104 protein-coding genes, 3 tRNA genes, 1 other RNA gene, 1 pseudogene and 1 riboswitch (1 of these 110 running past the window's edge) are annotated in these 105,301 nt (G+C 71.9%); of the genes and pseudogenes, 36 read left to right on the forward strand and 73 right to left on the reverse strand.

All coding sequences use genetic code 11. The features are described from left to right. From D0Z08_RS13015 to D0Z08_RS13040, 6 genes are all read right to left on the reverse strand, one after another. Positions 1–1,710 carry the 5' portion of an acyl-CoA dehydrogenase family protein gene (locus D0Z08_RS13015; RefSeq protein ID WP_118925676.1) on the reverse strand. Its footprint begins 279 nt before the window's first position, so the window shows 1,710 of its 1,989 coding nt (coding positions 1–1,710); it begins with the start codon at positions 1,708–1,710; its stop codon lies off the left edge, out of view. Positions 1,711–1,761: 51 nt separating this feature from the next. Then, the gene (locus tag D0Z08_RS13020; protein ID WP_118925677.1) at positions 1,762–3,015 is read right to left on the reverse strand and encodes a C40 family peptidase; all 1,254 of its coding nucleotides are present in this window, start codon (positions 3,013–3,015) and stop codon (positions 1,762–1,764) included. Positions 3,016–3,267: 252 nt separating this feature from the next. After that, complete coding sequence (locus D0Z08_RS13025) at positions 3,268–4,344, reverse strand: phosphatase PAP2 family protein (RefSeq protein WP_245993923.1); 1,077 nt, start codon at positions 4,342–4,344, stop codon at positions 3,268–3,270. Positions 4,345–4,354: 10 nt separating this feature from the next. Continuing rightward, positions 4,355–5,386, reverse strand: coding sequence for an ABC transporter ATP-binding protein (locus D0Z08_RS13030; protein ID WP_118925678.1), 1,032 nt, complete (start codon positions 5,384–5,386; stop codon positions 4,355–4,357). Beyond that, on the reverse strand, positions 5,387–7,057 hold the full coding sequence (locus tag D0Z08_RS13035) for an ABC transporter permease (protein ID WP_118925679.1): 1,671 nt from the start codon (positions 7,055–7,057) through the stop codon (positions 5,387–5,389). 4 nt (positions 7,058–7,061) lie between these two features. Continuing rightward, positions 7,062–8,111, reverse strand: coding sequence for a thiamine ABC transporter substrate-binding protein (locus D0Z08_RS13040; protein WP_118925680.1), 1,050 nt, complete (start codon positions 8,109–8,111; stop codon positions 7,062–7,064). Further along, positions 8,105–8,212, reverse strand: a riboswitch (TPP riboswitch). It overlaps the preceding gene by 7 nt. A 53-nt stretch (positions 8,213–8,265) precedes the next feature. Between D0Z08_RS13040 and D0Z08_RS13045 the strand changes: the two genes are divergently transcribed. After that, positions 8,266–8,706: a GNAT family N-acetyltransferase gene (locus tag D0Z08_RS13045; protein WP_245993924.1), complete on the forward strand. Its 441-nt coding sequence runs from the start codon at positions 8,266–8,268 to the stop codon at positions 8,704–8,706. Here D0Z08_RS13045 and D0Z08_RS13050 read toward each other — a convergent pair. The 4 genes from D0Z08_RS13050 to D0Z08_RS13065 all read right to left on the reverse strand — a co-directional run bounded on the left by D0Z08_RS13050 (position 8,696) and on the right by D0Z08_RS13065 (position 13,177). After that, positions 8,696–9,781: an MBL fold metallo-hydrolase gene (locus tag D0Z08_RS13050; RefSeq protein ID WP_118925682.1), complete on the reverse strand. Its 1,086-nt coding sequence runs from the start codon at positions 9,779–9,781 to the stop codon at positions 8,696–8,698. The two genes, D0Z08_RS13045 and D0Z08_RS13050, sit on opposite strands and share 11 nt — an antisense overlap. Positions 9,782–9,790: 9 nt before the next feature. Continuing rightward, positions 9,791–10,630, reverse strand: a complete 840-nt coding sequence (locus tag D0Z08_RS13055) for an SDR family oxidoreductase (RefSeq protein ID WP_118925683.1) — start codon at positions 10,628–10,630, stop codon at positions 9,791–9,793. Further along, positions 10,627–11,739: an NAD(P)H-dependent amine dehydrogenase family protein gene (locus tag D0Z08_RS13060; RefSeq protein ID WP_118925684.1), complete on the reverse strand. Its 1,113-nt coding sequence runs from the start codon at positions 11,737–11,739 to the stop codon at positions 10,627–10,629. Before D0Z08_RS13060 ends, D0Z08_RS13055 begins: the two co-directional genes overlap by 4 nt. Positions 11,740–11,986: 247 nt before the next feature. Beyond that, the gene (locus D0Z08_RS13065; protein WP_118925685.1) at positions 11,987–13,177 is read right to left on the reverse strand and encodes an oxidoreductase; all 1,191 of its coding nucleotides are present in this window, start codon (positions 13,175–13,177) and stop codon (positions 11,987–11,989) included. Between the two features lie 65 nt (positions 13,178–13,242). Between D0Z08_RS13065 and D0Z08_RS13070 the strand changes: the two genes are divergently transcribed. Beyond that, positions 13,243–13,998 carry a hypothetical protein gene (locus D0Z08_RS13070; protein ID WP_118925686.1) on the forward strand — a complete coding sequence of 252 codons (756 nt, stop codon included), beginning with the start codon at positions 13,243–13,245 and terminating at the stop codon, positions 13,996–13,998. Positions 13,999–14,022: 24 nt separating this feature from the next. On the opposite strand, the gene D0Z08_RS13075 is transcribed toward D0Z08_RS13070, so the two are convergent. From D0Z08_RS13075 to nth, 5 genes are read right to left on the reverse strand one after another with little or no spacing between them, the layout of a single operon-like run. After that, positions 14,023–14,796 (reverse strand): enoyl-CoA hydratase/isomerase family protein, encoded by a 774-nt coding sequence (locus D0Z08_RS13075; protein ID WP_118925687.1) that lies wholly within the window; start codon positions 14,794–14,796, stop codon positions 14,023–14,025. A 34-nt stretch (positions 14,797–14,830) separates the two neighbouring features. Beyond that, positions 14,831–16,012 (reverse strand): MarP family serine protease, encoded by a 1,182-nt coding sequence (locus D0Z08_RS13080; protein WP_118925688.1) that lies wholly within the window; start codon positions 16,010–16,012, stop codon positions 14,831–14,833. Further along, on the reverse strand, positions 16,012–16,779 hold the full coding sequence (locus D0Z08_RS13085) for an NUDIX hydrolase (RefSeq protein ID WP_118925689.1): 768 nt from the start codon (positions 16,777–16,779) through the stop codon (positions 16,012–16,014). Before D0Z08_RS13085 ends, D0Z08_RS13080 begins: the two co-directional genes overlap by 1 nt. Continuing rightward, positions 16,776–17,372, reverse strand: a complete 597-nt coding sequence (locus D0Z08_RS13090) for a TlpA disulfide reductase family protein (RefSeq protein ID WP_118925690.1) — start codon at positions 17,370–17,372, stop codon at positions 16,776–16,778. The genes D0Z08_RS13085 and D0Z08_RS13090 overlap by 4 nt, the downstream gene beginning before the upstream one ends. After that, positions 17,372–18,088, reverse strand: a complete 717-nt coding sequence (gene nth / locus D0Z08_RS13095; protein ID WP_118925691.1) for an endonuclease III — start codon at positions 18,086–18,088, stop codon at positions 17,372–17,374. The genes D0Z08_RS13090 and nth overlap by 1 nt, the downstream gene beginning before the upstream one ends. A 166-nt stretch (positions 18,089–18,254) precedes the next feature. Between nth and D0Z08_RS13100 the strand changes: the two genes are divergently transcribed. Together D0Z08_RS13100 and D0Z08_RS13105 are read left to right on the forward strand one after the other, a co-directional pair. Next, on the forward strand, positions 18,255–18,932 hold the full coding sequence (locus tag D0Z08_RS13100) for a Crp/Fnr family transcriptional regulator (RefSeq protein WP_118925692.1): 678 nt from the start codon (positions 18,255–18,257) through the stop codon (positions 18,930–18,932). A 150-nt stretch (positions 18,933–19,082) separates the two neighbouring features. Continuing rightward, entirely contained in the window at positions 19,083–19,457 is a 375-nt protein-coding gene (locus D0Z08_RS13105; protein ID WP_118925693.1) for a YdeI/OmpD-associated family protein, read from the forward strand. A 3-nt stretch (positions 19,458–19,460) separates the two neighbouring features. Here the strand turns inward: D0Z08_RS13105 and D0Z08_RS13110 are convergent, their stop codons facing one another. The 3 genes from D0Z08_RS13110 to D0Z08_RS13120 all read right to left on the reverse strand — a co-directional run bounded on the left by D0Z08_RS13110 (position 19,461) and on the right by D0Z08_RS13120 (position 22,293). After that, positions 19,461–19,796, reverse strand: a complete 336-nt coding sequence (locus tag D0Z08_RS13110; protein WP_342772350.1) for a Uma2 family endonuclease — start codon at positions 19,794–19,796, stop codon at positions 19,461–19,463. Between the two features lie 168 nt (positions 19,797–19,964). Then, positions 19,965–21,446, reverse strand: coding sequence for an FAD-dependent oxidoreductase (locus tag D0Z08_RS13115; RefSeq protein WP_220454164.1), 1,482 nt, complete (start codon positions 21,444–21,446; stop codon positions 19,965–19,967). Between the two features lie 82 nt (positions 21,447–21,528). After that, complete coding sequence (locus D0Z08_RS13120) at positions 21,529–22,293, reverse strand: helix-turn-helix domain-containing protein (RefSeq protein WP_118925695.1); 765 nt, start codon at positions 22,291–22,293, stop codon at positions 21,529–21,531. 115 nt (positions 22,294–22,408) lie between these two features. Between D0Z08_RS13120 and D0Z08_RS13125 the strand changes: the two genes are divergently transcribed. Beyond that, positions 22,409–22,759, forward strand: a complete 351-nt coding sequence (locus D0Z08_RS13125; protein WP_118925696.1) for a DUF1330 domain-containing protein — start codon at positions 22,409–22,411, stop codon at positions 22,757–22,759. Between the two features lie 4 nt (positions 22,760–22,763). Here the strand turns inward: D0Z08_RS13125 and D0Z08_RS13130 are convergent, their stop codons facing one another. The 4 genes from D0Z08_RS13130 to sp36 are packed head-to-tail and all read right to left on the reverse strand — an operon-like array spanning position 22,764 to position 25,090. Then, the gene (locus D0Z08_RS13130; RefSeq protein WP_245993925.1) at positions 22,764–23,585 is read right to left on the reverse strand and encodes an MBL fold metallo-hydrolase; all 822 of its coding nucleotides are present in this window, start codon (positions 23,583–23,585) and stop codon (positions 22,764–22,766) included. Continuing rightward, complete coding sequence (locus D0Z08_RS13135; protein ID WP_245993926.1) at positions 23,582–24,463, reverse strand: NUDIX hydrolase; 882 nt, start codon at positions 24,461–24,463, stop codon at positions 23,582–23,584. The genes D0Z08_RS13130 and D0Z08_RS13135 overlap by 4 nt, the downstream gene beginning before the upstream one ends. Then, positions 24,460–24,921: a RidA family protein gene (locus tag D0Z08_RS13140; protein WP_118925697.1), complete on the reverse strand. Its 462-nt coding sequence runs from the start codon at positions 24,919–24,921 to the stop codon at positions 24,460–24,462. Before D0Z08_RS13140 ends, D0Z08_RS13135 begins: the two co-directional genes overlap by 4 nt. A 16-nt stretch (positions 24,922–24,937) precedes the next feature. Then, a complete protein-coding gene (gene sp36, locus D0Z08_RS32110) occupies positions 24,938–25,090 on the reverse strand; it encodes a Sp36 family protein (RefSeq protein ID WP_182481284.1) in 153 nt (50 codons plus the stop codon). Positions 25,091–25,145: 55 nt separating this feature from the next. Here sp36 and D0Z08_RS13145 point away from each other — a divergent pair, with 55 nt between their 5' ends. Genes D0Z08_RS13145 through bagB form a run of 3 tightly spaced genes read left to right on the forward strand, consistent with a single transcriptional unit; the run spans position 25,146 to position 27,801 of the window. Then, on the forward strand, positions 25,146–25,568 hold the full coding sequence (locus tag D0Z08_RS13145; protein ID WP_147381425.1) for a hypothetical protein: 423 nt from the start codon (positions 25,146–25,148) through the stop codon (positions 25,566–25,568). Between the two features lie 43 nt (positions 25,569–25,611). Then, complete coding sequence (gene bagA / locus D0Z08_RS13150) at positions 25,612–26,610, forward strand: ATPase BagA (RefSeq protein WP_118925699.1); 999 nt, start codon at positions 25,612–25,614, stop codon at positions 26,608–26,610. Next, a complete protein-coding gene (bagB, locus tag D0Z08_RS13155) occupies positions 26,611–27,801 on the forward strand; it encodes an ArsA family ATPase (protein WP_118925700.1) in 1,191 nt (396 codons plus the stop codon). A gap of 53 nt (positions 27,802–27,854) precedes the next feature. On the opposite strand, the gene D0Z08_RS13160 is transcribed toward bagB, so the two are convergent. Further along, positions 27,855–28,142: a WhiB family transcriptional regulator gene (locus D0Z08_RS13160; protein ID WP_118925701.1), complete on the reverse strand. Its 288-nt coding sequence runs from the start codon at positions 28,140–28,142 to the stop codon at positions 27,855–27,857. 227 nt (positions 28,143–28,369) lie between these two features. On the opposite strand from D0Z08_RS13160, the gene D0Z08_RS13165 reads away from it, so the two are divergent. Next, positions 28,370–30,754 (forward strand): penicillin-binding protein, encoded by a 2,385-nt coding sequence (locus tag D0Z08_RS13165; RefSeq protein WP_118925702.1) that lies wholly within the window; start codon positions 28,370–28,372, stop codon positions 30,752–30,754. A 3-nt stretch (positions 30,755–30,757) separates the two neighbouring features. On the opposite strand, the gene D0Z08_RS13170 is transcribed toward D0Z08_RS13165, so the two are convergent. Beyond that, the gene (locus D0Z08_RS13170) at positions 30,758–31,216 is read right to left on the reverse strand and encodes a GatB/YqeY domain-containing protein (RefSeq protein WP_118925703.1); all 459 of its coding nucleotides are present in this window, start codon (positions 31,214–31,216) and stop codon (positions 30,758–30,760) included. 26 nt (positions 31,217–31,242) lie between these two features. Between D0Z08_RS13170 and D0Z08_RS13175 the strand changes: the two genes are divergently transcribed. The 3 genes from D0Z08_RS13175 to D0Z08_RS13185 all read left to right on the forward strand — a co-directional run bounded on the left by D0Z08_RS13175 (position 31,243) and on the right by D0Z08_RS13185 (position 33,729). Beyond that, positions 31,243–32,184 (forward strand): metallophosphoesterase, encoded by a 942-nt coding sequence (locus D0Z08_RS13175; protein WP_118925704.1) that lies wholly within the window; start codon positions 31,243–31,245, stop codon positions 32,182–32,184. Positions 32,185–32,371: 187 nt separating this feature from the next. Next, positions 32,372–32,445 (forward strand) — tRNA-Pro (locus D0Z08_RS13180). Between the two features lie 129 nt (positions 32,446–32,574). Then, positions 32,575–33,729 (forward strand): hypothetical protein, encoded by a 1,155-nt coding sequence (locus D0Z08_RS13185; RefSeq protein WP_118925705.1) that lies wholly within the window; start codon positions 32,575–32,577, stop codon positions 33,727–33,729. Here the strand turns inward: D0Z08_RS13185 and D0Z08_RS13190 are convergent. Genes D0Z08_RS13190 through D0Z08_RS13215 form a run of 6 tightly spaced genes read right to left on the reverse strand, consistent with a single transcriptional unit; the run spans position 33,726 to position 39,722 of the window. Continuing rightward, the gene (locus D0Z08_RS13190) at positions 33,726–34,763 is read right to left on the reverse strand and encodes an aspartate-semialdehyde dehydrogenase (RefSeq protein WP_118925706.1); all 1,038 of its coding nucleotides are present in this window, start codon (positions 34,761–34,763) and stop codon (positions 33,726–33,728) included. The genes D0Z08_RS13185 and D0Z08_RS13190 overlap by 4 nt on opposite strands. Positions 34,764–34,803: 40 nt before the next feature. Further along, on the reverse strand, positions 34,804–36,084 hold the full coding sequence (locus D0Z08_RS13195; RefSeq protein WP_118925707.1) for an aspartate kinase: 1,281 nt from the start codon (positions 36,082–36,084) through the stop codon (positions 34,804–34,806). Positions 36,085–36,143: 59 nt separating this feature from the next. Continuing rightward, entirely contained in the window at positions 36,144–36,761 is a 618-nt protein-coding gene (locus D0Z08_RS13200; RefSeq protein WP_245993927.1) for a DUF5063 domain-containing protein, read from the reverse strand. Further along, the gene (recR, locus tag D0Z08_RS13205; protein ID WP_118925708.1) at positions 36,758–37,354 is read right to left on the reverse strand and encodes a recombination mediator RecR; all 597 of its coding nucleotides are present in this window, start codon (positions 37,352–37,354) and stop codon (positions 36,758–36,760) included. The genes D0Z08_RS13200 and recR overlap by 4 nt, the downstream gene beginning before the upstream one ends. Positions 37,355–37,369: 15 nt before the next feature. After that, positions 37,370–37,765 (reverse strand): YbaB/EbfC family nucleoid-associated protein, encoded by a 396-nt coding sequence (locus tag D0Z08_RS13210; protein WP_118925709.1) that lies wholly within the window; start codon positions 37,763–37,765, stop codon positions 37,370–37,372. A 25-nt stretch (positions 37,766–37,790) separates the two neighbouring features. Next, positions 37,791–39,722 (reverse strand): DNA polymerase III subunit gamma and tau, encoded by a 1,932-nt coding sequence (locus D0Z08_RS13215; protein WP_118925710.1) that lies wholly within the window; start codon positions 39,720–39,722, stop codon positions 37,791–37,793. Between the two features lie 120 nt (positions 39,723–39,842). Here D0Z08_RS13215 and D0Z08_RS13220 point away from each other — a divergent pair, with 120 nt between their 5' ends. Then, complete coding sequence (locus D0Z08_RS13220; RefSeq protein WP_182481285.1) at positions 39,843–41,162, forward strand: purple acid phosphatase family protein; 1,320 nt, start codon at positions 39,843–39,845, stop codon at positions 41,160–41,162. Positions 41,163–41,284: 122 nt separating this feature from the next. On the opposite strand, the gene ffs is transcribed toward D0Z08_RS13220, so the two are convergent. Beyond that, positions 41,285–41,375, reverse strand: an RNA gene (gene ffs, locus D0Z08_RS13225) — signal recognition particle sRNA small type. A gap of 70 nt (positions 41,376–41,445) precedes the next feature. On the opposite strand from ffs, the gene D0Z08_RS13230 reads away from it, so the two are divergent. From D0Z08_RS13230 to D0Z08_RS13250, 5 genes are all read left to right on the forward strand, one after another. Continuing rightward, a tRNA-Ser gene (locus D0Z08_RS13230) sits at positions 41,446–41,534 on the forward strand. Positions 41,535–41,672: 138 nt separating this feature from the next. Then, positions 41,673–42,299 carry a M15 family metallopeptidase gene (locus tag D0Z08_RS13235; protein ID WP_118925781.1) on the forward strand — a complete coding sequence of 209 codons (627 nt, stop codon included), beginning with the start codon at positions 41,673–41,675 and terminating at the stop codon, positions 42,297–42,299. Next, positions 42,296–43,483 (forward strand): alanine racemase, encoded by a 1,188-nt coding sequence (alr, locus tag D0Z08_RS13240; protein WP_118925712.1) that lies wholly within the window; start codon positions 42,296–42,298, stop codon positions 43,481–43,483. Before D0Z08_RS13235 ends, alr begins: the two co-directional genes overlap by 4 nt. Next, positions 43,480–44,448 (forward strand): D-alanine--D-alanine ligase family protein, encoded by a 969-nt coding sequence (locus tag D0Z08_RS13245; protein WP_118925713.1) that lies wholly within the window; start codon positions 43,480–43,482, stop codon positions 44,446–44,448. Before alr ends, D0Z08_RS13245 begins: the two co-directional genes overlap by 4 nt. 130 nt (positions 44,449–44,578) lie before the next feature. Beyond that, positions 44,579–45,976, forward strand: coding sequence for a phospholipase D-like domain-containing protein (locus D0Z08_RS13250; protein ID WP_182481286.1), 1,398 nt, complete (start codon positions 44,579–44,581; stop codon positions 45,974–45,976). 1 nt (position 45,977) lies between these two features. Here the strand turns inward: D0Z08_RS13250 and D0Z08_RS13255 are convergent, their stop codons facing one another. The 4 genes from D0Z08_RS13255 to D0Z08_RS13270 are packed head-to-tail and all read right to left on the reverse strand — an operon-like array spanning position 45,978 to position 47,823. Beyond that, on the reverse strand, positions 45,978–46,160 hold the full coding sequence (locus D0Z08_RS13255) for a hypothetical protein (protein WP_118925715.1): 183 nt from the start codon (positions 46,158–46,160) through the stop codon (positions 45,978–45,980). A 4-nt stretch (positions 46,161–46,164) separates the two neighbouring features. Beyond that, the gene (locus tag D0Z08_RS13260) at positions 46,165–47,139 is read right to left on the reverse strand and encodes an EsaB/YukD family protein (protein ID WP_245993928.1); all 975 of its coding nucleotides are present in this window, start codon (positions 47,137–47,139) and stop codon (positions 46,165–46,167) included. 11 nt (positions 47,140–47,150) lie between these two features. Beyond that, complete coding sequence (locus tag D0Z08_RS13265; RefSeq protein WP_118925716.1) at positions 47,151–47,450, reverse strand: WXG100 family type VII secretion target; 300 nt, start codon at positions 47,448–47,450, stop codon at positions 47,151–47,153. 55 nt (positions 47,451–47,505) lie between these two features. Next, complete coding sequence (locus tag D0Z08_RS13270) at positions 47,506–47,823, reverse strand: WXG100 family type VII secretion target (protein WP_118925717.1); 318 nt, start codon at positions 47,821–47,823, stop codon at positions 47,506–47,508. A gap of 167 nt (positions 47,824–47,990) precedes the next feature. On the opposite strand from D0Z08_RS13270, the gene eccCa reads away from it, so the two are divergent. Continuing rightward, positions 47,991–51,740: a type VII secretion protein EccCa gene (gene eccCa, locus D0Z08_RS13275; protein ID WP_118925718.1), complete on the forward strand. Its 3,750-nt coding sequence runs from the start codon at positions 47,991–47,993 to the stop codon at positions 51,738–51,740. On the opposite strand, the gene D0Z08_RS13280 is transcribed toward eccCa, so the two are convergent. From D0Z08_RS13280 to rpmB, 4 genes are read right to left on the reverse strand one after another with little or no spacing between them, the layout of a single operon-like run. Next, complete coding sequence (locus D0Z08_RS13280) at positions 51,676–52,887, reverse strand: YibE/F family protein (RefSeq protein ID WP_118925719.1); 1,212 nt, start codon at positions 52,885–52,887, stop codon at positions 51,676–51,678. The genes eccCa and D0Z08_RS13280 overlap by 65 nt on opposite strands. A 21-nt stretch (positions 52,888–52,908) precedes the next feature. Continuing rightward, the gene (rpsN, locus tag D0Z08_RS13285; RefSeq protein WP_118925720.1) at positions 52,909–53,214 is read right to left on the reverse strand and encodes a 30S ribosomal protein S14; all 306 of its coding nucleotides are present in this window, start codon (positions 53,212–53,214) and stop codon (positions 52,909–52,911) included. Further along, complete coding sequence (gene rpmG, locus D0Z08_RS13290) at positions 53,214–53,384, reverse strand: 50S ribosomal protein L33 (RefSeq protein WP_118925721.1); 171 nt, start codon at positions 53,382–53,384, stop codon at positions 53,214–53,216. The genes rpsN and rpmG overlap by 1 nt, the downstream gene beginning before the upstream one ends. Then, positions 53,365–53,619 (reverse strand): 50S ribosomal protein L28, encoded by a 255-nt coding sequence (gene rpmB / locus D0Z08_RS13295; protein WP_118925722.1) that lies wholly within the window; start codon positions 53,617–53,619, stop codon positions 53,365–53,367. Before rpmB ends, rpmG begins: the two co-directional genes overlap by 20 nt. Positions 53,620–53,702: 83 nt before the next feature. On the opposite strand from rpmB, the gene D0Z08_RS13300 reads away from it, so the two are divergent. Genes D0Z08_RS13300 through ykgO form a run of 3 tightly spaced genes read left to right on the forward strand, consistent with a single transcriptional unit; the run spans position 53,703 to position 55,119 of the window. Next, positions 53,703–54,782: a CobW family GTP-binding protein gene (locus D0Z08_RS13300; protein WP_118925723.1), complete on the forward strand. Its 1,080-nt coding sequence runs from the start codon at positions 53,703–53,705 to the stop codon at positions 54,780–54,782. Further along, positions 54,782–54,970 carry a 50S ribosomal protein L32 gene (gene rpmF, locus D0Z08_RS13305; RefSeq protein ID WP_118925724.1) on the forward strand — a complete coding sequence of 63 codons (189 nt, stop codon included), beginning with the start codon at positions 54,782–54,784 and terminating at the stop codon, positions 54,968–54,970. The genes D0Z08_RS13300 and rpmF overlap by 1 nt, the downstream gene beginning before the upstream one ends. A gap of 26 nt (positions 54,971–54,996) precedes the next feature. Further along, positions 54,997–55,119, forward strand: coding sequence for a type B 50S ribosomal protein L36 (gene ykgO, locus D0Z08_RS13310; RefSeq protein ID WP_118925725.1), 123 nt, complete (start codon positions 54,997–54,999; stop codon positions 55,117–55,119). Between the two features lie 51 nt (positions 55,120–55,170). Here ykgO and D0Z08_RS33400 read toward each other — a convergent pair whose 3' ends face one another. From D0Z08_RS33400 to D0Z08_RS13325, 4 genes are all read right to left on the reverse strand, one after another. Further along, entirely contained in the window at positions 55,171–55,299 is a 129-nt protein-coding gene (locus D0Z08_RS33400) for a hypothetical protein (protein WP_281271730.1), read from the reverse strand. A gap of 151 nt (positions 55,300–55,450) precedes the next feature. Then, positions 55,451–56,137, reverse strand: coding sequence for a TIGR03943 family putative permease subunit (locus D0Z08_RS13315; protein WP_118925726.1), 687 nt, complete (start codon positions 56,135–56,137; stop codon positions 55,451–55,453). Beyond that, complete coding sequence (locus tag D0Z08_RS13320; protein ID WP_118925727.1) at positions 56,122–57,117, reverse strand: permease; 996 nt, start codon at positions 57,115–57,117, stop codon at positions 56,122–56,124. The genes D0Z08_RS13315 and D0Z08_RS13320 overlap by 16 nt, the downstream gene beginning before the upstream one ends. Before the next feature lie 110 nt (positions 57,118–57,227). Then, positions 57,228–57,503 (reverse strand): HU family DNA-binding protein, encoded by a 276-nt coding sequence (locus D0Z08_RS13325; protein WP_118925728.1) that lies wholly within the window; start codon positions 57,501–57,503, stop codon positions 57,228–57,230. Positions 57,504–57,627: 124 nt separating this feature from the next. On the opposite strand from D0Z08_RS13325, the gene D0Z08_RS13330 reads away from it, so the two are divergent. Further along, the gene (locus tag D0Z08_RS13330; RefSeq protein WP_118925729.1) at positions 57,628–59,163 is read left to right on the forward strand and encodes an FAD-dependent oxidoreductase; all 1,536 of its coding nucleotides are present in this window, start codon (positions 57,628–57,630) and stop codon (positions 59,161–59,163) included. On the opposite strand, the gene D0Z08_RS13335 is transcribed toward D0Z08_RS13330, so the two are convergent. Then, the gene (locus tag D0Z08_RS13335; RefSeq protein WP_118925730.1) at positions 59,164–59,634 is read right to left on the reverse strand and encodes a MarR family winged helix-turn-helix transcriptional regulator; all 471 of its coding nucleotides are present in this window, start codon (positions 59,632–59,634) and stop codon (positions 59,164–59,166) included. 119 nt (positions 59,635–59,753) lie between these two features. Here D0Z08_RS13335 and D0Z08_RS13340 point away from each other — a divergent pair, with 119 nt between their 5' ends. After that, a complete protein-coding gene (locus D0Z08_RS13340) occupies positions 59,754–60,962 on the forward strand; it encodes a phospholipase D-like domain-containing protein (RefSeq protein WP_182481287.1) in 1,209 nt (402 codons plus the stop codon). 5 nt (positions 60,963–60,967) lie between these two features. Here D0Z08_RS13340 and D0Z08_RS13345 read toward each other — a convergent pair whose 3' ends face one another. Continuing rightward, positions 60,968–61,162, reverse strand: coding sequence for a hypothetical protein (locus D0Z08_RS13345; RefSeq protein WP_118925732.1), 195 nt, complete (start codon positions 61,160–61,162; stop codon positions 60,968–60,970). A 312-nt stretch (positions 61,163–61,474) separates the two neighbouring features. Between D0Z08_RS13345 and D0Z08_RS13350 the strand changes: the two genes are divergently transcribed. After that, positions 61,475–61,768, forward strand: a complete 294-nt coding sequence (locus D0Z08_RS13350; protein WP_118925733.1) for an acyl-CoA thioesterase — start codon at positions 61,475–61,477, stop codon at positions 61,766–61,768. Positions 61,769–61,817: 49 nt separating this feature from the next. Here D0Z08_RS13350 and D0Z08_RS33405 read toward each other — a convergent pair whose 3' ends face one another. Further along, positions 61,818–61,940: a hypothetical protein gene (locus D0Z08_RS33405; protein WP_281271731.1), complete on the reverse strand. Its 123-nt coding sequence runs from the start codon at positions 61,938–61,940 to the stop codon at positions 61,818–61,820. A 171-nt stretch (positions 61,941–62,111) separates the two neighbouring features. Between D0Z08_RS33405 and D0Z08_RS32115 the strand changes: the two genes are divergently transcribed. The 3 genes and pseudogenes from D0Z08_RS32115 (at position 62,112) to D0Z08_RS13360 (ending at position 64,670) form a co-directional block, all read left to right on the forward strand. Beyond that, the gene (locus D0Z08_RS32115) at positions 62,112–62,255 is read left to right on the forward strand and encodes a hypothetical protein (protein WP_182481288.1); all 144 of its coding nucleotides are present in this window, start codon (positions 62,112–62,114) and stop codon (positions 62,253–62,255) included. 147 nt (positions 62,256–62,402) lie between these two features. Beyond that, positions 62,403–63,633: pseudogene (locus D0Z08_RS13355) on the forward strand (IS256 family transposase). 134 nt (positions 63,634–63,767) lie between these two features. Beyond that, the gene (locus D0Z08_RS13360) at positions 63,768–64,670 is read left to right on the forward strand and encodes a prolyl oligopeptidase family serine peptidase (protein ID WP_245993929.1); all 903 of its coding nucleotides are present in this window, start codon (positions 63,768–63,770) and stop codon (positions 64,668–64,670) included. A gap of 496 nt (positions 64,671–65,166) precedes the next feature. On the opposite strand, the gene D0Z08_RS13365 is transcribed toward D0Z08_RS13360, so the two are convergent. From D0Z08_RS13365 to D0Z08_RS13415, 11 genes are all read right to left on the reverse strand, one after another. Beyond that, positions 65,167–65,239 (reverse strand) — tRNA-Thr (locus tag D0Z08_RS13365). Between the two features lie 64 nt (positions 65,240–65,303). Then, positions 65,304–66,875, reverse strand: a complete 1,572-nt coding sequence (locus tag D0Z08_RS13370) for an alpha/beta hydrolase (protein ID WP_118925735.1) — start codon at positions 66,873–66,875, stop codon at positions 65,304–65,306. A 32-nt stretch (positions 66,876–66,907) separates the two neighbouring features. Continuing rightward, entirely contained in the window at positions 66,908–68,062 is a 1,155-nt protein-coding gene (locus D0Z08_RS13375) for a DNA polymerase III subunit delta' (protein ID WP_118925736.1), read from the reverse strand. Further along, a complete protein-coding gene (gene tmk, locus D0Z08_RS13380) occupies positions 68,059–68,715 on the reverse strand; it encodes a dTMP kinase (RefSeq protein ID WP_118925737.1) in 657 nt (218 codons plus the stop codon). Before tmk ends, D0Z08_RS13375 begins: the two co-directional genes overlap by 4 nt. 68 nt (positions 68,716–68,783) lie before the next feature. Further along, on the reverse strand, positions 68,784–69,626 hold the full coding sequence (locus D0Z08_RS13385; protein ID WP_118925738.1) for an SGNH/GDSL hydrolase family protein: 843 nt from the start codon (positions 69,624–69,626) through the stop codon (positions 68,784–68,786). A 42-nt stretch (positions 69,627–69,668) separates the two neighbouring features. Continuing rightward, positions 69,669–72,371 (reverse strand): type I DNA topoisomerase, encoded by a 2,703-nt coding sequence (topA, locus tag D0Z08_RS13390; RefSeq protein WP_118925739.1) that lies wholly within the window; start codon positions 72,369–72,371, stop codon positions 69,669–69,671. Between the two features lie 170 nt (positions 72,372–72,541). Further along, entirely contained in the window at positions 72,542–73,699 is a 1,158-nt protein-coding gene (locus tag D0Z08_RS32120) for a DUF2510 domain-containing protein (RefSeq protein WP_118925740.1), read from the reverse strand. Between the two features lie 15 nt (positions 73,700–73,714). Further along, positions 73,715–75,268: a DUF7059 domain-containing protein gene (locus tag D0Z08_RS13400; RefSeq protein WP_342772348.1), complete on the reverse strand. Its 1,554-nt coding sequence runs from the start codon at positions 75,266–75,268 to the stop codon at positions 73,715–73,717. Next, the gene (locus D0Z08_RS32125) at positions 75,211–76,512 is read right to left on the reverse strand and encodes a thrombospondin type 3 repeat-containing protein (RefSeq protein ID WP_220454166.1); all 1,302 of its coding nucleotides are present in this window, start codon (positions 76,510–76,512) and stop codon (positions 75,211–75,213) included. Before D0Z08_RS32125 ends, D0Z08_RS13400 begins: the two co-directional genes overlap by 58 nt. A 185-nt stretch (positions 76,513–76,697) precedes the next feature. After that, positions 76,698–78,983 (reverse strand): sodium-translocating pyrophosphatase, encoded by a 2,286-nt coding sequence (locus tag D0Z08_RS13410; RefSeq protein ID WP_118925741.1) that lies wholly within the window; start codon positions 78,981–78,983, stop codon positions 76,698–76,700. Positions 78,984–79,136: 153 nt separating this feature from the next. Further along, complete coding sequence (locus D0Z08_RS13415; protein ID WP_118925742.1) at positions 79,137–79,469, reverse strand: STAS domain-containing protein; 333 nt, start codon at positions 79,467–79,469, stop codon at positions 79,137–79,139. 117 nt (positions 79,470–79,586) lie between these two features. Between D0Z08_RS13415 and D0Z08_RS13420 the strand changes: the two genes are divergently transcribed. Both D0Z08_RS13420 and D0Z08_RS13425 read left to right on the forward strand, forming a co-directional pair. Beyond that, on the forward strand, positions 79,587–81,929 hold the full coding sequence (locus D0Z08_RS13420; RefSeq protein WP_118925743.1) for a DEAD/DEAH box helicase: 2,343 nt from the start codon (positions 79,587–79,589) through the stop codon (positions 81,927–81,929). 24 nt (positions 81,930–81,953) lie between these two features. After that, on the forward strand, positions 81,954–82,274 hold the full coding sequence (locus D0Z08_RS13425) for a hypothetical protein (protein WP_118925744.1): 321 nt from the start codon (positions 81,954–81,956) through the stop codon (positions 82,272–82,274). Here D0Z08_RS13425 and D0Z08_RS13430 read toward each other — a convergent pair. From D0Z08_RS13430 to ssd, 8 genes are all read right to left on the reverse strand, one after another. After that, on the reverse strand, positions 82,271–82,621 hold the full coding sequence (locus D0Z08_RS13430; RefSeq protein WP_118925745.1) for an Rv3654c family TadE-like protein: 351 nt from the start codon (positions 82,619–82,621) through the stop codon (positions 82,271–82,273). The genes D0Z08_RS13425 and D0Z08_RS13430 overlap by 4 nt on opposite strands. Further along, positions 82,618–82,980 carry a TadE family protein gene (locus D0Z08_RS13435; protein WP_118925746.1) on the reverse strand — a complete coding sequence of 121 codons (363 nt, stop codon included), beginning with the start codon at positions 82,978–82,980 and terminating at the stop codon, positions 82,618–82,620. The genes D0Z08_RS13430 and D0Z08_RS13435 overlap by 4 nt, the downstream gene beginning before the upstream one ends. Beyond that, on the reverse strand, positions 82,977–83,165 hold the full coding sequence (locus tag D0Z08_RS13440) for a DUF4244 domain-containing protein (protein ID WP_118925747.1): 189 nt from the start codon (positions 83,163–83,165) through the stop codon (positions 82,977–82,979). Before D0Z08_RS13440 ends, D0Z08_RS13435 begins: the two co-directional genes overlap by 4 nt. Positions 83,166–83,335: 170 nt before the next feature. Further along, positions 83,336–84,112: a hypothetical protein gene (locus D0Z08_RS13445; protein ID WP_118925748.1), complete on the reverse strand. Its 777-nt coding sequence runs from the start codon at positions 84,110–84,112 to the stop codon at positions 83,336–83,338. Positions 84,113–84,206: 94 nt separating this feature from the next. After that, positions 84,207–84,935: a type II secretion system F family protein gene (locus D0Z08_RS13450; protein ID WP_118925749.1), complete on the reverse strand. Its 729-nt coding sequence runs from the start codon at positions 84,933–84,935 to the stop codon at positions 84,207–84,209. After that, the gene (locus D0Z08_RS13455; RefSeq protein WP_118925750.1) at positions 84,932–85,708 is read right to left on the reverse strand and encodes a type II secretion system F family protein; all 777 of its coding nucleotides are present in this window, start codon (positions 85,706–85,708) and stop codon (positions 84,932–84,934) included. Before D0Z08_RS13455 ends, D0Z08_RS13450 begins: the two co-directional genes overlap by 4 nt. After that, on the reverse strand, positions 85,705–86,862 hold the full coding sequence (locus tag D0Z08_RS13460) for a TadA family conjugal transfer-associated ATPase (protein ID WP_118925751.1): 1,158 nt from the start codon (positions 86,860–86,862) through the stop codon (positions 85,705–85,707). Before D0Z08_RS13460 ends, D0Z08_RS13455 begins: the two co-directional genes overlap by 4 nt. Continuing rightward, positions 86,859–87,932 carry a septum site-determining protein Ssd gene (gene ssd, locus D0Z08_RS13465; RefSeq protein ID WP_118925752.1) on the reverse strand — a complete coding sequence of 358 codons (1,074 nt, stop codon included), beginning with the start codon at positions 87,930–87,932 and terminating at the stop codon, positions 86,859–86,861. Before ssd ends, D0Z08_RS13460 begins: the two co-directional genes overlap by 4 nt. Positions 87,933–88,087: 155 nt before the next feature. Here ssd and D0Z08_RS13470 point away from each other — a divergent pair, with 155 nt between their 5' ends. Beyond that, positions 88,088–88,882 (forward strand): HAD family hydrolase, encoded by a 795-nt coding sequence (locus D0Z08_RS13470; protein WP_118925753.1) that lies wholly within the window; start codon positions 88,088–88,090, stop codon positions 88,880–88,882. A 295-nt stretch (positions 88,883–89,177) separates the two neighbouring features. Here the strand turns inward: D0Z08_RS13470 and D0Z08_RS13475 are convergent, their stop codons facing one another. Then, complete coding sequence (locus tag D0Z08_RS13475) at positions 89,178–89,909, reverse strand: oxidoreductase (RefSeq protein WP_118925754.1); 732 nt, start codon at positions 89,907–89,909, stop codon at positions 89,178–89,180. Between the two features lie 36 nt (positions 89,910–89,945). Between D0Z08_RS13475 and D0Z08_RS13480 the strand changes: the two genes are divergently transcribed. The 5 genes from D0Z08_RS13480 to D0Z08_RS13500 all read left to right on the forward strand — a co-directional run bounded on the left by D0Z08_RS13480 (position 89,946) and on the right by D0Z08_RS13500 (position 94,818). Beyond that, positions 89,946–90,872, forward strand: a complete 927-nt coding sequence (locus tag D0Z08_RS13480; protein ID WP_118925755.1) for a class I SAM-dependent methyltransferase — start codon at positions 89,946–89,948, stop codon at positions 90,870–90,872. 172 nt (positions 90,873–91,044) lie between these two features. After that, positions 91,045–92,175 carry a sensor histidine kinase gene (locus D0Z08_RS13485; protein ID WP_118925756.1) on the forward strand — a complete coding sequence of 377 codons (1,131 nt, stop codon included), beginning with the start codon at positions 91,045–91,047 and terminating at the stop codon, positions 92,173–92,175. Continuing rightward, complete coding sequence (locus tag D0Z08_RS13490; RefSeq protein WP_118925757.1) at positions 92,172–92,915, forward strand: LytR/AlgR family response regulator transcription factor; 744 nt, start codon at positions 92,172–92,174, stop codon at positions 92,913–92,915. The genes D0Z08_RS13485 and D0Z08_RS13490 overlap by 4 nt, the downstream gene beginning before the upstream one ends. Then, positions 92,912–93,295 carry a hypothetical protein gene (locus D0Z08_RS13495; RefSeq protein ID WP_118925758.1) on the forward strand — a complete coding sequence of 128 codons (384 nt, stop codon included), beginning with the start codon at positions 92,912–92,914 and terminating at the stop codon, positions 93,293–93,295. The genes D0Z08_RS13490 and D0Z08_RS13495 overlap by 4 nt, the downstream gene beginning before the upstream one ends. Further along, positions 93,292–94,818, forward strand: coding sequence for a sodium/solute symporter (locus tag D0Z08_RS13500; protein WP_118925759.1), 1,527 nt, complete (start codon positions 93,292–93,294; stop codon positions 94,816–94,818). The genes D0Z08_RS13495 and D0Z08_RS13500 overlap by 4 nt, the downstream gene beginning before the upstream one ends. A 119-nt stretch (positions 94,819–94,937) precedes the next feature. Here the strand turns inward: D0Z08_RS13500 and D0Z08_RS13505 are convergent, their stop codons facing one another. The 7 genes from D0Z08_RS13505 to D0Z08_RS13535 all read right to left on the reverse strand — a co-directional run bounded on the left by D0Z08_RS13505 (position 94,938) and on the right by D0Z08_RS13535 (position 105,024). Continuing rightward, positions 94,938–95,615, reverse strand: coding sequence for a sirohydrochlorin chelatase (locus tag D0Z08_RS13505; protein ID WP_118925760.1), 678 nt, complete (start codon positions 95,613–95,615; stop codon positions 94,938–94,940). Then, positions 95,612–96,739 (reverse strand): uroporphyrinogen-III synthase, encoded by a 1,128-nt coding sequence (locus D0Z08_RS13510; protein WP_118925785.1) that lies wholly within the window; start codon positions 96,737–96,739, stop codon positions 95,612–95,614. The genes D0Z08_RS13505 and D0Z08_RS13510 overlap by 4 nt, the downstream gene beginning before the upstream one ends. 5 nt (positions 96,740–96,744) lie before the next feature. Beyond that, the gene (gene nirD, locus D0Z08_RS13515) at positions 96,745–97,113 is read right to left on the reverse strand and encodes a nitrite reductase small subunit NirD (RefSeq protein ID WP_118925761.1); all 369 of its coding nucleotides are present in this window, start codon (positions 97,111–97,113) and stop codon (positions 96,745–96,747) included. After that, positions 97,110–99,689: a nitrite reductase large subunit NirB gene (gene nirB, locus D0Z08_RS13520; RefSeq protein ID WP_118925762.1), complete on the reverse strand. Its 2,580-nt coding sequence runs from the start codon at positions 99,687–99,689 to the stop codon at positions 97,110–97,112. Before nirB ends, nirD begins: the two co-directional genes overlap by 4 nt. After that, complete coding sequence (locus D0Z08_RS13525; RefSeq protein WP_245993930.1) at positions 99,689–101,200, reverse strand: FAD-dependent oxidoreductase; 1,512 nt, start codon at positions 101,198–101,200, stop codon at positions 99,689–99,691. The genes nirB and D0Z08_RS13525 overlap by 1 nt, the downstream gene beginning before the upstream one ends. After that, positions 101,197–103,302 carry a molybdopterin oxidoreductase family protein gene (locus D0Z08_RS13530; RefSeq protein WP_118925763.1) on the reverse strand — a complete coding sequence of 702 codons (2,106 nt, stop codon included), beginning with the start codon at positions 103,300–103,302 and terminating at the stop codon, positions 101,197–101,199. The genes D0Z08_RS13525 and D0Z08_RS13530 overlap by 4 nt, the downstream gene beginning before the upstream one ends. A gap of 144 nt (positions 103,303–103,446) precedes the next feature. Continuing rightward, entirely contained in the window at positions 103,447–105,024 is a 1,578-nt protein-coding gene (locus D0Z08_RS13535; RefSeq protein ID WP_118925764.1) for an MFS transporter, read from the reverse strand. Positions 105,025–105,301: the final 277 nt, after the last annotated feature.

Here is a 105,301-nt window from a genome sequence, read left to right on the forward strand (position 1 = left end):
GAGGACGAGCCGCTCGACATGGGCGCGCGCTGCGGCGACGACGTGGTCCTGGACCCGCGAGAAGACCTCGCCCGGGTTCATCCCGGCGTCGATGCCGCGCTTCAGCCGGCGGGCGACGCCGCCGATCATGTGCTCCTCGCGGAACTCGAACATCGCCCGGTGGTAGTTGGGGTCGAGAAGGCCGGCGTCCTGGTCCCACTTGTCGCCGCCGAACGCGTCGCGCAGCTGCTCGAGCAGCTTGTGCGCCCGGGAGCGTTCGAGCACGGTCTCGACGGCGAGGTTCGCGACGAACCGCACCATCCCGAACTGGTCGAGGTCGGAGAAGTCGCTGGCGTAGTCCGTCAGCAGGCCCTTGGCGACCAGCTGCAGCAGGACGTGGTTGTCGCCCTCGAAGGTCGTGAAGACGTCGGTGTCCGCCTTCAGCGCGGCGAACCGGTTCTCCGACAGGTAGCCGGCGCCGCCACAAGCCTCGCGGCACTCCTGGATGGTGCGGGTCGCGTGCCAGGTCGCGAGCGCCTTGGTGCCCGCTGCGCGGGACTCCAGCTGACGCCGGGAGACCTCGTCGGTGGTGATGCCGGAGAAGACGTCGTGCAGTCGTGACGACAGCACCTGCTGGCCGAAGTGGAGGGCGTAGGTCCGCGCCAGCAGCGGCAGCAATCGGCGCTGGTGCATGCCGTAGTCGAGCAGCAGCTGCTCGGCATCCTCCTCGGTGGCCTCGAACTGCCGGCGGCGCAGGCCGTACTCGACCGCGATCGTCAACGCGACCTTCGCGGCGCTGAGGCCCGCGGCGCCGACGCACACCCGTCCCTGCACGAGCGTGCCGAGCATCGTGAAGAAGCGGCGGTTGGCGTTGTCGATCTCACTGACGTACCGACCGTCCTCGGTGACCTGGGCGAACTGGTCGAGCAGCGCCTCACGGGGCACCCGCACCCCGTCGAACCGGATCCGGCCGTTGTCCACGCCGTTGAGGCCCATCTTGGGCCCGTCGTCGGTGATCGTGACCCCCGGCAGCACGGTCCCGCCGTCGCGGATCGGTACGACGAGCGCGTGCACGCCGTGCCCCTCGCCGCCGACGATCAGCTGCGCGAACACCGCTGCCAGCTGGGCGTGCTTGGCGGCGTTGCCGATGTAGTCCTTGGTCGCCGACGGAGTCTCCGTCTGGATGACGAACTCCTGCGTGTCCGGGTCGTAGGTCGCCGTCGTCCCCAGCGCCTGGACGTTGCTGCCGTGACCGGTCTCGGTCATCGCGAAGCAGCCCATGATCTCGCCCTTCACCAGTCCGGCGAGGTAGGCATCGTGGTGGCGCTTGGTGCCGAGCTGCAGGATCGCCCCGCCGAAGAGCCCGAACTGCACGCCGACCTTGACCAGGACCGACAGGTCGCCGAACCCGAGGGTCTCGAAGGCCGCGACGGACGCGCCGATGTCGCCCCCGCCGCCGTACTCCTCGGGGAAGCCCATCCCGGTCTGGCCGGTGGCCGCCAGCTCGACGACGACCTCCTTGACGCGCTCGCGGAACTCGTCGCGCGTCATCGTGTCCGCGTCGTCGAGCACCGATGCGTACTGCACCAGTCCTTCGCGCACGGTGCCGCGGATCTCGGCGTACCGGCCGTCGAGCAGCGCGGTCAGGGCGGGGAGGTCGACGCTGAGGTCGCCGTACGGCGACGCTTCCAGGTCCGACACGGGCGGGGACTGCTGCACGTCGCTGGCCATGCCCGCACGCTACCGATGCGTCAGGGCCTCGCGCAGTGCGTCGGCGGGCTTTTAGGGCCTGGCGTAGTGCGTTGGAGGAATCCAATAGAAGATTGACTCTTCGGTCACCGGGCGGCCGGTGCGCAGGGCGTGGATGATCGTGCCGTCGCCGGCGTACAGCGCGACGTGGTAGATCGAGCTCGCGCTGCTCGACGATCCCCAGAAGACCAGGTCGCCGGGCTGCAGGTCTCCGGCAGCGATCGGGGTCGATTGCTCGTACTGGGCGACGGAGTAGTGCGGCAGCGACTTCCCGCCCGCGCTCCACGCACCCATGGTCAGGCCGGAGCAGTCCCAGGCGTCCGGTCCGGCGGCGGCCCAGACGTACGGCTCGCCCAGCTGGGCGCGGGCGAACGCCACGGCTGCCGAGGCGCCGCCGGTGTCGGTGGGCGGCGCGGGGTCGGAGTCGTCCGGCTCGGTCGGCTCGGTCGGCTCGATCGGCTCCGTTGGCTCGGTGTCGTCGGCGGGCGGCGGGTCCTCGGCCTGCTCCTGCTGCTCCTGCTGCTGGCGGGCCTCGAGTGCGGCCTGCTCCTGGCGCTGTTGCTCCAGCGCTGCCTGCCGCTCCTCGGCGAGGGCGACGCTGATGCCCTCCAGGTGAGCCAGCCGGCGTAGCAGGCGGGCCTTCTCGGCGCTGACGCTCTCGGCGGCAGCGGCGGCCGCAGAGACTGCGGACTCCGCGTCCTCCTTGGCGGTCCAGGCGTCCTCAGCAGCGTCGGCCGCGTCGGCGGCGGCATCCTCGGCCGCCTGCTCGGCGTCCTCGGCTTCGCCGGCCGCGGTCTCGTAGGCGGTCCGCTTCTCCTCGAACTCGCCCTGGACGATGCTCGCGGTGGCGTCGCGGTCGAGCAGCGAGGACAGCCCGTCGGCGTCCAGCATCGCGTTGAACTCGGCCAGGTCGGGGCTGCCCCCGACGAAGGTGGTGAGCACCGCGTCGCGGTAGTCGTGCTTGACCGTGGCCAGCTCCCGGGCGGCCCGGCGCGACTCGCGGGTCGCCTGCCGCTCGGCCTTCCTCGCCTCGGTCAGTCGCCAGCGGGCGCCGTTGTAGGCCTCCGCGGCCTGCTGGGCGGCGACGGCGGCGGCCTCGAGGTTGGCGTTCGCGGCGTCGATCTGGGCCTGGATGCCCTCGACGTCGTCTGCCGCTCCCTCGGCCCGGCGCTCGGCGTTCTCGACGTCGCCGTGCGACGGTGCGTCGGGGTCGGAGGGGTCAGCGCTCGCGGGGGCTGTCACCAGCACGACGGCAAGCAGGAGTGTCCCGATCACGGGGCGGCGCACAGGGAGTCTCCTCCGGGTCGACGGCAGCGGCCAGCGGTTGCTCCGGACGACTTCCCCGTCACCCGTGCAACTTGAAGCACGCTAGTGCTCATTCGTCACAAAGGAAACAGAAATCTCAGATTTCTCAGGAGTCACCGGCGTGTCGGCTTGCGAACTACACCGATGTAGTTCTCGCACTCCGCGAGTCGGCGCAACTCAGAACGCGCCGACTCGGCGCCATACAAGGCCCGAGACGCGCCGACTCGGCGCAGCTCAGTCGCGGTCGACGGGGACCTTGGACGTGGTCGTGGTGGGGTGCGAGTGCAGCCCGCGGTCGAACTTCTGCCCGCTCGCTAGCGCACCGAGGTAGAACGACACGATCGCGATCGCGACGCCGGCGATGTCGTCGGCGACGTAGTGCCAGCCGAAGTAGAGGGTGGCGATGACGGTCAGGGCGAAGTTGATCCAGACGATCCACTTCACGACCTTGTTGTTGATCGTGTACTGCACCATCAGTGCGACCAGCAGGGTGATCGCGCAGTGCAGGCTGGCGAACCCGGCGACGGAGTTCACGATCTCGGTGGCTTCCGGGTCGTAGAGGACCCGGTGCCGTGCGGCGGTGATCGACTCGAGCAGGTCGTTGGTGGGCGTGTGCGCGATGTCCTCGTACAGGGAGGGGTACTGGATGCCCGGCCCGAGCGTCGGCAGCAGGTAGTAGGAGAACGTGCCGAGCGACCAGGCCAGGCACTGCGAGGTCACGAACCAGTAGCCGTAGGAGATGTTGCGCGACCACACCATCCAGGCGGTCACACCGATCGGCACCATCGGCAGGAAGAACAGGTAGATCGGCGACAGGATGTAGGCGGTCGCAGTGTCGCCGAAGACCGTGTGCAGGACCGTCGACGGGTCCTGCCCGAAGAACAGGATCTTGTCCATCACGTGCAGCTCGCGGTCGAACGAGACCGGCGACGTCCTCATCGGGTCGGGGTTGGTGTCCCGCACGAACGGCAGGTTCGACTTGAGGTTCCGGTAGCTCACGTAGGTGACGTAGAAGCACATCACCCCGAGCGCGACCAGGATCAGTCGCTCCTTGCCCCAGTGCGTCCGCATCCGCTCGCGGACGAGGGGCCAGATCGAGGTCGGCCGGCCGCGCGAGAGCCACATCGTCCGTGGGATCAGGTCGATGCCGAGGCCGAAGAGCAGCAGCAGCGGCAGCCGGACGTACGACGGCCCGAGGAAGCTGCCCTCGGGGTCCAGCAGCGGACGGTCGTACTTGATCGAGACGAAGACCGCCAGAGACCCCATGACGAGCGCCGTCCCGATGAGGAGGCTGTAGGCGCGGCGATACACCCGCGGGAGTCTAGGACGTGGGCCCTGATGGCAGCACGGCGAGGCGCGCCGGGTCGACCCGCAGGACGACCCGGTCACCCGGCGCGGGAAGCCACCCGGGCGCCCCCACGGCGTCCGCCTCGCCGATGCCCTCGGCGTCGACGACGAGCCGTACGTCGTCCGGAGTGGCCCGTACGGCGAGCACGGTGGCCGTCAGGCCGTCACCGTCGGCCGAGCCCGGGTCGGCCCGGCGTGCGGCCAGCGCCGAGCGTCGTACGGCGATCGCGTCCGCGGCCGGCAGCCCGGCGGCCGCCAGGACCGCCCGGGCGGCGCCGTTCTCGAGCACCCGTGCGTAGCCGAGGAACAGGGCGGTCGCCGCATCCATCGGCCGCGCCCACACCTCCTCCGTCGTGCCCTGCTGGACGACGGCGCCGGCGCGCATGACCGCCAGCCGGTCGGCGACGGCGAACGCCTCCTCCTGGTCGTGGGTCACCAGCAGCGCGGTGGTGCCCGCCTCGCGCAGGATCCGCCGCAGGTCGGCCGCCAGCCGCACCCGGAGCTCGGCGTCGAGCGAGGAGAGCGGCTCGTCCAGCAGCAGCAGCCGCGGCTCGGCCGCGAGCGACCGGGCCAGCGCGACCCGCTGGCGCTCGCCGCCGGAGAGCGTGCGCGGCATCCGGTCGCCGTACCCACCGAGGCCGACCAGCTCGAGGAGCGAGGCGACCTCGGTCCCGATGGCGCGCCTCGACAGCCCCGGCGTACGCCGGAGACGCAGCGCATAGCCGACGTTGCGGGCGACGCTCAGGTGGTCGAACAGCTGGCCGTCCTGGAACATCAGCGCGAACCCGCGCTTGTGGGTGGGCACGCCGGCGAGGTCGTCGCCGTCCCACCGGACCGACCCGGCCCGCAGCGGCTCCAGGCCGGCCACCGCCCGCAGCAGCGAGGACTTCCCGCTGCCGGACGGCCCGAGCACGGCGAGCACGTGCCCGTCGTCGACCTGCAGGTCCACGCCGTCGACGGCGACGTGGTGCCCGAAGGCGACCGTGAGCCCCTCGACCGTCAGCACCTAGATCACCCCCACACCGGGAACCCGAAGCCGCTCGACCAGCAGGATCACCAGGGTCGTGGTCGCGGCGAGCACGACCGAGGCTGCCATGGCGGTGCCGTAGTTCAGCTGGCCGGGGCTGCCGATCAGGCGGTAGATCACGACCGGCAGCGTCGGCACCTCGGCCCGCACGATGAACGACGTCGCGCCGAACTCCCCGAGCGAGACGGCGAACGCGAACCCGGTCGCCGCGAGCAGTGGCCGCCAGAGGACCGGTACGTCGACCGTCAGCACGGTCCGCAGCGGACCGGCGCCGAGCGACGCCGCGGCCTGGCGCTGCCGGTCGTCGATGCCCTGCAGGACCGGCACCAGCACCCGGACGACGAGCGGCAGCGCGACCAGCGCCTGGGCGACCGGCACCAGCAGCGGGCTCGAGCGGAGGTCGAGCGGAGGGTCGTCGAGGGTGATCAGGAACCCGAAGCCGAGGGTCACCGCCGAGACCCCGAGCGGCAGCATGAACAGCCCGTCGAACGCGCTCCGCACCGTGGCCTCGGTGCGGCTCCGCGCCTTCCTGGTCACCACGATGGCGACCAGCAGGCCGAGCAGCAGGGACATCCAGGTCGCGTCGACGGCGATCCGCAGCGAGTTGACCAGCGCCTCGGACACCGGCACCCGCAGCAGGCCGCCGCCCATCCCGCCACCGCCGGCGTCGGCACCGCTCCCCTGCAGGGCGCGGTAGTGCGCGAGCGTCCACGCGCCGTCGTACCGCAGGGAGCCGACGACCAGCGTGACGATCGGCAGGGCGATCGCGACCAGCACCACCGCGGTCGCGGCCACGGCGGGCACGTCCTGGCGCCGCGGTCGCACGGGGGCGGCCAGCGCGCGTCGTACCGTCGGGTCCGGTACGGCACGCAGCCGCGCCGCGACAGCCAGGAGTACGACGACCGCGGCCAGCTGCACGAGCGAGAGCGCGGCCGCCGCCTGGTACTCCACGGTCCCGCTGATCGCCCCGGTCGTGAGCAGGTAGATCTCGGTCTCGACGGATGCGTAGCGGGTGCCGCCGAGCAGGAGCACCACGCCGAACCCGGTCGCGCAGAACAGGAAGACCACCGCGGCGGCGGACACGATCGCGGGCCGCAGCGCGGGCAGCGTGACCGAGGTCAGCACCTGGAGCGGGGACGCGCCGAGCGCGGCGGCGGCCTCGGCCGGCCGGCGGTCGAGGCTCTCCCACGCCGTGCCGACGGTGCGGATGACGACGGCGACGTTGAAGAAGACCAGGCCCATCATGATCGCCACCGGGGTGCCGTCGAGGTCGAGGAAGCCGAGCGGGCCGGACTCGGCGACCAGCTCCCGGATCGCGATGCCTACGACGACGGTCGGGAGCACGAACGGCACCAGCAGCGCGGCCCGCACCGCGCCGCGCAGCGGGAGAGCCAGCCGGTGCAGGGCGTAGGCGGCCGGGAGGCCCATCAACACCGCGACGACCGTCGACGCGGTGCTGGTCCACACCGTGAACCAGAGGACGCGGCGGGTGCGCTCGTGGCCCAGCACGTCCAGGACCGCGCCCGGGTCGAACGACCCCTCCGGCCACAGCCCGCGCTCGAGCATCCCGGACACCGGGAGCAGGAAGAAGACCGCGAGCACCGCGGTCGGCACCGCGGCCAGCGCGAAGAGGCCGGCTACCCTCCTCATCCGGTCACCCGCTGGTGATGTCCGTCCACTCCATCAGCCACTCACGCCGGTGCTCGGAGATGTCCTCCGGTGCGACCTCGATCGGCGCCTCCGGCTGGGTGGCGAACTCCGCCCACTCCGGCGGCAGCGCCGCTTCGTCGTCGACCGGGAAGACGTACATGCTCGTCGGCAGCGCCTCCTGCACCTCGCGGCTCAGCAGGAAGTCGATCACCCGCTCCGCACCCTCCGGGTTGGCCGCGCCCTCGAGCACGCCGGCGTACTCGACCTGACGGAAGCAGGTGTCGAGCAGCGCCGCGGTCGACGTCTCGCCGTCCTTCACCGTGTAGGCCGGCGAGGTGTCGTAGGAGAGCACGATCGGGCGGTCGCCCCCGGAGAAGGAGAAGTCGACGTAGTAGGCGTCCTCCCACCCCTTCACGACCTTGGCCCCGTTGGCGAGGAGGTCCTCCCAGTAGGTGGTCCAGTCGTCGCCGTACTCGCCGATCGTCGCCAGCAGGAACGCGAGCCCGGGGGTGCTGGTGGTCGCGGCCGACGTGACGAACAGGTCGCGGTAGGCGGGGTCGACGAGGTCGTCCAGGGTGGCCGGCGGCTCGAGGTCGCGCTCGGCGAACCACGCGGAGTCGACGTTGACGCAGACGCTGGCGTTGTCGACGGGCGTCAGGACACCCTCGTCGTCGCCGGGCAGCAGGTACTGGTCCGCGCCGGAGGGGAGCTCGGCGTCGTACGGCGCGAACACGCCCTCCTCGAGCGCCGCGCCCGCGAACGTGTTGTCCACGCCGAACGCGACGTCACCGATGGGGTCGCCCTGGGTGACGGTCAGCGTGCTGGTGAGCTCGCCTCCATCCCCGGCGGGGCTGTGGGTGAGCGTGCAGCCCGACTCGTCCTCGAACGCCTTGACGACCTTCTTGGGCAGGTCGAACGAGTCGTGGGTGACGAGCACGACCTCGCCGCACTCCCCCGGGGCGGTGTCGGGGGCGTCGTCGTTCTCGGTCACGAGCGAGCAGCCGGTGCCGATCAGCGCGAGCGCGGAGAGGGTGATCGCAGGACGGAAGCGCATCGGTGGTGACTCCCTTCGCCGGTATTAGCCGGAGCAGGTTCGGAGGGTCTGCGGCTCTGGCCGCACTCTCAGCACGCTGACGTGCTCCCCTGTCTTTCAGTCCCAATGTATGCCGCGCGCGCCGGCCACCCTCCGGCGGCCTAGATTCGTGGACGTGGAGATCCGCGTCGCCCCGTTCGAGGGCCTCACCGCCGTCGATGTGTACGACGTGGCCCGGCTCCGGCAGGACGTCTTCGTGGTCGAGCAGGCCTGTCCGTACGCCGACCTCGACGGCCGCGATCCCGAACCCGGCACCGGGCACGTGCTGATGCGCGAGGGCGATGCCTTGCTCGGCTACCTGCGGGTGCTCGACGACGCGACCACGTGGCGGATCGGGCGGGTGGTTCTCGCGCCGGAGGCCCGCGGGCGCGGGCTTGCCGACGGCCTGGTTGAAGCCGCGCTCGCCCATTGCGCCGCGGTCGGTCCCGACAGGGACGTGGTGCTCGACGCCCAGACGCCGCTGGCGGGCTGGTACGCCGGGTTCGGGTTCGCCGCCGATGGGGCCGAGTTCCTCGAGGACGGCATCCCGCACACCCCGATGCGGCTCAGCCGGTGACGGTGTAGCTGTCCCCGTCTGCGCTGGTCACGCAGGTCGCCTGGCCGCGCGCGACGAGCAGGTCGAGGTGGGCCTTGGTCTCCATGGCCGCCATGCCCTTGTTGAAGAGGTCGAGCTCGTCGTACGACCGCTCGTGCCGGGTCCAGCCGAGATCGGTCGCGACGAGGGCGGCGACCGACGCGCCGCGGGACCGCAGCGACGTCAGGCACTGCTCGAGCCGGTGCTCGTGGTGCGCGAGCAGCTCGTCGACGCGTGCGTGGGACGAGGGCGCGACGGGCCCGTGGGCGGGCAGGATCCGCAGGTCCGGGAGCCCGCGCACCTTCGACAGGGAGGCCATGAAGTGGCCGAGCGGGTCGGGCTCGGGCGGGACCGTGAAACCGATCGACGGGGTGATCGTCGGCAGCACGTGGTCGCCGGCGAAGAGCAGCCCGTCGGCGCGGTCGGCGAAGACGTAGTGGCCCGGGGTGTGACCGGGTGTGTGCACGGCGTCGATGGTCCGGCTGCCGATGTCGACGCTCACGTCGCCGTCGAGCCAGGTGTCGGGGTAGGCCCAGTCGACCGGGTCGGGGAGGTCCTCGACGCGCCGCCCGAGCTCCCACGCGTCGGCGACCTCGAGCGCGCCGGCGGACCGGAGCACCCCGCTGAACGGGTTGCCCTGGTCGAACTCGCCGCGCCCGGCGGCGTGCAGTAGGTCGAGGCCGGGCTTCTCGGGCAGGCCGAGGGCGACGTCGGCGCCGTACTCGTGGCCGAGGACGGTCGCCATCGTGTAGTGGTCGCGGTGGATGTGGGTCACCAGGAACCGCTTGATGTCGCCGAACCCGGAGCCGATGGAGCGCAGGCACTTGTCGAGCAGCTCGCGCGCGACCGGGATCGCCCAGCCGCCGTCGATCAGGGTGAGGCCGCCTGCGTCGTCGTCGTTCCGGACGACGTAGACGTTGATCGCCTTGAGCCCGTCCATGGGGAGCGGCAGCGGGATCCGGTGGATGCCGGGGGCCACCTCCCAGGCGCCCTCGGCCGCCCAGTGCTCGCCAGAGTCGGGTGAGATAGCGGCGCCGGTACTGACTCCAGAGGTCATCCCGGCACCCTACTGATCCGTGCTGAAGGCGCTCGGAGCGAGGTCGGGAAGACCGAGGTCGAGGTTGGGGCCCTGGAGGCCGCCGTCGACCTCGAGGATCTTGCCGGTGACGTACTGCCCGGCGCGCGAGGAGAGGTAGACGACCGCCGCCGCGATGTCCTCCGCCTCGCCGATCCGGCCGAGCGGGGTGCCGTGCTCCATCTGCTCCTTCATCTCCGGGTTGCCGGCGACGTACTCCAGCGCGCTGGTCATCACCGACCCGACGTAGATGCCGTTGACCCGGATCCGCGGCGCGAGGTCGGTGGCGGCGAGCCGCGACCAGTGCGCCAACGCGGCCTTGGCGGTGCCGTAGGCGAGGTAGCCGCGGCCGGCGGTCCGGCCCATCGTCGAGCTGACGCTGACGACCGACTTCTGGCGGTGCTCGTCGGGGTCGCCGACCGACGCGAGCATCAGCGGTACGGCGGCGCGGGTCAGCGCGTGCGCCGTACTGACGTTGAAGTGGAAGGCCTCGTCCAGGTAGGCGACGTCGGTGTCGAGGAACGCGTTCGGGATGGTGCCGCCGACGTTGTTGACGACGATGTCGAGGCGCCCGAACTCGTCGTACGCCGCCTGCGCGAGGCCGGCGACCGCCTCGGTGTGCGCGAGGTTCGCTGGTACGACGAGCGCCCGGCGTCCCGCTGCCCGGATCCGCTCGGCGACCTGCTCGAGCTGCGCCTCGGTGCGGGCCGAGATCACGACGTCGGCGCCCGCCTCGGCGAGCGAGACCGCGGTGGCTGCGCCGATGCCGCGGCCGGCGCCGGTGACGACGGCGACGTGGTCGGTGAGCCGGAACCGGTCGAGGATGCTCACTTGCTCACCAGGCCCCGGCCGGTGATGAGCGGGAGGTCGAGGGCGGTGATCAGGCCGGGGTCGGCGGCGACCACGGCGGGTACGGCGTTCACCAGCCGCTGCGCGGTGACGATCATCCCGGAGACGTTGTGGTCGCCGTGCTCGCCGTGGTGGCTGAACTCGACCTTCATCTGCGGCTCACCGGAGATCTCGATCCGGTAGCAGCCGTCGCCCTCGTGGGGACTCGGCCACCCGGGCTCGGCCTCCGCGTCGGTGCGGGTGACGTGCTCGAGGGTGATCCGCGGTACGCCGTCGACGGTGCCGATCACGCGGAACCGCACCGAGCCCATCGTCCCCTCCTCGATGTCGACGGAGACCGTCTGGATCGAGCGCGGCGCCGGCCGCCGGTCGACCTCCTCGACGAGCGGCTCGTCGAGGGTGACGTCGAGCCCGGCGGCGATCAGCCGGACGACCGGGCCCCAGGCCGTGGTGAGGATGCCCGGCTCCCAGAGCAGCGGCTTGGCGTCCATCGGCTGCCCGAAGCCGAAGAGGTCGCGCATGACCACCGGCTGGTAGTAGGTCGAGTAGTCGGCGATCTCGCTGACCTTGATGTGGTCGATCCGCTGGCTGAGGCTGGTCATCACCAGCGGCAGCACGTCGTTGGCGAAGCCCGGGTCGATGCCGTTGACGTGCAGGCTCGCGTTGCCCTCGCGGCCGGCCTCGTCGATGGTGGCGATCATATCGTCCGGCAGGGTGCCCGCGCGGTGCAGCAGGATCACCGGGCCGCTCGACACCACGTTCACCCCGTCGCGGATCAGGCCGGTCAGGTCGTCGATCGACTCGAAGACCCGGTCGTCGGTCATCGCCCCGTGGACGATGCAGTCCGGCCGCAGCGCGACCAGCTCGTCGCGATCGGTCGTGGCCTTGACCCCGAGCTCGCGCCCGAGCTCGGCCAGCTCGCCCGCGTCGACGCCGTGCTTGGCGGGCGTCGAGGTCCAGACTCCGACCAGCTCGAGATCGGGATGCGCGTCCACACCAGCGATGGCGTGCCTCCCGATCGTTCCGGTGGACCAGACGACGACACGAAGCGGTTTCTCGGGGCGGGTCGATGCGAAGGTGGCCTGCGACATGGGCCCCAGGGTAGAACAGGTTCTAGTTTTAGGGAATGGTGCTCGCCGGGCGGGCTGCTGCTGTAACTCGGTGTTCGGTCCGCTCGATGGGTCGTTTGTGCGCTCCCTCGGTGCCGTGACCGGCCACAGCGCCGAGGGAGCGGATCCGGCACCGACCGAGCAAACCGAACACCGAGTTACAGCACCGCGCCGCGCGCACCCCACCGAACCCCGAGGGAGCGAGGGAGCAAGGCGACGTACCCACGGGTCAGGCGGTCGGAATCGCCTCGTCGGCTGCCCACTCCACGCAGCGGGTGCCGGTGTAGATCGTCGGCATGCAGCGGTTGCAGTGGGTGCAGATGCCCTCGGTGGCGGTCCCGGCCTGCAGCCGGTTGACGAGGTCCGGCTCGCGCAGCACCGCGCGACCCATCGCCACCAGGTCGAAGCCGTCGGCCATCGCCTGCTCCATCGTCTCCAGCCGGTTGATGCCGCCCAGCAGCATCAATGGCATGGACAGCTCGCGCCGGAACCGGAGTGCCTTCTCCTTGAAGTAGGCCTCCTCGAACTCATAGCGCTTGAGGAACCCGCGGCCGACCGGGGTCTTCATGCCCCACTTCACGATCGTCGGCATCGCGTCGGCGAACTCGGCGACGGGCGTCTCGCCACGGAAGAGGTACATCGGGTTCATCAGCGACGACCCACCCGACAGCTGGAGGGCGTCGAGGTGGCCGTCCGCCTCGAGCAGCTGCGCGAACGCGATGCCCTCCTCGGTGGTGACACCCCCGCGGAACCCGTCGGAGACGCTGATCTTGGCGGTCAGCGCGACCGCGCCGCCGACCTCTTCGCGTACGGCGCGCGCCACCTGGCGCCCGAGCCGGGCACGGCGCTCGAGCGGGCCGCCCCAGCGGTCCTTGCGGCGGTTCAGCCCCGGCGCGAGGAACGACGAGATCAGGTAGCTGTGCGCCATGTGCAGCTCGAGTACGTCGAACCCGGCGCGGACCAGGACCCGAGCAGCGTCGACGTACGCCCGGGTGACCCGGGTCAGGTCCCGCTCGCTCGCCGCCCTGATCATCTGCATCGACAGCGGGCTCGGCATCCGGCTCGCGGAGATCGCGTGCACGCCGTTCGAGCGGCCGTTCGCGACCGGCCCGGCGTGGCCGACCTGGCCGGCGACCGCGGTGCCCTCGGCGTGGACGGCGTCGGTCAGCCGCGCGAGACCGGGCAGCGTGCGCGGCCCGATGACGATCTGCTCGGCGTGCGTACGGCCCTCCGGCGCAACGGCGAGGTAGGCGACCGTCGTCAGGCCGATCCCGCCCCGCGCCGGCGCGAGGTGGTAGGCGATCAGCTCGTCGGTGACCTCCCCCGCAGGCGTGCGCCCCTCGAACGTCGCCGCCTTCACGGTGCGGTTGCGCAGCCGGACCGGACCGAGATCGACGGGACTGAAGACAGAGGGACGCACCCAAGAACTGTAACGCGTTCTACTCTGGTTTCATTCAGACCTCACCCGCTCCCCCGGAGGTCCCCGTGCGACGTACTCCAGCCTTCCGTCCCCGCCGCGGCCGCGCCCTCGCTCCCGTCGCGGTCCTCGCCCTCGTGTCGGCCCTCGCCGCGGGCTGCAACGACGACGGCGGCGACTCCGACTCCGACGACAAGGACGAGAAGGACGGCCCGGTGGTCGCGCTCACCGAGGAGCAGATCTCCGAGGCCCTGCTCCAGGAGGAGAACCTCGGCGAGGGCTGGATCTCACGACCCGCCGAGGAGGACGACGGCAAGGCGCCCGGCTGCCTCGGCCAGGCCGATCTCCTGGTCGAGCAGCTCGAGTACCAGGCGAAGGCCGGCACGGAGTTCGAGTACGGCGACAGCCTCCCGACCGTCGACACCAGCATCAGCGCCTATGCCGCCGAGCCCTCCATCAAGGCCATCTTCGACCAGGCCCAGGTCGTGCTGAGTGCCTGCACCTCGATCACCGGCGAGGACACCGACGGCAACACCTGGGACCTCACGATGAAGACGACCGAGGACGTCCGCTACGACGGCGTCGACGACCAGCTCGACCTGTCGGCGACCGGGACGATCGCGGAGCCGGGCGGTCAGCCGGTCGAGGTCTACATCGAGACGACCTACGTCCGGGTCGGGCCGAACATCGCTGTCGTGGCCACCGTTGATGTCCAGCAGCGCTCGACCGAGCACGCGGCCTGGGCCGAGATCGCTGTCGAGCGGCTGGTCGACGTGGCCCAGGGCGACGAGCCCGAGGACACCACGGCGCCCGCGCCGGCCTAGGCCAGCTGAGGACTCCTCCGCGTCCTAGGCGAACTTCGCCGGCCGCTTCTCCAGGAAGGCAGCGATGCCCTCCTGCCCGTTCGGCGTGCCGGCGAGCGCACTGATCGACTCCGCCTCGCGCCGCAGCGCCGCCTCGGGCGCCGCCTCGGCGGCGTTGCGCACGAGCCGCTTGGCGGCAGCGAGCGCGCCCCGGGACCCGGCGAGCAGGTCGGCGACGACGGCGTCGGCGGTGGCGGCCAGCTCGTCCGCCGGTACGACGCGCGCGACCAGGCCGGCGTCGTACGCCTCCTGCGCGGTGAGGACGTCGCCGAGCAGGGCCAGCCGGAGCAACCGGTGCAGGCCGAGCGTGTGGACCAGGAGGCTGCCGCCGCAGTCGGGGCTGAGGCCGACCTTCGCGTAGGCCAGGCTGAACTTCGCCGTGTCGGCGGCGAGCACGATGTCGGCCGCTGCCGCCAGCGGGAAGCCGCCGCCGGCAGCTGTGCCGTGGACGACGCTGACGACGATCGCGTCGCCGCGGACCAGCTCGGTGATGACCCGGTGGACCGACTCGGCGAGGTCGAGGAGCAGCGCACCGGGGTCGGCCGCACCGCCGAACGCACCGAGGTCACCGCCCACCGAGAAGAAGCGCCCCTCGGCGGCGAGCACGATCACCCGCGCACCGTCGGCCTTGGCCCGCAGCACGGCCTCGTGGAGCTGCTGGGTCGACACAGGCTCGATCGGGTTGCCGCGGTCGCCGGCCACGAAGGTGATCCGCGCGGCGCCGTCGGTGAAGGCGTAGTCGACGTACTGATCGGTCATGGTTCCTCTTCCGGGGTGTGTCGGGAGTGTGGGGTCAGGCGGCGCAGTCGCCGGTGCCGACCTCGGATTCGCGGTTCTCGCCTGCATCGGCGCTGTCGGCGACCTGCTTCGCGGTCAGGGCGTAGCCGGTGTCGGAGTCCTCGACGGACGCGGCGAAGACGACGCCGGCGACCTGGCCGCCGGGAGTGATGATCGGGCCCCCGGAGTTGCCGGGCCGGACCAGCCCACGCAGCGAGAAGACGTCACGGAGCACGGTGCCGGACCCGTAGATGTCGGGCGAGCGGAGGGTCGGGTTGTCCCGGACCCGGCCCGGCTGGACGTCGAACGGCCCGTCCTGCGGGTAGCCGACGATCGCGACCGGGTCGTCGGGCCCGACCGACTCGTCGAACTTGAGGATCGGTGCGTCGCCGGTGTCGACGCTGAGGACGGCGACGTCGAGGTCGGGGTCGTAGAGGACGACCCGGGCGAGCTCGGTGCCACCGTTGATCTCGACCTCCGGGTCGTCGACGCCGGCGACGACGTGGGCGTTGGTCATCACCTTGTTGCGCTCGAACACGAACCCGGTGCCCTCGACCCCACGGCCGCAGTCGTTGGCCCCGCGGATCTTGACGACGGACCCCTCGGTCGACAGGACCTGCGGATCGGTCGTCAGTCGCTTGGGGCCGGGCGCGACCTCCCGGATCCGCTCCGGCGAGAATGGCTCGAGGTAGCGCGGGAAGAAGCCGGTGCCGACGACCTGGTTGAACGCCTGCAGCACGTTGGGCGCGGACGCCGGGAGGGCCGCGTTGACCTTGCCGAGCACCCACGAGCTGCGGACCTGCTCGGTGACCGGGCCGATCCGGGTGCCGGAGATGGCGTAGCCGAGCGCCCAGGCCACGAGCAGCACGGCGGCCGCGGACAGCGCCGCGCCGCCGACGGCGTCGACGGCGCGCACGGGCTGCCAGGTGATCCGCTCCCGGACCCGGGCACCGGCGTACTGCATCAGCGCCTGGCCCAGCGACGCACCGAGGATCACGATGAAGAGCGCCCCCAGCGAGACGCCGAGCGACGGGTTGGCACCGCCGAGGACGAGGGGCGCGACCCAGATGCCGAGGAAGCCGCCGAGCAGCAGGCCGACGGTCGCGAACGCGCCGGTGACGAACCCCTGCCAGTAGCCGGACAGCGCATAGGCGAGGACCAGCACCACGAGCAGCCAGTCGAGGAGGTTGAGGCCCATCAGGAACGACCCCCCTGCCTCGGGTTGGGCTCGGCGATGTCGAGGCTGTCGGGCTCGTCGCCGTCCTCAGCGTGATCGACCCGGCGCTGGTACTCGGCGAGCATGTAGCCCGGGAGCTCGTGGACGGGCGGCTCGGCCACCGGCGGCAGCCAGCCGAGGTAGTCGAAGAACCGGGTGATGATCCCGCCGGTGAAGCCCCACAGGATGACGTCGCGCTGCTCCCCGATGAGGAAGCCCGGCCCGGTCCAGCCGCTCGGGTGTCGTACGGCGATCCGGTGCTCCGGCGCGAACAGCTCCTCGAGCACCACGCGATGGATCTCGTGGACCTCGTCGGGGGAGGCGACCTCGACCGGGTGGGGGTCGCGCCACCAGCCGAGCACGGGGGTCACCGCGAAGTTGGACGGCGGCAGCCACAGCTCGGGGAGGGTGGCGAAGACCTCGACGGCCGCAGGGTCGACGCCGATCTCCTCCTGCGCCTCCCGCAGCGCGGCCTCGATCGCGCTCTCTCCGGGATCGATGGTCCCGCCGGGGAAGGACACCTGGCCGGGGTGGGAGCGCATGCCGTGAGCGCGCTCGGTCAGCAGCAGGTCGCCGCGCCCGTCCTCCTCGCCGAAGAGCATCAGCACCGCACCACGGCGGGGGTCGGACCCCGGCGGCGGCAGGAACGCGGTCAGGTCGCTGCCCTCGATCGCGCTGGCCGCCTCGGCGACGGGCAGCAGCCACCCCGGGAGGTCGTCAGGTACGGCGAACGCCGGCTGGTCGTTCACGCCGCACTCCGGTCCAGCTCGATGCCGAGCTTGTCCTCGGCGAGCTCGACGACCTCGTCGACCGTGTCGAGACCGCCGGTCTCGATGTCGATCGAGCCGTCCTCGAGCACGAACACGAAGGTCGGCAGACCGCTCACGACCAGGTCGGACTCCTGCAGGTCGCCGCACGGGTCGGCATAGGAGGGGTAGGTGGCGCCGGTGCGCTTGGCCAGGTCGAGCGCCGCGCCGGGATAGGTGTCCAGGTAGTCGACCCCGATGACCGGCACCTGGTCGCCGTACTGCTGGTGGAACTCCTCGAGCGCCGGCATCTCCTTGACGCACGGCGCGCAGTTGGACGCCCAGAAGTTGATGATCGCCGGGCCCTCGACGGCATCGAGTGCTCCGGCGCTGCCGCCACCGAGGCAGGGCAGCTCGACGTCGGGCAGGTCGGAGTCGCCGCTGCCGGTCGGGCAGTCGGCCATCCCGGCGTCGGCCTTGAGGCCGCGCAGCTCCGCGGTGTCGACGTCGACGTCGCACCCGGCCGCCGGGTCGCTCTGGTCGCACCCGGTGAGCAGCACGGCGATCGCGAGGACCGCGAGTGGCAGGGCTCGCATCAGTTGGGTCCCTCGGTGCGGACCAGCTTGTCGGCCTCGACCGGATCGGTCGGTCCGGTGCCGTAGGAGGGGCACCACCGGGCGATCGGGCACGCGCCACAGGCCGGCTTCTTGGCATGGCAGACCCGGCGGCCGTGCCAGATCAGGTGATGGCTGAGCATCGTCCAGTCCCGCTTCGGGAAGAGCGCGCCGACGGCGTGCTCCGCCTTGACCGGGTCGGTCTCCTCCGTCCACCCGAGGCGGCGGGCGAGCCGGCCGAAGTGGGTGTCGACCGTGATCCCGGGGATGTCGAAGGCGTTGCCCAGCACCACGTTGGCGGTCTTGCGGCCGACCCCGGGGAGCGTCACCAGGTCGTCGAGGCGCGGCGGGACCTTGCCGTCGTAGCGCTCGACGAGCGCGGCGCTGAGCTTGAGCAGCGCCTCGGTCTTGGCCCGGAAGAAGCCGAGCGGGCCGATGATCTGCTCGAGGTGCGCGCGGTCGGCGGCGGCCATGGCCTTGGGGTCTGGGTACGCCGCGAACAGCTTCGGCCGGACGATGTTGACCCGCTTGTCGGTCGTCTGCGCACTCAGCACGGTGACGACGAGGAGCTGGAACGGATCGTCGAAGTCCAGCTCGCACTTCGCGTCGGGATACGTCTCGGCCAGCACCCGGTCGATCTTGCGCGCCCGACGAACGAGGCCGGTCGGCGTCTCGGCCTCTGTCGTGATCGCCCGCACGCCGGTCAGCCTACGGGTAGCCGCCGACGGGCCTGACCCTCACGGCCGCTAGGTGTGAGGTGGGCCACTGGCTAGGATGCGGGCTGACGTTGCGCGCACCACACGCAGACGTCCGGCCGGCCTCACTGGGGGGACCGGTCGCCGTACCTAATCCTTGGAGGAACCGGTGGACAACGACGTACTCCGTCAGGCACCGCTGTTCAGCGCCCTCGACGACGAGGCTGCGTCGGCCCTGCGGTCGTCCATGTCCGAGACCCGGCTGCGCCGCGGCGAGGTGCTGTTCCACGAGGGCGACGGCGGCGACAAGCTCTACATCGTCCTCGAGGGCAAGGTGAAGCTCGGCCGCACCTCCTCCGACGGCCGCGAGAACCTGCTCGCGATCCTCGGCCCGGGCTCGATGTTCGGCGAGCTGTCGCTCTTCGACCCCGGCCCGCGGTCCGCGACCGTCACCGCCGTCACCGACGCCGAGTTCGTCTCGCTCTCCCACGAGGACCTGCTGCGCTGGCTCGACGGCCGCCCGGCCGTCGCCCGCGGCCTGCTCACGCAGCTCGCCGGCCGGCTGCGCAAGGCCAACGACGTGGTCGCCGACCTGGTCTTCTCCGACGTCCCCGGCCGGGTCGCCAAGGCGCTGCTCGACCTCGCCGAGCGGTTCGGCCGTACGGCGGACGACGGGGTGCACGTCCACCACGACCTCACCCAGGAGGAGCTGGCCCAGCTGGTCGGCGCGTCCCGCGAGACGGTCAACAAGGCGCTTGCCGACTTCGCGTCCCGCGGCTGGCTCCGCCTCGAGCCCCGCTCGGTGGTCATCATGGACATGGAGCGGATGACCCGCAGGGCTCGCTGAGCCTTCCGAGATTTTCTCGGGTGGAGCCACCCCCGGACCCCCGCCCGGACGCAGCGCGCTGCTCGTCGTACTCCTGGGCGGCGGGGCGTGGCTGCTGGTCCGCCGCCTTTTGGGCTGACGACGTTCCCAGGGATGTGGCAAGGTCGGGCCATGGTGCTGAGTGGTGAGGAGATCCTGGTGGCGGACCGAGCCGCGTGGCGGTCCTGGCTCGCCGAGCACCACCGCTCCGAGCCCGCGGCGTGGCTGGTGCTCACCCGCAAGGGCGGCACCGTGACGACCCTGACCTACGAGGACGCCGTGCTCGAGGCGCTGTGCTTCGGCTGGATCGACGGCCAGGGCCGCAGCCGGGACGCGGAGACGACGTTCATCCGGTTCACGCCGCGGGGCCCGAAGAGCAAGTGGTCGGCGTCCAACGTGTCCCGGGTCCGACTGCTGGAGTACGACGGGCTGATGACCCCCGCCGGGCGGGCCGCGGTCGAGGCCGCGAAGGCCGACGGCCGCTGGGCCGCCGCCGTCGCGGGCTAGCGATCAGCCGAACAGCTCGTCGAGGTCGGCCGGGACCCGGACGTCGCCGTACGTCAGGACTCCGGAGCCGGCGGTGAGCCGTGCGGTCTCTGCGTACAGCCCGTCCCGCAGCGCCATCGTGATGACCACCCGGTCGCGCGGATCGACGATCCAGTACGACGGCGCTCCCCAGGCGGCGTAGCGCTGCACCTTCGCCACCAGGTCCTTCCCGCGGTGGGACGAGACGATCTCCACCACCAGGTGAGGGACCCCCCTCAGCGCACGCTGCTCGTCGGTCGGGTCGTGGACCATCAGGTCCGGGATCAGCTCCTCGCGCGCATCCCTCGGCGACAGCCCCAGCCGTGGGTGACCTTGCTCCCCGGCGCCAGGTGCTGATGGAGCAGCATCTGCAGCCGGAACTCGATGGCTTGGTGGTGCTGCGAGGGTGCGGCTGAGACGACGAGAGCCGTACCAGGCCCTCCGTCGGCGCCTGTGGACAGCGGCGTTGCCGGGTGGCCACTCAGGCGGTCACGACGTCGGCGCCATCTCGGCGCCGATCACCGGGCCGTGATCGATCCCGAACCGCTCCCCCATCGTGTCGAGTGCGCGTCGGTACTGCTCGCGCCGGCGCTTGTGCCCGATCAGGAACTGCAGCTGCCCGGCGAACCGCCGCGGCAGCGGATACCACCGGTCGAAGTCGAGACCGCACTGCTGGAACACCTTGGCCGGCGCGTGATCGGCTACGAGGCCGAGGTTGTACTGCGCGATGGTGAGCAGCGACACCAACCCCGCCAGCGGCGACTTCTGGAACAAGGCGATGCTGTCCGTGGTGTAGAGCGGCACCGTCCTGATCTTGTCGAGGAAGAGCAGGTGTGTGAGGAAGTAGCCCCCGAACGAGCTGAACCCGAACAGCCCGGTCGCCCCGATCCGGATGGACCGGCCGCTGGCCGAGACGTACGGCGGCTCGGACGGCCGGTCGGCGAAGTCGAAGTGGCTGGTGCAGTTGACGAGCCAGCTCCCCGGTTCGACGTCGACGTGGCCGCCGCTGCGGAGGGTCAGCCGGACGCCGTCTCCGTCGTCCACCGCGTCGAGGAGGTGGTCCATCACGGTCCGGCCCAGTCCTGCGCGGATCCGCTCGATCTCGGCCTCGGAGATCAGCCCGATGAACAAGTGGGCCGCCGTCGGCGTGGCCCACAGGCCGGCCTTCTCGCGGGCCCAGGTCGCGACGTCGTACTCGTTGGTGCCGTCGAAGCGGTTCGCCAGCTCTGCGAGGAACCAGTTGGGCCGCGCACCGCTCCACCACCTGCGGGCCCCGGTCGGATATAGGCGGTCACGGTTGATGAAGAACGTGCCCGTACCGGCGATCAGGTTCACCTCGCGGCCCGGGTAGTGGGTGATCAGCGCGTGCAGGGTGTCCATGCCGGTCTTGCCACTCCCGATGACCCAGACCGGCGCGTCGTCGGCGGCGATCGGACCGTCGCGCATGTCGCACGTCTCCGGCGCCACGGACCGCACGCGTGTGCTGGACAGGCGGAGGGGCTGGTTGGCCTCGATGCTGAAGCCAACGGCGTCGATGAGCCTGTCGGCCACGATCCTGACCGGGCTGCCGTCCGGCGCACGGCAGGTGACGACGACGACGTCGTTCTCCTCCTCCGAGCTCTGGTACTCGTGGCCGAACAGCTCGGTCACCTGCACGGCCTTCTCCGCCTCGTCGAGGCAGTGGCGCAGGTGGTCGAGCACCTCGGTCTTGGAGGACAGGTGCTCGGGAGGCTTGCCGAAGTCCCACTTCACGTTGCCCGCCGTGAAGAACGGGTGCGGCTGGTGGAGCCGCACGTAGTCGTAGGTCTCGACCCACATGCCACCCGGGCGGTCGTTGCGATCAACCAGCACGATCCGCTGGTCGGGCCGCAGGTAGCGGCTGGCGACGTACAGGGCGTTCATACCCGCGATCCCTGCGCCGACGACACACACGTCAGCGCGAACGGTCGCGTCCTGCTCGGTTGCTGACACGGCAGGCTCCTCTCGGCAACCCGAGAGTCGCCTCCCAGTGTCGCCTCGCGCGCGCCGCCGGAACAACCACCGATGGGATGATCTAGTGACCGTTGAGGATCTTCCGCGTGGCCACGTCGGCGGGGTAGAACGCCTCGATCGCGAGCTCGGTCAGGGTCACCTCGCGCGGGGTGCCGAACACCGTCGTCGTCGAGATGAACGACAGCACGGTGTCGCCCCTCCGCAGCTGGAGAGGTACGACGAGCGCGGTCGATCCGGGCACGGCCGCGAGCTCCTCGGCCACCTCGTCGGCGAGCTCGCCGAGAGCGGGATCGCCGGTGGCGTCGTACTCGCGGCGGAGCCGCGCGGCCAGCGCCGCCCGCCACTCGGCGATGTTGACGATCCGCGGCCCGAGCCCGCGCGGGTGCAGCGACAGCCGGATCACGTTGACCGGCGGCTCGAGCAGGTCCGCGTCGATGCCGTCGAGCAGGTCGAACGCGGCGTCGTTGGCGGAGACCAGCTCCCAGTGCCGGTCGACCACCAACGCCGGGTAGGGCAGGTGGGCCTGGAGGATCGCCTCGAGGGCGGCGTTGGCCTCGGCCATCGGCGGGTCGGTCAGCTGGTGCTCCGGGTGGGCGGGCGCGAAGCCGCCGGCGAGGAGCAGCCGGTTCTGCTCGCGCAGCGGGACGTCGAGGTGGCTGCTGAGGCGCAGGATCATCGCGCTCGTCGGCTGCGAGCGGCCGGTCTCGACATAGCTGAGGTGTCGGGTCGAGACGTCCGCCCGGCTGGCGAGGTCGAGCTGGGAGAGGTTGCGGCGCTGGCGCCAGCCGCGCAGCAGCTCACCCACGTGGCCCGGCGATTCACTCATGCCGCAGACGCTAGTCGTCGCAGGTGCAGACGGACATGACGTCCGACGTCATCGACGCCGCACCGCCCGGCGGGTTCTGATCGTGCCTCGAAGCAGTCCCGAGAGGAGCACCACCATGACCAAGGCCTATGCCATCGCCTACCTGCGCGAGGTCGACTTCGGAGTCGAGATCGCCGAGTACCTCGAGCGCATCGACGAGACGCTCGCGCCGTACGGCGGCCGGTTCATCGTCCACGGCGGCGACCTGACGCCCGCCGAGGGCGAGTGGGACGGCGCGATCGTGATCATCGAGTTCCCGTCGCCGGACGCCGTCCGCGAGTGGTACGACTCGCCCGCCTACCAGGCGATCCTGCCGCTGCGCACCGAGCACTCGCAGTCGATCGCGGCCATGGTCGTCGGTGTCCCCGACGGCTACCGCGCGATCGAGAAGGTGCCCGAGGTGCTCGCTCTCGCCAACGCGAGCTGAGCCGTCAGCGGGTGGCGAGGTAGGCGAGCTGGGCGCGGACCGACCACTCGGCCGCGCCCCAGAGCGACTCGTCGACGTCGGAGTAGACGACCTCGACCACCGCACGGGGCAGGGTGGGGTGCTCGGCGACGTCGGGCGGCAGGTCGGCCGGCGCCATCCCGAGCCGGGAGAGGGCGGCCTCGACCTGGGCCAGCCGCTCGCGGCGGTGGACGACGTAGTGGTCGAGCACCCCGGCCGCGTCCGGCAGCACCGGACCGTGCGCCGGCCACAGCGCGTCCACCCGGCCGTCGGTGACCAGCGAGCGCATCTTGGCGATGGACTCGAAGTAGCCGCCGAGGTCGCCGTCGGGGTGCACGATCACCGTCGTCCCGCGGCCGAGCACCATGTCGCCGGTCAGCAGCGCGCGGTCCCGCTCGACGAGCAGGGAGATCGAGTCGGCGGTGTGGCCGGGCGTCGTCAGCACCTCCGCCCGGAGTCCTGCGACGTCGAGGACCTCGCCGTCGGTGACCGGGTCCGCCCGCCAGCACTGGTCGGGGTCGAGCGCCCGGACGCCGCACCCCATCCGCTCGGCGAAGGTCCGGGCGGCCTCGGTGTGGTCGATGTGGTGGTGGGTCACCAGCACGTGGTCGACCTGGCCGGCCGCCTCGGCGACGGCGTCGAGGTGGGCGTCGTCCAGCGGTCCCGGGTCGACGACGATCGACCGCTCGGCGCCGGGCTCGCGCAGCACCCAGGTGTTGGTGCCGTCGAGGGTCATGATCCCGGGGTTGGGGGCGAGCAGGCAGTGACCACGGTCGCCGTACTCGCCTCCCGCCCAGGGCTCGCTCACCCGAACCGCTCCTGCAGGAGCGGGTCGAGGTGGGGCGGGCGGGAGAGGACGAACTCGTCGCCGTCCGCGACGACCTCCGGCGTGAACATCGACACGTCACGCTCTCTCGCTGCCGCGAGCACCTCGCCGGGGTCGGCGTGCTGGAGCACCTCCAGGCAGGTGAGGTACGTCGGCGGCAGCATCATCAGCTCGCCGGACTCGGCCTGTCGGAGTGCCTCGGAGGCGGGCAGCCACAGCACCTCGGTCGACTCGGTCGAGACGTCGCGGGTCACCTGCCCTTCCGGCAGCGCCGCGACGAAGAACCACGTCCGGTAGCGGCGCGGCTCGAACGTCGGGGTCAGCCAGCCGGACCACGCGCCCAGCAGGTCGGTGCGGAGCACCAGTCCGCGGCGGGTGAGGAAGTCGGTCATCGACAGGTCGCGCGACTCCAGCGCCTCCCGGTCGGCCTCCCAGTCGGCTCCGGTGGTGTCCGCCACCACGGTCGTGGCGGAGTCGCCGGCAAGGAGGACGCCCGACTCCTCGAACGTCTCGCGTACGGCGGCGCACACGATCGCGCGCGCCAGCTCCTCCTCGACGCCGAGCCGTTCCGCCCAGTCGGCGGGCGCCGGCCCCGCCCACGCCACCGAGCTGTCGAAGTCGCGGGGGTCGACCCCACCACCGGGGAACACAGCCATCCCGCCCGCGAACGCCATCACCTTCTGGCGGCGGAGCAGGTAGACCTCCGGTTCCCCGCTCCCGCCCCGCATCAGTACGACGGTCGCTGCGTTGCGGGGCTCCGCCGGCACCGTCGTGCCGTCCTGGTGGGCCCGGGCCTGGTCGACCAGGCTCTGCGGCAGCGGGATCCGGGCGAAGCCCTTCGCCGGCGGCGTCCCGGTCACCCGGCGATCTCCGCGATCACTTCGACCTCGACCGGTGCGTCGAGCGGCAGCACCGGGACCCCCACGGCCGACCGGGCGTGCACGCCGGCGTCACCGAAGACGGCGCCGAAGAGCTCGGAGGCGCCATTGGCAACGCCGGGCTGGCCGGTGAAGTCCGGTGTCGACGCCACGAAGGCGACCACCTTGACGATCCGGATGTGAGAGAGGTCGCCGGCGACCGCCCGGATCGCGGCGATCGCGTTGAGAGCGCACTGCTGCGCGCACGCTGCTGCCTGCTCGGGGGTGATCTCGCCGCCGACCTTGCCGGTCGCGATCAGCGCGCCGTCGATGATGGGCAGCTGGCCGGACGTGTAGACGAGCGAGCCGACCCGCACCGCCGGGACGTAGACCGCCAGCGGCGGCACGACCTCCGGGACGGTGAGGCCGAGCTCGGCGAGCCGCTCCTCGGGTGTATTCATGCCTCAGCCCTCAGCATCACTCGGCGGGGCGCTTGAAGTAGGCGATGTCGTTGCCGCCCTGGCCGGGGATCAGCGTCACGAGCTCCCAGCCGTCCTGGCCGAAGTTGTTGAGGATCTGCGCCGCGACATGGTTGAGGACGGGCGCCACCTGGTACTCCCACTTGGTCATGCGGGCACCTTACTCAGCAGCCACTACCTGTGGCGCGGGTCACAGGTGTGCCACGATGCGACGCGTGAACCTCGACAACGCCGTCTGGATGCTGACGGGCCTCGCCGCGGTCGTCGTACTCCTGACCCGGATGCGCCTGTCCAACGAGCACGCGCAGTCCGGGCATGCGCTCGTGCCGCTGGCGATCGTCAACGCCCACACCGTCGTGGGCGTCCTGGCGCTCGGCGTGTGGGTCTACTACCTGACGTCGCCGGAGGACCTGGTCGGCGTGGTGGCCCTGGTCGTGTGGTGGATCGAGGTGGCGATCGGGCTGCTCATCCTGGGCCGGTGGATGTCACGGCCGGGCAAGCACGCCGCCGACACCACCGGCGACAGCTGGGCCCAGGGACCGGCACTCTCGATCCTCGGGCACGTCGGGATGCTGCTGGGCATCTCGTTCTTCACCTGGGTCGTGATCGCCGACCGGCTCAGCGCCTGACCGACGGCATCCCGGGGTCTTACCACCCGCTAAGGTGCTCGACGTGAGCGACTGGTCGAAGGTGCGGCTGCACGTCGTCACCGGCAAAGGTGGCACGGGCAAGTCCACGGTGGCGTCGGCGCTCGCCCTGGCCCTCGCGCACCGGGGTGCCAACGTGCTCCTGTGCGAGGTCGAGGGTCGCCAAGGCATCGCCCGGATGTTCGACGTCGACCCGCTCCCCTACGAGGAGCGCCGGCTCACGACCGGTCTGCCCGACGACGACGGGGGCCGCGGCGTGGTGCACGCGCTCCACATCGACGCGGAGTCGGCGCTGCTGGAGTACCTCTCCATGTACTACCGGCTCGGTCGCGCCGGCAAGGCGCTCGACCGGTTCGGCGTGATCGAGTTCGCGACCACCATCGCGCCCGGTGTCCGCGACGTGCTGCTGAGCGGCAAGGTCTACGAGGCCGTGGAGCGCAACAGCCGCAACAAGGGCGCCATCCAGTACGACGCGATCGTGCTCGACGCTCCGCCGACCGGACGGATCACCCAGTTCCTCAACGTCGGTGGCGAGGTCGGCGGGCTCGCGAAGGTCGGCCCGATCAAGACCCAGTCCGACACGATGATGAAGCTCTTCCAGTCGCCGCGCACCGCGGTCCACCTGGTCACCCTGCTGGAGGAGATGCCGGTCCAGGAGACCATCGACGGCATCGCCGACCTGAAGCGGGCGAAGCTTCCCGTCGGTGGCATCGTCGTCAACATGGTGCGACCGCGGGACCTGTCGGCCGAGAACCTCGCGGCAGCGCGGGCCGGCACCCTCGATCGCGAAAAGGTCGAGTCCGAGGTGAAGGCGGCCGGGATCGAGGTCACCCCGGTGCTGATCGACGGGCTGCTCCACGAGGCCGCCCAGCACGCCGAGCGCCGCGCGCTGGAGGACGAGCAGCGCGAGGTCGTGCGTGACCTCGGGGTCCCGACCTACGAGCTCCCCCGGATGGCGGGCGGGGTCGACCTCGGCGCGCTCTACGAGTTCGCCGGGCTGCTCCGCGAGCAGGGGATGGCCTAGATGGCACGCCGTACGACGCAGCACCAGACCCGGGTCGGACCCACCTCTCCCCGTGCCCGGCGGGCCGGTGCGCTCGACGTCGACGCGCTGCTCGCCGACAGGACCACTGGCATCATCGTCTGCTGCGGCTCGGGCGGCGTCGGCAAGACGACCACCTCCGCCGCCCTCGCACTGCGGGCCGCGGAGCAGGGGCGCAAGGTCGTCGTACTCACGATCGACCCGGCGCGCCGGCTGGCCCAGTCGATGGGGATCGAGGAGCTCGACAACACCCCGCGGCCGGTCCAGGGCGTCGCGGGCGACGGCCGGCTCGACGCGATGATGCTCGACATGAAGCGCACCTTCGACGAGGTGGTCGAGTCCCAGGCCAGCCCGGAGAAGGCACAGCAGATCCTGGCCAACCCGTTCTACATCGCGCTGTCGAGCTCGTTCGCGGGCACGCAGGAGTACATGGCGATGGAGAAGCTCGGTCAGATCCATCGGGATGCCCAGAAGGCGGGGACCTACGACCTGATCGTGGTCGACACACCGCCGTCCCGGTCGGCGCTGGACTTCCTGGACGCTCCCGAGCGGCTGTCGAGCTTCCTCGACGGCCGGTTCGTGCGACTGCTGATGGCGCCGGCACGGGGGCCGGCGAAGCTGATGACGGCCGGATTCAGCCTGATCACGAACTCGCTCACCAAGATCCTCGGCGCGCAGTTCCTCAAGGACCTGCAGATGTTCGTGTCCGCGCTCGACACTGTCTTCGGTGGGTTCCGGCAGCGCGCCCAGCGGACCTACTCACTGCTGCAGGCGGAGGGGACGGCGTTCCTGGTCGTGGCTGCGCCCGAGCCCGACGCGCTGCGCGAGGCGGCGTACTTCGTCGAGCGGCTCAGCGAGGACGGCATGCCGCTGGCCGGACTGATCGTCAACCGCGCGAGCCCCGAACCGGAGAGCGCGCTGCCCGCCGCGGAGGCGCTGGCCGGCGTGGGCCGGCTGCGGCGAGAGGGCGCGGGGCCCATCGCCGCCGGGCTGCTGCGGCTGCACGCCGACCAGGTCCAGCTGGTCGAGCGCGAGCAGTCGCTCCGGGAGCGGTTCGCGACCGCGCACCCGCAGGTGCCGACGGCCGTCGTACCAGCGCTCGCCGGCGACGTCCACGACCTCGAGGGCCTGCGCCGGATCGGCGAACTCCTCGCGGCCGCGGCTCGTACCTGAAGAATCGGCCCGGTCGGCGGCAGCCGATGGGCCGAAACTTCAGGTACGACGCGTCAGACGACGACCGTGGCGGCGTTCTCGCGGTCCCGAGCAGACTCGAGGACCTTGCGCCACGATGCGGCAGGCCGACGCCGGAGCAGCGCACGCCGCTCCCGCTCCGTCATACCGCCCCAGACACCCCACTCGATCTGGTTGTCGAGCGCCTCAGCGAGGCACTCCGTGCGCACCGGGCAACCGGAGCACACCGTCTTTGCCTTGTTCTGCTCGGCTCCTCGCACGAACAACTGGTCCGGTTGTTCCGTCCGGCAAGCCGCCCGCAAAGCCCAGTCATCTACCCACATGATGTTGTCCCCATCATTTTAAGGAGGGCGACGCCCCCACAGCGTCGCGCGATCCTCCTCGTATGGGTTAAAAGTAAAGTAATGTCTGGTCCAGCACATCCCTCGTTGTGCGCAACCTGTCTAGTCACATTTCACTATCCGGAGCGGGACCCCGGATGGTGCGGAGGCCGTGACCACGGTGATTCGCCGACTCCGGAGGTCGCCCTCTTGTCACGTACCCTGGCCGCATGTCGCGCTCGAGGACCGATGGCCTGCCTGCGTCGAAGGTGGTGTCGCACCTCGGCGTGATGCTGCTCGTCTCCGCCGTCCTGGGCGTCGTGGTCTCCGGACTCGCGATCCCCTTCGCCGGGGTCCTGGGCTTCGCGGCACGCAACATGTCCGACTCGATCGACGAGCTGCCGCAGGAGCTCGAGACCGAGCTCCTCCCCCAGCGCACCGAGATCCTCGACCGCAACGGCGACCAGATCGCGACGATCTACGACCAGAACCGGGTGATCGTCCCGCTCCGCCAGATCTCGCGGATCATGGTCAAGTCGATCGTGTCGATCGAGGACTACCGCTTCTACCAGCACGGCGCGCTGGACGTGAAGGGCACGCTGCGCGCCCTCTTCACCAACCAGGCCGCCAACGGCGTGGTCCAGGGTGGCTCCTCGATCACTCAGCAGCTGGTCAAGCTGACCCTGCTCAACCAGGCCGACACGAAGAAGGAGCGCGAGGCGGCGACGGACGACACCTACGCCCGCAAGCTCCGCGAGCTGCGCTACGCGATCGCCCTGGAGAAGAAGTACTCCAAGGACTGGATCCTGGAGCGCTACCTCAACACCGCCTACTTCGGTGACGGCGCCTACGGCATCCAGGCCGCCGCCCAGCACTACTTCGACGTCAACGCCAACGAGCTCAACCTGCGCCAGTCGGCCATGCTGGCCGGCATCGTGCAGAGCCCTGGCGCGTTCGACCCGACCGAGAACCCCGACCGGTCCCGCGAGCGACGCAACGTCGTGCTCGACCGGATGGCCGAGCTCAGCGTCATCTCCGAGCGCACGGCGGAGAAGACCAAGGAACGGTCGCTCGGCATCGACGTCCAGCCGAAGGAGCGCGGCTGCGTCAACTCGACCGCGCAGTTCTTCTGCGAGTACGTCATCGCCTGGCTCAAGCAGGACCCCGCCCTCGGGAACAACCCGCGGGAGCGGTGGCGGCTGATCCTCAACGGTGGCCTCACCATCACCACGTCGATCGACATGCGGATGCAGACGGCCACCCAGACCTCGGTCAGCCAGCACGTCTACCCGCACGAGGGCGCGATCGGTGCGATGGCGCTGATCGAGCCGGGCACCGGCGAGGTCAAGGCGCTGGCCCAGTCGCGGGAGCTCGGCAACGGGCCCAACCAGACGTTCCTCAACTACACGGTGCCCAAGGAGTACGGCAAGGCCAGCGGCTTCGCGCCGGGCTCGACGTTCAAGACGTTCGTGCTTGCTGCTGCCATCAACCAGGGCATCCCGCTCACCAAGAGCTACAGCGTGCCGGCGGAGGCGTTCATCCCGGAGAACGAGTACGAGACCTGCGACGGCCCCTACGCGAGCTCATCGACGTGGAGCGTCTCCAACTTCGACTTCGAACCCCACACGGTCAACCTCTACACGGGCACTCAGGGCTCGGTGAACACCTTCTTCGCCCAGCTCGAGAGGGAGACCGGCCTGTGCGAGCCGTTCACCATCGCCCGCCGGCTCGGCATCCGGCTGACGAACCCGGCCGACGAGATGCGGCCGGCGTTCACGCTCGGCTTCGTGGACGTGAGCCCGCTCGAGCTGGCCGAGGCCTACGCGACCTTCGCTGCCCGCGGCAAGCACTGTGACGCGCTGCCGGTCACCAAGATCGAGGACAACCAGGGCAACGTGCTCAAGAAGTACGACCCTCAGTGCACCCAGGAGCTTCCCGGCCCGGTCGCCGACGCCGTCAACGACGTGCTGGAGGGCGTGCTGCAGCCCGGGGGCTTCGGCCAATACCTCCACCCGGGCCAGCAGTCCGCCGGCAAGACCGGCACGTCGACGGCGAACCAGTCCGTGTGGTTCGCCGGCTACACGCCCAACCTGGCCGGTGCCGTGGCGGTCGCCGGCGTCAACGAGGTGGGCGAGCCCGAGTCGCTCGACGGCAAGCTGATCGGCGGCCAGGTTGCGGCCACCTCGGGATCGCAGACCGCCGGACCGATCTGGGGTGATGCGTTCAAGGCGATCGCCCCGTTCCTGGAGGACGCGACGTTCGTCGAGCCGTCCGGCGAGGACATCGCCGGCGTCCTCAACCTGATCCCCGACGTCGGCGGGATGACCGTCGACCAGGCCACGGACGCACTCGAGGCCGAGGGCTTCTACGTGTCGAACGGCGGCATCGTCGACTCCGCCTACGCCGAGGGCACCGTCGCCTACACCTCCCCGGGCGCCGGCACCGAGTTCGGGTCCGGCGACACGGTCCTCATCTACATCTCCGACGGCACCCCGCCCCCGCCCCCGCCGAAGCCGCCCAAGAACAACAACGGCGGCCGGGGCGGCGACAACGACGGTGACGGCGGCCGGGGCGGCAACGGGAACGGCAATGGCAACGGGGGCGGCCGCGGCTAGCGGCTAGCCCAGCTGGCGCCGTACCTCTGCCGCGACCGCGGCACCGTCGGCGCGCCCCTTGACCTGGGGCTGGACCAGGCCCATCACCTTGCCCATCGCCTTGGGCCCGGCGCCGGCAGCGTCGAGCTGCTCGACCGCGGCGGTGACGATCCCGGCGATCTCCTCAGGGCTCAGCTGCGCGGGGAGGTAGTCGGCGATCACCGCGGCCTCGGCACGCTCCTTGGCGGCACTCTCCGGACGGCCGCCCTCCTCGAAGGCCACCGCCGCCTCACGCCGCTTCTTGGCCTCGGTGGAGAGCACGCTGAGCATGTCCTCGTCGGTGAGCTCCTTGGCGACGGTGCCCGCGACCTCGGCGTTGGTGACCGCGGTGAGGATCATCCGGATCGTGGAGGAGCGCACGTCGTCACGCGCCTTGATGGCCGTGACGAGGTCGGTGCGCAGACGGTCCTTCAGCGAGTTCATGAGGACGATTGTGGCAGCCTACGGTCGTGCCTCCCTCACGGATTCTCGGACTTCTCGGCACCGGCGTCGCCGCCGGAGCCACAGCGACGGCGTACGCCGCCTGGGAGGCGCGGCAGTACACCTTGCGCAAGGTGGACGTGCCGGTACTGCCGGCAGGCATGCGGCCGCTGCGGGTGCTGCACATCAGTGACATCCACATGACGCCCGGGCAGACCCGCAAGCAGGAGTGGTTGCGCGGGCTCGCGGACCTCGAGCCGGACCTGGTGATCGACACCGGCGACAACCTCGCGCACCGCGACTCCGTGCCCGTCGTGCTCGACAGCCTCGGCAAGCTCCTCGACCGGCCCGGGGTGTTCGTGCACGGGTCCAACGACTACTTCGAGCCCGGCATCCGCAACCCGCTCGGCTACCTGCTCCCGGACAACGGCAAGCGGCACACCAACGTCCCCGCGCTCCCGTGGGGCGACCTGTCGGCCGGCCTCGCCGGTGCCGGCTGGCTGGACCTCACCAACCGCACGGCGACGTTGGCCGTGGGTGAGACCCGGTTCTCCTTCGCGGGGGTCGACGACCCCCACCTCAAGTACGACGACCTCGCCGCCGTCGCCGGTCCGGCCGACGCGATGGCGGACGTGCGGCTCGGCGTCGCCCATGCGCCGTACCTGCGCGTGCTCGACCAGTTCGCCGCCGACGGGTACGACGCCATCGTGGCCGGCCACACCCACGGCGGCCAGGTCTGCCTCCCCTACCTCTCCAACCTCCGTCGGCCCGGCCGGGCGCTGACGACGAACTGCGACCTCGAGCCCGCGCGCGCCCGCGGCCTGCACCGCCATCCCGCCGACTCCCGCCCGGGCGATCCTGGCTCGGCCTGGATGCATGTCTCCGCCGGTCTCGGGACCAGCCCGTACGCCCGGATCCGGGTCGCCTGCCGGCCCGAGGCCACGCTGCTCACGCTCCGCCCGGCGGACTGAGGCCGCCTCACACCCACCATTCGGGTCGCCTCCCGCGGGATCAGGCGACCGGAACGCCGGGCGCGATGGGCGGATTGTGGGGCGCGGGATGGCCTCCGGTATGCTCCGGTGCTTGTGAACGGGCCCGCCCAGGGCGATCGACCCCAGCAGTTCCGGGGGCGATCATCAGGGCCGGGAACGAGCATGGCGGGCTGTGGCGCAGCTTGGTAGCGCGCCTCGTTCGGGACGAGGAGGCCGCAGGTTCAAATCCTGTCAGCCCGACCGATCGACAGGCGGATCCGGACCGGATCCGCCTGTCGCCGTTTTCGCCGAACGCACCCGCGGCGACGCGCCCGACCACCAAGGGAACTCTCGTGTCGCGTGGTTCTCCTTCGTGACACACTGCACTCCATGTCTGACGAGCAGGACAAGCTGAAGCTCAGCTTGGAGCCGCCGAAGCTGTTCGGGCGGAAGAAGAAGTCGGACGCCACGGGGACCTCCAAGGGCACCTCACCGGCGCCCGCCACTCGGTCGCGCCCGGCGTCCGCCGGCGCTGCGCCCGCCGACCAGGAATCCGATGCCACGGCGGCCGACGGGCCGACCGAGGAGATCGTCGACGAGCCGGTGACGCAGGAGCTCGAGACGGCGGAGCCCGCCGTTGAAGAGCCCCCCGTCGAAGAGCCCGAGCCGGTCGCCGAAGAGGCGGAGCCTGAGCCGGTCGCCGAGGTCATCCCCGAACCGGAGCCCGAGCCCGAGCCGGTCGCCGAGGTGACCCCCGAGCCCGAGCCCGATCCGGTCGCCGACCCGGTCGCCACCCCGGAGCCGGAGCCCGAGCCGCGGCCGGTGCCGCAGAAGGCCGCCGCGCCGACCGCTCCCGCCGCGAAGACAGCGCCCGCCGCGAAGACAGCGCCCGCCGCGCAGACAGCGCCGGCCAAGAAGACGACGCCCCCGACGAAGCCCGCTGCAGAGCCGGCAGCGAAGGCCGAGCCGAAGCCCGCGGAGAGGCCCGTGGCAGCGAAGGCCGGCGCCGCGGCCCGATCGGCGGCGACCAAGGCGAGCGGCGCCGCGAGGAAGGCGGTCCGGCCGCGGGCCAAGCTCGCGCCCGACATCGAGCCGGAGCCGGTGACCAGCACTGACTACGAGGACGCGGAGATCGCGGCACAGGGGGACGAGCCGCCGTTGCTGCCGACCTACCCGGCTGCCGCGGTGACCGGGGCCGTTGTGGGAGCGGCGATGATCGGGCTGATCATGCTGTCGCTGCGGGGCTGCGAGGCCGTCCGCAACACCGCGACGTGCAGCGGCGGACCGGGCTTCGTGCTGCTGGTGGCGACGTTCGTGGCCTGTGTCCTGCTCGGCAGCGCTCTGCTCAAGGTCTTCTCGATCCCCGACCCGGGCAGCAGCAGCTTCCTCGGCGTGGGCCTGGTGGCCGTGGTGGCACTGCTGTTCCTGATCGACGTCCTCGACCACTGGTCGATGCTGATCGTGATCCCGGTCATCAGCGTGGGGGCGTTCCTGGCGTCGGTCTGGGTGACCGAGACCTTCGTCGAACCAGGCACGGACACCTAGCGCGAGGCGAGCACCAGCTCGGCGATCTGCACCGTGTTGAGGGCGGCGCCCTTGCGGAGGTTGTCGTTGGAGACGAACAGCGCCAGGCCGCGGTCGCCGTCGACGCCGGGGTCCTGCCGGAGCCGGCCGACGTACGACGGGTCCTTGCCCGCCGCCGCCAGCGGGTTCGGGATGTCGGCCACCTCGACGCCGGGAGCGGAGCTCAGCAGCTCGCGCGCGCGGTCCACCGGCAGCGCACGCTCGAACTCGGCGTTGATCGCCAGGGAGTGGCCGGTGAAGACCGGCACCCGGACGCAGATCCCGGAGACCCGCAGGTCCGGGATGCCGAGGATCTTCCGCGACTCGTTGCGGAGCTTCTGCTCCTCGTCGGTCTCGTTGAGCCCGTCGTCGACGAGGTTGCCGGCGAAGGGCAGCACGTTGTAGGCGATGGTCCGCTGGTAGACGCCCGGCTCCGGGAACGCGACCGCCTCGCCGTCGTACGCCAGCTCCCGGGCCTTGTCGCCAGCCGCGGCGATGCCGGTGGCGAGCTCCTCGACGCCGGCGATGCCGGAGCCGGAGACGGCCTGGTACGTCGACGCGATCAGCCGGACCAGTCCGGCCTCGTCGTGCAGCGGCTTGAGCACCGGCATCGCTGCCATCGTGGTGCAGTTCGGGTTGGCGATGATCCCGCGGCCGGCGTCGATGACCGCCCGCGCGGCGTCGGGGTTGACCTCGGAGACGACGAGCGGGATCGCCGGGTCCTTCCGGAACGCCGAGGAGTTGTCGACCACGATCACCCCGGCGTCGACGAACTTCTGCGCCAGCGCACGGGACGTGGTCGCACCGGCGGAGAACAGCGCGATGTCGAGCCCGCTCGGGTCGGCGGTGGAGGCGTCCTCGACGGTGACGTCGCGGTCACCGAACGGCAGGACGGTGCCTGCGGACCGGGCAGAGGCGAAGAACCGCACCTCGTCGGCGGGGAACGCCCGCTCGAGGAGGATCTGCCGCATGGCGACGCCGACCTGGCCGGTCGCGCCGACGATTCCGATCTTCATGGGTGAATCCTTCCGGGCGCCTCGCGGCGCCGCGAGTGGTTTAGCGTCCGGTGCCGCCGTAGACGACGGCCTCGACCTCGTCGGCGTCGAGGTCGAACGCCGTGTGCGCGGCCTGGACCGCTGCGTCGACGTCGTCCTCCTCGACGATCACCGAGATCCGGATCTCGGAGGTGGAGATCATGCCGATGTTGACGCCGGCCTCGGCCATCGCGGTGAAGAACTTGGCCGAGATGCCCGGGTGGGAGCGCATCCCGGCACCGATGAGCGAGATCTTGCCGATCTTCTCGTCGTAGAGCAGGGACTCGAAGCCGACCTTGTTCTTGAGGCCGTGGAGCGTGGTCATCGCGGTCTGGCCGTCGGAGTGCGGCAGCGTGAACGAGATGTCGGTCAGGTTCGTCGCCGCGGCCGACACGTTCTGGACGATCATGTCGATGTTGATCTGGGCGTCCGCCAGCGCCGTGAAGATCGCGGCGGCCTCGCCGACCTTGTCCGGGACGCCGACGACCGTGATCTTGGCCTCGCTGCGGTCGTGGGCGACGCCGGCGATGATCGGTGCTTCCATGCTGCCCTCCCGGGCTGGGTCGTTGATGCTGCCGGTCACGGTCGTCCCTTCCAGGGTGCTGAACGACGAGCGGACGTGGATCGGGATGTTGTGGCGCCGGGCGTACTCGACCGAGCGCAGGTGGAGGACCTTGGCCCCCGACGCCGCCAGCTCGAGCATCTCCTCGTAGGTGACGGTGTCCAGCTTGCGCGCGGACGGAACGATCCGCGGGTCGGCCGTGAAGACGCCGTCGACGTCGGTGTAGATCTCGCAGACGTCGGCCTCGAGCGCGGCCGCCAGCGCGACCGCCGTGGTGTCCGTGCCACCACGACCGAGGGTGGTGATCTCCTTGGTCGCCTGGCTGACGCCCTGGAAGCCGGCGACGATCACGATGTGACCCTCGTCGATGGCCCCGCGGATCCGGCCCGGCGTGACGTCGATGATCTTCGCCTTGCCATGGACGGAGTCCGTGATCACGCCCGCCTGGGAGCCGGTGAACGAGCGAGCGGTGAAGCCCAGGTCGGAGATCGCCATCGCGACCAGCGCCATCGAGATCCGCTCGCCCGCCGTCAGCAACATGTCGAGCTCGCGCGCCGGCGGCAACGGACTGACCTGCGCGGCGAGATCGAGCAGCTCGTCGGTGCTGTCCCCCATGGCGGAGACCGCGACGACGACGTCGTTGCCGGCCTTCTTGGCCTCGGTGATCCGACGTGCCACCCGCTTGATGGCGTCGGCGTCGGACAGCGACGAGCCGCCGTACTTCTGGACGACAATGCCCACTTCGGATGCGCTCCTGGATCGACGGGGAAGATGCCCGTCGATTCTACCGAGGTACGCCGCTACGCCTGACCGCCGTCCAAGGCTGCGGTTGCGGCCTCGATCACGTCGAGCTCCGACTCGATGTCGACGTCGAGCCGGTCATGGGCGACGACCGACAGGAGCGCCTTCATCGCCGCACCGGCGAGCGAGCCCCAGTTGGAGACGTAGGAGAACTGCCACCACCAGAGCGCCTCCTCGACGTCGCCCGCGCGGTAGTGGCGCATGCCGTTCTCGAGGTCGCTGGCGATGCTGGCCAGGTCGTCGGAGAGCTGACTCTCGACGACCTCGGGCTGGTAGGGGTCGAAGACGTAACTCATCGTGTCGACGTTGCCGAGCAGGTCGGCGAGCCGGAGCCGGAGGTCGTCGAGGTCGGCGTCCGGCCCGACGTCGGGCTGGTACTCGTCGCGCGGGGCGAAGTCGCGCTGGGCGCCGAGCCGGGCGCCCGCGAGCGCGATCTCGCTGATCTGGAGGAGCAGCAACGAGATCGCCTGCCCCGGCGTCGCCTCGGTGGCGATCACCCGCAGCGAGTCGAGGAACGACCCGACCGAGGTCGCGATGTCGTCCGCGAACCGCACGGTCTCGGTCTCGACGGCGAGCATCGCCTCGAGGGCCGCCTGGCCTGGGAGCTGATCGGTCACGTTGCCGCCTGCCTTCCAACAAATGCTCGTCCGAGAGTGACCTCGTCGGCGTACTCGAGATCGCCGCCTACCGGGAGTCCACTCGCCAACCGCGTCACGCGCAACCCTAGGGGGCCCAACATCCGCGTGAGGTACGTCGCTGTCGCCTCGCCCTCGAGGTTCGGGTCGGTCGCCAGGATCACCTCGGTGACCGCTCCGTCGCCGAGCCTGGTGAGCAGCTCCTTGACGTGGAGCTGCTCCGGGCCGATCCCGTCGATCGGCGAGATCGCGCCGCCGAGCACGTGGTAGCGACCACGGAACTCGCGGGTGCGCTCGATCGCGACGACGTCCTTGTACTCCTCCACGACACAGATGACGCTCTGGTCCCGCCGTGGGTCACGGCAGATCCGGCACTGGTCGTCCTCGGACACGTTGAAGCAGGTCGCGCAGAACTTCACCCTCGCCTTGACCTCGATCAGGACGTCGGCGAGCCGCTTCACGTCGACCGGGTCGGCCTGGAGCAGGTGGAACGCGATGCGCTGCGCGCTCTTCGGCCCGACACCCGGCAGCCTGCCGAGCTCGTCGATGAGGTCCTGGACGACGCCTTCGTACACGGTCGGGTCAGCGTCCTAGAAGCCGAGCGGGCCGGGGGCGGCCCCCGGTCCGCTGCCCGGCAGCCCGGGCAGGCCGCCCGCGAGCGGGCCGATCGTCTGGTCGGCGAGGGCGTCGGCCTTCGCCTTGGCGTCGCGGTAGGCGGCGACGATGTAGTCACCGATCTCCTCGAGGTTCTCCTCCAGCTCTTCGGGGTCGCCGACCGCGGCGGGCGTGATCGTCACCCCGGTGAGCTCGCCGGTGCCGCTGACCGTCACGGTGACCGCCCCACCGGCGACCGATCCCTCGACCGACGCGTCGGCGAGCCGGTTCTGGGCTGCCTGCAGGTCCTCCTGCATCTGCTGCGCCTGCTGGAGCAGGGCCCCGATGTCGAGGCCGCCGCCGCCGAGCGCGTCGAACGGGTTCTGGGTCATCGTGCTGCCCTCCGTGGGGTCGTCGTCATTGGTGGGGGATCTCCTCGATCACCTGGGCGCCGAGCTCACGGACGAGCAGGTCGGCACCTGCCTCGGCATCGACGTCGGCGTCGTCGCGGTCGACCGCCTCGTCGGGATCGTGGGCTGCCTCGGCCTCGGCCTGGATGTCCGCCATCCGTGGCCGGCGCGGCGCCGGCGGCTCGGGCTCGGGTCGCGGCGGAGCCGACTCCTGCGGAGCGGCCGGGGCCGTCGGCTGCGGGGACGCGGGGGGCGTGCCGGCACCGGGCTCGGCGCCCGGGTCGAGGATCGTCTCGACCCGCCACTCCGCACCGACGACCTCGCGGATCGCCTCCTGCAGGACGTCGGCGCTGCCACCCTCGAAGCTCCCCCGCGCCCCGGCGTTGTTGAAGCCGAGGGTCAGCGTCGTGCCGTCGAAGCCGACGACCTGGGAGTTCTGGGTGAGGTGGATCCAGGTCACCCGCCGCTTGCGCTGGGTCGCGGCGATGACGTCGGGCCACAGCCGCCGGACGTCGACCAGCGACAGGCTGCCGGCTGGGGCCGGGGCGGGTGCCGGAGCGGCCTCCGGCTCGGGAGGTACGGCGGCCGCGGGCGCCTCGAGCGGCTCGGTGGGCGTGGGCTCGGGCTCGGGCTCGTCGGCCACGGGCGGCTCGGGCTGCTGCTCGGGTTGCGGCTCGGCCACCGGCTCGGGTCGTACGGCGGCCGGGCGCGCCTCGGCAGGCTCGGCAGGCACGGGCGCCGCCGGGGCACTGGCCGGCGCCGCGGGGGCGGCGATCGCCATCCGGCGCTCGAGCCGGTCGAGCCGGGCGAGGACGCCGTCGGTGCCGTGGTCGGCGGCGGGCAGCAGCACCCGCGCACAGATCAGCTCGAGCAGGAGCCGAGGTGCGGTCGCACCCCGCATCTCGGTCAGCCCGGAGGCGACCAGGTCGGCGGCCCGGGTCAGCTCGGCCCGGCCGAACCGCGCCGCCTGCGCGACCAGCCGCTCACCCTGGTCGTCGGCGACGTCGATGAGGCCGGTGGCCGGCGCGTCCGGCACCGCGGACACGATGACCAGGTCGCGCAGCCGCCGCAGCAGGTCCTCGGTGAACCGCCGCGGGTCCTGCCCGGTCTCGATCACCCGGTCGACGACCCCGAACACGGACGCTCCGTCACCCGCCGCGAACGCGTCGACCACGTCGTCGAGCAGGGTGTCGGGGGTGTAGCCGAGCAGGCCGCTCGCCAGGTCGTAGGTCACGCCCGCCGGCCCGGCGCCGCCCAGCAGCTGGTCGAGCACGGAGAGCGTGTCGCGGGCCGACCCGGCGCCCGCACGGACGAGCAGGGGCAGGGCCGCCGGCTCGATGGTGACGCCCTCGAGCTCACAGAGCTCGGAGAGGTACGACGACAGCAGGCGCGGCGGGATCAGGCGGAACGGGTAGTGGTGCGTGCGCGACCGGATGGTGGGGATCACCTTGTCCGGCTCGGTCGTGGCGAAGATGAAACGCAGGTGCGGCGGCGGCTCCTCGACCAGCTTGAGCAGGGCGTTGAAGCCCTGCGTCGTGACCATGTGCGCCTCATCGATGATGTAGACCTTGTAGCGGCTCTTCACGGGCGCGAAGAACGCCTTCTCGCGCAGCTCGCGGGCGTCGTCGACGCCGCCGTGGGACGCCGCGTCGATCTCGATCACGTCGATCGAGCCCGGCCCGCCGCGCGCCAGGTCACGGCAGCTGTCGCACTCGCCGCACGGATCGGCCACCGGCGCCTGCTCGCAGTTGAGGGCACGGGCGAGGATCCGGGCGCTGGTGGTCTTGCCGCAGCCCCGCGGCCCGGAGAACAGGTAGGCGTGGTTGACCCGGTTGCCGGCGAGCGCGGCGCGGAGCGGCTCGGTCACGTGCTCCTGCCCGATGACCTCGGCGAAGGTCTCGGGCCGGTAGCGGCGATAGAGCGCGAGCGGGGAATCCACGCTTGAACACTAGACGGCCCTTCCGACGGCCGACAGGCGAGGCGGATGTTCACCGGACCTTTACCGCCCCTCACCGGTCCGCCACCGCTGCGGTCGCGTGACCTCGGTGCGGTAGGGGCCATGGCCGTCCACCGCCGCACCCTGCTGACCGGCGTCCCCGCGGGCGTGCTCGGGACCCAGCTCCTGACCCGAGCGCGGCCGTCGGACTGGCTCCGGGACTCGGCCCCGGGCCCGGAGCCCGACCGGATCGTGCTCAACCCGACGCCGACGCCCACCCGCTCGGTCACCGTCACCTGGCGCACCGACGTGACCACCCGCGACGGCGTCGCCGAATGGATCCCGGCCGACGGCGGCCGGGCCGGGCGCGTCCGCTCGAAGCAGACCCGGGTCTCGCTCCCCAGCGCCGGGATGGCCGCACCGGCCCGGCACCACACCGCGACCATGGACGGCCTCGACCCGGCGACGTCGTACCGCTTCCGCGTCGGCAGCGACACCACCGGCTGGTCGCCGTGGCGCCGGGTGCGGACCGCCGGCACCGGCACGGAGCCGTGGACCTTCCTCTACTTCGGCGACGCGCAGGTCAGCCTGGACGAGGTGTGGCCGGCGAACGTCGAGCGCGCCCTCGCGCGGTACCCCGGCGCGGCGCTCAGCCTCCACGCCGGCGACCTGATCAACGACGCCGACCAGGACGAGCAGTGGGCGCAGTGGTTCGCCGCGGCGGGCCGGCTGGCCAGCGAGAAGCTGGTCGTGGCCTCACCGGGCAACCACGAGTACCAGGGCGACGACCTCCTCCAGCAGTACCGCGCGCACTTCGGCATGCCGGACAACGGACCGCGGCTGCACCGCGAGGACGTGTGGTTCACCGACTACCAGGGCGTGCGGTTCATCTCGCTCAACGGCAACGCGCCGTTCGGCGGCGGCGACCAGGCGGCCTGGGTACGGCGCCTGCTCACGAACAACCCGATGCGCTGGTCGGTCGTGACCTTCCACCAGCCGATGTTCTCGGCGACGCCCGAGCGCGACAACGGGCGGCTCCGCAACCGGTGGCTGCCGGTCTTCGAGGAGTACGGCGTCGACCTGGTGCTGCAGGGCCACGACCACACCTACGCACGGGGCCATCTCGCGAGCGGCGAGGTCGGCGACGGCACGCACACCGGTCCGGTCTACGTCGTCAGCAACGCCGGCGGGAAGTACTACCCGCTCGACCGCGGCCGGCGGAACAACTGGACCGTGAACGGCGCGATCCGGGCCGTCGCCTACGAGGGCGTGACGACCTACCAGGCGATCCGCGTCCACGAGGACCGGCTGGTCTACCGGTCCCACGCCAGCTGGTTCCGCGACGACCCGAACCCCGACGGGCTGGCGCTGGACGAGGTGGTCGACGCGTTCACCGTCGAGCGACTGGCCGACGGACGCAAGCGCGTCGTGCCCTGGACCTAGAAAACGGCCGGCAGCGTGGCGCACGCGGGCGAAGCCCGCACGGTGCGACGCCCCTGGGCCGAGCGAAGCGATGGCCTGGGCGGTGTCGCACCGTGTGCGACACGCTCGGCCGATCGAAAACTGTAGGCCCCCCGCGCACCCGACAGAGCTCACTTACCCTTGCTGCCTTCCGGCCCTGGGGGAGTTGGGCGAGATGCCGCCGCACGGGGGGTTGCGCCAACTCTAGATCATCGCGACCAAGGCGATTTCATCGGCCGGTCACCCGCCCGGTAGCCTCCTCGGCGGAGGTATCGCCTAGTGGCCTATGGCGCTCGCTTGGAAAGCGGGTTGGGTTAATAGCCCTCGGGGGTTCGAATCCCCCTACCTCCGCCAGAGGCAGCTAGCTCGCGCTGGGCCGGCAGATACTGCCGACGCAGCGCGAGCTAGTGGCCGGCCCGCCCCGCGATCGCGGGGCGACAGGCCGGGCGGACAGATGCGGCGATGTTCGGATCGACCCGTCACCATGTCTCCATGACGATCCTCCTGTCCGACCCGCGGGTCGGCGCGATCCCGGTCCTCGAGTGTGGGGAGCCGCTGGTCGCGCTGGGCCCCGAGCTCGGGCCGGCACGGGCGCGGGTCCGGGTCGAGCTGGGGGCCCGGCTGGAGGCCGCCAACGCGTCTCTTCCCGACGGGATCCGGCTGCAGGTCGTGGAGGGGCACCGTTCCGAGGCGGTGCAGCGGCAGATCTTCGCGCAGTACGCCGACGAGGTGGCCGCGACGTACCCCGGCATCGGCCGGGCCGACGTCGAGCGGCTCGCGAGCCGGTTCGTCGCTCCGATCGACGTCGCACCCCACGTGGCGGCGGCCGCGGTCGACCTCACCCTCGTCGACGCGAACGGCGCCGAGCTCGACATGGGGACCCCGATCGACGCGACGCCCGAGGAGTCCGACGGGGCGTGCTACTTCGCGTCCCCCGACATCTCCACGTCGGCGCGGGCCAACCGCGTGATCCTCGCCGAGGCGCTCGAGGCGGCCGGCCTGGTCAACTACCCGACCGAGTGGTGGCACTGGTCGTACGGCGACCGCTACTGGGCGCTCGTCACCGGCGCCCCCAACGCGCACTACGGGCCGGTGGACGACCGCGAGGCGGTGGCATGACCCCCTCGCCCGCGGCCGTCGAGGCGGCCGGGTCCATCCCGACCCTCGTCATCGACACCACCGCCGTCACCGCCAACGTCCGGACCATCGGGTCCGCCACCGACGGCGAGGTGATGGCGGTCGTCAAGGCCGACGCCTTCGGCCACGGCACCGTGGCCGTCGCGAAGGCGTCGCTCGCCGGCGGCGCCACCCGGTTCGGCGTCACCACCCTCGCCGAGGCGCTCGACCTGCGGGCCGCCGGCTTCACCGAGCGGATCCTGAGCTGGCTCAACCCGCTCGACGCGGACTTCGCCGCGGCCGCAGCGCACGGGATCGAGGTCGCCGTACCGGGTCTGGCGCACCTCGCCGCCGTGCGCGCCGCCCCCGGCCTGCGGGTCCACCTCCAGCTCGACACCGGCATGGCCCGCGACGGCGCCAGCCCGGAGGAGTGGGTCGCGCTGTGCCGCGAGGCGCGTGCGGCCGAGGCCGCCGGCCTGCTGTCGGTCGTCGGCGTGATGGGCCACCTCCCCTGCGCCGACCGGCCCGGCCACCCCGCGAACGACGCCGGCCGGGCTCGCTTCGCGTGGGGTCTGCAGACCGCACATGACCTCGGGCTCAGGCCCGCGGACCACCACCTCGCCGCGACCGCCGCGACGCTCAGCGATCCCCTGAGCCATCACACGATGAGCCGGATCGGCGCCGGCCTGGTCGGGATCGACGAGTCGCACACGGCGCGGCTGCGGCCGGCGCTCACGCTGACGGCGCCGCTGGTGCAGGTGCGCGAGGTCGCCGCGGGCACGTCGGTCGGCTACGGCCACAGCTGGCAGGCACCGCGGGACACCCGGCTCGGCCTGCTCGCCCTGGGGTACGCCGACGGCCTCCCCCGGCTCGCCTCCAACCGCGCCGAGGTGCTGGTGGGTGGGCGCCGGCGCCCGGTCGTCGGGAGGATCTCGATGGACATGACCATCGTCGACCTCGGCGAGGCCGACGGTCCGGACGCGCCACGGGAGGGCGACCTGGCGACCGTCTTCGGGCCCGGCGACGCCGGTGAGCCGACTGCTGCCGAGTGGGCGGGCTGGGCCGAGACGCTCGAGCATGAGATCGTCACCGGGCTCGGCCCCCGCCTCCACCGCATCACGGTCGGCGAGCCGCCGGCCACTCCGAACCGACCGACCCTGACCCCGAAGACGATTGGGATCCGATGAACCCGCTACGCGTGGCCGTGATCGGCGGCGGCACCAGCTGCGAGCACGACGTCTCCCTCTCCTCGGCGGCGGCGGCCGGCGCGGCGCTCACCGAGGCCGGCCACGAGGTCGTGCCGCTGACGATCGACCGCGACGGCGGCTGGCTCGACCAGGGCGGGGAGGCCATCGGCCTGTCCGGCGCGGTCGCGGTGCTGCGCGACTGCCACGTCGCCGTACCCATGCTGCACGGGCCGGGCGGCGAGGACGGCACCCTGGCCGCGCTCTGCGACCTCGCGGACGTGCCCTACGTCGGTTCCGCCCTCGGCGCCGGTGCCATCGCGATGGACAAGTGGGTCACCAAGCTGGTCGCCGAGGCGATCGGCGTCCCCACCGCTCCGGGCACGTTGGTCACCCGCGCGACCGCCGACCAGGTGTCGTTCACGCACCCGGTTGTGGTGAAGCCGGTCGCGGCGGGCTCCAGCCACGGCGTCTCGATGGTCCGCGAGGCCTCCGAGCTCGCTCCGGCCCTGGACGCGGCCTTCGCCGTGGATGACCGGGTGCTCGTCGAGGACGTCGTCGAAGGACGTGAGATCGATCTCGCCGTCCTCGGCCGCCCCGACGGCAGCCGGACCGTCCCCCCGGCGCTCGAGATCGTGGTTCCGGAGTCCGGGATCTTCGACCTCGACAGCAAGTACGACGGGTCCGCGGTGTTCCGGATCCCCCCGCCGATGTCCGAGGCCGACCGGGAGGCACTGGAGCGGGCCGCGATCGCCGTGTACGACGCCGTCGGCTGCGCAGGCGTGGCCCGGGTCGACTTCTTCCTCACCGCGGACGGCCCGGTTCTCAACGAGGTCAACACGATCCCGGGCTTCACCGAGCACTCGCAGGTGCCCCGGATGTTCGCCGCGGCCGGGACGTCGTACCCCGAGCTTCTCGACATCATGGTCCGGGAGGCAACCTCGGACCGGTCCCCGGCGTCTACCTGAGGGTTGCCGTTCCATCACGGGCACAACCGGAGTTCGGTAACTGTCACAAGGTGTTCCGTCTTGGCAGTTACCATCACTGTGCCCGTGGACCGGCGCTCCCGCCGCCCACGACCCGGAGTTTGGGGGAAACTTGTTCATCCGTCGCGCCGCAGCCCTGCTGGCGATCCTGCTTCCGCTGACCCTGCTGCCCGCGTCCGCGATCGGCTACGAGCCACGCGGCGGCGCATCTTTCAACGTCCCGAACCCGTGGGGGTCGAGCGCCGAGAACACCCGGATCGTCCGGGCGGTCGAGGAGGCGTTCCGCAACGTCAGGCCGACCGCGAAGGACCCGCGGCCGGTGATCCTGCTCGCGGGCTACCTCTTCGACCGGAAGGCGAGTGCCGACGCTCTCATCGCCGCGTGCAAGCGTGGCGTCTCGGTGCGGGTGATCATCGACCGGGCCGTGGTGTCGAAGCCGCTCCGTCGCATCGTGACGGCGCTGAACGCCGACAACGTCCGCGACGGCAACAACGACGGCATCGCTGACAGCGACCCGCGCGCCGGCCGGTGCAACGGCCCGCTGCCGCCTTCCCACGGCGGCCTCCGCACGCGCGACGACAGCGGCATCCCGCTCATGACCGCGCGCCAGGTCAACGTGAGCCTTCGGGAGCCCACCGGCCGCGACGTGACGTGGGGCCGGGACGGCAGCTACGTCCTCCGGTGCTCCGGCAGCTGCCGGGGCGGCGAGGACGCCAACATGCACTCCAAGATCTACGCGATGTCGCACACCGGCTCGGCCAACAACGTCGTCATGACCTCGTCGAGCAACCTCAACGCGGGCGGTGCCAACTCGGGCTGGAACGACCTCATCGTGATGAAGAGCCGCCCGAAGACCTTCCAGTTCTTCGTCCGCATCCACCGGCTGATGACCGCGCAGAAGCGGGCCGGGCGCAAGCTGGTCGAGTTCAAGGACGGGCCGTACACCACCCGGATCTTCCCCATGATCGGCGTCGGCGAGCGACGCGACCCGCTGATGGTCGACCTGCGCAAGGTGAAGTGCTCGAGCGCGTTCGGACCGACCACGATCCACATCCAGCAGTTCTGGTGGAACGGTCACCGCGGCAACTACATCTGGGACAAGATCCGGAGCCTCGCCCTCAACGGCTGCAAGGTGAAGATCATCTTCGGCGCCGTGGACAGCGGGCTGCTGAGCCGGATGAAGGACGCCCGGGCGTCCGGACTGATCGAGCTCTGGGACAGCCGGTGGGACACGGACCTGGACGGCTGCGTCAACACGCGCACCCACATGAAGGCTGTCGCGATCCGCGGGACCTACGGCACCAACCGGCGTTACGCCGGTGTCTGGACCGGCACGGCCAACTGGGCCACCGGATCCCTGACCCGGGGTGACGAGGTCACGCTCAACGTGAGGAGCGCGAGCGTCTGGCGGCAGTACGTCGACCGCTGGAACGTCGTGAAGCGGCACAGCAGGCTCCAGTGGACCCGCGGCGATCGGGATCCGACACTCCCTCCCTGCAACGACGACTGACTCACAGGCCCAGGTAGCGGGCGAGAAGGCTCGCGGCGACGGCTGTCGCCGCCAGGAGCACGCCGGCGATCACGGCCCGAAGCACGCGGGCCGGTTCGTCGTACGGCGAGCCGCTGAGCAGCGCCGCGACGACACGGCGTCGGTGGAACGCCGCTGCCTCGAGCAGCTCCTTGTTGGTCGCCACCGGCCTATCCCCCGGTGATGCGGGCGAGGCCGTGGGTGGCGACCAGGAGCAGCGGCGCGAGCGCGACCAGCGCGAGGGTCTCGACCAGGTCGATCGCCCGCGCCCGCAGGATCGCGGGAACAGGGGGCAGCCGGGTGACCCCGCAGGTCACCAGGCCGGCGAGGACGAGCGTCCCGGCGAGGACGGGGCGGGCGTCCGGGTGGCGCAGCAGCACCGCCACGACGATCACCAGGAGCCCTGCCAGGCCGCCGGCCGCGTCGACCAGGACCTGGGTGAGCGAGCGGTGCCGCGGCGCGCGCAGGAGCAGCACGAGGCAGCAGTCGACGGCGAGCGCGGCGCCCGCCGTGCCGTCGGCGACGACCGGCACGGTCACCACCGCCACGAGCCCGACCACCACCGATCCGACCAGGAGCAGCCTGGTCGACCGAACGACCAGCGCCTCGACCCGATCGGGGTCGGCGGGCGTCCCATCGGCGCGACCGACGCCGACGGCGACGGCCAGGGCAGGCAACGCGTTGCCGGCGAGGACGGCGAGGACGAGGACGACCGACCAGCCGGTCGTCACCCGGGGGACGAGGTCCCACGCGAGGGCGCCGAGCCCGACGGCGAGGCCCAGCAGGCCGGTCGCACACGTCGTACGGCGGGTGTCGGCCGGCCGCCACGGGCGCACCCGCGCGACCGCCTCGGCCGTGGCTTCGGCAAGGTCGTCGTGGACGGCCGGCTGCCCTTCGTCGGCCCTGGCCGCCACGGCGAGCAGGGCGCCGTCGTCGACGCCCTGCTCGCGCAGCCCCTGGTCGGGTCGGAGCCTCCGACCTTGGGCGTGCAACCGGTAGCCCGCGTAGACCGCTGCGGGGTCGAGCAACCCCACCGCCCGGGCGAGGTCGGGCACCAGCTCGGCCACCGCGACACCACCCGGCACGGCCAGGTCGCTGCGTCGTCCCCCGGCGACGGCAGTGACCCGGAGCAGCCGTTCGGACACCGGTCGGCTCCTCAGACGTCGAAGCGGGCGGCGCCGCGCCGGTCGACCGCCTGGTACTCGGCGTTCGAGTGGTAGACCGTGCGGTGGCTCTCGTCGAGCAGGTCGCGCATCTCCTTGATGGCACGGTCCCACTCCGCCTTCGCGTGGATGTAGGCCACCTGGGCGTGGCCGGCCCACTCGCTGCGCAGCGGCTCCAGCTCGGCCTCGAGCCGGTTCATCCGGTCGTCGATGTCCTTGACCGTCTGGTGCATGTCGGTGGCGGCTTGGTCGAGCGCGCCGTGCTGGACGCGCAGGCCGTCGAGGTTGACCATCTCTTGTCTCCTTCGGGTGGTGTCGGTGTCGTCGGGGTCGCTGGGGTCGGCGGCGTCAGCCGAGCCGGCCCTGCAGCTGGCGGTAGGTCGCACCGACCTCGTCGTCGGTGGCGGTGTTGTCCTGCTCGGTGGTGGTCAGGGCGCCGGCGAAGTCGTCGAGGGCGGTGACGATGGTCCGCTGCTTCTCGATCCACGCCTGGTGGAGGATGAAGAACGCCTGCGCGCCCCGGCCGCCCCAGCGCCCCTGCACACCGGCGATCTGGCCGTCGAGACGGGCGCTGTAGGCGTTGAAGTCGGTCCGTGCTTCGGTCACGAGACCGGCAGCATGACTCAGGGTGCCGTCGCCCTGGCCGAACTCATCAGGCTTCGCCATGGTGGTGCTCCTTCTCGGTGTCACGTGCTGTGGCGGCGGCACCGATCGGTGCCGACGGACCCCGGTGTGCCCGCGTCGCCGACTGCCGCAAACCGGGGTACGGCGTTGTCCACAGGCTGCGGCCGGGGCGGTTCCGCGCGGCGACGCTCCGGGGTTGACTCCCCGGCATGACCCCACGCCCGGAGCTGCCGTCCGGCCGGATCCGTCTCGAGGAGCCGCCGCGACTGCCGACTGCCGAGGGGGCCGGAGGCGTGGCGGCGAGCGCCATCCCGATGCTCGGGAGCCTCGGGTCGGTCGTGCTGGTCGCCTCCCTCGGAGGCGGCAGCTCGGAGGTGCGGGTGGTCGCCGCCGGGCTGTTCCTGGTGACGACCGTCGCCTACCTCGGCTTCCAGCTCGACCGGCAGCGCGGACAGCGCCGGCGCCAGCTGACGGGCGCGCGGCGCGCCTACCTCCGGCACCTGGCGGGCGTGCGGGCCGCCGTACGGGAAGCCGCGGCGACGCAGCGGCAGGCGCTCGGCTGGCTGCACCCCGAGCCCGCGGCCCTCCCGTCGGTCGCCGCCGACGGCACCCGGGTCTGGGAGCGCGGCCCGGAGGACCCCGCCTTCCTCCACGTGAGGTACGGCGTCTGCGCCCAGTCGCTCTCCGTCGAGCTCGCGGCTCCCGCCGACCTGGACGCGGACGACGCCGACCCCGCCGCCGTGTCCGCCGTACGCCGGCTGCTGGACACCCACCCGGTGCAACCGGACCTGCCGGCCGCCGTCGACCTCCGCCGCTTCCACCGGATCGCCCTGGCGGGAGGGCCGGGCGCCGGCCGTGCCCTGGCCCGCTCCCTCGTCTGCTCGGCCGCGACGTTCCACTCCCCCGAGCACCTGACGGTGGCCGTCCTCGCGACCGACGACACTCTCGAGGAGTGGGAGTGGGTCAAGTGGCTGCCGCACGCCCAGGCCGCGCAACGGTCCGACGCGGTCGGTCCGGTCCGGCTGATCGGCTCGGCGGCCACGGCCCTCACGGACCTGCTGCCGACGACGGGCCACGTGCTGCTGGTCGTCGACGGACCCGCCTCCGCGCACGGCGTGGTGCCCCCCGACGGCCGCCCGGGGGTCACGGTGGTCGAGGTGGGTGCGCCCGACGAGCCGCCGGCGGCGGGCGAGCTGCGGCTCGAGCTCCTACCCGGCGAGGACTCGGAGCCGGGCGTGCCCGTGCGCGCCGTACGACTCCGGGCGGAGCCGGTGACTGCCCACGCCGACCGGTGCGACCCCGCGACCGCCGAGGCGGTGGCGCGCCGCCTGTTGCCACGGCAGGCCGCCACCTCAGCGCCCGATGCGGCGCCGGCGACGCCTGCCGGCCTGCCCGAGCTGCTCGGGGTCGACGGGATGACCGCCTTCGACCCCGGCTCGGGCTGGCGTCCGCGGCCGCCGAGGGACCGGCTCCGGGTGCCGGTCGGCACGGGCAGCGCCGGGGTCGTGCACCTCGACCTCAAGGAGTCGGCACAGGGCGGGATGGGTCCGCACGGGCTGGTCGTCGGCGCGACGGGCAGCGGGAAGTCGGAGTTCCTCCGCACCCTCGTGCTCGGCCTCGCGATGACCCACCCGCCCGACCAGCTCAACCTGGTGCTCGTCGACTTCAAGGGCGGGGCGACGTTCGCCGGGATGGCCGACCTGCCCCACGTGTCGGCAGTGATCACCAACCTCGCCGGCGAGCTCGCCCTCGTCGACCGGATGCACGACGCGCTCGCTGGCGAGATGGTGCGCCGGCAGGAGGCGCTCCGCAGCGCCGGCAACCTCTCATCGGTGCGCGACTACGAGCACGCGCGGACAGGTGGCGCCGACCTGCCGCCGGTGCCGTCCCTGCTGATCGTGGTCGACGAGTTCTCCGAGCTGCTCTCGACGAAGCCCGAGCTCACCGACCTGTTCGTCGCGATCGGCCGCCTCGGCCGATCGCTCGGCCTCCACCTGCTGCTCGCCTCGCAGCGGCTCGAGGAGGGCCGGCTCCGTGGCCTCGACGCCCACCTGTCCTACCGGGTCGGCCTGCGGACGTTCAGCGCGCAGGAGTCCCGCACCGTTCTCGGCGTGCCGGACGCCCACGCGCTGCCCTCGGTGCCCGGCCTGGGCTACCTCAAGCCGGACCCGACGACCCTGACCCGGTTCCAGGCGGCGTACGTCTCCGGGCCCTCTGGGCAGCCGGCCGTACGACGACGCGGGGCCCGCCGGGCGCCCCTGGTGCTGCCGTTCGTGGCCCGCGAGGTGCGGGCGCCGGTGACGGCGGGGCCGGCCGCGGGGCGGGCAGCAGTTGAGCCACCCGCCAGCGACCAGGCCTCGGTCCTCGAGCTCGCCGTGGCCCGGATGCGGGGCCACGGCCCGCCTGCGCACCAGATCTGGCTGCCGCCTCTCGACCGGCCCGAGCCTCTCGGCCGACTCCTCCCGGCGGCCCGCGGCCCGCTGCGGGTCCCGGTCGGCACCCTCGACCGACCGCGCGAGCAACGCCGCGACCCGCTGGTGCTCGACCTCACCGGTGCCGGCGGACACGTCGCCGTCGTCGGTGGACCGCGGAGCGGCAAGAGCACCCTGCTGCGCACGATCGTGGCGGCTGCAGCGCTGGCCGGCAGCCCGCGGGAGACGCAGTGGTACGTGCTCGACCTCGGTGGCGGCGGGTTCGGCGACCTCGCCGATCTCCCCCACGTGTCCGGCGTCGCGGGCAGGGCCGACCGCGACGTCGTACGACGGGTCGTGGCGGAGGTGCAGGGCATCGCGGACCGCCGTGAGGCCGGTGACACCGCCGACGGGCGCGGCGACGTCTTCCTCTGCGTCGACGGCTGGAGCGCGCTGCGCGCGGAGCACGACGACCTCGAGCCCGCGCTCCAGCAGCTGGCGCAGCGCGGGCTGGGCCTGGGCGTCCACCTGGTCGTGTCGAGCGCGCGGTGGTCGGACTTCAGGGCGGCTTTGCGCGACCAGCTCGGCACCCGCCTCGAGCTGCGGCTCGGCGACCCCGTCGACTCGGAGGTGGACCGCCGGACCGCGGCGACGGTGCCGACGGGCCGGCCGGGGCGGGGACTCGCGCCGGGCCCGCTGCACTTCCTGGCGGCGCTGCCGCCCCCACCCGAGCAGCTGATCGCGGCCGCGCGCGAAGCCTGGCCCGGCCTGGAGGCGCCGCCGGTGCGGCTGCTGCCAGCAACCGTCGGTCTCGCCGCCGTACGACGACAGGCCGGCCCCGACGCCCCCGGACTCCTGCTCGGGCTGGACGAGGCACAGCTGGCGCCGGTGGTGCTCGACACCGACGCCGAGCCGCACCTGCTGGTGTTCGGCGACGGGCGCTCGGGCAAGAGCGCGCTGCTGCGGACCTACCTGCACGAGGTCGCTCGCACCCGGACCGCCCGGCAGGCGCAGGTCGTGGTGGTCGACTACCGCCGGTCGCTGCTGGGCGAGGTTCCGGACGAGCGCCTGCTGCACTACCTGACCTCGGCCGACCAGGCCCGCCCGGCGCTGGACGAGCTGGCGTCGTACCTCCGCACCCGGCTCCCCGGCCCCGACGTCACGCCCGACCAGCTGCGGCGGCGGTCGTGGTGGACGGGCGCGGAGGTGTTCGTGGTCGTGGACGACTACGACCTGGTCGCGACGCCGCAGGGGTCGCCGGTTGCCACGCTGCAGCCGCTGCTCACGCAGGCGGGTGACGTCGGCCTCCACCTCGTCGTCGCCCGGCGCAGCGGCGGCGCCGCCCGAGCGCTCTACGAGCCGGTGATCCAGACGCTGCGCGACCTCGCGATGCCGGGCGTGCTGCTCAGTGGCAACCGGGAGGAGGGTCCGCTCATCGGCACCGTGCGACCGGCCCCCTCCGTGCCGGGGCGCGGGCAGCTGGTCACGCGGGATCGCGGGAGAGAGGTGTTCCAGGTGGCGTGGTCACCCGACTCGGCGACGCGATGAGCACGCCGAGCGCGGTCGTCACGGGCACCGCGAGCACCAGGCCGATCGACGTCACCAGGGTGCGCACGATCTCCTCGGCGAGCTGCTCGGTCGACCGCAGGTCGACGATGGAGCGGTCGTAGATGCTCAGCAGCATCAGCACCAGGAGCGCGGTGCCGACGTACGCGAAGACGATCGTGTAGATCGTCGAGGCGATGTGGTCGCGCCCGATCCGCATCGCGCCGGCGTACACCTCCAGCCGCGAGGCGCCCGGGGACGCCGCGCGCAGCTCCCAGACCGCCGAGGCCTGCGTGATGGTCACGTCGTTGAGCACGCCGAGCCCGGCGATCACCAGCGCGCAGCCCAGCAGGGAGGGGAAGTCGAGCCCGTTGCCGTAGGCGCGCAGCAGGCCGCCCGCATCGTCGGAGATCCCGGTCAGCCGTGCGTCGGCGACGGCGACCACCCCGAGGACACCGGTGATCGCGACGCCGACCAGGGTCCCGGCCAGCGCGGTGCTCGTGCGCAGGGACAGCCCGTGCGTCATGTACAGCACCACGAACATGATCGCCGAGGCGCCGGTCAGCGCCACGCCGACGCCCGAGGAGCCCTCGAGCAGCGCGGGCAGCAGGAACCACCAGACCACCGCGGCTCCGAAGGTCAGCCCGACCAGCGCGAAGAGCCCGCGCCAGCGGGCGATCGCCAGCACCACCACGAGGAAGAGAAGCACCAGCCAGAGCAAGGTGCCGTCGCGATCGGTGGCGAAATAGGAGTACGTCGGCGCGCCCCCCTCGCCGGGCACCTTCTGCAGCTCCACCGGGTCACCCGGGCTGAGGCCGGCGGCGAAGACCTCCGGCGGCACCTGGACGTCGACCCGGCGGTCGTCGACCTCGACGGACACCAGGCCGCACCCCTCGGGAGGCGCCTCCTGCACGGGGCACGGCTCGCCCACCTCGCGGACCTCGCCGGTCGGGAACGTGACGCCCTCGGCGGCGAACTGCGCGGACTCGACGTCGGACGCGTCGCCCGACGGCCACCACACGACCAGCCCCACGACGGTGGCGACCGCAGCCAGCCCCAGGCCCACCATTAGCGACGTCCGCGCCGGGCCGCCGACCTGCACCTGGTCGTCGATGTCCCCGGCCGCCCGGTGCGAGTGTCCGTGGCCCATGGCGGGTCAGCCTGCCATGTGTCACCAGCTGCTCTTGCGGACCCCCGGCAGCTCCCCCCGCAGTGCGTGCTCCCGGAACCGGATCCGGGACAGCCCGGCCTTCCGCAGGTAGCCCCGAGGACGACCGTCAACCTGGTCGCGGTTGCGCAAGCGCACCGGCGAGGAGTCACGCGGCAGCCGCGACAGCTCCCGTACGGCGTCCGCGAGCTCCTGCGAACCGGGCGCCGCGCGCCGGATCCGCTCCTTGAGCTCGGCCCGGCGCCCGGCGTACCTCTCGACGACGGCGCGGCGCTTGCGGTCGGCCGCGATCTTGCTCTGCTTAGCCATCAGCGCTCCTCGCGGAACTCGACGTGGCGCCGGACGCGCGGGTCGTACTTGCGCAGGACCATCCGGTCGGGGTCGTTGCGGCGGTTCTTCCGGGTGACGTAGGTGAACCCGGTCCCGGCCGTGGAGCGGAGCTTCACGATCGGGCGGACGTCACTGCCCTTCTTCGCCATCAGAGCCGCTCCCTCGCCGGCGGAGGTCGGCAACCACTGCCTCGATCCCGCGTTGGTCGACGGTCTTGATCCCGCGCGCGCTCACCCGGAGGGTCACGTGCCGCCCGAGGCTGGGCACCCAGTACCGCTTGCGTTGGACGTTGACGTCGAACCGACGCCTGGTCCGTCGATGGGAGTGGGAGACGTTGTTGCCGAACCCCGGTCCCGCTCCCGTGACCTGACACCGCTGTGACATCGGGCTTCCTCTCTGACATAGTTTGAGAACGATTCTCATTCTAATCGGAAGGATTGAACCATGGCGAAGCGGGAGGACGGACGATGAGGGTGCCGGTCGTGCTGATCTCGGGGGTCGACCCGGACGCGATGGCGGCGACGATGGTCGGGCTGCAGTTCGACCTGCCCGGCGCGGTCGCCGTACGCCACCACATCGACGTCGATCGCCAGGTGCTGACCCGGACGGTCAGCGACGTCACCGGCGTCGTCGAGCACCAGGAGACGGAGCTCGAGCACGCCTGCGTCAGCTGCGCCATCCGCGAGGACATCGTGCCGACGCTCGAGCGGCTGGCCCGGACCCGACGGTGGCACAGCATCGTTGCCCACCTGCCGGTCGGCGCCGAGGCGGCCCACCTGTGCAACGTGCTGACGTGGGACACCCGGCTGGCGCGGTTCCTGCGGGTGTCGGCCGTGGTCACCGCGGTCAGCGCCGCGCACCCGGTCCATGACCTCTTGGGCGATGACCTGCTCGCAGAGCGCGGGTGGCACTGCTCCCACGACGACCGCCGTGGCGTGGGCGAGGTCCTCGCGTCGATGATCGAGTACGCCGACGCGGTCGTCGTCGACGGCGAAGCGGACGCCGTCGCTGCCGGCCTCGTGCAGGCGCTGGCCCGCCCCGACGTGCCGGTCGTCGTCGGGAGCGCCGGCCTCACCAGCGCCGATCTTCTTGGCCGGCTGCACCAGCACGCGCACACCGAGGAGTGGACGAGTCCCGTTCGGACCGACGCGCTCCCGGACGTCCGGGTCGAGGGGATCTGGCGGGTCGACCTCCAGTCGATCCAGCCGTTCCACCCCGAACGACTCCTGGAGTCGCTGGACGCGATCGGCGGCGGCCCCTTCCGGACCCGTGGTTGCTTCTGGCTGCCCAGCCGACCCGGTCGGGCGCTGGAGTGGGACGGCGCCGGTGGCCAGCTCAGCATCGGCGACCACGCGCCCTGGGGCCGCCGCGCACCGTTCACCCGGATCGTCGTCACCGGCGTGGGCGCCGCACCCGCGAGCCTTCGCCCGGCCTTCGCCGAGATGCTGGTGCGACCCGGCGAGGACGGCAGTCGCGAGGCACCCGGGTGGCAGGTGACCGAGGACGGGTTCGAGCCATGGCTCGGCCCGATCCGGGAGGTGGCGTGATGGCGGTACCGAAGCGCCGTACCTCGCGGAGCAACACCCGCCACCGACGGGCCCAGTGGAAGGCCACGGCTCCCGACCTGGTGCCGGTGACCACCGAGGGCGTCCGGCACCGGGTGCCCCGCCGACTCGTGGCGGCCATCCTGGCCGGCCAGGTCGACCCGGCGACCGGTCGACCGGCGAAGCCCTGACCATCACGGACGAGGAGGAGACGACGATGAAGGTGCGCAACTCACTGCGCTCACTGAAGAACCAGCCGGGTGCGCAGGTGGTCCGCCGGCGCGGGCGGACCTACGTGATCAACAAGCAGAACCCACGGATGAAGGCCCGGCAGGGCTGAACCCGCTGCGCCGTGGCGCCCTGATCGGGAGGGCGCCACGGCGTCCGGACGTCACGCGGGGCAGAGCTCGACGAGATACCTGGAGAGCGCCGGGTCCTCGCCGTCGACGTGGTCCTCGAGGGCCTCGACCGCCGATCGGTCGAGGCTGAGCCCGAGCGAGCTGTAGATGCCCTCGAGCACGGTGTCTCGGTCTCGGTCGTTGTGGCGGACGGTGTCGGCGGTGCGGCGACCTCGTCCTCGCCGCGCGGCGGGTAGAGGAAGACCGCCGCCAGGACCAGGGCCATCGCGACGAGCAGAAGCTGAGTCTGCCGATCGGACCGGTGTCCGACGCTCACTCGTAGGGCCGCTTCGGCTGGTCGACGTACGTCACCTCATCCGCAGCAATCACCGGCGTGCCACCGGCATCGGTGCCGGTGCCCTCCACCCAGGTCCCGACCACGTCGACCCCCTGCTCCACCGGAGGCGCGTCGGCGCCCTGGACGCGGACCCGAAATGCCGCGGCGTCGGCCGCACAGCACGAGATGGCCAGGCGGGTCACGTACCACCCCCCGTCCTTGTCGGTGCTGACGAAGCCGGTGAGACGCACCGTCACGCCGGCGAGGGTCGCGCCGTCGTCGGTCGCTGCGCGCGCGAGGAAGTTCGCGACCGGGATCGCGTTCTCGCCGGTCTCGTCGAGCTCCACCCGGATCGGCTCGGAGTAGCGCCGGGCGTCGGCGTCGTTCGCGCGCCGATCGGCGACGTAGGCACCCAACGCGGGCGGCTGGACGACGAAGGCGATCACGACCGGCAGCAGCAGCAGCCACGCGACCGGCCCCGCCGGGTGGTCGTGATCGCTTACCGTGGTGACGGCAGCCGCGATGGCGAGCCCGAGCAGGAGCGCGCCGCTCACGACCAGAGGCCAGCGCATCCAGGCGTTGACGAAGTTGGCGTACTCGTCCGTGGCGCCCATCCGGAGAGACACGCCGCCGATAGCCGTGAGGATGACGGCCCGGGCCGTGCGGTTCACAGGATCACCCATCCGACGAGGCTGGCGACGCACGCGGCGACCACCAGGACGAGGGGCACGAACTGCTGGGTGAACTGGCGGCCGAACTGACCCATCTCCATCGCTGCGAGCTTGATGTCCATCGCGGGTCCGACCACCCGGAACACGAGCTTCGCGGTGTCGGAGAACGCGGTCAGGCTCGCGGCGACGAACGCGTCGGCCTCGGAGCAGAGCGCGATCACGAACGCGAAGGCCGTCAGCGCAACGACGGCGAGGACCGGTTGGCCGGCCACGGCCTCGACGATCCGGACCGGGAGCAGCACGTTGATCGCGGCAGCGACGATGGCGCCCAGCACGAGGAACGCGGCTGCGGGCAGGAAGTCGTGCCACGCCGCTGCGACGAAGCGCCGCCACGGCGTCGCACCCTCGTGGTGGCCCAGACGGTCTCGGATGTCGGGGAGGCGCAGCGCCGGGAACCGCGCCGCCGCCACCACGTAGATCCAGCCGATCACCATCGCCGTCAGCAGGGACGCGAGGAACCGCGCGCCGACCATGTCGACGCGGCCGGAGAAGGCGACCGCGGTGGACACCAGGACGGCAGGGTTGATGGCGGGCGCGGCGAGCATGAAGGTCAGCGCGACCGACGCGGGCAGGCCGCGGCGGGTCAGGCTGTTGGCGACGGGCACGACGGCGCACTCGCACGTCGGGAGCGCGATGCCGGCGATGCCGGCGACCGGTACGGCGAGCGCCGGCCGCCGGGGAAGCACGCGCGACACGAACCTCTCCGTCAGCAGCGCCGAGATCACGCCGGACAGGACCACTCCCAGCACCAGGAACGGGATCGACTGAACGACGATCGCCAGGAAGACCGTCGCCCACGTCTGGAAGACGGCGGCATCCAGCACCGGGGCCAGGACCCCCTGGAGCGGGTAGGCCGCGAGGAGCAGGCCGAGCATGATCCAGGGCTGCCAGCCGATGCCTTGATCGCGGCGCGCCTCGGTCGTCGTCTCCATGGTCACGTTGCCCTCCTCGGCGCTCGTCGGCGGCTCAGCGTCGCACCCCAGGGCCGGATGATCGACCGGGTCGGCCCTTCATCCCCAGCCGGGGTGAGGGAGGCCGTCGATCACTCAGCGACGAGGCGCCGGAACGCCGTGGCCGGCTTGAAAGCAGGCGCGACCGACGCCGCGATCTGGATCGCCTCACCTGTCTGCGGGTTCCTCCCGGCCCGCGCGGCGCGGTGGCGCCGCTCGAAGGTGCCGAAGCCGGCCAGGGCGACGGCGTCGCCGGCCGCGACGCCCTGCGCGATCCCGTCGAGGGTGGCGGTGACCGCTGCGGCGGCCTCCTGGGCGTTGAGCCCGGTCTGCTCGGCGACGCTCGCGATGAGTTCACTCCGGTTCATTCTGAACACTCCTCCACTGGTGGCACGGGCGGCTCGAACGCACGAAACTAGAAGCGAATGAGAACCATTGTCAATTTGGCCCGACGAGGGCATCCAACAAAGTAGAACGCGTTACAGTTTCTGCATGCCGACGGTGCCCGCTCCCCTCCAGCCCGCCTACGACGTCGTGGTGGTCGGCTCCGGCGGCGGCGCGATGACCGCGGCCGCGCTGGCGGCGAAGGCCGGCCTGTCGACGCTGGTGCTCGAGCGCACGGCGCTCGTCGGCGGGACGTCGGCGTACTCCGGCGGCGCCTGCTGGCTGCCCGGCAGCGCGGTCCAGCAGCGGGCCGGGCTGCCCGACTCGACCGAAGGCGCCCGCGCCTACCTCGCCGCCGTGCTCGACGACCCCGACCCCGAGCGGGTCGAGGCGTTCCTGCAGCACGCGCCCGAGCTGGTCGCCGCGCTCGAGGCGGACGAGCTGATGGAGCTCGAGTGGATCCCGTTCTCGGAGTACTACGACGCCCCCGGCCGGGTCCCGATGGGCCGCTCGATCCAGCCGACGTCGATCCGGCGCGACCAGCTGGACCCTGGCGTCATGGCCCTGCTGCGGCCGCCGGTCGAGCGCGACCGGGCCGGCGCCGCGGGCCGGTCGACACTGTCGGGCGGTCAGGCCCTCATCGGCCGGCTGGCGGCGATGGTGGTCCGGGACGGCGGCACCCTCGCGACCGAGCACCACGTCGTCGACGTACGGCGGGAAGCCGGCCGGGTGACCGCCGTCGTCGTGGACACGCCCACCGGCCCGGTGGAGGTCGGTGCGACGCGCGGCGTGATCGTCGGCGCCGGCGGCTACGAGGGCAGCCAGGAGCTGCGGGCCCTGCACGGGACACCGGGCAGCGCCGAGTGGACGATGGCGCCCCGCGGCACCAACACCGGCGACGTGATCGAGGCGTGCGCGAAGGCGGGCGCGGCGACCGACTACTCCGGCGAGGGCTGGTTCTGCCCCGGCCTCGCGCACCCCGACGGCAGCGGCACGTTCACCCTCGGCTTCCGCGGCGGGCTGATGGTCGACCAGACCGGGCGTCGCTACGGCAACGAGTGCCTGCCGTACGACCGGTTCGGCCGGATCATGGCTGAGGCCCCGGAGCGGATCCCGTCGTGGTTCGTCTTCGACAACCGCGAGGGTGGCCGGCTCCCCGCGATCGCGATGCCGGAGGGCGACCCGGCCGACCACCTCGCGGCGGGCACCTGGGTCACCGCGGACACCGTCGCGGACCTCGCGCGCGCGATCGACGTCGACCCCGCGGTGCTGACGGCGACCGTGGAGCGGTTCAACGGCTTCGCCGAGTCCGGTGTCGACGAGGACTTCGGCCGGGGCGAGGACGAGTACGACACCTTCTTCGCCGGCGGCACCGGCCCCAACAAGGCGCTCACGCCGATCGACCAGGCGCCGTACGTCGCCGCGCGTTTCGTGCTCTCCGACCTCGGCACCAAGGGCGGTCTCGTCACCGACGAGGCCGGGCGCGTGCAGGACGCCGCGACCGGTCGGCCGATCCCCGGGCTGTACGCGACCAGCAATTCGGTCGCGTCGGTCTTCGGGTCGCGCTACCCCGCGCCGGGTGCGCCGCTCGGAGCGGCGATGGTGTTCGCGTCGCTGGCCGTGCGCGACCTGCTGGCGGAGTAGCTACGGACCGCAGACGTCGTCGGGGTTCAGCCGCTCGAGGACGGTCGCGCAGATCTTGTCGAGGTCTCGCACCTGCTCGCGGCTGAGTCCGTCGAAGAACACGTCCTTGACCAGGGCGGCGTGGTCGGGGGCCGCGTCCCGGATCGCCGCCAGGCCCTCGTCGGTGAGCTCGACGAAGGCGCCGCGTCGGTCGTCGTGGCACTCGACGCGCGCGACCAGGCCGCGGGCGGCCATCCGGGTCAGGTGCTTGGAGAGCCGGCTCTTCTCCCACTGCAGCTTCACGCCGAGGTCGCGCATCCGCACGCTGCCGGGCTGGTCGTCCGTCAGCGCCACCAGCACGTCGTAGTCCTGGAGCGACAGCCCGCTCTTGGCCTGGAGCTCGCGACTGATCCGCGCGAACAGCTGGGCGTTGACGTCGAGCCAGGCGCGCCAGGTCTGCTGCTGTTCATCGTCGAGCCAGGGTTCGGTCACCGCACCATTCTAGCCAGTTTGGTTGACGCATCCACTTTCCGCGGAATGCGTGTGCCGTTCGCGTGACCGCGCGTGCGCGGTCACGACGGATTCACCCGGCGGCGAAACCCTCGGAGAACGTGATCGCCACCGAGTCGCCCCGCACCCTCCTGGTCGCCGTCCTCGTCCCGCTGGTCGTCGCCGCCGCGGCCCTCCACGCCAGCGGAGCCCAGCGAGGGTCCGACTCCGCTGCGGTCACCGTCGAAGAACGCGCGGCGGCCGGCTTCAGCCCACCCCGCCGCGCGATCCTCGCCTCCGACCCGCGGCACCGCCCGCACGCGATCGCGGGCGCACTCGCCAGGTACGTCGACGCGGTGCCGGCAGGCGAGTACATCAAGGTCGAGACCTACTTCCTCGGGTCGCGGATCACCTATCCCGCACTGGTGCGCGCGTTCCAGCGCGGGGTCCACGTCCAGGTGGTCCTCAACGGCTCGACCCGGCACCGCTACCCCCAGGGACCGCGCCTGGCCGACGTGCTCAACGCCGACCGCAGCGACCGGTCCTGGCTGGTGTTCACCGACCTGTCGGCACGCGGGCCCGAGGGGGTGACGTCGATCGACCACAACAAGGTGTGGCGCTTCTCCCAGGTCGGGGACCGCCGTTGGGTGACCGTCGTCGGCTCCTACAACAACACCGACTACTCCGACACCCACGCCTTCAGCATGATGTGGTCGCTCGCGCTGCGACCGGTGTACGACGCGCTCGAGCAGACGTTCCAGGAGAGCCGGCTCGACCGCCCGGCCGGCCCGAACCCGATGCGGGAGTTCCGCGGCGCCGGCTGGTCGGCGTACGTCCTTCCGTCGACGATCCAGAGCCCCGACCAGGACCCGGTGATGAAGGCGCTCCGCTCGATCCCGGCCCGGGCGGGGACCGTCGTGCGGATCGCGATGTTCACCATGTGGGACTCCCGCGGAGAGTGGATCGCGGACCGGCTCGCCGCGATGGCGCGGCAGGGTGCGCGGGTCACCTTCGTCGCGGGACCGCTCGTCGGCCGGCTCCCGCAGGACGCGCTACGACGGGCGGGAGTGCGGATCGAGGGCGGGTGCTGGCCCTCGGACGGCACGTACGTGCACGACAAGGCGATGAGCGCGTCGTACGACGCTCCCGGCGGCCGCCGGTTCTGGACCTGGATCGGCTCCGACAACTGGACCACGCACACCATGAACTCGGACCAGACGGTGGTCGGGATCGAGGGACGCGACGTCCATCGCCAGTACCTGCGCCACTTCGGCGTGCTCACCGACCGGACGGACGTCGACCCGGACCGGTGCGACCTGTTCGACGAGTAGCCGGCTCAGGCGGCGTGGTGGTGGTGGTGGAAGCGGTCGTACCAGTGGTGGTGCTCGACCACCTGGGCCTCGTGCTCCGCCTCGACGGCCCTCGCCCGGCGGCGCAGGAGGCCGGCCATCCGCAGCGTGCCGAGCCCCAGGATCAGCGCGATCGCGACAGCCATGCCGATGAACCAGAGAACGTACTCGTTGGCGCTCATCTCGTCTCCCTTCGGTCGCCTCACTCCTCTGTCGACGGTACGCCGGAGGCGGCGACCCTGGTCAAGGTCCTTCGGCACTCCCGTGCGGGACCTCGGTCCGTGGGCGCTGACGCGCCTGCCAGGATGCCCATGGGCACAGCCTCGACTGCGAGATCCAGGCGCGGCTGCGCGACATCAACCTCGGCGGCCACGTCGACAACGTGGAGGCGATCCGGGTCCTCGACGAGGCGCGCTTGCAGTTCCTGCGGTTCGCACCGCTGCCCGCCCTCGACGCGTGACCGTCCGGGCCTGCTGCGGTCGGCGCCCGACGGGGTGACAGACCTGGTCGGCGCCCAGCGCGTCGACTACCACGCCGAGATGCGGTTCGTGCCGTTCCAGCCGTTCCTCATGCGGTTGTGGGTCAGCCACATCGGCGGATCCTCGTTCACGGTCGCGTCCGAGATGCGGGTGCGTCCCGACCATGCGCCTGCGCTGGTCGCCGAGACGACGATGGTGCTGTGGGACCCGAGGTCTGGCACGTCCTGGCGGCTGTCCGACGACCTCCGCAGCGACCTGGAGCAGTACGCCGGCGACCCGGTCGAGCTGCGGGAGCGTCCGCGCCGCTGACCGACGCGCCCTGCCTGAAGGCCGGAACCCGATCCCTGTGGGATCGGGTTCAGGCGAGCCGCCTGTCGGAATCGAACCGACGACCGACTTGCTCATTACGAGCGGCGCCCCGCGCCAAGTTGTTCGAGGGGAAGCGCGGCACGCTGGTGGTGTTCGTCAGGTCGGCGATCATCAGTCGCAGGTAGTTCCTCGTGGCTAGACATGTCCGGTCAGTCGCACGGTGCGCTCCGACCTAGGGCGGGCCTAGCGTCAAAGTCAACGGACAGCCAGCTCGGGCGAGACCGCGCGAGTCGGGCAGTCCGCGGCGGCCACACTCAGCGCGCGACTACTTGGAGGAAACACGATGCGGTTCTCTGTCCGCGTTCGTCGCGCCGCCGCTGCCACTCCCGTGCTCGGCTTGGCGGGCAGCGGTTCGCTGCACACAGCGGTCCTCGAGGCGGCCTCGCCCGCGACCTACACCGTCGACTATGCGAAGGCATGGCGCTGACCATGGCTCCTCGCGAACACCCACCCGAGGTAAGAGTCCCCGGGAGTGGTGGGGTTTGGGGTAGGACGGCGGGGCTCCGTACGTAGAGGGGCCATCGGCGAGATCTTCGGTGTGAACGGCCAAGCACACACTGAAGGAGAACCACCGATGGCCCTACCCCAGTCTGCCCTGTCTGAGCTGCTCGAGGCGTTCCGTGCCGGTGATGGCGTGGATCTGATCCGTGAATCGGTCCACCTGGTGTTGCAGGAGTTGATAGAAGCCGAAGCGACCGAACGGATCGGCGCCGCGCCCTATGAGCGCACCGAGTCCCGGGTCACCGATCGCAACGGCAGCCGAGCGAAGCTGATCTCGACCAAGGCCGGTGACGTCGAGCTGCGGATCCCCAAACTTCGCAAGGGCTCGTTCTTCCCCACGATCCTCGAACCGCGACGACGGATCGACCAGGCGCTGTACGCGGTGGTGATGGAGGCCTACGTCCACGGCGTCTCGACGCGCAGTGTCGATGACCTGGTCTCCGCGCTCGGCATCGACTCGGGTATCTCCAAGTCGGAGGTCTCCCGGATCTGCGCCGGCCTGGACGAGACCGTCGGCGCGTTCCGCACCCGGCCCCTGGGCCACACCGAGTTCCCCTACGTCTACCTCGATGCCACCTACCTCAACGTCCGCAACACCACCGGTCAGGTGGTGTCGATGGCGGTCGTGGTCGCCACCGGGATCGCCGCTGACGGCTCCCGTGAGGTCCTCGGGCTCGACGTCGGGGACAGCGAGGACGAGACCTTCTGGCGCGGGTTCCTCACCAGCCTGAAGCAGCGTGGCTTGCAGGGTGTGCGGCTGGTGATCTCTGACCAGCACGCCGGGCTGGTCAAGGCGCTGAAGCGGTCCTTCCAAGGCGCCGGTCACCAGCGCTGCCGGGTCCACTTCGTGCGCAACCTCTTGGCTCACGTGCCCAAGTCCCACGCCGACATGGTCGCCGCGGTGTTCCGCACCATCTTCGCCCAACCCGACGCCCAAGCCGTCAGCCAGACCTGGGACGAAGTCCGCGACCAGCTCGCCAAGTCGTTTCCCAAGATCGGGCCGCTGATGGACGAGGCGAAGGCCGAGGTCACCGCCTTCACAGCCTTCCCGCGGGCGCACTGGCAGAAGATCTGGTCCACCAACCCCCAATCGAGCGGGTCAACAAGGAGATCAAGCGCCGCGCCCGCGTGGTCGGAATCTTCCCCAACCCCGCAGCCGTGATCAGGCTCGTCGGAGCAGTCCTGGCCGACATGCACGACGAGTGGCAAGCCGGCGACCGCCGCTACCTCTCCGAAGGATCCATGGCGCTGCTCTACCCCGACAGCGATACTGGACCATCGCCGCCATCGACAGCGGCGAGTAGGCACCGAGGATCACCTCAAAGCCCACCACGAACCGGGACTTGGCCCACCCGAGCGGTCCGAGCCCAGGGAACCCAAGGCGGAAAGCACATACCGGCCGGCTCTGGTCGGCCTCGCCCTGCTTCTCTCTCTCGCCTTGCTGACGGCGATGACCGTGTCCTCACGCGCCGAGACGGACGCACAGACGCCGACCGAAACGCCGACCGAGACGCCAACCGAGACGCCAACCGAGACCCCGACCGAGACCCCGACCGAAACCCCGACCGAAACCCCGACCGAAACCCCGACCGAAACCCCGACCGAAACGCCGACCGAAACGCCGACCGCCGTCAGCTGGTCGACTGTGGAGCGCATCCTGCCTGACGGACGCACGTACTTCGTGCGACTGCCGAACTGCACGCCCGTCGATGCTCCAGAATGCACAGAGATCCTGGGCCGGAGCCGGCCGGTGATTCTCTTTCTGCACTCAGCAGGAGCGGCAGAAGACGCGACCAAGGCGGACTCCTGGCTGACCACACTCCAGCGGGCCGCTGGAAACACGATTCTCGTCTTCGGTGTCAGCAAGGACAGCACACGACGCTGGAACGGCGGGCTGTGCTGCACCACTTCGGCGGTCGACGACGTCGGCTATCTGACCGCGATCGTCGACGATCTGTCCGACTCCTGGCCGATCAACAAGGCCCGCGTCGGTCTGCTGGGCCACTCCAACGGTGGCATGCTGGCGCTGCGGGCGATCTGCGAACGTCCCGACGCCTTCGCGGCGGTCGCCGCGCTCGCCGCTACCTATGGCGGGCCGTGCGACAAGGCTAAGACCCGGATCGCTCAGTGGCACGGCGCCTTCGACGCGAAGATCCCTCTCGACGGAGGCGTTGTCTCACTTCTCGGCACCACCATCACGTTCCCCCCGGTCGCGGAGCTGACGCAGCGAACAGCCCCCGGCTCGTACTTCATGCTGCGCGTCACCGCCGGAGGCGGCCACGCTCTCTCGTCGGTCGAATACCGACAGGCGGTCGCCTGGCTGCTCACCGGACGCGCTTGAGACGCGGTCAGGGCAGAGGTTGTAGCGCGCGCGTTGAGCAGCGCGACCGCTGAGGGACTGCATCTGGTCCGCAGTTCGGCGTCGCGCTCCCATTGAGACGACGCCAGCCTAGGAACCTTGATCAGAGCTGCAGCGAAACGAAGGGGCGAGATGTGGCAACGATGATCGAGAACCGTGGCGCAGTTCTATCGCGGCAGGACGCCCGAGAACGTCCGACCGCACGAGTTCGGTGACATCGACGACCCCGCGAGGCTCGGCGACTGGCAGGACACGGCCGGAGGCCGCTGGCGACGTTGCTGCGCGAGCCACTCCCGCGGTGATGAGGTAGCTCCCCCAGCGCTGCGACCGGTCACTGCGCCGAGGGAGCGACCCCTACACCAAGGAAGTGTGGCGGCCTCGTCAGCGGCGCCCCCAAGTACCCGCAATCCACCCACGGATCGCTCAGAAGAGCCTGAAAATGGCGGGAACCCGGCCCTGTGGGACCGGGTTCCAGGCGAGCCGCCTGTCGGAATCGAACCGACGACCTGCTCATTACGAGTGAGCCGCTCTACCGACTGAGCTAAGGCGGCGTGCTGCCGGGGCAACAACCTGCGGAAGCATACCGGCGGCCCGGCGACGTCACGAAACCGGCGCTCAGCACTCCTTGCCGTCGGCGGGGACGGTGCCGTCGATCAGGTAGGCGTGGACGGCGTCGTCGATGCAGGCGTTGCCGCGGTTGTAGGCGGTGTGCCCGTCGCCGTCGCGGCTGAGCAGGACGCCGGACTCGAGCTGCTCGGCCATCGCGACGGCCTCCTGGTACGGCGTCGCCGGGTCGCGGGTGGTGCCGATGACGACGATCGGGGCGGCGCCGGAGCCGTCGATCTCGATCGCGGGCTCGGTGGTCTCGAACGGGGTGCCGTGGCAGGTCACCAGGCTCCACGCGAACACCCGGCCGAAGGTCGGCGACGCCTCCTCGAACTCGTCGAAGTAGTCGGGCACCTCCTCGGCGGAGATCGACCACGGGTCGTCGAGGCAGTTGATGACACTGATCGCCTCGAGGCTGTTGTCGACGTACTCACCGTTTTCGCGCGAGCCGTAGAAGTCGGACAGGAACAGCAGGGTGCTCCCGTCCCCGGCGAGCGCCTCCTCGAGGGCAGTGTCGAGGATCGACCAGTTGTCCTTCGAGTAGAGAGGCAGGACCAGGCCGTAGAACGCGTTGCCCACGGTGAGGTCGCGCTCCTCGTTGGTCGGCAGCGGCTCGGCGTCGATGTCGGCGAGCAGGTCGTCGATCGTCTGCAGACCCTCGTCGACGGTGTCGCCGAGGAAGCAGTCGCCGCCGTCGACGCAGTCCTCCAGGTAGGCGCGCAGCGCGGTCTCGAAGCCCTCGGCCTGGCTCAGCGAGCCCTCGAGCGTCGGCAGGCTCGGGTCGACCGCGCCGTCGAGCACGAACCGGCCGACGTTCGCGGGGAAGATCTCGGCGTACGTCGCGCCGAGGCGGGTGCCGTAGGAGAACCCGAAGTAGGGCAGCTTCTGCTCGCCGAGCGCGGCCCGGAGCACGTCCATGTCGCGCGCGACCTCGATCGTGGACACGTGGGCGGCGAGGTCACCGGTCTTCTCCTCACAACCCGACCAGAACTCCTCCTGGTGGGCGACGACGTCGCGCTCCTCGCGCCGGTCGTCCGGGTCCGGATCGGCCGCGATGTAGGCGTCGAGGTCGGCGTCGGTCAGGCAGTCGACCGGGCTGGAGTCGCCGGTGCCGCGCGGGTCGAAGCCGACGATGTCGTAGCGGGCACGGAGCTCCTGCCCGAAGTAGCCGTCGGCCTCCTCGGCGGTGCTGGTGCCGGGCGCTCCGGGGCCGCCCGGGTTGACGACCAGGGAGCCGATCCGATCACCCGTCGCCGGTGCCATCTCGAGCGCGATGTCGATGGTCTCGCCGGTCGGCTCGGCGTAGTCGACCGGGACCTCCAGCGTCCCGCACTGGTTCGACCCGCACGACTCCCACGCGATCTGCTGGCCGTAGAAGGACTCCAGCCCGGCGGGAACCTCCCCGGTGTCCGGCGGCGTCGAGGACTCGGACTGCGTATCTGAAGGGGCCTCGGACGTCGAGTCCTGGTCGGCGCTGCTGTCGTCGTTGTCGTCCCCCGTGACCAGCACGACCGCCACAGTGGCGCCGGCAGCGATCACCAGCGCCCAGATGACGATGATCGCCACGATCAGCTTCTTCAAGGTCCGTCTCCTCAGTTGCGGTCTGCCAGTGGTCAGTGCGGGTCGGGGACCCGCAGCGCCACCATCATCGACTCCAGCGCCAGCGCGACCGGCACGTTGAACTCCAACATCTGTTCCCGCGCCTCGAAGATCCAACCGATCCGTCTCAGGTTCAGCTCGGCCGACGACGACTGCGCGATCCGTTCGACATCGGCCCGGATGTCCTCGTTGACCAGCTCGCCGGGCGCGCCGGTCGCGAGCGCGATCGCGTCGCGGTAGACCGAGACCAGGTCGATCAGCCCCCGGTCGACGACGTCAAGCTGACGGCGCTTGGCCCGGGTCTTCTGCGCGGTCTCGAGGTCCCGCAGGGCGGGGGCGTACTCCCGCGGCCGGCGACCGCGCTCGACGACGCCGTACGCCGTGTCGAGGTCGGTCTTCTCCTTCGCGTCGAGGACGGCGGTGATCTCGTCGGCCTCCGCCTTCGCGACCTCGGCGAGCCGGGCCGCCGCCGCCAGGCACGCGCCGAGCGAGGTCAGCCGGGCCGGGAGCCCGACCACGTCCTGGCGCCGGTCGCGCACCGCGTCGTCGAAGGCGAGCGCCTTGGCGCGGCCGATGTGGCCCTGGCTGGCGCGGGCGGCGTACGACGCGCGCCCGGCCTCACAGCCCAGCGACTGCAGGAAGCCGGCGACGTCGGCGGCCGTCGGGGTGCTCAGCGACACCAGCCGGCAGCGGGACCGGATGGTCGGCAGCACGTCCTCGACCGTCGGTGCGCACAGCATCCAGACGGTGCGGGGGGTGGGCTCCTCGATCGCCTTGAGGAGGGCGTTGCACGCCTGCTCCGTGAGCCGGTCGGCGTCCTCGACGATGAGGATCTGCCATCGCTTGCCCATCGGCGTCAGCGATGCGCGGCGCACCAGGTCACGCACCTCCTTGACGCCGATCGTCAGCTTCTCGGTGCGGATCAGGGCGACGTCGGCGTGGCTCCCGGCGAGGGCCGTGCGGCAGTCGTGGCAGTCCGCCGGGCAGGCAGGGCCGAGGCCGCCGTGCTCGCACTGGAGAGCAGCCGCGAAGGCGACCGCGGTGTTGGAGCGCCCCGATCCCGGCGGTCCGGTGAACAGCCAGGCGTGGCTCATGCCCTGCCCGGCCACGGCCGTCTGCAGCGTCTCGATGACCGGGCGCTGGCCGACCAGGCTGGTCCAGACGCTCATACCGGCTCCTGCTTGGCCTGGCCGAGCAGCGGAGCGACCCGCTCGCGGATCGCGGCCGCGATCTCGTCGATGTCGGCCCGGGCGTCGAGCACCAGGTAGTGGTCGACGTCCGCGGCCGCGAGGTCCAGGAACGCCTGCCGCACCCGCTGGTGGAACGCGAGCGACTCCCCCTCGATCCGGTCGCGCTCGCTGAACCGGCCGAGCCCGGCCTCCGGCTCGAGGTCGAGCACCACGGTCAGGTGCGGGCGCAGGTCACCGGTCGCCCAGCGCGCCACGTGCTCGAGCTCGGCGGGGTCGAGCGAGCGGCCGGCGCCCTGGTAGGCCAGCGCGGAGTCGACGTACCGGTCGGTGATGACGACCTCGCCCCGCGCCAGAGCCGGCAGCACCACGGTCTCGACGTGCTCGGCCTTGTCGGCCGCGTAGAGCAGCGCCTCGGTGCGGTCGTCGAGGTCGCCGGTCTCGGGGCTCAGCACGATCCGGCGTACCTCCTTGCCGACCACGGTGTCGCCCGGCTCGAAGGTCAGGCGTACGGCGTACCCCTCCGCGCGGAGCGCGTCGCCGAGCAGCCGGGACTGGGTCGACTTGCCCGACCCCTCCCCGCCCTCGAAGCACACGAACACCCCGGTGTCGGTGTAACGGCCGAGCCATCCCATGAGGAAGAACCTACGGTGCAGGCCCGACGATCGGCGACGGTGGTCGGCCCACGGCGGGTCAGTGCGGGTCAGCCCCCGTGGCGACCGGGACCGATGGCAGCGGTGACGGCCGCGGCGTACGCCTCGTAGCCGGCGGCGTTCGGGTGGAACGCGCCGGGCTCGAGCGACCCGTCCGGCCGCAGCAGGCCGAGGATCCACGGCTCCGGCGCGTTCACGCCGTGGCCGTCGAAGCGGTGCGTCACGTCGACGTAGTCGAAGCCGTGCTCCTCCGCCGCGGCCCGCAGCGCGGCGTTCAGCACGTCGGCGCCGTCGTTGAGGGACTGCTGCTCACCCTGCGACGCGCCGAGGTAGCTGCCGTGGTCCGGCGAGAACAGCCGGGGGTAGCCGGTCACGATCACCCGCGCCTCCGGCGCAGCGGCGGCGACCTGGTCGTGGAGCGTGTCGAGCTGCGCCGGAAGGTCGCTGCCGATCCGGCCGAGGATCATCTCGGTGGTGCGCGCGCAGTCGGTGTCGGCGCGGAGGAGGCACGCCCCCACGGCGTCCGACCAGCCGATGTCGTTGCCACCGATGCTGAGCAGGACTAGGTCGCTCTCCGCGTCGAGGGCGGACAGCTGCCCGCCCTCGATCAGCGAGGTCGTGGTCGCGCCGGCGCAGGCGACGAAGTCGTCGAGCGCGAGCCGCTGCCGGCCGTCCACGAGCACGCCGTACGCCGACTCCGACCGGCCGCAGGCGGTGTACGGCGGCACGCCGTAGCCCGATCCGTAGGAGTCACCGAGCACGTCGTACTGCACGCGCTCCGGCGCCTCGGCCCCGAGCCGGTCCGGCACGGGTGCCGACGAGGCAGCGGACACGAGCAGCAGCGGAGCGAACAGGAACAACGCGGCCGCGGCCGAGCGACGGGGACGGATCATGCAAGGACAGTACGTCGCACCACGTAAGCGCCGCGGACGCCGTCAGGTCTTCTTCGCGGCCTTCTTCGCGGGCGCCTTCTTGGCCGTCTTCTTCGCAGCAGCCTTCTTGGCCGGTGCCTTCTTCGCGCCGCGCTTGGCCGCCTTCTTGGCCGGTCCCTTCTCGCGCCGCTCGGCGAGCAGCTCGGCGGCCCGCTCGAGGGTGATCGCCTCGACCGAGTCGTCCTTGCGGAGCGTGGCGTTGTACTCACCGTCGGTGACGTACTCGCCGAACCGGCCGGCCTTCACCACGATCGGCTGGCCCGACACCGGGTCGTTGCCGAGCTCCTTGAGCGGCGGCGCCGCCGCGGCCCGACCGCGCTGCTTGGGCTGGGCGTAGATCGCCAGTGCCTCGTCGAGCGTGATCGTGAAGAGCTGGTCCTCCGTGGTGAGCGACCGCGAGTCGGTGCCCTTCTTGAGGTACGGCCCGTAGCGACCGTTCTGGGCCGTGATCTCCTCGCCGTCCTCGGCAGCGCCGACCACGCGCGGCAGCGACAGCAGCTTCACCGCGTCGGCCAGCGAGATCGTGTCGAGCGACATCGACTTGAAGAGCGAGCCGGTGCGCGGCTTGGCACTCTTGGGAGCGTCCTCGGGGAGCTCCTCGGTGACGAACGGGCCGTACCGGCCGTTCTTGGCGATGACCCGCAAACCCGTCTCCGGGTGGTTGCCGAGCTCGATCTCCTCGCCCGCCGGGTTGGCCAGCAGCTCCTTCGCCTTCGCGAGGGTCAGCTCGTCGGGCGGCAGGTCGTCGGGCACGTTGGCGCGCTTCGCCGCCGGCGCACCGTCGTCGCCCGGTCCCTCGAGGTAGGGGCCGTACTTGCCGACCCGCAGCGCGATCCCCTCCTCGGGATCGCCGACCGGGAAGGTCGCGAGCTCCTTGGCGTCGATGTCGCCCAGCCCGTCGACGAGCGGCTTGAGGCCGGCGAGCTTCTCGGACCCGTAGTAGAACTCGGTGAGCTCGGTGACCCGGTCCTTCTCGCCGCGCGCCACGTCGTCGAGGACGGTCTCCATCAGCGCGGTGAAGTCGTAGTCGATGAGCCGGGTGAAGTGCTCCTCGAGCAGCCGGACCACGGAGAACGCGATCCAGGCCGGCACCAGCGCGGTGCCCTTCTTGTAGACGTAGCCGCGGTTGAGGATGGTGCCGATGATCGAGGCGTACGTCGACGGCCGGCCGATCTGGCGGTCCTCGAGCTCCTTGATCAGGGTGGCCTCGGTGTAGCGGCTCGGCGGCTTGGTCTCGTGGCCGTTCGCGCTGAGCGACGCCGCCGAGACCGGGTCGCCCTCGGAGAGCGCCGGCAGCCGGGTCTCCTGGTCGTCCTTCGCGGCACCCTCGTCGGTGCCCTCGACGTACGCCTTGAGGAAGCCGTGGAACGTGATCACCCGGCCGGAAGCGGAGAAGACGACGTCTGTAGCCGCTTCCCCGTGAAGCCGGGCGAGACCGCCGAGCCGGACCGACACGCTCTGGCCGACCGCGTCCTTCATCTGGGAGGCGACGGTGCGCATCCAGATCAGCTCGTAGAGCCGGAACTGGTCGCCGGTCAGGCCGGTCTGCGCCGGGGTGCGGAACGACTCACCGGCGGGCCGGATCGCCTCGTGCGCCTCCTGGGCGTTCTTGACCTTGCTGGTGTAGGTCCGCGGGGAGTCCGGCAGGTACTCCGCGCCGTACAGCTCGCGCACCTGCGACCGGGCGGCCTCGATGGCGCCCCCGGACAGGGTGGTCGAGTCGGTACGCATGTAGGTGATGAAGCCGTTCTCGTACAGCCGCTGGGCGACCGACATCGTCACGCTGGCGCCCATGCCGAGCTTGCGGCTCGCCTCCTGCTGGAGGGTGGTCGTCCGGAACGGCGCGTACGGCGACCGCTTGTAGGGCTTGGCCTCCACCGAGCGGACGTCGTACGACGACTCGGCGAGCGCCGACACCAGCGACTCGGCACGTGCCCGGTCGAGGTGCACCACCTCGGCCCGGCCCTTGAGCTGGCCGTCGGGACCGAAGTTGCTGCCGGAGGCGACCCGGGTGCCGTCGAGCGAGTAGAGCTTCGCGGGGAACATCCGCTGGTCGTGCTTGCTGCCGGCGTCGAACGTGCCCTCGAGGTCCCAGTACGACGCGACCCGGAACGCCATCCGCTCCTTCTCGCGGTCGACGACCAGCCGGGTCGCCACCGACTGGACGCGGCCTGCGGAGAGCCCGGACATGACCTTGCGCCACAGCACGGGGGAGACCTCGTAGCCGTAGAGCCGGTCGAGGATCCGCCGGGTCTCCTGCGCCTCGACCAGGTCCATGTCGAGGTCGCGCGGGTTGGCGGCCGCCTCCTGGATCGCGGCCTTGGTGATCTCGTGGAAGACCATCCGCTTCACGGGGATGTTCTTCGGCTTCAGCTCGTCGAGGAGGTGCCAGGCGATGGCCTCTCCCTCGCGGTCCTCATCGGTGGCGAGGTAGAGCTCGTCGGCGTCCTTGAGCAGTCCCTTGAGCTTGGAGATGTGCGACTTCTTGTCGCGTGGCACGACGTAGTAGGGCGTGAAGTCGTGCTCGACGTCGATCGCCAGCCGTCCCCAGGGCTGGTCCTTGATCTTCGCGGGGGTGTCGGCGGCGTTGTTCGGGAGGTCACGGATGTGACCGATCGAGGACTCGACGACATAGCCGTCGCCGAGGTACCCGCCGATCGTGCGGGCCTTGGCCGGTGACTCGACGATCACCAACTTATGTGGCACGAGGTCTACTTTTCCCTTCACATGCTGCCGAGCAGGCTACTTCTCACTGAGCTCAGGTGTTGCTTCCGGTCGGTCGGAGCCCTTCCGAGCGGGCTCACGGCCCAAGACGGTAGCGCGTCTTGTCCAGCCCCCCGGCCCCCGAGGGGCTGGATGGACGGTCTCGAGGGTCTTCAGTCCACCAGGATCCGGTCGACCATCGACGCCTGCAGGTCGAGCAGCTCCTGGTCGCCGATGGGCACCTGGGAGATGTAGAGACCGAACATGTCGGGATCGCCCATGTCGACGACGATCACCTGGGCGATGTCGCCCTCGGTCTCGAGGTCCGCGTTGTCGACCCTGATCTCGACGGTGAGCTGGTAGGCGTCGGTGCCGTCCACCGTGATCTCGCCCGAGCTGACCTCGGTGCGCCCGGAGACGTCGGAGTACTGGTCCGGTGACTCGATCATGCAGGTCATCACGACCTCGGCAGCCGTGGCCGGATCGTCGAAGCCGTTGGCCTTGCGCAGCCCGCCGACCCCGAAGATCGAGAACCAGCTGGTCTGCGCCTCCGGGTTCTCCTCGACCGTCCGGACCAGCGGCGTGAAGTCGTCGGCCCAGGCGAACGCGGGGGCGAACAGGACCTCCGGCTTGAAGCCGGCCGGGATCGGGATCGACAGGGCGCCCCCGCTGATGCGTTCGGCGTTGCGTCGCGGCGTCACCGACGGCTCGGGGATCCCCCCGGTGCACTGGGTCGACGGCGGAGCGGTGGTGCCCGTGCTGCCCTCGGTGCCCTCAGTGCCATCGGTAGCCGTCGACTCCTCGGTGGGGTCGGACGACTCGGTCTCGTCGGTGGCGGAGTCGGTCGCGCTGGTGCTGTCCCCGGCCTCGTTGTCGCCGTCGTCGTCATCGCCGGTCAGCGCGCGGACCCCGAAGAACCCGCCCGCGCTCAGAAGGATCAGCACCAGCACGGCCGCGACGACCAGCAGGACCGTCTTGGCCGACCCGCCGGATCCACCCGTCGGGGGCGCCGGGGGGAACCCGCCGCCGTACGGCGGCTGCTGTCCGTAGCCGCCGGGCGCGGGCGGCGTGCCTGCGCCGTACCCGGGCGTCGGGACCTGGCCGTACGACGACGGCGGTGCCCCTGCTCCGCCGGCGACCACCGTCGGCGGCTGCTGCGAGGGCGACGAGGCGGGCGGCCGGGGCGCCGCAGGCGGCGGCGGTGCCGCCCGGGGCGGAGGCGGGGGTGCGTACGGGTCGCTGGTCGTCTCCTGGCTCCAGGCGGCGCCGTCCCAGAAGCGGTAGGTCTGGGGCTGACCAGCAGGGTCGGGGTACCAGCCGGCTTGAGTCACGGAGCCCAGTCTGCCCTAGCCATGGACCAGATATCCCTCACCCACCATCGCGGCCAGCTCGGGGAGGTACTGCTCCTTCGTCGCTGCCGCGTCGAGTCCGAGCAGCTGCGCGACCGCGTCCAGGATCGCTCCGACGGGGAGCTCCCCGTCACACGCGCCGACCACCGCCGCGACGACGGTGTCGACCTGGCGAGCGCGCCGCAGCCCGCGCTGCTGACGGAGCAGGATGGTGGCCGGGTCCTCGGCGCCGACCGGGCCGACGGTCTCCTGACGGACGTCGGGGCGGACGACCAGGGTCGTGTCCGGGCCCACCTCGACGGCGCCGGCACGCGCCCAGTCCGCGACGGCGGGCGCGATGGGCTGCTCGACGTCGTACGGCCACTCGAGCACCTCGCGCCGGTTGTTGGTCGAGCCGGCCGAGACCCCGGTGCGGTGCAGGTTGATCCAGCCGAAGCCGATGCCGGCGACGCCCTGCTCCTCCAGCCAGGACAGCCATGCGTCGTACCTCGCGGTGTAGGCCGCCGGGGTCCCCGTACCGGTCGACGGGTGGTGGCCGGAGTCCTTCAGCCACAGCTCGACGTAGGCGGCCGGGTCGAGCACCTCCCGCTGCACGACGAGGGCGTCGCAGTCGTCGGGCAGCCAGTCGGCGAGCCGCTCGTCCCAGGGCCGGTCGGCCAGGATCGCCCAGTTGGCCAGCACCTGGCACCAGCCGCTGTCGGCGAGGTGGGCGGGGGCGGTGCGGACGACGTGCTCGACGGCCTGGTCGCCGGGCAGGCCCGAGTCGCGGTAGACCAGCCGGTCCTCCTGGCGACCGGTGGCGGGCGAGATCACGAACGGCGGGTTGGTGGTGATCAGGTCGAAGCGCTCGCCCGCGACGGGAGCGAAGAACGACCCGTCCCGTACGTCGACCTGCCCGCCGACCTCGTTGAGCTCGGCGTTGAACCGCGCGAGGTCGAGCGCCCGCGGGTTGACGTCGGTGGCGACGACGCGATCCGCGTGTCCGGCGAGGTGGAGGGCCTGGACGCCGCAGCCGGTGCCGAGGTCCAGGGCCGAGGCGACGTCGTGCCGGAGGGTGAGCTGGGCGAGCGAGGTGGACGCCGGGCTGATCCCCAGCACGTAGTCCGTGGTCACCCGCTGCGGGGCGCCGTCCATGCCGGGCGTCAGGTCGCTGACGACCCACAGGTCGGGCGCGTCCTCGGTGCTGTACGGCCGGCAGTCGAGGCGGGCGGCGACCTCGCCGCCCGACTGCGTGAGCAGGCCGTCGGCGGCCAGGCGGTCGACCAACCCGGGCAGCGCCCGCTCCGCGTCGCTGAACGGCACCGTGCGCTGGAGCAGGAACAGCCGGACCAGCGTGGCCAGCGGACCGCCCCCGGCCGCCCGTCGCAGCGCGGGCGTGGTCTCGTTACGCGACAGCGCCGAATGCGCCTCGGCGCCGAGCAGCTCGGCGACCGCGTCATAGGTGAAGTCGGCCGCGAGCAGCGCGTCGCGGAGCGGGGCGGCCAGCGAGGGGGTCAGCGGACCTCGATCTTCGGTGACCTCACGTAGAAGCAGCGGGCGCCGAGGGTCCACTTGCGGTCGACCTCGGCGTAGTACTTGCCCTTGGGCGCGCGCCTGGCCAGCTCCAGGGAGTACCGCCCGACAGCGGTCGTCTTGACGCTGCCCATGCTGCGATTGGGCCCGGCGACGGACCGGAAGACCGTGACAGTACGCCGCGGCACGCACTGCTCGTAGTCGGCGCGGACGACACCGGCGAAACGCTTCTGCTTCGGCAGGTAGCGCAGGACCGCGGTCGTCGTCGACTGGGCGGGGCAGCCATTCGGGTCGAGGCCGTACTGCTCCTTGCACTGGTCGTCCAGGTAGCCCACGTGGTCACCATCGGGGTCGTAGCCCCTCGGGGTCCGGTCGCACACGTTCCCGCGGCCCTCGGTGCCGTCAGGCTGCCCCACGCTGCCCATCGGAAGGCTGTTGTCGATGAGCTTGTCGTCGTCCTCCTGACCGGGGTTGGCGACGATGGGGCAGTTGTCGACGTTGTCGTCGACGCCGTCGCCGTCGCTGTCGATGGCGAGCGGGTCCGAGGCGACGTTCTGCCACGACGGGTTGGCCTTGCCGACGCCGAGGATGTCGGCCTTGGCCTTGCCGAGGCCCAGCAACGAGTCCGCGTTGAGCGCGGCGCCGAAGTCCGCCGCCGGCTGGGTGGTGGCGCCGATCACCATGGGGACGCCCAGGCTGATGCCGGCATTCGCCAGCGCGCCCCGGGAGATGGCGAACGCAACGTGCGCACCGCCGTCGGCGCCGGCGTACTTGGTGCGGCTGGCCGCGGTGAGCGGCAGCGTGGAGACCACGGTGCCCTTCTCCGTCACCGGGCGGTTGGCGGTGTCGGCGGGTGCGCTGAAGAACGTCACGGTGCCGGCGACCGGGTCGTAGCGCAGCGCACGCTCCCAGCCTCCGAGGTTGTTGTCGGTGTCGAACTGGATGACGTTGCCGCCAGCGGCACCGTCCGCCGGAAGTGCTGCGACGTGGAGGCGGAAGTAGGCGTGCAGCAGGTTGGCGTGCACGAACGCGACCGCGTCGCCGAGCGGTCCGCCTGCGGGGGTCAGGTCGAGGTAGCCGACACCGGCGTCGACCTCGCCCGCCCCGTCAGTGTGCGGAGCGGACGCCTTCTTGACCGGCAGCCAGGAAGGGCTCGTGGGGGCAGGGAACGTCGGCTCGACGGCGTGCGCGGCAGGTGATCCGACCACACCCAACCCGGCCGCCATCATCATCGCCACCGTGCCCAGACCCAGGGTCCGGACCGCCCCCATGCGCAACTTCATCACTCCACCGTCTCCCGATCAGCCCCACGCCTGCATGCGCGACGTCCCTCAGGCCGGATCGTATCCCGCGGATCGTGCCGCCGGACCGAGTTGTCCGACTCCGCCCGGCCGCGAAACGGACCGGCCCGGCCCCCTCGCGGGAGCCGGGCCGGTGTGCCGGTGATGCGGTGTCGGTCAGGTGTCGGTCAGGACGCCTCGACCGGCGCGGCGGGTGCGTCGACGTCGTCGCCCATCGACGTCTCCCGCTGCTTCGAGATGTAGACCGCGGCCGCGATGCCGGAGGCGGCGGCGAGTGCGATCAGGATCCGAACGGCGTCGTTCTCGTCCGGACCGTAGGACAGGCTGACGATCGCGCCGACGATGAGCAGCGAGACCAGGTTCATCACCTTGAGCAGCGGGTTGATGGCCGGGCCGGCGGTGTCCTTGAACGGGTCGCCGACCGTGTCGCCGGTGATCGTCGCGGCGTGGGCCTCGGAGCCCTTGCCACCGTGGTGGCCGTCCTCGACCAGCTTCTTCGCGTTGTCCCAGGCGCCACCGGAGTTGGCCAGGAACACCGCCATCAGCGTGCCGCTGGCGATCGCGCCGACCAGGAAGCCGGCGAGCGGGCCGACACCGAGGCCGAAGCCGACGGCGACCGGCGCCAGGATGGCGAGGATGCCCGGCGTGGCCAGCTCGCGGAGCGAGTCGCGGGTGACGATGTCGACGACCTTGCCGTACTCCGGGCGACCGGTGCCCTCCATGATCCCCGGGATCTCGCGGAACTGGCGGCGCACCTCCATCACCACGGCGCCGGCTGCCCGACCGACGGCGTTGATCGCCAGGCCGGAGAACAGGAAGACGACACCGGCGCCGAGGAGCGCGCCGACGATGAGCTTGGCGTCGAAGACCAGGAAGCCCGCCAACAGCTCGTCCTGGAAGGCAGCGCCGGCCTCGGTGAACGCGCTCTGGGTGTACGACGCGAACAGCGCGCTCGCCGCGAGCACGGCGGTCGCGATCGCGATCCCCTTGGTGATCGCCTTGGTGGTGTTGCCGACCGCGTCGAGCTCGGTGAGGATCTGTGCCCCCTCCGGGCTGACGTCGCCGGACATCTCGGCGATGCCCTGAGCGTTGTCGGAGACCGGGCCGAACGTGTCCATGGCGACGATCACGCCGACGGTCGTGAGCAGGCCACAGCCGGCGAGCGCGACCGCGAACAGTGCGAGCGCACCCGAGCCACCGGCCAGCAGCGCGGCGCCGAAGACGGCCGCGCCGATGACGACCGCGGTGTAGACCGCCGACTCGAGGCCGACGGAGAGGCCCGACAGGATCACGGTGGCGTGCCCGGTGAGCGACGTCTTGGCGACGTCCTTGACCGGCTTGTGGTCGGTGCCGGTGAAGTAGCCGGTGAGGGCGAGGATGGCGGCCGCGAGAACGATGCCGATGACGACAGCGCCCGAGGCGAACACCGGCGGGGACAGGTCTGCGTCCATCCCGGTGCCGAACTCGCTCCACTTGCTGGGGAGGTAGATGAAGGAGGCGATCGCGCTGGCGACGGCGCCGAAGGCGGCCGACATGTAGAACGCGCGGTTGATCGTCTTCAGGCCGTTCTCACCGGCGCGGGGCTTGGTGAGGTAGACGCCGGCGATGGCCGACAGCGCGCCGATCGCGGGCACGATCAGCGGGAAGACCAGGCCCTTGTCGCCGAACGCCTGCGATCCGAGGATGAGAGCCGCGACCAGGGTCACGGCGTACGACTCGAACAGGTCGGCGGCCATGCCGGCACAGTCGCCCACGTTGTCACCGACGTTGTCGGCGATCGTGGCCGCGTTGCGCGGGTCGTCCTCGGGGATGTTCTGCTCGACCTTGCCGACCAGGTCGGCGCCGACGTCGGCCGCCTTGGTGAAGATGCCGCCACCGACACGCATGAACATGGCGAGCAGCGCGGCGCCGAAGCCGAAGCCCTCGAGCACGTGCGGGGCCTCGTCCTGGAACGCGAGTACGACGACGCTGGCGCCCAGCAGGCCGAGCCCGACGGTGGCCATGCCGACGAAGGCGCCGGTGCGGAAGCCGATGTTCATCGCCGGGTCACGCCCGACCTCGTTGGCGGCCGCTGCGACGCGCAGGTTGGCGCGCACCGCGAGGGACATGCCCAGGTAGCCGATCGCGGCTGAGAAGCCCGCACCGACGAGGAAGAAGACCGAGCGGAAGATCCGCACCGTCATCTCGTCAGCGGGCAGGGCCATCAGGGCGAAGAAGGCGATCGCCGCGAAGACGGCGAGGGTTCGGAACTGGCGGGTCAGGTAGGCGTTGGCGCCTTCCTGAACGGCCTGCGCGATGCGGCGCATGTTCTCGGTGCCCTCGCCGGCGGCGAGCACCTGCTGGCGGAAGAGGGCGGCCATCGCGAGCGAGCCGAGGGCGATCACCGCCACCAGGGCTACCAGCACGAAGTCACCGTCCTTGACTTCCACGACGGCGGGAAGAATCCCGGGCATGCGTTTCCTCCAAGGGGGGAGATTCAGGGGTGGGTCGACAGACCCACCTCAGGGAACGCGCCGGAGTCTACGCACGGTGTGTTCCACAACACACCGTGGGTGTGACGCGGCTCACGCGCCGGGACGGAAAGTCGTCCCTGACGCCGATCGGCCTCAGGTCAGTGCAGCGTCGGCGGAGGCGTGGATGGTGAAGACCTTGGCCAGGCCGGTGATCCGGAAGATCTTGAGCAGGCGGTCCTGGTTGCACACGAGCTGGAGGGAACCGTCGTGGGCGCGGACCTTCTTGAGGCCCCCGACGAGCACGCCGAGGCCGGTCGAGTCGAGGAACTCGACCCGCTCCATGTCGATGACGATGTCGTAGTTGCCGGCGGCCACGAGCTCGGTGATGGTGTCGCGCAATTTGGGCGCGGTGTAGACGTCGATCTCTCCACCCACGGCAACGACGGTGCGCCCACCGACTTCGCGCGTTGAAAGTGTCAGGTCCACGTGTCCATCCCCAGCAATCGCAGTTTCGTCGTCGATATCAAACCACGACCGGCCTAACCACGCACGAGCCCCCAGGGAGAGTGGGGAGTGTCGGACCCGGCGAGGACAATGGCAGCCATGACCATCTCCCCCGCCGTCGCGCGCCCGGGCCACGGCTCGGGTGTCGACCCGGTGGCGCTGGTCGAGCGGCTCGCCGCGGGCGCGACGAGGGCAGATCGGCTGACCCACCTGGAGCGGATCCCGGCCCGCCCGGCGGTCCCGGAGCCGTGGCCGGAGTGGGCGGACCAGAGCGTCGTGGCGGCGTACTCCTCCCGTGGTGTGGTGCAGCCCTGGCGCCACCAGGTCCGCGCCGCCGGGCACGCCCACGCCGGCCAGCACGTCGTCGTGGCCACGGGCACCGCCTCCGGCAAATCGCTGGCCTACCTGCTGCCGGCGCTGACGGCGATCCGGGCCGGACGCGGACCGCGCGGGCAGCGGGGCTCGAGCACCCTCTACCTCGCGCCGACGAAGGCGCTCGCCCAGGACCAGCGCGCGTCGATCGCGGCACTCGGGCTCGACGTACGGGTGGCAACGCACGACGGCGACAGCACCCAGGAGCAGCGCGACTGGACCCGCGACCACGCGGAGTACGTCCTCACCAACCCCGACATGCTGCACCGCTCGCTGCTGCCCGCCCACGACCGCTGGGCGCGGTTCTTCGCGACCGTCGACTTCGTCGTCGTCGACGAGTGCCACCACTACCGCGGGGTGTTCGGCGCCCACGTCGCGCAGGTGCTGCGGCGGCTGCGCCGGGTGTGTGCGGCGCACGGCGCCTCGCCCACCTTCGTCCTGGCGTCGGCGACGGTGGCGGAGCCGGAGGTGGCCGCGCGGAGGCTCACCGGTCTCGACGTCGCGGCCGTCACCGACGACGACTCGCCGCGGGGCGAGGTCGCGGTCGGGCTGTGGGAGCCACCGCTGACGTCGTACGCCGGGGAGCAGGGCGCGCCCGTACGCCGACCGGCGGCCGCCGAGACCGCCGACCTGCTGGCCGACCTCGTGGTCGAGGGGGTGCGGACGCTCGCGTTCGTGCGGTCTCGCCGCGGCGTCGAGCAGGTGGCGCGGCGGGCTTCGGACCTGCTCGCCGAGGTCGACCCCGCGCTCGCGGCACGGGTCGACTCCTACCGCGGCGGCTACCTGCCCGAGGAGCGGCGGGCGCTGGAGGACGACCTGCGGAGTGGGCGGCTGCTCGGCATGGCAGCGACCAACGCGCTCGAGCTCGGCATCGACGTCAGCGGACTCGACGCGGTCCTCGTCACCGGCTACCCGGGCACGCGCTCGGCGTTCTGGCAGCAGGTCGGCCGGGCCGGACGCACGGGCGGCGGCGCGCTCGGCATGCTCATCGCCCGCGACGACCCGCTCGACACCTACCTCGTGCACCACCCCGAGGCACTGCTCGGCCGGCCGGTCGAGGGCATCGTGTTCGACCCCGACAATCCCTACGTGCTGGGCCCGCACCTGTGCGCGGCGGCGCAGGAGCTGCCGATCACCCTGGCCGACCTCGCGCTGTTCGGGCCGACCGCCCGCGGCTTGCTCGACGACCTGGTCGAGGCCGGGCTGCTGCGCCGCCGCCCGCAGGGCTGGTTCTGGACCGACCGCCGAAGGGCGGCCGACCTCGCCGACATCCGCTCGACCGGCGGTGCCCAGGTCCAGCTGGTGGAGGGCGGGACCGGCCGCGTGGTCGGCACCGTCGACGGTGGCCGGGCGCACGCCACGGCCCACATCGGCGCCATCTACGTCCACCGCGGCGAGACCTGGCAGGTCGAGCACCTCGACCTCGACGAGCACGTGGCCGAGATCCGGCAGACCGATGTCGACTACACGACCACCGCCCGCGACGTCGCCGACATCACGATCGTCGAGGAGCGCGACCACCAGCGGTGGGGCGGGTGCCGGGTGTCGTTCGGGTCGGTCGACGTGAGCAACCAGGTGACGTCGTACCTCCGGCGGCGCAGCCGCACCGGTGAGGTGATCGACGAGACCCCGCTCGACCTCCCGGTCCGCAGCCTGCGCACCAGCGCCGTCTGGTGGACGGTGCCCGACGACGTCCTCGAGGCGACCGGTCTCGACCGCGCGGACCTGCCCGGGGCGGCGCACGCCGCCGAGCACTGCTCGATCGGGCTGCTCCCGCTGTTCGCGACGTGCGACCGGTGGGACATCGGCGGCGTCTCCACCGCCCGCCACCCCGACACCGGGGTGCTCACCGTGTTCGTCCACGACGGGCACCCAGGCGGGGCGGGCTTCGCCGAACGGGGCTACGCGACAGCCCGCGAGTGGCTCACCGCGACCCGCGCCACGATCGCCGCCTGCGAGTGCGTGAGCGGCTGCCCGTCCTGCATCCAGTCGCCCAAGTGCGGCAACGGCAACGACCCGCTCGACAAGGACGGCGCGGTCCTGCTGCTCGACGCGTTGCTCGCTGGTTGAGCCGAGCGGGACTACTCTCCCGCCATGGTGATCTTCGGTCTGGTCCTGGTCGCCCTCGGCGCCGCCATCGTCGCGCTCGGGCTGTTCACCTCCGAGGTGAAGTTCGAGGACAACGAGGCGACGGTCGAGATCGCGAACGTCAACCTCTCGACCGAGGGGCTGTTCCTCGCCGGCGTCATCGCCGGGGCCCTGATCCTCGTCGGCCTGTGGGCCATCAAGCTCGGCGCCAAGATGGGCTGGAGGCACCGCAAGGAGCAGAGGCGCCTCAACGAGCTGTCGGAGAAGCTCGACAGGGCTGACCTCGAGCGGCGCCGCCAGGACGACGACGACAGCACCACCACCTAACCCTCGGCCGGACCGGCCCGGGCGGCCGCCGAGAGGTCGTGGGTCTGGCCCAGCCAACGCGGGCCGGGCACCTCGACCTCGACCGTGACGTCCACTCCGTCGGTCGCGCACCGGGTCAGGTCGGCGCCGTTGTCGGCGGCGACCGATCCGGCCGCGGCACACGGGTCGGCGCCGTCGCGGGCCGCGACCGCCCCGGCCAGCGCGGCGAGATCGGCGGCGGCCTGGGCCGAGCGGTGGGCGGTGACCATCGCGGCGACCACGGCCAGCGCGCAGCCGATGAGCAGGAGCACGCCGAGGCAGGCAGTGACGAGCACCGTGGCCGCACCACGATCGGGCCGGACGCTCACGGCTCCTCCTCCGCGACCGCGACCGCCTCGGCACTGACGTCGGCGCCCGGGAGGAAGCCGAAGAGACCGCCCGGGCCGGCCACGTGACCCGCCGCCCGGACGACCACCCGGCCGTCGCGGGCGACCACGGCCACCCGCACGCCGTCGGGCGCGACCCGCTCACCGACCGCGACCGCCGCCCCTTCGTCGTCGCCCCGCGCCACCGCCCGCGCCGTCTCGCGGGCGGCGTCGACGGTCCGCACCTGGGCGGCCCCGACGGAGAGCAGCCACACCAGCCCGACGGTGACCGCCATCAGCACCGGCAGCCCGAGCGCCAGCTCGGCGGTCACCGCACCCCGGGCGTCCCGGACCCGGGTCATCCGATGCCGAGCAGTCCGAAGACGTGGTCGAAGAGGGTCCGCAGCATCCGGTCACCGAAGCCGCCGGTGAGCAGCTTGTAGAGCAGCCCGGCGAGACCGGCGCCGGCCGCCGTGCCGACGGCGTACTCGGCGGTGGTGATGCCGCGCTGATCGGTGCGGCGCTGCAGGGTCGTGGGTCGGGACATGAAGGCCTCCTGGTCCGGGGCGGGACGCCCGATGCGGCCCGCCGACGGAGGAGAGCCTGCGGGACCGGACCGGCCCGCCCGGTACGACGTGCGGCGGCCTGTGGAGAGCTCGCGCGTGTCGCACCCGCCTGTGGAGGGTTGGTGGGCTCTGCGACGCCCGCGGCGCGCTGTCAGTCGAAGCCCAGCTCGACGACTCCGATGGTGAGGTCGCGGAAGTGCATGTCGGTCGGGTCCTCCCGGCACGCGAGGGCCACCGTGTGCGTGCCTGCCGAGAGCGGGATCACGTTGATGATCGACGCCATGCCGACGGGCGAGTCCCACTCGGTCGCGAGGTTCACGGGCTCCAGCCGGTTGACGCCGTCGACCTTCGTCCTGCACTCGCCGACGGCGAGGCCCGAGTCGGAGTCGAACGAGCCATGGCTGCCGCCGCCCCCGTAGACCACCAGCACGTCCATCGCCCGGCCGAGCGCGAAGGTCACGGTCAGGCAGTCCCTGAACGAGTTGTCCGAGGGGGTGTCGCAGAGGTCCCGGTAGGCGTCGTGCCCGTCGAACCCGCCCAGGGTCGACTCGGTGATGTCGAGGCCCGTCAAGGTTCCGTCCGAGACCTCGCTGCCCTGAATGGCGTTGGTGGCGATCTCGAAGGGCGAGGTGGGCGTGGCCCTGGAGATGTCAAGGCCGACGAACGCGAGCGGATTCAGCTCGCTCGCTCCCACGGATCCCGGAGCGAGGTCCGCAGCCCCGAGTCCGCCGCCCCTCTGGGTGTCGTCGCGAACGTCGGCGCTGCGAACCTGGCCGTTCCGGACGTCGATCGAGCGAACCGATTCGTCGATGATGTCCTCCGAGCCGACGGTGCCGACCGCGTAGGCAGCGCCGCCGCCGAGGACGAGGAACAGGGACAGCGCCCCCATCCATTGGTTGGTGAGGTGCGAGCCAAGTCGCCGGAGCATGTTTCCCCCTCGGGAGCAGTGATGACTCGCCCCGAGGACGCGCGGATGCGCGCGTGAGTCCTTACCAGCAGGCTAGATCCGGGAAGGCCGCACGTCACCACGTGATCGTGCGCGCGAGCCCGGCGACGAGCGGCACGATGCCGAGCAGGAGGAAGGCAGGCAGCAGGCACACGCCGAGCGGCACCGCGGCCCGGACCCCGACCGCGCGTGCCCGGTCCTCGACGTCGGCACGGGCCCGGCGGGCGAGCTCCTCGGACAGCCGGTCGACCGCGGCCACGACGGGGGCACCGGAGCGATGGGCGCGGGCCATCGTCCGCCCGAGCGGCCCGATCGCCGGGTCGTCGGCCAGCGCGGACCAGACAGTCAGCGGATCGCCGCCCAGGGCGAGCCGGGCGGCGACCGGGCCCAGGAGGTCGGCAGCGGCACCCGGCAGGGCGCGGCAGACCACGTCGATCGCGGCGCCCGGGGCGGCACCCGAGCGCAGTGCCGCACCGAGCAGGGTGACGACGTGCGGCAGGTCGCGTCGTACCTCCTCGCGCCGGAGGCGCACTGCCCGCGGCTCGATGCGGCCCGCCACCACCCAGGTCGCCACCCCGACGACGAGACCGGCGAGCGGGGCGGCGGGACCGCCGAGGAGTACGGCGGCGCCCGCGCCGGCCAGGAGCGCGCACGGGACCCGCCAACGGCGCAGCCCTCCCGGGCGGTCGCCACCCGGAGCCGAGCGCGGCGGCGGGACCGCCACCACCGGGAGCCGCGGCGCGCCGGGAACCGCGAGGGCGACCGCGACCGCCGCCAGTCCCGCCGCCACGAGGACCACGGTCACCTCCCCCGCTCGACGTCGCGGGCGAGTGCCTCGATCCACGCGAGGCCTGCGATCCCGCACCCCACGCCGCCGGCAAGGCACCCGAGCCCGACCGGGTGGCCCAGCAGGAACCCCCACGGATCGGCGCCGGCGCCACTGCCCATCAGCAGCGCCACCAGCGGCAGGCAGGCGACCAGGCGTGCGGTCGCCCGTGCGGAGGCCAGCTCCCCTGTGACCACCCGCCGGGTCTGCTCGGCGTCGCGCAGCTCCTGCGCGACCCGGCCCAGGGCGTCGGCGAGCCCGTGCCCCGTGCGGTGGGCAACCTGCCAGGCGGCGGCCACGACCCGCAGGTCACCCGCCCCCGGGCCTGCGGCCAGCTCCCGGAACGCGCCCGGCACGTCGCCGCCAGCGGCGGCGGAACGGGTCACCGGTAGCAGCGCCGGCCACTCGCCGGCGACCCGTTCGAGGGCGACGGTCGCGGTCTGCCCGGCGGCCAGCTCGGCCTGCAGGCCGTCGCACAGCTCCACCACCCGGGACCGGACCCGCGCCGCGGCCCGGTCCGCACGGTGCCGCGCTACGAGCCGGCCCGCTGCGAGCGCGGCCGCACCGGCCACCGCACCGAGCACCAGCAGCCGCGGCTCGTCGGCCAGCCACCACCCGGCGCCGCACAGTCCGAGGCCGCCGACGACGTACGACGACCCCCGCCGACCTCGCCGCCCCCGGCCCAGCGCGGCCCGGGGTGGTGCCAGCAGCAGCGCCGCGCACCCGGCCAGCACGCAGGCGATCCCGGTCACCGGCGCCTCCGGGTCTCGATCAGGTCGAGCAGCCGCCCCGCGGCGGGCCCGGCCGTCAGCGTCCCGGCCCGGTCGATCCGCGTGGCGGGCACGGTGCGGACCAGCCCCGCCGGGTCGCGCTCCAGTACGTCGACCTCGCTCAGCCGCCGCTGCCCGTCACGGTCGCGGGTCATGTGGAGCACGACGTCGAGCGCCGAGCCCAGCTGGCTGTGCGCCGCCTCACGGCCGAGCCCGGCGGCGAGCGCCAGCGCCTCGATCCGCGCGGGCAGGTCGGCGGCGGAGTTGGCGTGCACGGTGCCGCAGCCGCCCTCGTGGCCGGTGTTCATCGCCGCCATCAGGTCGACGACGGCGCCGTCCCGCACCTCGCCGACCACCAGCCGGTCCGGCCGCATCCGGAGCGCCTGCCGAACCAGGTCGCGCAGCCCCACCGCACCAGCGCCCTCCAGGTTGGCGGGCCGCGCCTCCAGCCCGACGACGTGCGGATGGTCCGGCCTCAGCTCGGTGGCGTCCTCGACGACGACGATCCGCTCGGCCGGGTCGACCGCACCGAGCAGCGCCGACAGCAAGGTGGTCTTGCCGCTCCCGGTGCCGCCGGTCACGACGAACGCGAGTCGCGCCTGCACCACCAGCCGCACCAGCTCGAGCGACTCGTCCGTGAGCGTGCCGGCCTCCCGCAGCTGGTCCAGGGAGAACCCGCCCTGCCGCGGCACGCGCAGCGAGATCGCGGTCCCGGGCCGGGCCAGCGGCGCCAGCACCGCGTGGCAGCGGGTGCCGTCCGGGAGCCGTACGTCGGCGTACGGTGCCGCGTCGTCGAGCCGCCGGCCGCCGGTGGCGACCAGGCGCTGCGCGAGCCGTCGTACGGCGTCCTCGGTGCCGAGGCGCAGGTCGGCCCGCTCGAGCCCCGACCCGCGGTCGACGTAGACCTCGCCCGCGCCGTTGACGAGCACGTCGGTGACGTCCGGCTGCCGGAGCAGCGGGTCGAGCGGTCCGGCGCCGACAGCGTCGCGGCGCAGCGCCTCGTAGACCGCGAGCACGGTCGCGTCGCCGACCGGGCGCCCGGCGGCCCGGAGCGCCTCGGCGACCCGGTGCGGCGTCAGGTCCCCGGGCGAGCGGGCCAGCCGGCGACGTACCTCCTCGACCAGCTCATCCGTCATCGCAGGGCCTCGACAGGTGTGCCGAGGACCGTGGCGACGGCGCGGGCGAGCGGCCCACGTCGCGACCGCAGCGGACCGAGCCCGAGGTCGAGAGCCTCCCCCAGCCGGGGTTGGTCGCGCATCTGCACCACGACCGGCAGCCGCACCACCGACTCCACGTCTGCGGCGTCGACCGCCTCGCCCCGGAGCACGACGCCGACGTCGGGGTGGCCGGCGAAGCGCACCCGCATCCGCGTCGCCGCGCTCACCCCGAGCACGTTGCCCACGGTGACGACGATCAACTGGTCGCAGCGCGCGGCGACCTCGTCGACCAGCCGGTCGGCGGTGCGGGGCAGGTCGACGACGACCGTGTCGTGGCCGCGGCGCGCGGCCGAGAGCGCCTCGCGCACGGCGAACGCCTGGAGGGTCTGGGCGCCGGCGCCGACGTACCAGGACAGCACCCCCAGTGCCCCCGACCGCGGCAGCGCGTCGCGCAGGGCACGCGCGCTGAGCCGACCGGTGGTCTGGCAGAGCGCGTCCCACCGGAACCCCTCCGTGCGTTCCAGCCCGAGCATCCGGTCGAGGCCGGGTCCCTGCGGGTCGCAGTCGATCACCACCGCGTCGCCCACCCGGGCCGCGCCCTGCCCCAGCGCGCACGCGAAGGTGGTCGCGCCCGCGCCGCCCGATCCGCCGATCACGCCGACCACCCGGCCCCGGGCCGTGCGTCGCTCGGTCAGGTCGGCGAGCAGCTCGACCAACCACGCCGACGAGCCGGCCAGCTCGACCACCTGCTCGGCGCCGAGCTGCAGCGCCGTGCGGAACAGGTCGTCGGGCGCGCGCTGGTGGGCCACGACATAGACGTGGGGCCGCTTCTCGGGCGCGATCCGCGCGACCTCGTCGGCAAGGTCGGCGCCGAGGAGTACGACGGGCGCGCGGCTCCACGACGCCAACGCGGCGAGCGGCTCGTGGGCGGTGACCGGCGCGACGTCGGCGGCAGCGGCGAGCGGCAGCAGCTCGCCGAGCAGGCTCTCGTCGGCGGTGAGGAGGAGCGGGGCGGGGGCCTCGGTGGGCCGGGAGGTGGCGATCGTCATGGACGACATGTCGCCGCGTCGCCGTACGGCCATGCCTGGCCGGTGGCGGGCTGTGGACGACGGCGTGGTGGGGACCGGCTGTGGACGACAGGCGGGCCGCGCCGATGCTGTCGTTGAGCCACGGCGCGGCAGTGGTCGCCCCTACGATTGGGCGCATGGGCCCCGAGGCGGCGTTCTTCGACCTCGACAAGACGATCATCGCGAAGTCGAGCGCGCTTGCGTTCAGCAAGCCCTTTGCCGCCGGCGGCCTCATCTCACGGCGCGCGGTGCTGCGGTCGGCGTACGCGCAGTTCGTCTTCCTCGTCGGCGGCGCCGACCACGACCAGATGGAGAAGATGCGGCAGTTCATGTCGCAGCTCGTGGCCGGCTGGGACGTCGCGACGGTCAAGGAGATCGTCGCCGAGACCCTGCACAACATCGTCGACCCGCTGGTCTACGACGAGGCGGTGCAGCTGATCGAGGAGCACCACGCCGCCGGCCGTGACGTCGTGATCGTGTCCTCGTCCGGCACCGACGTCGTCGAGCCGATCGGCGCGATGCTCGGCGCGGACCGGGTGGTCGCGACCAAGCTCGAGATCGTCGACGGCCAGTACACCGGCGAGATCGACTACTACGCCTACGCCGAGGAGAAGGCGAACGCGATCCGGGACCTCGCCGAGGAGCGGGGCTACGACCTCGCCGCCTGCTACGCGTACAGCGACTCCGCCACCGACATCCCGATGCTCGAGGTGGTCGGGCACCCACACGTGGTCAACCCGGACCGCGAGCTGCGCAAGCTGGCCGCCTCACGCGCCTGGCCGGTGCTGATCTTCAGCAAGCCGGTCGCCCTGCGCAGCCGGGTGCCGCTGCCGCCGCCGAAGCCCACGCTCGCCGCGATCGCGGTCGGTGGTGTGGTGGCGGTGGGCGCCGCGGTGTGGGTCGGCGTACGACGGCGCAACCTCAGCGCCTAATCGGACCGAACGGCCGTTCCAACCCCCCAGGGTTGTCCGGTGGCGCCCAAAAGACAACCCTTGAAGGTGGCCGCCGACCGGCGTACAAAGGGGAGCAAGAACTCAACAAGCAACACATGGCCCAGGTACCCACGCGGCGATCCACCCTTCCTAATTGGGCGCTCGTTCTCCGGAAAACATCCGGGACGGCATACAGATGCACGCCTGGTAGCCACGGGATCATGTGTCAGCGGTGGCACCCGAGAGACATTCGTGACTCGGGTGCCACCTGCATGTGAGGGGTCTTTCCGCTCCGCTACTCCTCCGCGTCGCGGACCAGCGGGCTCGCCTCCGCGGCGGCGGCGTACGCCTCGGCGGTGTAGAGCAGCCAGGAGTGGATGCCGGACTGCTTGCCGCTGGCGTAGCCCCGGAGGTTCGACTCGTACTCCGCGCGCAGCGCCAGGTGCGCGGCCTCGGGCACGACGAGCGACTTCTCGTCGACGCCCTTGGCGGCGATCAGGAGGCGCTCGGCGGCGCGGGCGACGATGCCGTTGTGGGACGGGAACGGCGCGCTGACGACCAGCTCGGCGTGCACGACGGCGGCGACGGCGAGTGCCGGCGCGTCGGTGGTCGCGGTGACCAGGTCGGCGACCGTCCGCAGCAGGCCCGCGGACTCGGCGTCGCGCGGCCGGCCGAGCCGGTCGGCGGGCAGCGAGCCGTGGCCGGCCAGGGCATGGAGGCGGGCGAAGGCCTGCAGGGGCGCACGTCGTACGACGGGGACCAGCGACAGCAGCTCGGTCGACACCCGGACGGCGTCCGCCGAGATCTCGTCGCCGGTGCCCTCCCGGACCTCGGCCAGGCTCGACGCGGACCCCTCGAGCACCGCGCTCGCGTGGGCGCCGCGGAGCAGTGACTCGCCCGTCATCTCGGGGCTGGTACGACGCAGCCCGCGATCGCGCAGCACGGCGTCGATGCCGTCGCGGGCCCCTGCGAAGGCGGACGGAACGCCCTCCAGCGACACCAACCAGGCCAACGGGTCCGCGCTCACCAGAAGTACGTTACCGAGCGACTACGGTGAGTCCTGATGGCACCCAACGAAACCTCCGCACCCGATCCCGCCCTCTGCTTCGGCAGCGTGGTCGACGCCTACGAGCGCGGCCGCCCGGGCTACCCGATCGACGCGGTGCGGTGGCTGACCGGCGACGAGCCGCTGTCGGTGCTCGAGCTGGGTTCCGGCACCGGCAAGCTGACCCGCGAGCTGGTGGCCCTCGGCCACGACGTGCACGCGACCGACCCCGACCCGGGGATGCTCGACGTCCTCGCCCGCAACTACGTCGTGACCCGGATCTCGCAGACCACGGCCGAGGAGATCCCGGTCCCGGACAGCACGTTCGACATCGTGGTCGCGGCGCAGGCCTACCACTGGTTCGACCACGAGCGGGCGCTGCCCGAGATCGCGCGCGTGCTCAAGCGCGGCGGCTCCCTGAGCCTGGTCTGGAACACGCGGGACGAGCGGATCCCGTGGGTCAAGCGGCTCGGCCGGGTGATCGGCAGCCAGGACCAGGACGCCGGCCCGGGCGACGAGCTCGAGTCGTCGCCGTACTTCGGTCCCGTCGAGCACGAGACGTTCAAGCACTGGCAGGTCATCGACCGCTCGACGATCCAGGACCTGGTCCTGTCGCGCTCCAACGTCGCCACCCTGCCGGCCGAGGCGCGCGCCGCGAAGCTGCGCGAGGTCCTCGCGTTCTACGACGAGTTCGGCCGCGGCATGGACGGCATGCAGCTCCCCTACGTCACCCACTGCTACCGCGCGGTGGTCGGCATCAAGCCGCAGTCCGCCCCGAAGACGCTGGTCGCCTCCGGCGAGCAGGACGCCGCCACGCAGGTCGGATCGTCGTACGTCGGCGAGGAGACCCAGCCGGTCTCGTTGTCCGACGCCGCCGAGCTCCCCGAGATCATCGACCCCCCGACCGATGACGACTCCGGGGTCCTCCTCATCGACTTCCGATGACCCGCGAAGTGTCAGGGTTGGTCGGCCGAAGTGTCAGGGTTGGTCGGCCGAAGTCTCGGGGTTGTTCGCTCGAAGTGGCACACCTCGACCCACCAACATCGACACTTCGCGCGACCAACATCGACACTTCGCGCGACAGAGGTTGACACTTCGCGGGTGGCACGATGTCGGCATGCGACGGCGCGGGCATCTCGGCAGTGAGGCCGATCGGGCCACGTTCCGCGCGCTGCACCAGGCGTCGCTCGCGTCGCCGGCGCTCCGGGAGGGGCTGACCGCCGACAGCGCCGACCGGGCGATCAAGCACCTCCGCGCCCTGCTCGGCACCCCGGCGCTCGCGCTCACCGACACCGCGACCACCCTGGCGTGGGACGGCACCGGCAGCCACCACCGCGCCCAGGCCGGCGCGCTCGCGGCCATGCTGGTCGCACCGGTGGGCAGCGACCCGACCCGCGACTGGACCCGCACCGTGGAGCCCACGCAGCTCCCGTGCTCGACGGCCAGCTGCCCCGTCCGCACCGGCGTGATCAGCCCCCTGGTCGTCGACGGCCGGGTGATCGGCACCGTCCAGGCGTTCGCTCCGACCACGACCGCCGGCCTGATCCGCGCCACCGAGGAGGTCGCGCAGTGGGTGTCCGGCCAGCTGGACCTGGCCGAGCTCGACGCGAGCCGCAACCGGGCGATGGAGGCCGAGGTCCAGGCCCTCCGCGCCCAGATCAGCCCGCACTTCATCTACAACTCGCTGGGGGCGATCGCCAGCTTCGTGCGGACCGACCCGGACCGGGCCCGCGAGCTGCTGCTCGAGTTCGCCGACTTCACCCGCTACTCCTTCCGTCGGCACGGCGAGTTCACGACCCTTGCGGACGAGCTGCGCTCGATCGAGCGCTACCTGCTGCTCGAGCAGGCCCGGTTCGGGGACCGGCTCCAGGTGACACTCAACATCGCGCCCGAGGTGCTCCCGGTCGTCGTACCGTTCCTCTGCATCCAGCCGCTCGTCGAGAACGCGGTCCGCCACGGCCTCGAGTCCTCCGCCACGGTCGGGCACCTGCGGATCGTCGCCCACGACCGCGGGCACGAGTGCGTGGTAGAGGTCGAGGACGACGGCGTCGGCGAGGACCCGGATAAGGTACGGCGAGCGCTGGCCGGTGACGCGTCCCTCGACTCGGTCGGGCTCGGCAACGTCGACGCCCGGCTGCGCGCGACGTTCGGCGACGACTACGGGCTCGTCGTGGAGACCGCTCCGGGCGCCGGCACGAAGGTGATCGTGCGGGTGCCCAAGTTCGCTCCGGGGGTGAGCGCCCAGTGACGGGTCCCGACAGCCAACAGCGCCTGCGGGTGCTCGTCGTGGACGACGAGCAGCCCGCCCTCGACGAGCTCGCCTACCTCCTCTCGGCCGACGCGCGCGTCGGCGAGGTGGTCGCCGTGTCGACCGCCACGGAGGGGCTGCGGATCCTGCGCGAGACCGACGTCGACGCGGTGTTCCTCGACATCCAGATGCCGGGGCTCAGCGGCCTCGAGCTGGCCGAGGTGCTGGGTCGGTTCAAGGAGCCGCCTCCCGTCGTCTTCGTCACGGCGCACGAGCAGCACGCCGTCGACGCATTCGAGCTGCACGCCGTCGACTACGTGCTCAAGCCGGTGCGCGCCGACCGGCTCGCCGAGGCGGTACGCCGCGTGGTCTCCGGCTCCGACCGGCGGCCGGCGCCGGAGGACACCCAGATCGCCGTGGAGCGCGGCGGTGTCACCCGGTTCGTCGACCGCGGCCAGATCTCGTACGTCGAGGCGCACGGCGACTACGCGCGGCTGCACACGAGGTCCGGCGACGCCTACCTGGTGCGGATCCCGCTCTCCACGCTCGAGGAGGAGTGGCGCTCGGCGGGCTTCAACCGGATCCACCGCTCGCTCCTCGTCGCCCTCGCCCACATCGACGAGCTCCGCACCGAGGCCGGCAGGTGCACGGTCCTCGTCGGCGACGCCGAGCTGCCGGTGGCGCGCCGTCATACGCGGGAGCTCCGCGACGTGCTGGTACGGCGGGCCAGGGACTCGTGAGCGAGCCGCGACCGCAGCGGGTCCGGGTCACCGGACCGCCGCGCTACTCGACCGGGCCGCGCAACCGGATCGGCGACGTGCACGAGCAGACGCCGCTCGGCGACGTCTTCCTCCGCTCGTTGCTGAAGGAGCAGCTCACCCTCGCGATCCGGGTGCTCGTCCTGATCGGGCTCACCCTCGGCCTGCTCCCGCTCGTGTTCCACCTCTGGCCGGACCTGGCGGAGATCGAGCTGCTCGGGCTGCCGGTCGCGTGGGTGGGGCTGGGTGCGGTCGTCTACCCGTTCCTCCTGCTCGTCGGCTGGCGCTACGTGCGGAGCGTGGAGCGCAACGAGCGCGACTTCGCGGACCTGGTCGCCGGCTCGGAGGACAGGGAGTCGTGAGCGGCGACGCCGTACCGGGGCTGATCGCGGTGCTCGCGGTCACCGTGGCGACCCTGGCGATCGGTACCTGGGGCCTGCGGTTCTCGCGCACCACCAGCGACTTCTTCGTCGCCTCCCGGTCGGTCAACCCGCGGCTCAACGCCTCGGCGATCTGCGGCGAGTACCTCTCCGCCGCGTCCTTCCTCGGGGTCGCCGGCCTGCTGCTCGTCGGCGGCGCGCAGATGCTCTGGTACCCCGTCGGCTGGACCGCCGGCTACCTCGTGCTGCTCGTGCTCGTCGCCGCCCCGCTGCGACGGTCGGGCGCCTACACACTGCCGGACTTCGCCGAGGCGCGGCTCGGCTCGCGGGTGGTGCGGTCGGCCTGCTCGCTGCTGGTGGTGGGCGTCGGCTGGCTCTACCTGCTGCCGCAGTTCCAGGGCGCCGGGCTGACGCTGGAGTCGGCGATCGGGGCGCCCCGGTGGGTCGGGCCGCTCATCGTCGGGTCCGTCGTACTGGTGAACGTGATGTCGGGCGGGATGCGCTCGATCACCTTCGTCCAGGCGTTCCAGTACTGGCTCAAGCTGACCGCGCTGCTCGTCCCCGCGATGGTGCTGCTCGTGGTCTGGGTCGGCGACGGCCGGCCGGCGGGCTCCGGCGCCGGTGACAGCTGGTCGGTGCCGGTGGCGGGCGGCGGGGCGATCGGGCTCTACGGCACCTACTCGCTGATGATCGCGCTGTTCCTCGGGACGATGGGCCTGCCGCACGTCGTCGTGCGGTTCTACACGAATCCGGACGGCAGGGCCGCGCGCCGTACGACGCTCGTGGTGCTGGCCCTGCTCGGGCTCTTCTACCTCTGGCCGCCGGTCTTCGCCGCGCTCGGCCGGGTCTACGGCGGCGACCTGGTCGCGAAGGGGAACGCCGACGTGCTCGTGCTCGAGCTGCCGCGGCTGATGGTCGACGGCGTCGGCGGCGAGCTGTTGACGGGCCTGGTGACCGCCGGTGCGTTCGCCGCGTTCCTGTCGACCGCGTCGGGGCTGGCGATCGCGGTCTCCGGCGTGCTAACGCAGGACGTCACCAGCCGGTTCGTCGGCGAGCGGGGCCCGGCTGGGACTCCGGGGTCGATCGCGCCCGCCTTCCGGCTCGCGGCGGTGCTGGCGGTGTCGGTGCCCGTGCTGGTCGCCCTCTTCGCCACCAACGTCGGCGTCGCGCAGTCGGTCGGCCTCGCCTTCGCCGTCGCGGCGTCGACGTTCTGCCCGCTGCTCATGCTCGGGATCTGGTGGCGCGGCCTGACCGACGCCGGCGCGCTCGCCGGGCTGGCGGCCGGCGGGATCGGCGCGGGCGGGGCCGCGGTGCTCAACGTGGTCGGGGTCCAGGGGTCGGGCTGGGTCGGTGCCCTGATCCTGCAGCCCGCCGCCTGGAGCGTACCGGTCGCCTTCGCGACGATGGTGCTGGTGTCGCTCGCCACCGCCTCCCGGGCGCCGCTCCACGCCCGGCGGTTCCTGGTGCGGTTGCACACGCCGGAGGTGTTGGAGGTGGGGGGCTGACGGGGGTGTGGAGGCGTGCAGGAATCCCCGGTCCGCCGGTGATTCCTGCACTTGTCGGGCAATGCAACGGCCGACAAGCGCCAGTACTGGCCGACCGATGTGACGGGTGGGGCTGGTGACTACGCCGACGCGCGTTCGCCCATCAGCACCCGGACTACCCGCTGGCAGATCAGGTCGACCACGCGGGGGTGCGCGCCGATGACGCCGGCGATGACAGAAGCACCGGCAGCGCGGGCGTCGGCCCGGCCGCGGGAGGCGAAGTGGCCGGGCGCGAGCAGGTACGGCGACACCGCGTCGCCCGGCCGTACGACGTCCGCCGGCCGGCTGCCGATGGCGCCGAGCGTCGCCAACCGGACGGGTGCGCCCCACAGCTCGCCGAGCAGCCGGGCCGCGCCCTCGAGGTCGGTGGTGGCCTCGGGGTCGGTGGAGCCGGCGGCGACCATCACGACCGGCTGCCCCGCCACCGCGCCGGCCTCGACCAGCCGGTCGACCTGGGCTGCGGCGATCAGCGGGTCGGGCCCGAGCGGGCCGCCGAGCACCACGGGCGCCGGAGTCTCGGCGACGGCGGCCGGGAGGTCGTGCCGCACGTGGTATCCGGTCGACAGCAGCAGGGGTACGACGACGGCCGGCTCACGAGCACCGCGCATCACGTCGGCGAAGAGCGGCTCGCAGAGCTCGACGTACGACGCCGTCGCGCTCATGCCGAGCCGGCGGCCGGCGGCCGCGGTCAGCTCGGAGGCCACCCGGTTGCCGGCGGCGTGACGGGTGCCGTGGGCGACGGTGACAAGGGTCGTCATGTCGTCACCGCGAGCCGGTAGCCGCGCTTGACGACGGTCTGGATGCAGCGGGTGCCGAGGGCGGCGCGCAGCCGGGCGACGGCCATCTCGACCGCGTGCTCGGAGCCGGCGGTGCCGGACGGGAGGGACACGAGCAGGTCCCGGCGGGAGACGACGGTGCCGGGATTGACCAGCAGGGCCTGGAGGACGGCGTAGGGGGCCGGCGACAGCTTGACCACGACGCCGTCGAGGAGCACGTCGTCGCCGTGCAGCAGCAGGGTGTGGCCGGCGACCTCGAGCGACGTGCCGCCGGCGCGGGACGGCAGCTCGGTCTCGAGCTGCTTGACCATGGCGGCCAGCCGCGACCGCTCGGGATAGATCGAGGGCACGCCCCACATCTCGAACGCAGCCGCGGTGACGGGGCCGACACAGGCGGCGATCACGTCGGCCTGGAACGCGCCGATGACCTCGTCGCGGTGTCCGGCCGTGGCGGCTGCCGACATCATCGCCGCGACGGCAGGTGCGGCGGTGAAGGTCACCGCGTCGACCCGGCCCTCCACGACGGCCTCGACCAGGCCGAACATCGGCTCGAGGTCCTCCGCCGCGTCGACCCGGTAGACGGTCACGGTGGTCACCTCGGCGCCGAGCCGGCGCAGCGCGTGGGCGGCCATCGACAGCGACTGGCCGTGCTCCTGGACGACGATCCGCAGCCCGGTGAGGTCGCGGCCGCGCAGGTGCGCCAGGACGTCCTCGAACTCCTCAGACTCGGGCGCCCACAGCTCCCGCAGCCCGAACCGCCGGAGCGCGCCGACGCTCTTCGGCCCACGGGCCAGGATCTCGGCCTTGCCGAGGTGCGCGACCAGGTCGTCCTTCAGGCCCCACCGCTCGCAGGCGGTGAGCCAGGACTTCATGCCGATCCCGGTGGTCGCGAGGAAGATGTCGACCGGCTGGGCCAGGACGTCCCTGGTCGCCGCGAGCAGCGCCACCTCGTCGATCCGGTTCGGGTCGACCGACAGCGCGGGCGCGTGGATGACCGTCGCGCCGCGCCGCTCGAGGAGCGCGATCTGCTCCTCGGCACGTCGCGCCGCAGTCACACCCACGGTGAACCCCGTCAGCGGCCGGTCCGGCACGGACTCCTCCTTCACGACGTTCACGCCTGGCGAGGTCCCACTTCCACGACCCCGTCGACCACACGCACGTCGTACGACGCCACGGCGACGCCTGCGTCGTCGAGGCACTGTCCGTTGCGGAGGTCGAACGCCTGCTTGTACATCGGGCTGGCCACGAACGGGACGTCCTCGCCGTCCACCACCTTGGTGCCGACGATCCCGCGCGCGAGAACCGATGCCTTGGAGAACGGATCGTAGTTCGAAAGGGCGTAGACGTGGTCATCGAACGTGCGGATCACCGCCACCGCCTCGCCGCCGACGAGGGCGGTCACGCCGCCCTCGCGCTCGATCTGGTCGAGCCGGCAAACAGCATTGAACGTCGTCACAGTGCCGGTTGGGCTCACGGTCATCGAGGGGCTCCTACGGGGATGGTGTCGCCGAGCGAGACGGGACCGTCACTGTCAGCCGGAGCGATCTGGCCACGCTCGTCACGGAAGGAGATGTTGGGGTCGGGCACGCCGGGCGCGTTCACGAACGACACGAACCGGGCCATCTTCTCGGGGTCCTCGATGGTGGCCTTCCACTCGTCGAAGTAGGACTCGACGTGCTTGTCCATCGCCGCCTCGAGCTCGGCGCCGAGGCCGAGCACGTCGTCGACGACGACCTCGCGGATCCGGTCGAGGCCGCCCTCGATCGAGTCCATCCAGTACGACGTCCGCTGCAGCCGGTCGGCGGTGCGGATGTAGTACATGAGGAACCGGTCGAGGTAGGCGATCAGGGTGTCCTTGTCCAGGTCACCGGCCAGCAGCTGCGCGTGGGCCGGGATGGCGCCACCGTTGCCGCAGACGTAGAGGTTCCAGCCCTTCTCGGTGGCAATGATCCCGAAGTCCTTCGACCGAGCCTCCGCGCACTCACGGGCGCAGCCGGAGACGCCGCCCTTGAGCTTGTGCGGCGAGCGCAGGCCCCGGTAGCGGAGCTCGAGCTCGATGGCGAGACCGACCGAGTCCTGCACGCCGTACCGGCACCAGGTCGAGCCGACGCACGACTTCACGGTCCGCAGCGCCTTGCCGTAGGCGTGGCCCGACTCCATGCCGGCGTCCACCAGCCGCTTCCAGATCGCCGGCAGGTCCTCCATCCGGGCGCCGAACAGGTCGATCCGCTGGCCGCCGGTGATCTTGGTGTAGAGGCCGAAGTCGCGGGCCACCTCGCCGATCGCGATCAGCTTCTCCGGGGTGATCTCGCCGCCGGGGACGCGGGGCACGACCGAGTAGGTGCCGTTGCGCTGGATGTTGGCGAGGTAGGCGTCGTTGGTGTCCTGCAGCTGCCGGTTGCCCGGCTCGAGGACGTGGTGGTTGAGCAGGCTGGCCAGGATCGACGCGACCGCAGGCTTGCAGATGTCGCAGCCGCGGCCGTTGCCGTGGCCCTCGATGATGTCGTCGAACCGCGTGTAGCCGTGGATCGCGACGACGTCGAAGAGCTCCTGACGCGTCATCTTGAAGTGCTGGCACAGCGACCGGTCGACCTCCTTGCCGGTGGCGGTGAAGTAGTCCTCGACGATCTTCTTGACCACGTTCTTGCACGAGCCGCAGGTCGAGCCGGCGCGGGTGTGGGTGGTCACGCAGGCCGCATCGACGCAGGGGCCGCCGTCGTTGAGCGTGGACTCGTCCGAGACCGCTTCCTTGATCTGGGCCTTGGTGACGTCGTTGCACGAGCAGACCTGCATGTCGTCGGGCAGGTCCAGCTCCACGCCGCCACGACCGGCGGGGAGGATCAGCTCCTCGGGGTTCTCCGGCAGCTCCATGCCGGAGGCCACCATCGGGCGGAGGATCCCGTACGCCGCCGCGTCGCCGACGAGGACGCCGCCGAGCAGCCGCTTTCCGTCCTCGCTGATGACGAGCTTCTTGTAGACCCCGGAGACGGCGTCCTGGTAGGTCAGCTCCAGCGAGCCCTCGGTCTCGCCGTGGGCGTCACCGAAGGACGCGACGTCGACACCGAGCAGCTTGAGCTTGGTGGACATGTCGGCGCCGGTGAAGGTGCCCTCGCCGCCCAGCAGCCGGTCGACGACGATCTCGGCCATGTCGTAGCCGGGGGCCACGAGGCCGTACATCATCCCGTCGACCGCGGCGCACTCACCGATCGCCCAGATGTGCTCGTCGGAGGAGCGCAGCGTTCCGTCGACGAGGACTCCGCCACGGTCCGCGACGTCGAGCCCGGCGGCACGCGCGAGGGCGTCCCGGGGCCGGATGCCGGCGGAGAAGACGACGATGTCGACGTCGAGCGGGTTGCGGTCCTTGAGCGCCAGCCGGTCGACCCGGCCCTTCTTGTCGCCGAGCACCGCCTCGGTCATGGCGCCGGTGTGGACGGTCAGGCCGAGGCCACCGATGTGGCGGTTGAGCGTCTTGCCGCCCATGTCGTCGATCTGGACCGCCATCAGCCGCGGCGCGAGCTCCACGACGTGCGTCTCCAGGCCGAGCTGGTGCAGCGCGTTGGCAGCCTCGAGGCCGAGCAGGCCGCCGCCGATCACGGCGCCGACCCCCGACTTCCCAGCCTTCTTCGACGCGTCGCGGATCGCCTCGAGGTCCTCGATGGTGCGGTAGACGAAGCAGTTCTCCAGGTCGTGCCCGGGCACCGGCGGCACGAACGGCGCGGCACCGGTCGCCAGCACCAGCTCGTCGTAGTGCAGGTCCTCGCCGTTGGCGAGGGTGACGATCCGCTGCCGCGGCGAGACCGCCACGACCTCGGTGTTGATGCGCAGCCGGACCCGCGGGTCGTCGTACTTCCCGGAGGGGACGTAGCTCAGCGCCTCGGCGCCGACCTCGAAGAAGGAGGTCAGGGCGACCCGGTCGTACGCCGGCCGCGACTCCTCGCCGATGACGGTGATGTCGTAGGTCTCGGTCAGGCCGCGTGAGATCGCGGACTCGACGAAACGGTGGCCCACCATGCCGTGGCCGACCACGACGAGCTGCTTGCGAAGGTGCGGTGCCATCACTTGATTCCTTCCGGGGTGAGGCTGGACCGGTCTGCCAGTAGCTGGCGCACGGTCGAGGCGCAGCCACCACATCCGGTGGTGGCGCGGGTCGTGTCTCGGGCTGCTTCGAACGAGGAGCAGGCCCGGATCGCGCCGGCGGTGACACCGGCGCAGTTGCAGACCTCCGCGTCGTCGGGGAGCTGCACGGGCTTGGCGGAGCGCTCGACCAGGAGCAGGTCGCCGGGCTCGGTGGGTCCGAGCACGGTCTGCCGGTCGTAGTGCTGGGTGATCAGGCCGATCCGGTTGAGGTCGCCGACCAGGGCACCGGCGACGATCCGGCCGTCGCGGATCACGAGCTTGCGGTGCGAGCCGCGGACCGGGTTGGACATCTCGACGACGTCGCCGCCGTTGAGCACCTCGCGCTCGGGGTCGCCGAGGACGGCGACGTCGAGGCCGGTGGCCCGGAGGCGGGCGACGATCCGGCTGCCGTCGTACTTGACCGGCTCGTCCATCAGGACGCCGGCGAGGACCCCGGCCTGCTCCCAGGCGGGCGGGACGAAACCGGTCACGCGGCCTTCGTGCTCGACGCAGTCGCCGAGCGCGAAGATCTCCGGGTCGGTGACGCTGGCGAGCCGGTCGTCCACGACGATCCCCCGGCGGACCTCGAGGCCGGCGCGGCGGGCCAGCGCCGTGGACGGACGACCGCCGGCGGTGAGGATGACCAGGTCGGTGTCGAGGGTGAAGCCGTTGTCGAGCCGCAGCGCGACCCGGCCGGGGTTGGTCGGCAGCGGGTCGAGGACCTTGACAGAGCCGCCGAGACCGAGACCGCTGTTGGCGTCGGTGAGCTTGACCGCGCGGGCGCCGGTGTAGACGGCGACGCCGAGCTTCTTCATGTCGCGGGCCAGGATCTTGCCGGCCGCGGTGCCGAGCTGCTGGTGGAGCAGGTGGTCCCCGCCCTCGACGACCTCGGTGTCGATGCCGCGCGCACCGAGTGCCCGCGCGACCTGGAGGCCGAGGAGGCCGCCACCGACGACGACCGCGCGCCGGTTGATCGGCTCGCCGTTCTCGTCGGTCGCGGTGACGGATTCGAGGAGCCGCTCGCACTCGCCCAGGGAGCGGAACGCGTGGACCGACTCGTGGAGCGAGCCGTCCATCTTCACCAGCCCGCGGATGGGCGGCAGCGTCGGGATGCTGCCGGTGGCGAGCACCAGCACGTCGTACTCGATGATCGTGCCGTCGACGAGCATGACGTCCTTCAGGTCGCGCTCGACCTCGAGGACCCTGGCGCCGAGGCGGAGGTCGATGCCGTGCTCGGCGTACCACTCCTCGCCGCGGAGCGTCAGCGCCTCCGGCCGGTGGGTGCCCTCGAGCACGGCCGACAGCAGGATCCGGTTGTACGGCGCGTGCGGCTCGTCGCCGAGCACCGTGATCGTCAGGTGGTCGGTCGCGCCGCGTGCGACGAGCTCCTCGACCAGCCGGGTCGAGGCCATGCCGTTGCCGACGACGACCAGGCGCTTCTTCGTAGTCACGCCGTCACCTCCGCAGCGCAGACCTTGAACTCCGGCATCCGGCTGGACGGGTCCAGGGCGTCGTTGGTGAGCCGGTTGGCGCCGACCCAGTGGAACGGGATGAAGACGGTGTCCGGGCGGATGGTGGTGACGACCTTGGCGGGCGCCTTCATCTCGCCGCGGCGCGTGCGGACGATGACCGGGTCGCCGTCGTGGGCGCCGATCCGGTTCGCCAGCATCGGGTGGATCTCGACGAACGGGCCGGCGTCGGGCAGCGAGCGGACGCGGCGGGTCTGGGCGCCCGACTGGTACTGCGCGAGCACCCGACCGGTCGTGAGGTGCAGCGGGAACTCCGCGTCGGTCGGCTCGGCCGGGCCGGCGTGCTCGACCACGAGGAACCGCGCCTTCCCGTCGGGCGTGGCGAAGGAGTCGGCGAACATCCGCGGCGTGCCGGGGTGCTGGTCGCCGCCCTCGGGCACAGCCGGGCAGGGCCAGAACACGCCCTGCTCGTCGCGGATCCGGTCGTAGGAGATGCCGCTGTAGTCGGCCTTGCCGCCCGCCGACGCGCGGCCGAGCTCGGCGAAGATCTCCTCGACGTCGGTGCCGAAGGGCACGGGCGAGGCCAGCCGCTCGGCCAGGCCAGCGATCACGTCGAGGTCGCTGCGGACGCCCTTCGGGGGCTCGACCGCCTGCTCGCGCAGGATCACCCGGCCCTCGAGGTTGGTCATGGTGCCGGACTCCTCGGCCCACTGCGTGATGGGGAGCACGACGTCGGCGATCGCGGCCGTCTCGCTCATCACGATGTCGCAGACCACGAGCAGGTCCAGCGACTCGAGCCGCTGGGTGACGTGGGTCGCGCGGGGTGCCGAGACCACGATGTTGCTGCCGAACACCAGGAGCGCCCTAGGACCATCAGCGCCGCCGCCGGTGCCGAGCTGTCCCAATGAATCGAGCAGCTCGTAGGCGGACTTGCCCTTGCCGGGCAGCGACTCGGGCGTGACGCCCCACACCTGCGCGACGTGGGCACGGGCGGCAGGGTCGTCGATCATCCGGTAGCCGGGGAGCTGGTCGGCCTTCTGGCCGTGCTCGCGCCCGCCCTGGCCGTTGCCCTGGCCGGTGAGGCATCCGTAGCCGGCGTGCTCCCGCCCGGGCAGGCCCAGGGCGAGCGCCACGTTGATCCAGCCGAGGACGGTGGCCGTGCCCTGGCTGTGCTGCTCGGCGCCGCGGGCGGTGAGGATCATGATCTTCTCGTTGGCCGCGAGCAGGTCGACGAGCGCACGGAGCTCGGCGGTCATCACGCCGCTCACCCGCTCGACCCGCTCCGGCCACCACGACGCGACCGAGCGGCGGACCTTGCCCCACCCGGTGGTGCGGGCGGCGACGTACTCCTCGTCGATGGCGCCGGCGGCGTCGAGCAGGTGCAGGACGCCCTGCGCCAGCGCCAGGTCGGTGCCGGGGACGGGCTGCAGGAAGAGGTCGGCGCGGTCGGCCGTCGCGGTCTTCCGCGGGTCGATGACGACGAGCTTGCCGCCGCGCTCGCGGAGCCGGTCGAGGTGCCGCGCGGCCGGCGGCATCGTCTCGGCCAGGTTGGAGCCGACCAGGACGACGACCTCGGCCTGCTCGACGTCGGCGAGCGGGAACGGCAGGCCGCGGTCGACGCCGAACGCCTGGTTGCCGGCGCTGGCCGCCGACGACATGCACCAGCGGCCGTTGTAGTCGATCTGGCTGGTGCCGAGTGCGACCCGGGCGAACTTGCCGAGCTGGTAGGCCTTCTCGTTCGTGAGACCGCCGCCGCCGAAGATCGCCACGCTGTCGGGGCCGGACGACGCCTGCAGGTCCTTGATCTTGCCGGCGATCAGGTCGAGCGCCTCGTCCCACTCGGCGGCACGCAGCTCGCCGGTGGCGCGATCCTTGATCATCGGGGTCGTCAGCCTCTCGCGGCTGCCGCGGAGCTCCGCGGCGGTCCAGCCCTTGCGGCAGAGGCCACCCTCGTTGACCGGGAACTCCGCCCAGGGCAGCACCTCGAGGGCGGTCCGCCCCTTCTTCTGGAGCGTCATGCCGCACTGCAGGCTGCAGTAGGGGCAGTGGGTCCGCGTCACGCGCTCGCCCTGGCTCTCGGTCATGTGTCCATTCCACTTCTTGCCGGTTTCGCTAACGGATCGCTCACCTGGCCCGGAAGGTCAACTACTTCTCACGTGCTCACAGCCCCGCGGGAAATGCGGTGTGGCGCGGCCCACAGGGGCCGCGCCACACCGCCGAGCCATCGGTCAGATCCCGACCCCGGCGTAGCTCAGGTGCGCCTTCGCGGGGTGCGGCTTGCGGAGGTAGACCCAGAAGGTGACCGACGCGCAGACCACGTAGAAGCCGGCGAACACCATGAACGCGGTCTTCGTGGCCGACAGCGGGTCGGTGACCCAGGGCGAGCCGAACGTGATCGGGATGAGGAAGCCGCCGATCGCACCCACCGCGCCGATGATGCCGACCGCCGCGGAGGCCTTCTTGGTACCGGCGAGGAGCGCAGCGTCACGCTCCGGCGTGTTGGGCGTCGACGCCCGCTCGGCCTCGGTGCGGAAGATCGCGGGGATCATCTTGTACGTCGAGCCGTTGCCGATGCCGGTGAAGAAGAAGATCAGCAGGAACATGCCCAGGAACAGCGGGAACACGTCCGTGTTGGCGTCGACCGCGGACTGCACGGCGTCGGGGTAGCTGAACGCGGCCGGGTCGGCCTTGATCGCCGCGAGAGCGGCAGCGTCCGGCGGCGGCGGGAGGGTCTCGAGCAGGCTCAGCGTCCAGAGCACGCCGAGCGTGCCCAGGATCATGCCGCCGAAGCACACCATCGTGACCCGGGCGCCACCGAACTTGTCGGCGAGGTAGCCGCCGAGCGGACGCGACATCGAGCCGACGAGGGCACCGAGGAACGCGTAGAACACGAAGTTGATGCCGATGCCGGCCACGTCGGGGACGGGCTGCCGCCAGAAGTTGACCTTGATCAGCAGCGGCATCGCGGCGGAGTACCCGATGAACGAGCCGAAGGTCCCGATGTAGAGGAACGACATCACCCAGGTCTGCTTGCTCTTCAGGACCTGGAGCTGCTCCTTCGCCGGGGACTTCGCGTTGGAGAGGTTGTCCATGAAGAAGAACGCCGCGAGGACAGCGGTGACTGCGAGTCCGGCGTACACCCAGGCCGCGCGCTCGAGGTGGATGCCGCCCTCCGACGCCTTGACCAGGCCGAAGATGCCGGCGCCGCCGACGATCACGGGCAGGAAGAACTGGATGAGCGCCACGCCCAGGTTGCCGCCGGCGGCGTTGAGGCCGAGGGCCGCGCCCTTGAGCCGGGCCGGGTAGAAGAAGTTGATGTTGGCCATCGACGAGGCGAAGTTGCCGCCACCGAAGCCCGCGGTCGCGGCGATCACGCAGAAGGCCCAGTACGGCGTGCCGGGCTGGTTCACGAAGTACGCGAACGACAGCGTCGGGATCAGCAGGAGGGCGGCGCTGACCATCGTCCAGTTACGTCCGCCGAACTTCGGCACCGCCAAGGTGTAGGGGACCCGGATCAGCGAGCCGACCAGGTTGGGGATCGCGACCAGGAAGAACAGCTGCTGCGGGGTGAACTCGAACCCCTGCGCGAGGAGCATCGCGGAGCTGACGCTCCAGATCAGCCACACCGAGAAGCCGAGGTGCTCGGCGAAGATCGACCAGATCAGGTTGCGCTTCGCAACCCGGGCGCCGGTCTCGTCCCAGAACTTCTCGTCCTCGGGACGCCAGTCGTCGATCCAGCGACCGGTGCGGTGCTGGGTCGGAGGTGCAGCGGTGTCAGCGCTGCCCGGGGGGGACGTGAGAGTCATGTCGTGCTCCTGTGCTGCGGGCATAGTGGCCATCGAATGCACTGATCGTCGGTCCCGGGCGTTTCACCTCGTCGCTTGTCGCGGCGTCCCCTTGGTCAACTTGTTCTCACGCCCTCACATCCCTCACCGGCTCACGTGTAATCCGGGTCACAGCTGATATGTAGAGCCTCCTGTCAAGAGGGCAGGGTGAGGCGCCCGTCCCGGTAGTCGGGGCGGGCGCCTCGTGCTTCGCTGCGTCTGAGCTGGAGAGCGTGTCGTTGGCGACGCGCGGGTCATG

This window comes from Nocardioides immobilis (genome assembly GCF_003515065.1).
Classification (GTDB): Bacteria; Actinomycetota; Actinomycetes; order Propionibacteriales; family Nocardioidaceae; genus Nocardioides; species Nocardioides immobilis.

Coding starts and splice junctions, on each gene's coding strand:
- D0Z08_RS13035 (WP_118925679.1), bottom strand. CDS start 7,057: ATGAGGAGGGTAGCCGGCCTCTTCGCGCTGGCCGCGGTGCCGACCGCG.
- D0Z08_RS13040 (WP_118925680.1), bottom strand. CDS start 8,111: ATGCGCTTCCGTCCTGCGATCACCCTCTCCGCGCTCGCGCTGATCGGC.
- D0Z08_RS13050 (WP_118925682.1), bottom strand. CDS start 9,781: ATGACCTCTGGAGTCAGTACCGGCGCCGCTATCTCACCCGACTCTGGC.
- D0Z08_RS13060 (WP_118925684.1), bottom strand. CDS start 11,739: ATGTCGCAGGCCACCTTCGCATCGACCCGCCCCGAGAAACCGCTTCGT.
- D0Z08_RS13075 (WP_118925687.1), bottom strand. CDS start 14,796: ATGACCGATCAGTACGTCGACTACGCCTTCACCGACGGCGCCGCGCGG.
- D0Z08_RS13080 (WP_118925688.1), bottom strand. CDS start 16,012: ATGGGCCTCAACCTCCTCGACTGGCTGCTCGTGGTGCTGGTCCTCGCC.
- D0Z08_RS13090 (WP_118925690.1), bottom strand. CDS start 17,372: ATGCGAGCCCTGCCACTCGCGGTCCTCGCGATCGCCGTGCTGCTCACC.
- D0Z08_RS13105 (WP_118925693.1), top strand. CDS start 19,083: ATGGTGCTGAGTGGTGAGGAGATCCTGGTGGCGGACCGAGCCGCGTGG.
- D0Z08_RS13120 (WP_118925695.1), bottom strand. CDS start 22,293: ATGAGTGAATCGCCGGGCCACGTGGGTGAGCTGCTGCGCGGCTGGCGC.
- D0Z08_RS13125 (WP_118925696.1), top strand. CDS start 22,409: ATGACCAAGGCCTATGCCATCGCCTACCTGCGCGAGGTCGACTTCGGA.
- D0Z08_RS13140 (WP_118925697.1), bottom strand. CDS start 24,921: ATGAATACACCCGAGGAGCGGCTCGCCGAGCTCGGCCTCACCGTCCCG.
- sp36 (WP_182481284.1), bottom strand. CDS start 25,090: ATGACCAAGTGGGAGTACCAGGTGGCGCCCGTCCTCAACCATGTCGCG.
- D0Z08_RS13145 (WP_147381425.1), top strand. CDS start 25,146: ATGCGACGCGTGAACCTCGACAACGCCGTCTGGATGCTGACGGGCCTC.
- bagB (WP_118925700.1), top strand. CDS start 26,611: ATGGCACGCCGTACGACGCAGCACCAGACCCGGGTCGGACCCACCTCT.
- D0Z08_RS13160 (WP_118925701.1), bottom strand. CDS start 28,142: ATGTGGGTAGATGACTGGGCTTTGCGGGCGGCTTGCCGGACGGAACAA.
- D0Z08_RS13165 (WP_118925702.1), top strand. CDS start 28,370: ATGTCGCGCTCGAGGACCGATGGCCTGCCTGCGTCGAAGGTGGTGTCG.
- D0Z08_RS13170 (WP_118925703.1), bottom strand. CDS start 31,216: ATGAACTCGCTGAAGGACCGTCTGCGCACCGACCTCGTCACGGCCATC.
- D0Z08_RS13185 (WP_118925705.1), top strand. CDS start 32,575: ATGTCTGACGAGCAGGACAAGCTGAAGCTCAGCTTGGAGCCGCCGAAG.
- D0Z08_RS13190 (WP_118925706.1), bottom strand. CDS start 34,763: ATGAAGATCGGAATCGTCGGCGCGACCGGCCAGGTCGGCGTCGCCATG.
- D0Z08_RS13210 (WP_118925709.1), bottom strand. CDS start 37,765: ATGACCCAGAACCCGTTCGACGCGCTCGGCGGCGGCGGCCTCGACATC.
- D0Z08_RS13220 (WP_182481285.1), top strand. CDS start 39,843: ATGGCCGTCCACCGCCGCACCCTGCTGACCGGCGTCCCCGCGGGCGTG.
- D0Z08_RS13235 (WP_118925781.1), top strand. CDS start 41,673: ATGACGATCCTCCTGTCCGACCCGCGGGTCGGCGCGATCCCGGTCCTC.
- alr (WP_118925712.1), top strand. CDS start 42,296: ATGACCCCCTCGCCCGCGGCCGTCGAGGCGGCCGGGTCCATCCCGACC.
- D0Z08_RS13245 (WP_118925713.1), top strand. CDS start 43,480: ATGAACCCGCTACGCGTGGCCGTGATCGGCGGCGGCACCAGCTGCGAG.
- D0Z08_RS13265 (WP_118925716.1), bottom strand. CDS start 47,450: ATGGTCAACCTCGACGGCCTGCGCGTCCAGCACGGCGCGCTCGACCAA.
- D0Z08_RS13270 (WP_118925717.1), bottom strand. CDS start 47,823: ATGGCGAAGCCTGATGAGTTCGGCCAGGGCGACGGCACCCTGAGTCAT.
- eccCa (WP_118925718.1), top strand. CDS start 47,991: ATGACCCCACGCCCGGAGCTGCCGTCCGGCCGGATCCGTCTCGAGGAG.
- D0Z08_RS13280 (WP_118925719.1), bottom strand. CDS start 52,887: ATGGGCCACGGACACTCGCACCGGGCGGCCGGGGACATCGACGACCAG.
- rpsN (WP_118925720.1), bottom strand. CDS start 53,214: ATGGCTAAGCAGAGCAAGATCGCGGCCGACCGCAAGCGCCGCGCCGTC.
- rpmG (WP_118925721.1), bottom strand. CDS start 53,384: ATGGCGAAGAAGGGCAGTGACGTCCGCCCGATCGTGAAGCTCCGCTCC.
- rpmB (WP_118925722.1), bottom strand. CDS start 53,619: ATGTCACAGCGGTGTCAGGTCACGGGAGCGGGACCGGGGTTCGGCAAC.
- D0Z08_RS13300 (WP_118925723.1), top strand. CDS start 53,703: ATGAGGGTGCCGGTCGTGCTGATCTCGGGGGTCGACCCGGACGCGATG.
- rpmF (WP_118925724.1), top strand. CDS start 54,782: ATGGCGGTACCGAAGCGCCGTACCTCGCGGAGCAACACCCGCCACCGA.
- ykgO (WP_118925725.1), top strand. CDS start 54,997: ATGAAGGTGCGCAACTCACTGCGCTCACTGAAGAACCAGCCGGGTGCG.
- D0Z08_RS13315 (WP_118925726.1), bottom strand. CDS start 56,137: ATGGGTGATCCTGTGAACCGCACGGCCCGGGCCGTCATCCTCACGGCT.
- D0Z08_RS13320 (WP_118925727.1), bottom strand. CDS start 57,117: ATGGAGACGACGACCGAGGCGCGCCGCGATCAAGGCATCGGCTGGCAG.
- D0Z08_RS13325 (WP_118925728.1), bottom strand. CDS start 57,503: ATGAACCGGAGTGAACTCATCGCGAGCGTCGCCGAGCAGACCGGGCTC.
- D0Z08_RS13330 (WP_118925729.1), top strand. CDS start 57,628: ATGCCGACGGTGCCCGCTCCCCTCCAGCCCGCCTACGACGTCGTGGTG.
- D0Z08_RS13345 (WP_118925732.1), bottom strand. CDS start 61,162: ATGAGCGCCAACGAGTACGTTCTCTGGTTCATCGGCATGGCTGTCGCG.
- D0Z08_RS33405 (WP_281271731.1), bottom strand. CDS start 61,940: ATGATCGCCGACCTGACGAACACCACCAGCGTGCCGCGCTTCCCCTCG.
- D0Z08_RS32115 (WP_182481288.1), top strand. CDS start 62,112: ATGCGGTTCTCTGTCCGCGTTCGTCGCGCCGCCGCTGCCACTCCCGTG.
- D0Z08_RS13375 (WP_118925736.1), bottom strand. CDS start 68,062: ATGAGCGTCTGGACCAGCCTGGTCGGCCAGCGCCCGGTCATCGAGACG.
- tmk (WP_118925737.1), bottom strand. CDS start 68,715: ATGGGATGGCTCGGCCGTTACACCGACACCGGGGTGTTCGTGTGCTTC.
- D0Z08_RS13385 (WP_118925738.1), bottom strand. CDS start 69,626: ATGATCCGTCCCCGTCGCTCGGCCGCGGCCGCGTTGTTCCTGTTCGCT.
- D0Z08_RS32125 (WP_220454166.1), bottom strand. CDS start 76,512: ATGAAGTTGCGCATGGGGGCGGTCCGGACCCTGGGTCTGGGCACGGTG.
- D0Z08_RS13410 (WP_118925741.1), bottom strand. CDS start 78,983: ATGCCCGGGATTCTTCCCGCCGTCGTGGAAGTCAAGGACGGTGACTTC.
- D0Z08_RS13420 (WP_118925743.1), top strand. CDS start 79,587: ATGACCATCTCCCCCGCCGTCGCGCGCCCGGGCCACGGCTCGGGTGTC.
- D0Z08_RS13425 (WP_118925744.1), top strand. CDS start 81,954: ATGGTGATCTTCGGTCTGGTCCTGGTCGCCCTCGGCGCCGCCATCGTC.
- D0Z08_RS13435 (WP_118925746.1), bottom strand. CDS start 82,980: ATGACCCGGGTCCGGGACGCCCGGGGTGCGGTGACCGCCGAGCTGGCG.
- D0Z08_RS13440 (WP_118925747.1), bottom strand. CDS start 83,165: ATGTCCCGACCCACGACCCTGCAGCGCCGCACCGATCAGCGCGGCATC.
- D0Z08_RS13445 (WP_118925748.1), bottom strand. CDS start 84,112: ATGCTCCGGCGACTTGGCTCGCACCTCACCAACCAATGGATGGGGGCG.
- D0Z08_RS13460 (WP_118925751.1), bottom strand. CDS start 86,862: ATGACGGATGAGCTGGTCGAGGAGGTACGTCGCCGGCTGGCCCGCTCG.
- ssd (WP_118925752.1), bottom strand. CDS start 87,932: ATGACGATCGCCACCTCCCGGCCCACCGAGGCCCCCGCCCCGCTCCTC.
- D0Z08_RS13470 (WP_118925753.1), top strand. CDS start 88,088: ATGGGCCCCGAGGCGGCGTTCTTCGACCTCGACAAGACGATCATCGCG.
- D0Z08_RS13480 (WP_118925755.1), top strand. CDS start 89,946: ATGGCACCCAACGAAACCTCCGCACCCGATCCCGCCCTCTGCTTCGGC.
- D0Z08_RS13485 (WP_118925756.1), top strand. CDS start 91,045: ATGCGACGGCGCGGGCATCTCGGCAGTGAGGCCGATCGGGCCACGTTC.
- D0Z08_RS13505 (WP_118925760.1), bottom strand. CDS start 95,615: ATGACGACCCTTGTCACCGTCGCCCACGGCACCCGTCACGCCGCCGGC.
- nirD (WP_118925761.1), bottom strand. CDS start 97,113: ATGACCGTGAGCCCAACCGGCACTGTGACGACGTTCAATGCTGTTTGC.
- nirB (WP_118925762.1), bottom strand. CDS start 99,689: ATGGCACCGCACCTTCGCAAGCAGCTCGTCGTGGTCGGCCACGGCATG.
- D0Z08_RS13530 (WP_118925763.1), bottom strand. CDS start 103,302: ATGACCGAGAGCCAGGGCGAGCGCGTGACGCGGACCCACTGCCCCTAC.
- D0Z08_RS13535 (WP_118925764.1), bottom strand. CDS start 105,024: ATGACTCTCACGTCCCCCCCGGGCAGCGCTGACACCGCTGCACCTCCG.